The following is a 109,853-nucleotide window of genomic DNA, read 5'->3' as shown; positions in this document are numbered from 1 at the left end:
ACCCCGCCCCATGCCAAGACCAACGAGCAGCCAAGCCGACAGTCACATGATCCGCCGGACAGCTCCTAGGGCGGTCTATCCGCCGGAGCGGGCGCGCGGGCGGGGGCGGGACTGGTACCGGGGGGACTGCCATCTGCACTCCTGGTACTCCGACGGCCGCCGCACCCCCGCCGAGATCGCGGCGCTGGCGCGGGCGGCGGGGCTCGACTTCATCAACACCTCCGAGCACAACACCCATGCCTCGCAGGCGCATTGGGCGGCCGAGGCGGGGGACGACCTGCTGATCCTGCTCGGCGAGGAGGTCACCACCCGCAACGGTCACGTCGTCGCCCTCGGCACCGACCCGGGCACGTTCGTCGACTGGCGCTACCGGGCCCGCGAGAACCGCTTCGCCCGGTTCGCCCGCCAGATCCACCGCGCCGGCGGCCTCGTCGTCCCCGCCCACCCGCACGCCACGTGCATCGGCTGCGCCTGGAAGTTCGGCTTCGGCGAGGCGGACGCGGTGGAGGTGTGGAACGGCCCCTACACGCCCGACGACGAGATCGCGCTGGCCTCCTGGGACGCCACCCTCGTCGCCTCGGTCCGCGACAACCGCGCCTGGCTCCCGGCGATGGGCAACAGCGACGCCCACCGCGACCCGGACGTCGTCGGCCTCCCCCAAACCGTGGTCCTCGCCGAGGACTTGACCCGCCGCGCCATCCAGGACGGCATCCGCGCGGGCCGCTCCTACATCGCCGAGTCGAAGGACGTGACCCTGGAGTTCACGGCGACCGGCCCGCGCGGCGAACACGCGGGGATCGGCGAGCGGCTGCCTCTCGCGGACGACGCCCAGGTCGCCGTCCGCCTGGAGGTCTCCGGCGTCCCCGGCTGCACGGTCCGGTTCGTCACCGACGAGGGCGTTCTGTTCACCGGGGAGCAGCCCGTAGGGGACTCGGGGTCGGGGGTCTTCGAGTGGCGGACGACTCCGGGGTACGCGGCGTATGTGAGGGCGGAGGTACGGCATCCGGCGGCGGGGGCGGTGTTGCCGGGGGCGTTGGCGGGGGTGACGAATCCGGTGTTCCTGGGGGAAGTCGGGGTTCCTAAGGGAAGTCAGGGTCCCTAGGGGAAGTCAGGGTCCCTAAGGGAAGCCGGGGCCCGTAAGGGGAGCCAGGGTCCCTAGGGGAGGTCAGGGTCCCTAAGGGAAGTCAGGGCCCGTAAGGGGAGCCAGGGTCCCTAGGGGAGCCAGGGTCCCTAAGGGGCCGGGGTTCCCCTAGAGCCTCCCGTACACCCCCTCCACCAGTTCCACCACCGCCTCCGGTGCCCGCAGGGTCGGGAAGTGGTCGCAGTCGGGGCGGCGGATCAGGGTGCAGCCGGGGATGCGGGCGGCGGTGTCCTCGTTGCAGCGGACGACCTCCGGCTGGTCGAGTTCGCCGAGCAACAGGGCGCTGGGGACCGTCAGTTCGGGGAGGCGGTCGTAGGCGGGGGCGGGGCGGATCTCGTGGGCGTACGTCGTCAGCCAGGCCGGGATCGCGGCGCGCAGGAGGGCCGTGGCCTCGGGGTCGGGCGGGGTGCCGGCGGCTCCCCACACGCGCAGGCTCAGGGCGAGCAGGCCGTCCATGTCCCCGGCGCCCGCCAGCCGTTCGACCTCCGCCGTGACCTCGGGGGACTCCAGCCCTTCGTATCCGGAGACCCCCGGGACGATCAGGGCGAGGCCCGCCACCCGCTCGGGGTCGCTCAGGGCGAACGCGAGCGCGGTCTCGCCGCCCATGCTGCTGCCGGCGAGGACGGCACGCGGGACGGAGAAGTGGTCGAGGACGGCCCTTAGGTCATCTCCCTGGGTGTACGTCCGGGTCGGCGCCGGCGAGCGGCCGAAGCCACGGGCGTCGTACCGGATGACTCGGTGATGTCCCCTAAGGGCCGGCAGGACCGGGTCCCAGATGCGGGAGTCGCCCACCCCGGGGTGCAGCAGCACCAGCGGGAGCCCGCCGCCGCCCGAGTCCTCGGCCCAGACCTCGCCGCCGTCGACCTTCACCGCCGTGCCTGTTGCTTCGCTCATGTGCCGATGGTGCACGGTGTGTTCGCTTTCGCGACAGGGGGCGCGGCGGGGCGCCGGGGGCGCGGCCGGCAGCCGACGGGGCTGTATCGGTGGCGCGGGCCACGTCGATAGCGCGGGCCACGTCAGCAGCTCGGGCCGCGTCGGCAGCCCAGGCCGCATCGGCAGCTCGGACCGCGTCGGCGCAAGGCACGGCGGCCGTTCAGCCGCGCCGCCCACCCCGCCTCACCACCCCGCCTCACCACACCGCCTCGCCTCGCCTCACCACCCCGCTTCACCACACCACCGCCTGCACCTCGCTGTACGCGTGCAGCGCGTACGACCCCACGTCCCGTCCGACGCCGCTCCGCTTGAACCCCCCGAACGGGGCCTCCATGTTGCGGCCGACCGTGTTGACGCCCACTCCCCCGGCCCGCAGCCGGCGGGCGACGCGGAAGGCGCGGGCGACGTCGGCGGACCAGACGTAGTCGATCAGGCCGTACTCGGAGTCGTTCGCGAGCGCGATGCCTTCCTCCTCCTCGTCGAAGGGGACGACGGCGACGACGGGGCCGAAGATCTCCTCGCGGGCGGCGCGCATGTCGTTGGTGCAGTCGGCGAGGACGGCCGGGGGGTGGTAGAAGCCGGTCGCGGGGACGTCTCCGCCGGACGGCAGCAGCACCTTCGCGCCTTCCTCCGCCGCCAGTTCGACGTACGACCGCACGCGGTCCCGGTGCGCGGCGCTGATCAGCGGGCCCACGACCGTCCTCGGGTCACGGGGGTCGCCGATCCTCAACTTCCCCGCATACCCGGCTAGTTGCTCAACGAGCCTGTCGTATATGCCCCGTTGGGCCAGGACCCGGGTCGGGGCGGTGCAGATCTGGCCGCTGTAGAAGGAGAAGGTCGTGCCGATGCCGGCGACCGCCGAGGCGAGGTCGGCGTCGTCGAAGACCAACGCCGCGCCCTTGCCGCCGAGTTCGAGCAGCTGCCGTTTCATCCCGCGCCCGCACACCTCGGCGATCCGCAGGCCGACGGCGGTGGAGCCGGTGAAGCTGACCATGTCGACGTCCGGGGCGGCGACGGTCTCCTCGCCGATCCCAACTGCCGTACCGGAGACGACGTTCACGACTCCGGGCGGCACCCCCGCCGCCTCCAGGACCTCCGCCGTCCGGTACACGGAGAGGGGGTCCTGCGGGGCCGGTTTCACGACGACCGTGTTGCCCATGGCGAGCGCGGGCGCGATCTTCCCCGCCGGGTTGGCCCAGGGGTTGTTGTACGAGGTGACGCAGGCGACGACGCCGACCGGCTGGCGGATCGCGAGCGCGCTCAGCACCGACGCGCCGCCCATCGGGCCCGCCGCGTTGAGCTGCGGGGGTATCGCCCACTCGGCGGGCTCGACGCGGGCGTAGCGCCGGAAGCGGGCCGCCGCCACCCCGACCTGCATCCCGCGCGCGGTCCCGGCGGTGGCCCCGGTCTCGGCCTGCGCGAGCGCCGCGAACTCCCCGGCCCGGGCCCGGATCAGCTCGGCGGCCCGCCCGAGAATCGCGGCCCGCTCCTCGGCCGCCGTCCGCGCCCACGCCCCGAACGCCTCCCGGGCCGCCGCACAGGCATCACGAACCTGCCCGACAGAGGCTTCGGGGGCGAGCCCGACGGTGTCTTCGGTGGCGGGGTCGAGGACGGGGTAGTGCCCGTGCGCGGGTTCGACCCAGTCCCCGCCGATGAACAGCCGTTGTACGTCGTTCACTTGGCACCTGCCCGTCCGGCCGGGCCCGGCGCCTGCCGTTGAACACGGGCCGACCCGAAGGCCGCTTGCCGGCTGCCGGCCACCCCAAGAGCCGCTTGCCGAACGCCGGCCGCCCCGACCCGACACCTGCCGCCCGACCCGGCCCAGCCCTCGCCGCCCGACCCGACCCGACATCCGCCGCCCGACCCGGTCCAGCCCTCGCCGCCCGACCCGACCCGACATCCGCCGCCCGACCCAGTCCAGCCCCCGCCGCCGAACTCCCCCTGCCACCCCCTCATTTGGTACTCACCGTCCCCGTATCAACCCCCGACCGCAGCACCTTCCCCGGCACCGCCCCCGACACCACGTCATCCCGGAGCACCTCAACCCCGTTGACCCACACCGCCCTTATCCCGATCGCCTTGGAGTCGAGACGCGGGCTCTCCCCCGGCAGGTCGTGGACCAGCGTCGCCTTGCCCGCGTCGATCCGCTCGGGGTCGAACAGTACGAGGTCCGCGTGGAAGCCCTCCTCGATCCGGCCCCGCCCCCGCAGTCCGAAGAGGCGCGCCGGATCGTCGGTCAGCATCTTCACCGCCAGTTCCAGCGAGGCGAGTTGACGGCCTCTCAGGCAGTCGCCCAGGAAGCGGGTCGTGTACGGGGCCCCGCACATCCGGTCCAGGTGGGCGCCCGCGTCGGAGCCGCCGAGGAGGACGTCCTCGTGCCGCCAGGTCTCGGCGCGCAGCGCCCAGGAGGCGGGGTCGTTGTCGCGGGGCATCGGCCAAAGGACCGTGCGCAGACGGTCGTTGGAGCAGATCTCGACGAGCGTGGCGAACGGGTCCTGGCCGCGTTCAGCGGCGATGTCCTGGACGACCCGCCCGGTGAGCCCTTCGTTCCCGGCGCTGTAGGTGTCGCCGATGACGTACCGCCCGAAGTCGGCGAGCCGCCGGAAGACGCCCGCCTCCTTGGAGTTGGCCCGCCTAAGCAGTTCCGCGCGGACGTCCGGGTCGCGCAGCCTCGCGATCCGCTCGGGAACGGGCAGCCCCAGGATCGGGCCCCACCCCGGGATGAGGTTCAGCGCGCAGAAGGTGCCCAGGGACATGTTCATGGGCGTGAGGATCGGCATCGTCAGCGCGACCACCCGCCCACCGGCCTTGCGGGCCCGCTCACTTGCGGCGAGCTGGCGCGGTACGCGTTCGGGTACGGCGGCGTCGATGGTGAGGACGTTCCAGTTGAGCGGGCGCCCGGCGGCGGCGCTCATGTCGGCGAGCAGGTCGATCTCGGCGTCGCTGAACTGGTCGAGGCAGCCGGCGACGATCGCCTCGATCTGCGTGCCCTCGTGCTCCCCAACCGCCCTGGCCATGGCGAGGAGTTCGGCCGGCCGCGCATGCCGGGACGCGACGGGTGCGCCGTCGCCGTCGGAGTGGGTGCTGGACTGCGTCGTGGAGAACCCCCAGGCGCCCGCGTCCATCGCGTCGTGCAACAGCCGTACGATCTCGGCGAGTTGCGCCTCGGACGGCCGGCCGCCGATGGCGTCGGCGCCCATGACGTACCGGCGCAGGGCGCAATGGCCCACCATGAAACCGGCGTTGACGGCGATGCGGCCGTCGAGGGCGGACAGGTAGTCGCCGAAGGAGTGCCAGTTCCAGGGCGCGCCGTCCTCCAGGGCGACCAGGGACATGCCCTCGACCTTGGACATCATCCGCCGCGTGTAGTCGGCGTCCTCGGGGCGGCCGGGGTGGAGGGGCGCGAGGGTGAAGCCGCAGTTGCCGGCGGCGACGGTGGTCACGCCGTGGTTGAGGGAGGGCGTCGCGTAGGGGTCCCAGAAGAGCTGGGCGTCGTAGTGGGTGTGCGGGTCGACGAAGCCGGGGCAGAGGATCAGGCCGGCGGCGTCCTCAACTGTCCCGGATTCCTGGGTGACTTGGCCGACGACGGCGATCCGGCCGCCCCGGATGCCGATGTCGGCGCGGCGACCGGGGGCGCCCGTGCCGTCGACGACCAGGGCGCCCTTGATGACGTGGTCGAGCATCGGTCACGCCCCTTGCCGGAACCGCGTCGTCCGGTGCACGGGATCGGTGTCTATCTTCGGGATGACGTGCTCCCCGATGAGCCGGATCGTGCGCAGCGTCTCCTCCTTGGGCACGCCGACCGGCAGTCCGAAGCTCAGCTGGTCGGCGCCTGCCTGCTCCCAGCGCTTGCACTGGCGCAGCACCTCGTCGGGGTCGCCGCAGATCAACAGCTCCTCCTCGACGAGGAGTTCGACGAACTCGGCGGTGTACTCGGGCAGTGTCTCGGGCCAGACGGGGAAGCCCTCGGGGCGCGGGAAGGTGTCGTGGTAGCGGAAGACGAGCGACGGCAGGTAGTGCAGCGCGCCGCTGACGGCGGTCCGGATCGCCTCGTCGTGGGTGGGGGCGCAGATCGCGGTGGTCGTCACCATGACGTTGTCGTTGACGAAGTCGCCGACGGGTTCGGCGTTCACGATCGCCGTCTTGTACTGCTCCAGCACCCACTCCATGTCGGAGACCTTCTGGATGCTGAACCCCAGGACGCCCAGGCCCTTTTGGGCCGCCATGGAGTAGGAGGCGGGCGAGCCGGCCGCGTACCACATCGCGGGGTGGGACTTGCCGTACGGCTTGGGCAGGACCTTGCGGGGCGGCAACTGCCAGTGTTTGCCCTGGAATCCGGGGTACTCCTCCTGGAGCCACATCTTGGGGAACTCGGCGATGGTCTCTTCCCAGATCTCCTTGGTGTGGTTCATGTCGGTGATGCCCGGCAGGAACCCGAGGATCTCGTGCGATCCTGCGCCGCGTCCGCTGCCGAACTCGAAGCGGTTGCCGGTGAGATGGTCGAGCATGGCGACCTTCTCGGCCACTTTCACCGGGTGGTTGACGGGCGCCAGCGGGTTGAAGATGCCCGAGCCGAGGTGGATGCGCTCGGTCGCGTGGGCGAGGTAGCCGAGGAAGACCTCGTTGGCCGAGAGGTGCGAGTACTCGTCGAGGAAGTGGTGCTCCGACGCCCAGGCGTACTTGAACCCGGACCGGTCCGCCTCGATGACGTACTCGGTCTCCTCCAGCAGCGCCTTGTGCTCGGCCAGCGGATCGCTCTCGCCCCGCTTGCCGACGTACCCCTGTACAAAGAGCCCGAATTCCAAGGAGGTTCACCGTCCCCAGTTCATCAACTGACGGATCGTCAGGTCTGACTTTGGGGCGACTCTGGCACCGGGCCCCGTAAGCGTCAATAGCTGACGGCACGTCAGACGATCGACACCCCCGCCAGCCACCCCCCGTCGATCACGAACGGCTGCCCGGTGATGTACGACGAGTCGTCCGACGCCAGGAACAGCGCGAGCCGCGCCACCTCCTGCGGCCGGCCCACCCGCCCGAGCGGCACGAGCTTGCGGTACAGCGAGTCCAGCGCCCTGGCCGTCTCCTCCGGGTCCGAACTCGGGTCCAGCCGCGAGGGGTTGGACATCGCGGTGTCGATGGCGCCGGGGCAGATCGCGTTGACCCGGATGCCGCGCGGCGCCAGCTCCAGGGCGGCGACCCGGGTGAGCCCGAGGATCGCGTGCTTGCTCGCGGCGTACGCGCCGACCGCCGCCATGCCGGTGACGGCCGTGTAGGAGGCGGTGTTCACGATCGCCCCGCCGTCCGTCAGCTCCGGCGCGACCGTCTTGACGCCCAGGAAGCAGCCGACCTGGTTGACCCGGACGATCTGCATGAACTCGTCCAGCGGGGTGTCGGTGAGGGCGTTGAACCGCAGGATGCCCGCGTTGTTGACGAGTACGTCCACCCGCCCGTACCGCTCCTTCGCCGCCGCCAGCGCCGCGCGCCAGCCGTCCTCCTCGGCGACGTCCAAGTGCACGTACAGCGCCCCGAGTTCGGCCGCGAGCGCCGCGCCCTGCTCGTCCAGCACATCGGCGACGACGACCCGGGCGCCCTCCGCCGTGAAGAGCCGGGCCTCCTGCTCGCCCTGGCCTCGCGCGGCGCCGGTGACGATCACTACGCGGCCGTCCAGCTTGCCCGTGTTGTCCATGGGACCCCCTCGGCATCGGTGGAGGCCAGCATCGTAGCGCCGCAGCTGACACAGCGTCAGATACCTGAGGAGGCATTGCGTGAGCAATGTCATGTGACCGGTGAGTAGGGATATTTGACCCTGTCGCCTTCCCTTCGGCGCCTTCCATAATCCGTCGGGCCGACAAAGGCGTTGCCAAGGAAGGAACAAGAGATGGCCAAGAGAAAACTCAGGAACAAGAAGGTCCGTTACGTCGCGATCGGGGCGGCGCTGGCGACCGGCGGAGTGGTCGTCGCGCTGCTTCCCTCGGCGAACGCGGCCGACGACCAGAAGACGCCGGAACAGATCATGTCGATGTGCGAGCGGTCGGCGGTCGTCAGCGGGAAGCAGCGTTCGGTGCGCGACTTCGGGGGCGGGTTCGCCGATGGGTTCGCCGCCGACAACTGCGATTTCGTCGAGACGAACTTCGAGACCTTCGACGGGCCCACCGAGAAATCCTCCGTGGACTTCCCGAACTGTGAGCCGAACGCCGCGGAACCGGCCAAGGTGTCCATCACCTGGTCCGCCACGGCGGCGCAGGGCGAGGGCAAGTACACGGTCACCCAGCAGGGCGGCGGGGGCGGTCTTTTCGGGTTCCTGAGCGGTTCCTGGGTGAAGCACAAGGGCACGTTGGACATGACCGTGAAATCGGCGACCGCCGGGGACACGGAACAGCGTGACGTACCCGTGGGCAAGGTCCTGCATATGGAATTCACGCCGAAGATGCAGCGGATGACCGGGGAATGGCGGGTGCGGATCGACGCCCGGGAGGCGACCACCGTCACGAACGCCACCCCGGAGCAGAACTTCGTCGCCCCCGATGTCGTCGAGGGCCCGGTGGTCCTGCCCGGCGCGGCCGGCGCGCCCGGGGTCGTCGACGGGGTCTCCAAGGCCGTCCTCGAAGACTGCTGATCCCCGCACCCAACCACCCTGAACAGCCATTTCATTGGAGTCAGCCATGCCCAGAAGCCACCGCAGCCGCAAGAAGCGCATCACGCTCGCCCTCGCCCCGGTCGCCGCGCTCGCCGTCGCGATCCCGCTCATGAACTCCGCCGGCGCCGCCACCCCGAACGAGGTCACCGCCGACTGCGCGGCGGACTCGGACAAACTGGAGAACTGCGAGTTCGTCGACGTCCAGTTCAAGGCGAACAGCCTCGGCCCGAATCAGCGGGTCTCCCCCGTCACCGACAACTGCGGTATCAGCGGTACGGCGTCGAAGACTTTCGCGGTCAGTACGTCGGTGACGCGCACCATTCAGCTGGAGGACGGATTCACCGCGGGCGCCGACACGAAACTCGGCAACTCCTTCTTCGAGATCGGTGTGAAGTTCAGCACCTCGGAGATCAATATCACCCGTGACGACACGACGACCGGCCTCAGCTTCAACCGCACCGACACCGTCCAGGGCGACAGCATCGCCTTCTTCATGTGGTCCGCGAAACGCACCGACGTCGGCGGATTCCTGCGCGCCACGTACAAGGACGCGCAGGACGGCCAGAAAGTCTTCTTCGCGCCCAGCGAAGGCGCGTCGAGCGTGCACGTCTTCTATCCGCAGATCCTGAAGAACGGCACTCCCGACGGCCGGCTCTGGCTGCGGAACGTGAAATGCGGAACGCCCGAGGCGAACGGCATCCAGAACTCGGGGAACAGCCTGCGCGCGGAGCCCGGTTTCGGTGAGGGCGGCGGCAATGTGAGCGACGTGGAAGTGTCGCTGGACGAGATCAGCGCGCTCTGACCAAATAACAAGCCAGAAAATTCTCAAGCGCGAAGCACGGACGTCCCCGGTGTGGCCCCCAGCCAGCGCAGCACCGCGTCCGTGCTCCCCCGCGCGTCCAACTTGGCATAGATGTTGCTGAGGTTGTTGCGCACGGTCTTCTCGCTGAGCCGCAGTCTCAGCCCGATCTCCTGGGCGCCGAGGCCGGTGGAGAGCAGCTCCATGATCTGCCGTTCGCGCGGTGACAGCAGGGCCCGCAGCCGCTCGACGGCCTCCCCCGCGCCGGGTCTCTCGCGGGCCCCCTCGCGCAGCGCGAGGCAGGCGGCGGGCGAGAGGTAGGTGTGGCCGACGGTGGCCGCCAGGACGGCCGAGGAGAGCATGCAGGCGCAGTAGTCGCCGTCCACGAGGTAGCCCGCGCCGGCCCGGAACACCTCGACGACCGTGCCCGCGTCGCGCCGGGGGCTGAGCACGATCACGGGCACGCCCCGCCCGCCGAGCACGTCCGTCAGCGGCGGCAGCGCGAGGGCGGGCTCGGCGCAGCCCAGCAGCACGGCGTCGACCTTGATGGCGGCCAACTCCCGGTAGGGCGGGGCGACATGGAGTAACCCGCCGACATAGGCGTCATCGGGCGCGGGCCAGTCCGGGTACGGCCAGGAAGCTCCTTCCGCGCTGGCCAGGGCGACGGAGAGTCGTTCGGAAGATCTCACGGTGGGGGGTCCTTCCGCCGGAACGGTCACGTCCGTACGTTCGTACGTACGCAGCCCGGCGGGGACATGTTCAAAGATTCAAGAGAGGGGCCACTTCCGTCCCGAACTCCCTCATCTGATCGGCGAGTTCGTCCACCGACCGGCTGCGGAACCTGACCTGGATCTGGTCGACGCCCATCTCCGCGTAGGCGGTCAGCGACTCGGCGAGCGCCTGCGGGCTCCCGGTGAGGGTCCGGCGTCCCACGTCCCACGCCGGTGTGCCCACGTACAGCGGCTCGGTGAGGGCGCCGATCGTGAAGTCGCCCTTCACCGGCCGCAGTTGCCGCAGCCTCCCGATCTGCTCCGGCATCCGTTCCCTCGGGTCCCCCTGCGGCAGCCACCCGTCCCCTTTGAGCGCCGCCCGCCGCACGGCCGCCGGCGAGGAGCCCCCGACCCACACCGGAACCCGCGCCTGCACCGGCCGGGGCCGCTGCCCCAGCTCCTCGAAGTCGTACAACGTGCCGTGGTGGACCGGGAATTCGGCCCCGAACGCGGACCGCAGGGCGTCGATCGTCTCGTCCAGGACAGCGCCCCGGCGCCCGAAGTCGGCGCCCAGCGCGGCGAATTCCTCGGGTACGTGTCCGGCGCCGACGCCGAGGATGAGCCGGCCGCCGGAGAGGTGGTCGAGGGTGGCGTACTGCTTGGCCGTGGCGAGGGGGTGGCGCAGGGCGGCCACGGCGACGTGGCTCAGCAGCCGGACGCGGGAGGTGACGGCGGCGAGGTGGGCGAGGGTGGCGACGGGGTCGTACCAGACCGTGCCCATCGCCGGCGCGAGGCGGCGGGGCACCGCGACGTGGTCGCAGCAGGCGACGTAGTCGAACCCGGACCGGTCGGCCGCCTGCGCGAGGGTCACCAACTCCCTTGGCCCCGCGGTCTCTTCCCAGGGCTCGGCGTACAGCCGGCTCTGTGACTGCACGGGCAGCTGGATGCCGTAGGCGAGGCGGGTCACTTGGGGCCCGGCCAGCGGCCGTCGGGGGTGAGGCCCAGCAGGTCGATGGCGTTGCCCCGGACGATGCGCTCGACCGTCCCGGCGTCCAGGTGGCCCATCTGGCGCTCGCCCACCTCGCGGGACTTCGGCCAAGTCGAGTCGGAGTGCGGGTAGTCGGTCTCGTACAGGACGTTGCCGACGCCGATCGCGTCGAGGTTGCGCAGGCCGAAGGCGTCGTCGAAGAAGCAGCCGTAGACGTGCCCGGCGAAGAGTTCGGACGGCGGGCGGTGGACCTTGTCGGCGACGCCGCCCCAGCCGCGGTTCTCCTCCCAGACGACGTCGGCGCGCTCCAAGATGTAGGGGATCCAGCCTATTTGGCCTTCCGCGTACATCACCTTCAGGTCCGGGAACCGCTCGAACTTGCCGCTCATCAGCCAATCCACCATGGAGAAGCAGCAGTTGGCGAAGGTGATGGTCGAACCGACCGCCGGGGGCGCGTCCTTGGAGGTGGACGGCATACGGCTGCTGGAGCCGATGTGCATGGCGATGACGGTGCCGGTCTCGGCGCAGGCGGCGAGGAAGGGGTCCCAGCCGTCGGAGTGCACGGACGGCAGTCCGAGGAAGGGCGGGATCTCGGAGAACGCGACCGCCCGCACCCCGCGCGCGGCGTTGCGCCGTACCTCGGCGGCGGCCAACTCGGCGTCCCACAACGGGATCAGGGTGAGCGGGATGAGCCGCCCGTCCGCCTCGGGACCGCACCACTCCTCGACCGTCCAGTCGTTGTACGCCCGCACGCACAGCAGCCCCAGCTCGTGGTCGGCGGCCTCGGTGAAGGTCTGGCCGCAAAAGCGCGGGAACGTCGGGAAGCACAGGGCGGACTGGACGTGGTTGACGTCCATGTCGGCGAGGCGCGCGGACACGTCGTAGGAGCCGGGGCGCATCTGGTCGTAGGTGATGACCTCCAGCCTGATCTCGTCCCGGCTGAAGCCGACGGCGGTGTCGAGGCGGGTCAGCGGGCGGCGCAGGTCCTCGTACACCCACCAGTCGCCGAGCGGTCCTTCGTCGCCCGGCTCGCCCATGACCGGTCTGAAGTGGCCGCCCAGGAAGCTCATTTCCTTCAGCGGCGCGCGGACCACGCGCGGTCCGGAGTCCGCGTACTTCTTCGGCAGCCGGTCCTGCCAGACCGTCGCGGGTTCGACGGTGTGGTCGTCGACGGAGATGATCAGCGGGAAGTCTGGGGTCTCCATGTCGGCCACGGTAGCGCCGATCTGACGGATCGTCAGCAACTGGACGGGCCCCGGGAAAGACATGCGTCGGCCGCGGCGGCTCCCCCCAAGGCGCCGCCGCGGCCGTTGTCCCCCGTCAGAACTGCGGTCTGTGGGTCAGGAGTTGTCGTCCGTGGAGTGCTGGTCGTCGGGCGTGACGACAGCCTCGGTGGCGACCGCGGTGGTGGCGGCCGTCCCCAGGCCGAGCACGTTCACCGGCTCCGTCGACATGTGCTGGTCGGTGATGATCAGGTCGTCGTCGGCCAACTGGACCTGTGTACCAGGCTCGCTGCTGTGCTCGCTCATCTTGTCTCCCCGTTGTGTGTGGCGTGCCGCGCAGGGCGAGGAACGTCCGCCCGGCGGCTCCCCCGAGCTGCTGCCGGACGGACGTGCGGGCCGCTCACCTCACCCTGCGGCTCGCCCGGTTCCGCTCGCCCCCCGAAGCGCCGGAACCATGTGATGACTATGACGGACGGCGATAAACGTTCGATGAACGTGGTCGAAGGGCTCGCCGAAAGCGCTTGCCCCCACGTCGCGAGCCGTCGCCGGCCCTCTCACGCCACCGCCGACGACACCAGCAGCCGCCGTACCTCCGCCGCCTCGGGCGAGCCCAACTCGTCGTAGATCTCCAGGGCTTCGGTCCAGCAGACGTGTGCGCGACCGGACTGGCCGATCTCGTTGAGGGCGCGGCCGAGGACGGTGAGGACGAGGCCTCGGCGCCAGTCGCCGCCCATGCCGCGCAGGGTGGTGAGGGAGAGGTCGGCGTTGGAGGCGGCCTGGGCGGGGCGGCGGGCGGCGAGGTCGACCTCGGCGAGGCGGAAGAGTGTCATGCCCTCCCAGAAGCGCTGGCGGCTGTCTCGGAAGGTGTCGAGGGCGGCGCGCAGGATGCGCGTGGCGCCGTCGAGCCGGCCGCTCTGGGTGAGCGCGAGGCCCAGCGCGTAGCGGCCGTTGGCGCCGCGCAGCGCGTTGCCGGTGGCGTCGTAGATGCCAATGCCCTCGCGGGCCAGCGTGACAGCGCTTTCCACCCGGTCGGTGGCGAGGTGGACGCGGGAGAGGTTGCACAGGGCGCTGGCCTCGCCGACGCGGTCCTCGTTGTCGCGGAAGTGCTCGATGGCGAGCGTGAAATAGCGTTCGCCGTCCGCGTGCCGGCCCTGGTAACCGGCGATGATTCCACGGGTGTTGGGCGCCCAGCAGCGCGCCACGGGGTCGGCGGCGCCCTCGGCGAGCGTGTACGCCTCGGCGGCCACGGCGTCGGCCTGGTCGAACCGCCCGCCGAACATGTGGACTTCGGTGAGGGTGACGAGGGCGCGGGCGACGGTGTGCCCGTCACCGGCCGCGCGGGCCCGTTCGAGGGCTTCCTCGGCGGTCACCTCGTAGTCACGGTAGTTGGCGCCGGACTCCACCAAGTCCTTCGCCACCCACAGGAGATCGACGGCGCGGCGCAGCCTGCCGTCCACGAGCGACTGCCGTACACAGGACAGCAGTCCGCCGGCCTCGGCGTACAGCCAGTTCTCCGCCTCGTGCTGGTCGGTGAACTCCAGCCCCGGGTAGGCGGTCTGCTCCAGGTGGTCCACGAGCCGGTCGCCGGGGCGTTCGATCGCGTACACGCGGGCGGCGGTGGCGAGGTAGAAGTCCAGCAGCCGGGAGAGCGCCGACTCCCGTCCGCTGGAGGGGAGTTCGTCACGTTCCGCACATGCGCGCGCGTAGAGCCGGACGAGGTCGTGGAAGCGGTAGCGGCCGGGCGCCGCCGACTCCAGGAACGAGGTGTCGACCAGGGACTCCAGCAACTCCTCGGTGTCGTCCGGGGTGAGGCCGAGCAGGGCGGCCGCCGCGGGCAGGGCGAGGTCGGGGCCGTCGGCGAGGCCGAGGAGGCGGAAGGCGCGGGCCTGGGCGGGCTCCAGCTGGCCGTAGCCGAGTTCGAAGGTGGCCTCCACGGCGAGGTCGCCGACCTGGAGTTCGTCCAGCCGCCGCCGCTCGTCGGCGAGTTTGGCGGCGAGGACGGAGACGGTCCAGGTGCGGCGGGCGGCGAGCCGGGAGGCGGCGATGCGGATCGCGAGCGGCAGGAAGCCGCAGGCGCCGACGACGTCGAGGGCGGCGTCGCGCTCGCCTGCGACGCGGTCCTCGCCGACGATGCGGGAGAACAGCGTGAGCGCCTCCTCGGGGGACATCACGTCGAGGTCGACGAGGTGCGCGCCGGCGAGGTCGCCCATCCGGACGCGGGAGGTGACGAGGGCGGCGCAGCCCGGGGTGCCGGGCAGCAGGGGCCGGATCTGGGCGGCGTCGCGGGCGTTGTCGAGCAGGACGAGGACGCGCCGCCCGTCGAGGACCGAGCGGTAGAGCGCGGCGCGTTCCTGGAGCGACTCGGGGATGGCGGAGGCGGCGGTGCCCAGGGCGCGCAGGAAGGCTCCGAGGACCGTCTCGGGTTCGGCGGCCTGGGCGCTGGTGCCCTGGAGGTCGACGTACAACTGCCCGTCGGGGAAGGAGGACCGGGACTGGTGGGCGGCGTGCACGGCCAGCGTCGTCTTGCCGACGCCGCCGATCCCGGCGACGGCCGACAGCGCCATGACCCGGCTCTCGGTGCCGGAGGACTCGGCGAGCACTTCGGTCAACTCCCGTACGAATGCCGCCCTTCCGGTGAAATCGGTGACGGTGGCCGGGAGTTGGGCGGGGCGTACTTGTACGACGGCGGGTTCGGCGGCCGGTGCCTCGGGTTCGGCGAGGTCGGGATCGGCGCGCAGGATGCGCTCCTGGAGTTCCTGGAGGCCCGCGCGCGGGTCGACGCCCAGCTCCTCGGCGAGCAGCCGCCGGGTGTCGGCGTACACGGCGAGCGCCTCGGCCTGCCGGCCGCTGCGGTAGAGCGCGAGCATGAGCAGTTCCCGCAGCCGTTCGCGCAGCGGGAACGCGGCGGTGAGCGCGGTGAGTTCGGAGACGGCCTCGGCGTGCCGGCGCTGTTCCAGGTCGAGTTCGAGGCGGCTCTCCAGCAGCGTCAGCCGCCACTCCTCGAGCCGCACCCGCTGCGCCTGCGCGTAGGGCCCCGGCAGTCCGGCGAGCGCCTCGCCCTCCCACTGGGCGAGTGCGCGATCCAGCAACTCCCGTCCCTTGCGCAGGTTTCCGGCCGTCCGGCACTCCTGTGCCTCCTCGGCGAGCGTGCGCGCGACGGCGAGGTCGAGGGCGCCTTCGGTCACGCGCACGGCGTAGCCGCCGGACTCGCTGACGAGGACGTCGGGCCCGAGCGCCTTGCGCAGCCGCGAGGCGTACGTCCGCAGCGCGGCCAGCGCCTGCGAGGGCGGCTCCTCGCCCCACAGCGCGTCGATCAACTCCCCGGCGGTCGCGGTCCGCCCCTCGCGCAGCAACAGGGCGGCCAGCAAGGCGCGTTGCTGCGGGGATCCGGCGGGCAGCGGCTCGTCCTCCCGCCAGGCGCGGACCGGTCCGAGCACGCCGAACCGCGGTGCCGGTTTCGGCTCCGGCGACGACCCTCGCCGTCGCTGCCCCGGCACGCGCGGTACTCGGTCGTCCATCGCGGTCTCCCTGTGCGCTCTGTTGACCAGCCCAGTTTGCCCTGTCCATGCCTGATGCGTCAGCTACAGGAAACTGCGATCACACGGCGGCACACAGGGGTCCACGTGTCTCTCACATACTCTCCGCACCGGGATGGGGAGGACGAGAGCGGCCGCGCGCACGGTTCCCGGACCACCCCGCGGCTTCACGGGCCCAACTCTCCCTTCACCACCTTCCCACTGGCGTTCCTGGGCAATTCGGTGACAAACGCCACCGCCCTCGGCACCTTGTAATTGGCCATCTCCCGCCGTGCCCAGGCGATCAGATCGTCACCGGTGGTCACCGATCCGGGCCGCCGCACGACGTACGCTTTTCCCACCTCCCCAAGCCGGGCGTCCGGTATTCCGATGACCGCTACATCGCTTACGTCCGGATGTCCGCCCAGGAGTTGCTCGATCTCGGCCGGGTAGGCGTTGAAGCCGCCGACGATGAACATGTCCTTCAGCCGGTCCGTGATACGCAGATTCCCGGCCGCGTCCAGGACCCCCACATCGCCCGTTCTCAGCCAGCCGTCCGCCGTGACCGCCTGCCGGGTCGCCTCCTCGTCCTCGAAGTAGCCGCGCATCACGTTGAATCCGCGTACGTGGACCTCACCGGCCGTCCCTGGAGGGAGAGTTGTCCCCTCCGGTCCGGCGATCCGCACCTCCACCCCGGGGATCGCCCGCCCCGAGGTCGCCGCGACGACCCGCGCCGGATCGTCCCGGCGGCACATCGTGACGATCCCGCTCGCCTCCGAAAGCCCGTACGCGGTCAGGACGTTCGCCACCGCCAGCTCCGCGCGCAGCCGTTCGACCAGGCGCAGCGGTACGACGGCCGCGCCGGTCACCACGAGCCGCAGCGTCGACAGGTCGTGCGCGGCCCGCGCCGGGTGGTCGAGGAGGGCCTGGTGGAGGGCGGGCGGTCCGGGCAGGACGGTGATCCGCTCCGTCGCGATGTTCGCCAGCGCCGTCTCCACGTCGAACACCGGCTGCGGGACCATCGTCGCGCCGCGCGTGAGGCACGCGATGACGCCCGCCTTGTAACCGAATGTGTGGAAGAAGGGGTTGACGATGAGGTAGCGGTCCCCCGCGCGCAGTCCGGCCAGTTCGCTCCAGAGGTCGTAGCCGCGCAGGGTCTGGCCGTGGGTGATGACGGCTCCTTTGGGGCGGCCGGTGGTGCCGGAGGTGAAGACGATGTCGGAGGGGGTGTCCGGGGTCAACTGACTTTCCCTCACGCGGACTTCGGCGCCGCTCACGGCTCCACCGGCGGCGAGGAAGTCCTTCCAGGTGCGGAAGTCGGGCGGGGCGTCCTCGGCGAGGACGACGACGTGTTCCAGGACGGGAAGGGAGGGGAACGGACCGGGGGGCGACTCCCCGCCGGCCGCCGCGAGTCGGCCCGCCGCCCGCCGCAGCGCCGCCACGTACGACGTCCCCAGGAACGCCCCCGTCACGAACAGCAGCCGCGCGCCCGCCCGTTGGAGCACCTCCACCGCCTCCGCCCCCTTGAACCGCGTGTTCAACGGCACCAGCACCCCGCCCGCCGACACCGCGCCGAGCGAAGCGACGATCCAGTCCAGGGAGTTGGGCGCCCAGATCGCCACCCGGTCGCCGGTGCGCAGCCCGGCCGCGAGACAGGCCGCCGCCGCCCGCTCGACGCGCGCGCCCAGCCCGGCGTAGGTGACCCGGTGTCTGCCGTCCACGACGGCCTCGGCGGGGCCGTACCGCTCGGCCGCCGTACGGACCAGGGCGGGAACGCTCTGCCACTCCACCATGCCGGCCTCCCTGCACCACAGCTGACGGACCGTCAGATTAGCTGTAACCTGACGGGCTGTCAGCCGGGCTGATCGGGAGGGGAACATGGCCGGGTTCAAGGACGCCACCGCGATCGTGGGGATCGGGCAGACGCCGTTCGCCAGGCAACTCCCCCAGAGCGAGAGAGCGTTGGCCTGCCGGGCGGTGCTGGCCGCGCTGGACGACGCCGGGATCGAGCCCGGGGAGGTCGACGCGCTGGCCTCCTACACGATGGAGGAGACCGACGAGGTCGAGCTGGCGAAGGCGGTCGGCTTCGGGGACCTCACCTTCTTCGCCAAGTCCCCTTACGGCGGCGGCGGTTCCTGCGCGACGGTCGCCCACCTCGCGACCGCGATCGCCGCCGGCCAGGCCAGCGTGGGAGTCGCCTGGCGCTCCCGCAAACGCGGCAGCGGCCCCCGCCCCTGGACGAACACGACCGTCCAGCTCCCCACCCCCGCCCAGTGGACCCGCCCCTTCGGCCTGCTGCGCCCCGCCGACGAGATCGCGCTGCTGGCCCGCCGCCACATGCACGAGTACGGCACGACCCGCGACCACCTCTTCAACGTCGCCCTCGCCTGCCGCAACCGCGCCAACCAGAACCCGGCCGCGATCATGTACGACCGCCCGCTGACCCGCGAGCTGTACATGACGTCCCGCTGGATCAGCGAACCCCTCTGCCTCTTCGACAACTGCCTTGAGACGGACGGGGCGTTGGCGTGCGTGGTGGTCTCCGCCGAGCGCGCCCGGGACTGCCGCCGCCGCCCGGTGTACGTCCACTCCGCCGCGCAGGGCCTGCCCGCCCAGCACCACGGGATGGTCAACTACTGGACCGACGACCCGCTCACCGGCCCCTCCTGGGCGGCGGCCCGACACCTGTGGAAACACGCCGACTTCACCCCGGCGGACGTCCAAGTAGCCCAGATCTACGACGCGTTCACCCCCCTCGTCCCGCTCTCCCTGGAGGGCTACGGCTTCTGCGGGCGCGGCGAGGGCGGCCCGTTCACCGAGGGCGGCGCCCTGGAGACCGGCGGCCGGCTCCCCCTCAACACCGCGGGCGGCGGCCTCTCGGAGGCCTACGTGCACGGCTTCAACCTCATCAACGAGGGCGTACGGCAGCTGCGGGGCACCAGCACCGCGCAGGTCCCGGGGGCGGCGACCTGTCTCGTCACAGCGGGCGAGGGGGTCCCGACGTCGGCGCTGCTGCTCAGGACCAAGTAGGCCCCTCAGGAACCCGGGGTCGCCTCAGGAGGCCCGTTCTAAGGAGACCGGCACATGCTGCAACCGCTCACCGACCCCGACGGCGCCCCCTTCTGGGCCTACGCCGCTCAGGGCGAACTCCGCGTCCAGTCCTGCGCCGGCTGCGGAGAGCTCCGCTTCCCGCCCCGCCCGTGCTGCCCCAACTGCCGTTCGTTCGAGTCCGATTGGCGTCCCGTCTCCGGCCGGGGCCGCGTCTGGTCGTACGTCGTCCCGCACCCCCCGCTGCTGCCCGACTACGCGGCGCAGGCCCCCTACAACGTGGTCCTCGTCGAGTTGGACGACGCCCCGCGCATCCGGCTCGTCGGGAACGTGGTCAGCCAGGCGGGCGCGCCGCTCAACTCCGTTGCCCCGGAACGGATTCGGATCGGCGCCCGGGTCCGGGTCGTCTTCGCCGCGGGCGGGCTGCCTCAGTGGGTGCTCGCGTGAGTCCGCGGCTCGACGTCGACAAGGACACCGGGGTCGCCGTCGTCACCCTCGACCGGCCCGAGCGGCTCAACGCCATCGACGTGCCGACCGCCGCCCGACTGGCCGAGGTCTGGGGGCAGTTGCGGTTCGACGACGGCGTACGGGCCGTCGTCCTCACCGGCGAGGGCGGGCGGGCCTTCTGCACCGGGCTCGACCGGGACACCGTCGTGCGGCAGCCCAACTCGCCCTATATGCAGGACGATCCGCTGCTGCGGATCGGCCCGAAGTCCAACGACCTGTGGAAGCCGGTCATTTCGGCGGTGGAGGGGATGGCCTGCGGGGGTGCCTTCTATCTCCTCGGGGAGAGCGACTTCGTCATCGCCGGGGAGGGGGCCGAGTTCTTCGACGCGCACACCCCCTACGGGATGGTCAGCGCGTACGAGTCCGTCCTGCTCGCCGGCCGCGTCCCCTACGGGGAGGCCGCCCGCCTGATGCTGATGGGCACCGCCGAGCGGATGTCCGCGCGGCGGGCGTACGAGGTGGGGCTGGTGTCGGAGGTGACGGCGCCGGGAGGTGCGGCGGGGGCGGCCGTCGAGCGGGCGCGGGTGATCGCCGGGTATCCGCCGGCGGGGGTACAGGGGACGGTGCGGGCGCTGTGGGCCGGGCGGGAGGCGGCACTTGCCTCCGGGTACGCGCAGGCGCCGCATCTGATTGCGCTGGGGAATTTGCCGGGGGAGGAGCAGGGGAGGTTGTTCGGGGGGAGGGGGAGGGGGTTTCGGGTGCGGTGAGGGAGGGGGTCGGGGCTGAATAGGCGGGGCAGCCGCCTACTTAGGGGCGCGGGGCTGTGTCTGATTTGCGGCTACCGCCGCGTGGGCGCGACCAGCCACAACGGCGCCGCAGCCGACCGCTGACACGCCCCGGCGCCAGCCTATGCTCATGCACATGATCCAACACCGCACAGTAGAAGTGAACGGAATCCGCCTGCACGTCGCTGAGGCCGGCCAAGGTCCCCTGGTCGTTCTTCTGCACGGCTTCCCGGAGTCGTGGCACTCCTGGCGGCACCAGTTCGCCCCGCTCGTCGCCGCCGGCTTCCGGGTCGCGGCGCCGGACCAGCGCGGGTACGGCGGCAGCGACAAGCCGGCCGACGTCGAGTCGTACACGTTGATGCACCTCGCCGGGGACGTCGTCGGGCTCATCCACGCGCTCGGTGAGGAGCGGGCGTTCGTCGTCGGGCACGACTGGGGGGCGCCGGTCGCGTGGCACACCGCGCTGATCCGGCCGGACGTCGTGCGTGGGGTCGCCGGGCTCAGCGTCGCCCCTGCGCCGCGCGGGAACCGGGCTCCGCTGCCCGTCGTGGACGCCGCTTACGGGGGGCGGTTCTACTGGACGTACTTCAATCAAGTGGGCGTCGCCGACGAGGAGTTCGGGAAGGATCCGCGTACGGCGCTGCGGCGGTTCGTGTATGCGATGTCTGGGGAGGCGCCGGGTGAGCCGGGTATTCACCAGGCCCTCATCGAGCCCGGTACGCCCTGGATCGATCAGCTGCCTGAGCCGGCTCAACTCCCGGACTGGTTCAGTGAGGCGGATCTGGACGAGTTGGCTGCGGGGTACGCCGATGGGTTCACCGGGGCGCTGAACTGGTATCGGAACCTTGATCGGAACTGGGAGTTGTCCGCGGCGTGGCAGGGGGCGGGCATCACTCCGCCGTCGCTGTTCGTCTATGGGGATCGGGATCCTGTTGCGTATTTCCCGGGGACGCCTGAACTCATCGCCAAGTTGCCGGAGTTGGTGCCTGGGTTGCGGCGGCCTCCGGTTGTGTTGCCGGGGTGTGGGCATTGGACCCAGCAGGAGCGGCCCGGCGAGGTGAGCGAGTTGTTGGTGAGCTTCTTGACTGAGCTGCGGGCGGAGCAGGGGTAGCGCCTCAGGGGGTGGCGGGAGCTGTTGTCGGGCGGGTGCGGCGCCATTGTGGCTGGTCGCGCCCACGCGGCGGTAGCCGCAAATCAGACACAGCCCCGCGCCCCTTAGAAGGCGGCTGCGCCGCCTATCCATGCAGCCCCGCATCCCTTAAGGACCTCGCCCCCAAGGGCCCTCTCAAGAGCGCCCGCCCCCTAAGGGCACCCTCCCCCTAGGGGACCCCAGCCCTTAAGGGCACCCCCGCTCCCAGCTCCCCCCTCACACCGCCCTAGCCGTCCCCGTCCCCTTCTCCGCATCCAACGCATACACACACCGATCCTTACTGCACGCATACACCACCCCATCCCTCACCACCGGCGACCCCGTGATCTCGCCCCCCGTCGCCAGCTTCCACCGCAACCGCCCGTCATCCGCCTTCAACGTGTACAACAGCGAATCCGTCGACCCGAAATGGATCCGCCCCTCCGCCACCGCCGGCGACCCCACGATGTCCCCGCCCGCCTGGAACCGCCACTTCGGCGTCCCGGTCACCGCGTCCAGGGTGTACAGGCCCTTCCCGCTCCCCACGTGCACATGCCCACCCGCCACCAGCACCGGCTCCACCGACCCCCGTGCCTCGGTCGCGATGCGCCAGCGGTCGCGGCCGTCGGTGGCGTCGAGGGCGTAGACCGTGCCCAAGTAGTCGGCCAGGTACACGCCCCCGCCCGCGACCGCCGGACCCGGTACGAAGGCCGGCGGGGACAGGAAGGCCGCCGGGGCCTCGAAGTGCCAGCGGACCATGCCGCTCGCGATGTCGACGGCGAGGACGCGGGTCCCGGCGGAGACGTACACGTTGCCGTCCTGGGCGGGGGTGACCCGTACGGGAACCCCGCCGCAGGAGGCCGCGTCCCCTACGGGATACGACCAGCGTTCCTCACCCGTACGGGCCTCAAGGGCGCGCAGGCGGGCGTCCTGCCAGACGTAGACGGTGCCCTCGTGCAGGACGGGACCGGCCTCGGGGGCCTCGAAGTCGGTCTGGCAGCCGGTGATCTCCCAGAGCTTCTGGCCGTTGGACGCCTCCCAGCCCTGGGCGCCGCCGCCGCGCGTGCCGGTGACGACGGTGCCGCGGCCGGCGCGCAGCGCGTACACCCACGCGTCGGTGGGCAGCCGCCACAGGTCGGTGCCCTCGCGGGCGTCGAGGGCGAAGAGGGTGGGGCCGTCGGAGGCGTGCACGCGGCCGTCGGAGACCGCCATCGACCAGGCGACGTCCCGCGTCTTGAAACGGCGCCGGCCGGTCGCGACGTCGAGCGCGTGCACCTCGAAGGACGTGACGTAGACGAGGTCGCCGTCGACCGCCGGGGTCCCCCAGACGTCGTTCGACATCCGGAACCGCCAGGGGCGCCACCCGGGCGGCGTCTCCACCGGGCCGGGCTGCGGCTGCGGGGCGGGCGCGGGCACCGGCAGCGCGAAGTCTCCCGCCCGCACCCGCGTCCAGGAGGCGACGAGCCCCGGTTCGGGCGCGGGGGCGCGGACGGCGGCGGTCGCCCGGATGTCGGCGATGCGCGGGCCGGGCCCGATGGGTACGGCGGCCCCGGCCAGCCGCACCGGACCGGCGTCGGGGGCGCCGATCGGGACGGGCAGCGGCGCGGGGACGACGGGGTCGTGCGAGGGCGGCGGCGGAACGGCCGGCCGCAGCTGGACCCCGCCCCCGCCGCGCCCCCCGGCCGGCGCGGGCGGCAGCGCCGTACGGCCGCCCCGGCGGCCCTCTATGAGGGCGACGGCCTTCTCGGGGAGCCACGCGGACGCGGTGCCGCTGTCGTCGGTGCCGGAGCCGAACAGGTGGGGGGCGAGCTGGGCCTGGAGGTCGGCCGGGCCGGGGCGGGCGGTGGCCTCCATCTGCATGCAGGACTCGATGAGCGGGCGCAGCTCCTCGGGCAGGCCCTCCAGGTCGGGGCCCTCGCGCAGCAGCATGAAGACGGTCTCGACCGGGTTCGCGCCGTGGAACGGCGGATGGCCGGTGGCCGCGAAGACGAGCATCGAGCCGAGCGAGAAGACGTCGCTGGCGCCGGTGACGCTGCGGGAGTCCTTGGCCTGCTCGGGCGACATGTAGGCGGGGGTGCCGACGGCGACGTTCGTCATGGTCAGGCGGGTGTTGGAGACGCCGGAGGCGATACCGAAGTCGATCACCCGGGGGCCGTCCTCGACGACGAGGACGTTGGAGGGTTTCAGGTCGCGGTGCACGAGCCCGGCGCTGTGGATGGACTGGAGCGCCTCGGCGACCCCGGCGGCGAGCCAGCGCACGGCCTGGGCCGGCAGCGGCCCGCAGTCGTTCACTATCTCTTCGAGGGAGGGCGCGGGCACGTACGCGGTGGCCAGCCACGGCACGGCCGCGCGCGGGTCGGCGTCGACGACGGCCGCCGTGTAGAAGCCGCTGACCGCGCGGGCCGCCTCGACCTCGCGGGTGAAGCGGACGCGGAAGAGCTGGTCCTCGGCCAGCTCGGTGCGCACCGTCTTGATGGCGACCCGCCGCCCCGACGCCGAGCGCGCCAGATAGACCAGCCCCATGCCGCCGGCCCCCAGCCGTCCCAGCACCTCGAACGGCCCGATCCGGCGCGGATCGTGCTGCGTCAGCTGATCCACCATTTGCCTGCCACCTCCCCGTACGGGCCGCGTCAAGCCACGTTGTCTCGCGGCCCCGTGCAGCGTCTCACCACCGCACCGCCATGGCGGCACGCACCCCGATTCTTCCTGGCCGGGCGGCTGGTTGCGAACCCGGTGATATATGGGGTGTCACTTTATCTATCAGGACATAGCGGCCGACCGGTCATCGAACCGGCACGTCAGAAGCCGTCCGGCGGTGCCGGAATCGGCACGCCTCAGCGTTGCAGCAGCGCGAAGGAGGCGCCCTGATTGTCCGATACGACGGCGACGACGCCGTAGGAGGTGGAGAACGGCCCCGCCTGCACCCGCCCGCCGAGCCGGACGACGGTGCCGAGGGCGGCGGCGCAGTCCTCGACGCCGAAGTGGACGAGGAAGTGCGGGGGCATCTCGGCGGGGAAGACGTCGGTGACGGGGGCGCGGCCGAAGTCGGGGCGGGCGCCGGGGCCGAAGAGGGCGTCGTGGAAGAGGCCGCCGTAGAAGTCGTTCACGGCGTCGGTGTCGCGGGCGTACAGCTCGGCCCAGGCGAAGGTGCCCGGGGTGTGGCGGGCGCCGAAGCCGGGGTGGCGGCCGGCCTGCCAGAGCCCGAAGACGGCGCCCTCGGGGTCGGTGACCAGGGCGGCGGTGCCGTGCCGGGCGACGGGGAAAGGCGCCATGAGGACCTGGCCGCCGACGGAGACGATCCGCCCGGCGGTGCGGCGCAGGTCGGGGGTGGCGAAGTAGACGGTCCACACGGTGGGCATACGGCCGTCGGTCTTGTGCGCGAGGGCGGCGACGGGGGCGCCGCCCTTGTACGCCCACAGTGCGGCGCCGGAGCCGGGAATTCCGGGGTCGTCAGGGCGGTCGGGGTCCTCGAAGGTCCACCCGAAAAGCTCCCCGTAGAACCGCCTGCCGGCGTCCACGTCGGGGAGCTGGGCGTCGACCCAGCAGGGGACGCCCTCTCCGTACACCGATGCCCTGTTTTCGGCCATGTGCACAAAGTAACCGCGCGGCCCGCACCGCGCAGACCAGGGAGACCATCCTCACAGCCCGGGGTGCACCCCATTTGGATCGGCCGAATCGCGCTCCGATCACCCCTCGGTAAGCTGACGGCATGACAGGACAAGTGCGTACCGTCGACGGCCGCGTAGCCGGTCGGCGTGGGCAGGCCACGCGGCAGAAGCTGCTGGACTGCCTCAGCGAGATGCTCAGCTCCTCTCCCTACCGGGACGTCAAGGTCATCGATGTCGCCCGGAAGGCGGGTACTTCGCCCGCGACCTTCTACCAGTACTTCCCGGACGTCGAAGGCGCCGTCCTGGAGATCGCCGAGCAAATGGCCGCGGAGGGAGCCGGGTTGACCGAGCTCCTGGAGGGCCGCTCGTGGGTCGGCAAGGCCGGCTGGCAGACGGCGCAGGAACTCGTGGACGGATTCCTGGAGTTCTGGCGGTCCAACGAGGCGATCCTGCGCGTCGTGGACCTCGGGGCCGCCGAGGGCGACAAGCGCTTCTACAAACTCCGGATGAAGATCCTCAATTCGGTGAACAACTCCCTCGCGGACGCGGTCGCCGAGCTCCAGTCCAAGGGCAAGGTCGACAAGGACGTGAACCCGGCGGCGGTCGCCGGCTCGCTCGTCGCGATGCTCGCCGCCGTCGCCTCGCACCAGAAAGGATTCACCAGCTGGGGTGTGAAGCAGGCCGAACTCAAGCCGAACCTGGCCCTGTTGGTGTACCTCGGCGTCACCGGCAAGAAGCCGACCAAGTAGGGCGGCACCGAACCAGCCGACGGCAAGCAGCCCGGCATCGGCGAGGCCGGCGTCCAGTCCTGACTCGTCCTGTCTTCACGGGCGGCGGTCCACCGGGGGGTGGCTGCCGCCCGTTGCCGTTGCGGTGATCCGGAACAGCCGGATCCGCCGGTCGATCCGGGCCTGGTACTCCGTGTACGGGGGCCAGAGCGCGATCGCCCGCTGCCAGGCCGCCGCTCGCTCCTCCCCCGCCAACAGCCGTGCGGTGACCGGGATTTCGCTGCCCTTCCAGCTGATCTCGGCGTGCGGGTGGGCGATGAGGTTGGCGGTCCAGGCGGGATGTCCGGTGCGGCCGAAGTTGGAACCGACGAGGAGCCAGGCGGATGGGGTCTGGGACTCTTCCGGTTTCTCGGGGAGGCAGGCGAGCGGAGTCCTGCGGTCAACTCCACTGCGGGCACCGGTGGTTGTCAGGATCGCCCCGGGCAGCATCAGCGCGCTGAGCAGCACCTTCCCACGCGTCATCCGGTGCACGGCCCGGTCGAGGGGCGGCACCCACAAAGGCGCCAGCCTGCCGAACGCCTTGGTGGACGAGACCCGTTGGACCAGCCGCATTGTGACGTGACTCACGTACCAACCTCCAGTAGCCGGGCCGCCCGCGCCCGCAGCAGATGCGCGGGCCCGAAGAGCAGCGCATCCCCTGTGGCCCGCTTGAAGTAGAGATGCGCGTCGTGCTCCCAAGTGAACCCGATCCCCCCGTGCAGCTGAATCCCTTCCGCGGCGGCCAGTTGGAAGGCGTCCAGCGCGCAGGCCAGGGCGAGCCCGCCCACCTGCTCCCCCCGCGCCGAGGCCCAGGCGGCGTAGTAGGCGGCCGACCGGGCGGCCTGCAACTGGACGTACACATCGGCCAGTCGGTGCTGCACGGCCTGGAACTCCCCGACCGCCCGCCCGAACTGCACGCGCTGCTTGACGTGTTGCACGGTCAGCTCCAGCACCCGCCCCGCGCCCCCGACGGCCTCGCAGGCGAGATGGGCGGCGACGAGATCACCGACGGCGGCGAGGGCGGGCAGGACGTCGACGTCCTCGCCGAGCAACTCCCCCGGACTGTCCCGCAGTTGCACACGCCCGAGGGAGCGGGTCGGGTCGAGGGAGGTCAGCCGGGCGCGTACGACTCCGGGGGCGTCCCCGCGTACGGCGAACAGCCGCACCCGCGACCGGGCGAACCCTCCGCAGTGGGCGGCAACCAGGAGCAGCCCGGCGCGGTGCCCGTCGAGCACGGGGCCGGCCTCCCCGTAGAGCCGCCAGCCGCCGTCCGCGACCGGCCGGGCCTGCACTCCCCCGGACCGCCCGCCGCCGGCCCAGTCACCGTCGTTCCCGCAGGTCAGCGCGAGGGCGGCCAGGGGGGCGGCGAGGGTCGCGGTGAGCTGGCCCGAGGCGACGCGGGGCAAGAAGGCGGAGCGCTGGGCGGGGGTGCCGAGCCGCGTCAGCAGGGGGGCGGCGAGGACGGCGGTGGCCAGGAGCGGGGAGGGGACCAGGGAGCGGCCCAATTCCTCTCCGGCGAGGGCGAGTTCGAGGGGGCCGCAGCCGACGCCGCCGTACTCCTCGGGCAACGCGAGGCCGGGGAGGCCGAGTTGGCCGGCGAGGGCCGACCAGAGGGCCGGGTCGTGACCGGCCGGGGTGCCGACGGCGGCGCGCACCTCGGCGGAGCCGCAGCGCTTGGCGAGGAGTTCGCGGACGGTGTGCTGGATCTCGCGCTGCTCGGCGGTGAGACCGGCGTCCATGGGGCCTCCAGGTGATCTGACGGTCCGTCATATCAAAACCCCGGGCCATACAGAAGAGAAGGGATCTGATGTACCGTCAGATCCATGCTGTCTCGCAAGGTGGCGATAGTGGGCGCGGCCCTCTCCGACTGCGGGCGCCTCGACGACACGACCCCCTACGCCCTGCACGCCCAGGCGGCCCGCCGGGCGCTGGCGGACGCGGGTCTGGACCGGGCGCGCATCGACGGCTTCGCCTCGGCGGGCCTCGGCACGCTCGCCCCGGTCGAGGTCGCCGACTACCTCGGCCTGCGCCCGACTTGGGTCGACTCGACCTCGGTCGGCGGCTCGACCTGGGAGGTGATGGCGGCGCACGCGGCCGACGCGATCGCCGCCGGGCACGCCAACGCCGTTCTGCTGGCGTACGGTTCGACCGCGCGGGCGGACGTACGGGCGGGCCGGCGGACCGGGACGCTCGCGTTCGGGGGCCGGGGGCCGAGTCAGTTCGAGGTGCCGTACGGGGCGACGCTGATCGCGAAGTACGCGCTGGCGGCGCGTCGGCACATGGTCGAATTCGGCACGACGGCCGAGCAGTTGGCGTCGGTGGCGGTGCGGGCGCGGGCGAACGCGGCGCTGAATCCGGAGGCGATGTTCCGGACCCCGATCACGGTGGACGACGTCCTGGCCGGCGAGCCGATCGCGGAGCCGTTCACCAAGCTGCACTGCTGCATCCGGTCCGACGGGGGCGCGGCGGTGCTGCTGGCGGCGGAGGAGTATGTGCGGGACTGCCGGTCAACTCCGGTGTGGGTGCTGGGCAGTGGGGAGTACGTCTCGCACGCGAGCCTGTCGGAGTGGGAGGACTTCACGGTGTCGCCGGCGGCGGTGAGCGGGCGGCTCGCCTTTGCACGGGCGGGAGTTGGGCCGGGCGAGATGGACTTCGCGCAGGTCTACGACGCGTTCACCTATATGACGCTGGTGACGCTGGAGGATCTGGGGTTCTGTGCGAAGGGGGAGGGCGGGGCGTTCGTCGAGGAGCGGTTCGGGGGGCTGCCGGTGAACACCGACGGGGGCGGGCTCTCGGCTCAACACCCGGGGATGCGGGGGCTGTTCCTCCTGGTGGAGGCGGTGCGGCAGCTGCGGGGGGAGGCGGGGGCGCGGCAAGTGACGGGCAGGGACGGTCAGTTGCCCCGGCTGGGGGTGGCGTCGGGCACCGGGGGCTGGTTCTGCTCGTCGGGGACGGTGGTGCTGGGCCGTTAGCGGGCCGCGCTGATCCGCTGGGTGCCGATGACGGACAGGAGCTTGAGCCGGTCGGCGGCCTCGGAGCCCGGGGCGGCGGTGTAGGCGACGATGCGCAGGTCGCTGCCGGGGACGGTGAGGACGTCGCAGTCCAGGGAGAAGGTGCCGACCTCGGGATGGGTGACGGCCTTGGCGTGGTGGCCGTGGGTGGCGACGGCCCCGCTGTCCCAGAGCTGGGCGAAACACGGTGCGGCGGCGCGCAGTTCGCGCACCAGGGTGTGCAGTTCGGCGTCGTCGGCGTAGCGGGCCGAGGCCGCGCGCAGGTCGGTGACGAGGGCCGTCTGGAACTGGGTCTTCTGCTGCGGGTCGAGCCGGAAGCGGGACGGCGCCTTGGTGAACTGCCGCCAGGCGACGTTGCGTTCACGTCCCCGGCAGCTGGAGGGGTCGCCGTACAGGGCGGCGAACAGGGGGTTCCACAGCCGCATGTTCCAGGCCGCGTCGTAGACGCTCAGCGGGGCGCCGTCGAGCTGGTCGAGGATGCGGCGGACGCTGGGCGGGATGTGGGTGCAGACCTGTCCGTGCCCCGGGGCGGCCTGCCCCGCGAGGACGTACAGATGCTCGCGTTCGGCGCGGGTGAGGCGCAGCGCGCGGGCGAGGGCGGAGAGGACCTGCGGCGAGGGGGCCGTGGAGCGCCCCTGCTCCAGCCGCACGACGTAGTCGACGGAGAGCCCCGCGAGCAGCGCCAGCTCCTCCCGCCGCAGCCCGGCGGCCCGCCGCACCCCGCCGGAGGGCAGCCCCGCCTCCTCCGGCGCCATCCGGTCGCGCCAGCCGCGCAGGGCCTTGCCGAGGTCATTCATGGGTCCAGTATCCGGCGGGGGCGCCGGAACAGCCTGGTACTGCGAGTCCCTAGGCAGCGGGGGGCACTGTCTGTGACGGGGCGGGAGGCGCAGGGTGAGGGGGACCGACTTTTTCTCCTGCTAGGGAGCCCTCCATGACGACGACCCTGATCACCGGCGCGAACAAGGGCCTGGGCTACGAGACGGCCCGCCGCCTCATCGCGGACGGCCACACGGTGTACATCGGCGCCCGGGACACCGGACGCGGCCTCAAGGCGGCCGAACTCCTGGGCCCGCAGGCCAAGTTCGTCCAGCTGGACGTGACCGACGAGGACTCCGTGGAGGCGGCGGCGGAGTTCGTGCGCGAGGACGCCGGCGCGCTGGACGTCCTCGTCAACAACGCGGGGATCGTGAACCGGCACGTGCTGGGCCGGGTCGGGGACGTGACCGCCGCCGACATGCTGCGCGTCTACGACGTCAACGTCTTCGGCGTCGTACGCGTGACCCGTGCGTTCCTGCCGCTGCTGGCGGCGGGCGGGGTGGTGGTGAACGTGGGCAGCGGGCTCGGGTCCCGGGCGGCCGTGACCGATCCGTCGCGGCAGGAGTTCGGGGTGGAGGTGCTGGACTACAACTCCTCGAAGACCGCGCTGGTGATGCTGACGGTGCAGTACGCGAAGGCGTACCCCGGGATCCGGTTCAACGTGGTCGACCCCGGCTATACGGCGACGGACATCAATGACAACCGGGGGACACAGCCCGTGGAGGCGGGCGCGGAGGTCATCGTACGGATGGCGTCGATCGGGGTGGACGGCCCGACGGGCGGGTACTTCGACAACTCGGGTGTGGCTGCCTGGTAGTTGGTGCCGCTCGGGACTTCCCGGCCAGGCTTTACGCTGCGGCGGGGGTCAGATACTCGGCGGCCTGTTTGCGGGGCAGCACGGCCCACATCCGGGTCCCGCCGAGCTCGGCGCCGCCGTCGATCCCCCACTCGCCGTCGCAGTTCTGCACGACCCCGTCGAGCACGGTGAGCACCCCGCACCGGTGGCTGTCGCAGGCCTCGCTGAGCGGGGTGCTGGTGTGCCGGGGGTGATCGTCGAAGAGGGTGACGCGGAGCAGCCCCTCGCGGTAGCTGAGCGACACGTACACCTCCCCTTCGGCGGCGAACCGGCAGGCGCAGGCGGTGAGTTCACTGACGACCTGGACGGCGGCGTCGGCCATCTCCGCGAGGTTGTGCACCTCCAGGATCGTGCGGGTGGCGTACCTGGCGATGCCCGGGGACTGGAAGCCGGCGGGGAGGGTGAAGCTGTAGCGGAGGGCGGCGGGGTCGGCGGGGACGTAGGGGAGGTCGGCGGGGTCGGACTTGGGGGAATTACAGACTCCGTCGGCGGGGTCTTCGAGGTACATGGCAACTCCGTTTCTGTGCAGGGGGGATGGGGGGAGAGTGGGTGTGATTCAGGGTGGGTTGGACTGGTTGCGGCTCTGTAACTGAGCCATGACCGAATGTAGGGACAGCGGCTACATCGTGTCTACTGGTTCGCCAATAATTGCCACCAACGAGTTGGACGGGGCTATCCTCCCGGCGGCAGACTTGGAGCGACCACACGCGTAAGGGGGCAGCATGGGCACGAGACGAACGCCGACCCAGCGGCAGAGGCGTCTGGGGATGGAGCTGCGCAAGATGCGGATAGCAGCCGACATCACCACCGAGTACGCCGCAGGGATCCTTGGCGTCGACCGCACCAAGCTGTCCAACATGGAGTCGGGGATCCGGGTGTTCCCCGCCGATCCGATCCGTACGCTGGCCTGCAACTACGACTGCACGGACGAGAGTTACGTCAACGCGCTGATCGCGATGGCGGAGCACAAGGAACGGGGTTGGTGGGAGGAGTACCGGGGAACGCTGCCCGCCGGACTGCTGGACATCGCGGAGCTGGAGTGGCACGCGGCGCGCATGTGCGTGGTCCAGTTCATGCACCCGCCGGGGCTGCTCCAGACCGAGGAGTACGCGCGCGGCATCTTCGGCGCCGGGCTGATCCCGATCAGCCGCCTGGAGATCGAGCTGCGGGTCGCCCATCGCCTGGCCAGGCAGCAGATCTTCGACCGGCCCGGTCCGGCCGCCTTCACCGCCTACATCCACGAAACCGCTCTGCGGATGCGCTTCGGCAGCATCGAAGCCACCCGGAACCAACTCACCCACCTCATCGAGCAGTCCGAACGCGACTGCATCGAGATCCGTGTCATCCCGATGACCGTCATCGACTTCCCCGGCGCCGGGCACACCATGCTGTACGCCGACGGACCCGTCCCCCAGCTCGACACCGTGCAGCTGGACTCCACGAGCGGCCCCGTATTCGCCGACGCGGATGCCCAACTCGCGAAGTACCGTGCACACATGAGCTGGATGGACACCGCAGCCCTGTCACCGGCGGCCTCGCGCGACTTCATCCTTACTGTTGCCCGAGAACTTTAAGGATCACCATGCACAGCGACATCACCTGGGAAGAGCCCTTCTGTCAAGAGGGCTCCGCCTGCTTCCGCCTGGGCACGGACCCCTCAGGCAACGCCTACATCGCAGTGGCCGGCCAGGAGGACACCCCCCTCATGGACACCCAAGAATCCCTCCGCGCCCTGATCCTCGAAATCAAGGCGGGTAAGGCGGACCACCTCCTCTGAAACAGCTCCGGCGGCGGCCTGAACAGAGCCGCACCGAACAGACCGCCGCCCCAGAGCATCAAGAGGCCCCCGCGTCCCAAAAGGCCCCGCCGACTTTCCGCAACCCCGGCAACCTTTGACGCCCCTGTGGAGACTGATGTGTCGGACCCGTCCGTCGGAGATCGGCGGAACCCCGACCGAAGGACGTACCCGTGGCACACCGCTCCCATCGACGCCGTACCGGGCGTGTACGACAGCCCCGCCGTCACCCGGCCCTCATACCCGGCGCCGCCCTCGCCGCCGTGGCCGTCGCCGTCTCGCTGGTGGTGGCGTTCCGGCCGGACTCGGGCGGGGCGGCGCAGGCCGGTGCGGGGACCGTCGTAGAGGCTCAGGGGTCTCCGGCGGCCTCGCCCTCCGCACCCCCGTCCACCCCGAACAGCCCCTCCCCCAGCGCCGCCACACCCTCCTCGCCCCCTAAGGGCAGCCCCGAGGCACCCCGCACATCCGCCCCGCCGGCCCCCCAGAGCCAAAGCGGCCAAAGCAGCGGGAACGGCGGGAGCAACAGCCAGGCCAGCGGCACCAGCCAGGCCGGCGGCAACACCGCCTCCGGCGGCAGCAAAGGCAGCTCCGGCACCAGCTCCGCCCCCCTCGCCACCCGCATCAAACCCGGCACCACCTACAAGGGCGTCGCCACCTCCTACGACGTCGGCGACGGCAACGGCGCCTGCTCCTTCGGCCCGACCGGCGACACCATGACCGCCGCCATGAACACCGCCGACTACGAGACCTCCAAGGCCTGCGGCGCGTACATCCGCGTCCGGGCCGGCGCCGCCGCCATCACCGTACGCATCACCAACGAATGCCCCGCCCCCTGCGCACCCGGTCAACTCGACCTGAGTCACGCGGCGTTCGAGAAGCTCGCGGATCTGTCCGTGGGGCGGATCGCGATCACGTGGAGCCTGGTCAGCCCGGGTCTGTCGGACACCGTCTCCGTGCGGTACAAGGTCGGGTCCAGCCAGTACTGGTGCGGGATCCAGGTCATCGGGCACCGCAACCCCGTCGCCCGGCTGGAGGTCCGCAGCGGCGGCGGCTGGAAGGCGCTGGACCGGGCCGAGTACAACTTCTTCCTCTCCGAGCAGGGCGTGGGCTGCGGCGCGGCGATCAGGATCACGGACATCTACGGGCAGCAGCTGATCACCCCCGCGCTCCCGGTCCGCCCGGACACCGTCCAGCGCACCTCCCTCCAGTTCACCCAGCGCTGACCAGACTCTTACCCGCAGGCCAGGGCAGGTATTTGCGTATTAACGCAATAAGGTGGCAGACTCGTCGCGACGGAACCCGTCTGCGCGCGACCGGCGCCGGACGGGCACAGCCCAGTACGACGGCACAGCCCGAGTACACGGATCCAGCACGTGGGTCCAGCACACGGAACGGAGGCGGCCATGGGCGCAGACCCTCCCAGTCCGAGCAGCCGCCTCGCAGGCGCTCGCTGACTTCTCCCGGATGCGAGGGGTGCCCCCTAGGGGCACGCCCCCAAGGGTGGCCCCTTAAGGGACGGCTCCCCTAAGGGACAGCTCCCCTAAGGGACGGCTCCCCTAAGGGCACCCTCCCTGGGGACGGCCCCCTTAAGGGCGACTCCCTAAGGGACCGCTCCCCTAAGGGATGGCCCCCTAAGGAACAGCCCCCTAGGTGACACCCCCGCACCCCTCCCCTTCCCCTCCCCTCACCTTCCCCTGCCACACCCCCATGCTGCCCGGGTGACCTCCCCCCGCCGTCGGCGCGTCCGCCGCGATCGGGGCGGTTCGGCGTGCCCAGAGTGTGGGCGGAGGTCCCGTGATGTCGTTCCGTACCCGCTTCCCCCAGTTCTCCGGCCCGTCCCGGCTGCCCCGCCCCACATGGGTGGACGCGGCCGTCGCGGCGGCCGTACTCGTCCTGCTGTACGTCGTGCTGCGCGTCGGGCACGGCACGACGGTCGCGTTCAACGTGCACGTCAACACGCACGTCGACACCGACCCGTCCCAACTCCCGTACGACGCCGCGAGATCGCTGCTGCGGATGTTCGTGGCGCTGGCCCTGTCGGTCGTCTTCACCTTCGGCTACGCCTACGCCGCCGCGAAGAGCCGGCGTCTCGAACGGGTGCTGATCCCCGCCCTCGACATCCTCCAGTCGGTCCCGGTGCTGGGCTTCCTGACCGTCGCCGTCACCGGGTTCATCGCCCTGTTCCCGGGCTCGATGCTGGGCCTGGAGTGCGCGTCGATCTTCGCCATCTTCACCTCGCAGGCGTGGAACATGACGTTCGGCTTCTACTACTCCCTGACCTCGCTGCCCCGCGAACTCGACGAGCTCTCACGGTCGTTCGGGTTCACGCGGTGGATGCGGTTCTGGAAGGTCGAGGTGCCGGCCGGCATGATCGGGCTGGTCTGGAACGGGATGATGAGCTTCGGCGGCGGCTGGTTCTTCCTGGTCGCGTCGGAGGCGATCAGCGTGAACAGCCAGAGCTACGCGCTGCCCGGCGTCGGCTCCTACGCGGGCGCGGCGATCGCGGCCGGCGACCTCGGCAAGGTCGGCTGGGCGATCCTGACCATGGCCGTGATGGTCATCGGCGTCAACTTCCTGTTCTGGCGGCCCCTGACGGCGTGGGCGGAGCGCTTCAAGAACGAGCAGTCCGAGGCGACCGAGGTCCAGCGGTCCGTCGTACTCGACTTCCTGCGCCGGTCCCACTGGCCGCAGTTGGCGGGGCGGGCGCTGCGGCCGGTGGGGCGCGCGCTCGGGCGGGCGGGGCGGATCCTGGGGCGCGACGACCGGCCGCTGACCGTCAGCCCGGGCCGGCGGCGCACCGGCGACGTCGTCTTCACCCTCGTCGCGGGCGGCCTCATCCTGTGGGGTCTCGCCGATCTGGGCGAGTATCTGCACGACCGCACCGGGCTCGGCGTCTTCGGCGAACCCCTCCTGCTCGGGCTCGCGACGCTGGCCCGCGTGATCGCCCTCGTCGCCGTCTCCACCCTCATCTGGGTGCCCGTCGGCGTGAAGATCGGCTTCTCGCCGAGGCTCACCCGCATCGCCCAGCCGGTCGTCCAGGTCCTCGCCTCCTTCCCCGCCAACTTCCTTTTCCCGCTGGCGGTTTGGTTCTTCCTGAAGACCGGCCTGTCCATCAACATCGGCGGCACGCTGCTGATGGCGCTCGGCGCGCAGTGGTACATCCTCTTCAACACCATCGCCGGCGCCATGGCCATCCCCACCGACCTGCGCGAGGCGATGGACGACCTCGGCGTCACCGGCCGCCAGCGCTGGCGCCGCCTGATCATCCCCGGCATCTTCCCGGCGTACGTCACCGGCGGCATCACCGCGTCCGGCGGCGCCTGGAACGCCTCGATCGTCTCCGAGATCGTCACCTTCGGCGGTACGACCCTCACGGCGACCGGCCTCGGCGCGTACATCGCGAAGGCCACCGCCCACGGCGACTACCCGCATCTGCTGGCCGGGGTCGCGGTGATGAGCGTCTACGTCGTCTGCCTCAACCGCCTCTTCTGGCGCCGCCTGTACCGGCTCGCCGAGACCCGGTACTCCCTCTGAACTTGCCGACTTCCGCGTACGACACTGTATTTGGAGCACGTCATGGTGCTGAAGAACCCGCTGCGCGGACTGCGCGCCGCCCGCAACGCCCCCTCGCTCGCCGCCACTCCCCGCTCCGGCCGCCCCGCCGACGGCGAACTCCTGCTGGAGACCGTCGGGTTGACCAAGTCGTACGCGGGCGCCGACGGTGAACTCCCCGTCCTGTCCGGCATCGACCTCCAGGTCCGGGCCGGCGAGGTCGTCGCCCTCCTCGGCCGCTCCGGCTCGGGCAAGTCGACGCTGCTGCGCTGCCTCGCCGGACTCGTACCCGCCAGCTCGGGCACGGTCAGCTACCGGGGCGCCCCGCTCACCGGCGCCAACCCGGGGACGGCGATGGTGTTCCAGACCTTCGCGCTGCTGCCGTGGCTCACGGTCCAGCAGAACGTCGAACTCGGCCTCGAAGCCAAGGGAGTTGGCGCCGAGGAGCGCGCAGAGGCCGCCCGGCAGGCCATCGACCTCATCGGTCTGGACGGCTTCGAGTCCGCGTACCCCAAGGAGTTGTCCGGCGGGATGCGGCAACGCGTGGGATTCGCGCGGGCGTTGGTCGTCGAGCCGGACGTGCTGATGATGGACGAGCCGTTCTCCGCGCTCGACGTGCTGACCGCCGAGAATCTGCGCGGGGAGCTGATGGAGCTGTGGGAGTCGGGGCAGTTCCCGACCCGGGCGATCGTCCTCGTCACGCACAACATCGAGGAGGCCGTCCTGATGGCCGACCGGATCGTCGTCCTGGGGGCTCGCCCCTACGGGATGGTCCGCGAGGTCTTCGAGGTCGGGCTCGACCGGCCGCGCGACCGGGACTCCGACGGCTTCGCCGACCTCATCGACCGGGTGTACCGGACCATGACCGGCCGGCAGAAGGAGGGGCAGGGGCGGGGCCACCATGGGGCGCCGGGGCAGGCCGGGCCTGCGGGGGCGGGGGAGCTGACGGGACTGGAGGGGCTGGAAGGGTTGGAGGGCCTGGAGGGTCTTGAGGGACTTTCGGGGGCCGAGGGGCTGCCGGGGCTCGAGGGGGCGGCCGGGTCCGCCGAGCACGACAAGCGGACGCCCGCCAACACCCCGCTGCCCCCGGCCAGCGTCGACGGGCTCTCGGGCCTCGCCGAGCTGGTCCTGAGCCGGGGCGGGCGCTGCGACCTGCCGGACCTCGCCGACGATCTCGGCCTGGAGGTGGACGACTTCCTCCCCCAGGTGGACGCCCTCGACCTGCTCGGCTTCGCCGTCGTCAGCGGGGACGACCTCCTGCTGACCAAGACGGGCACGGCGTTCGCCGCCGCGGACGTCCAGGAGTCCAAGAAGATCTTCGCTCCGGCGGCGCTCCGGGTCCCGCTGGTCCGCCTGATCACCAACAGCCTCCGCCAGAACCCCGACACGCCGGTCCGGGCAGGCTTCTTCCGCGACCTGCTGGCCCACCACTTCACGAGCGAACAGGTCACCCAGCAGCTGGAGACGGCGACGGACTGGGGCCGGTACGCGGAGCTGTACTCGTACGACGCGGAGCCGGAGGAGTACCGGTTGGACGAGCAGGGGTGGGGGGCTTGAGGGGCGGGGGTGTTGGAGGCGAGGCGTTGGAGGAGCGGGGCCCTTAAGGGTGCGGTCCCTTAGGGGCGGGCCCCGTAAGGGTGCAGTCCCGTAAGGGCAGGTCCCGTAAGGGTGCGGTCCCCTAAGGGCAGGTCCCGTAAGGGTGCGATCCCCTAAGGGCAGGCGCCCTAAGGGACGCTCCCCTAGGGAGTCAGCCCCTTAAGGGACGGCTCCGGAGAGCCCCGCCCCTACGGGTGTGACACCCCGAGCACCCCGCGTCGTACCCCCGCCCGTCCCCGCCCCCGTACCGCCGCCGTCGCCGTCGCCTCCGCAGCCCCCTCTGCCCCAGGTCCCGGCCCCTCCCCCGGCCCGGACGAGGTGTCGTCGGCGTCCGCCACCAGCTGGGCCTCCTCCAGCAGGCCCCGCACCGCAGCCGCCCGGTAATAGATACGCGTGCCCTCGCGGCGCGTCGTGACCAGGCCCGCCGCCCGCAGCTTCGCCAGATGCTGGGACGTGGCGGCGACATGCGCGCCGAGGATGCGCGCCAGCTCGCTCACCGGGAGTTCGCGGCCGTCGAGGGCCCACAGCAGGCGGTAGCGCGAGGGGTCGGCGGCAGCCTTCAGCACGGCCACCGCCCGATCCGCGGCTGCCGAGTCCCAGGCCGACTCCCACACCTCTTGTTGCGCATCCATGCAACTAGGGTACCTAGCGAGAACCCCTAGGTCCCAGCCCCGAGCCCACCCCACGCACCCCTAATACTCACCCCATGACCACCGAGCACCCCGACGGCGCCCTTTACGGTCCCGACGCCCCCGACCTCCCCGCCCTCCTGCGCACCCTCCGCGTCTGGTCCCCGGAAGCGACGGCCCTCCCGCCCCTGGACCCGGACGCCGCCCCGGAGACCCCCCTCCCCCTCTTCACCACCTGGTTCGCCGAGGCGGTCGCCGCAGGTGAGAGGGAACCGCACACCGTCTCCCTCGCCACCACGGACGCGGACGGCACCCCGGACGTCCGCGTCGTCATGCTGCACGGCGCCGACGAGGCGCACGGATGGTCGTTCGCCACCCACTCCACCAGCCGCAAGGGCAGGCAGCTGGACCGACTCCCGTACGCGGCGATGGTGTTCTACTGGCCGGCGCTGGGCCGCCAGGTCCGCCTCCGGGGCCGGGTGACGACCGCCCCGCCCGCCGAGTCGCAGGCGGACCTGCACGCCCGCTCGACCGGCGCCCTGGCCGCCGCCCTCACCGGCGCCCAGAGCCAACCCCTGGGCTCCCTGGCCGAGTTGGCGGCAGCATCCGAGTCCGCGTGGGAACGGGCGGCACGCGAGCCCGACGCCCCCGCACCGACCTGGACCCTCTACCAACTGGCCCCGGACACCGTCGAGTTCTTCCAGGGCGACGAGCGGCGCAGACACGTACGGCTGGAGTACCGCCGTACGGAAGGGAGTTGGACGAAGACTCTCCTGTGGCCGTGACAGCCCCTCCTGTGGCCGTGAGCCACGCCCCTACCGCTTCCCCCGGTCCCGCTCCTGCTCCCGCTCCCGCGCGATCCGCTTCGCGATCCGTTCCGCGTCCAGCGCGACCTCGCGGAACGTGCCGCTGATCGGGGTGACGAAGCCGGTGAAGTACAGCCCGGCCGCGTTCTTGGGCGCGCGGGGGCCGTTGACGACCGGGAGGCCGTCCGCGCGCAGCACGCCGAGGTGGCCGACGAGCTCTTCGAGGGCGCGGACGTAGCCGGTCGCGGCGATGACGGCGTCGACCTTGATCCGGCTGCCGTCGGCGAGGAGGACGTCCCCGGCGGCGAACCCCTCGACGGCGGCGACGACTTCGACGCGTCTCTTGCGGATCGCGCTGATGAGGCCGACGTCCTGGACGGGGATCGCGCCGGCCTTGGCGCGGCTGTACAGACCGGTGCCGGGGCGGGGCAGGCCGTGCGCGGAGAGGTCGGGGACGCTGATCCTGGCGATCGGGCGGGCCAGCCGGTCGACGAGGAAGGCCGGCAGGCGTCGTACGAGGATGCCCGTGTACTGGGCGGCCCAGCCGGCGGTGGAGCGGCGGACGATGTGGGGGGCGGTGCGGACGGCGAGGCGGACGCGGGCGGCGCCGTTCTCGACGAGGTCCACGGCGATCTCGGCGCCGGTGTTGCCGACGCCGACGACGAGGACGTCCTTCGCCTTGTACGGGGCGCCGTTGCGGTACTCGACGGCGTGGGTGAGGCGGCCGGGGTACTCGGGCCTGCCGGGCCAGTCGGGGACGTACGCGGTGTGGTTGTAGCCGGTTGCCACGACGACCGCCGCGCCGGTCAACTCCCGTCCCCCGGTGGCGTGCAGGAGCCAGCCGGTGCCGTCGGGGGTGCGTTCGACGCGGGAGACCTCGACGCCGGTGACGATCTCCAGCTCGTGGTGCTCGGCGTACTTCTCCAGGTAGCGCACGACGTCCGCGCGGGCCGGCCAGCGGCCGAAGCGGCGCGGCATGGCGAGCCCGGGGAGCGCGGAAAGGCGCCGGGTCGTGTGCAGATGCAGACGGTCGTAATGCCGCCGCCAGGAGGCCCCGACGCGGTTCTCCCGCTCCAGTACGACGGCCCTGACGCCCCGCTCCCGCAGCGCGTACGCCGCGGCGAGCCCGCCGGGGCCGCCGCCGATGACGTAGACCGGGCGGTCGGCTGCGGGGGGCGCGGGGGGCAAGGGCTGTATCGCCGCTGTGGGTTCGCTGGGCTGTGGCATAGCCGCGAGAATAAGTGATGACCGCCCGCACATGAGTGGTGACCGGTGCCATATGACGGGAGGCACCGGTCACCACGTTCGGGGGCGGGCGCCGGTCGTGCGCCCGATTTGCTACCGCTTACTTGCTCTTGTACCCGGTGACCTTGCCGATCCAGGTGATGAAGTCGCCCGGGTCGGTGTTCGCGCCGTGGCCCTCGTCCCAGTAGTACTTGTGGTTGACGTCGTCACCGAGGCCGTACGCGGCGGCGGCGAGGTTGGCGGAGACCGTGAGGGCGGTGTCCGAGTCCTTGGTGCCGAGCCGGATCCACCAGTGCTTCGTACGGGCGGAGTTGGGCTGTTCGGTGAGGAACGGCATCGGGTTCATCAGGTGCAGCAGCTCGGGGATGTCGCTGGCAACGCGCTTGCCGGCCAGGCCTGTTGTGTCGTTCTTCGCGCCGAACTCGGTGAAGTGGCGGGAGAGGGTGGTGCCCTTGCCGAAGAGGTTGTTCTCGCCGGCCGACAGGTCGAAGGCGTCGAAGGCCGGGACGCTCTTCTTGCGGGCGCCGACGTGGGTGAGGAAGCCGGCCCAGGAGAAGGTCGCCTTGCCGCCCTTGAAGGTGATGAAGGAGTTGGCGGTGAGGTAGGCCGTACGCGCCGTCTGGGAAAGGGAGTTGAGGTACGTCGTCGCCGACGGCTCCAGGTACTGCTTCACCAAGTAGGCGTCGAGATTACGGGCGTTGAGGGCGCCGAAGCCGCCGAGGCCCTTCAGCTTCAGGCCCGCCTGGTACTGCGCGAACTGCGCCTGGAGTTCCTTGGAGACGGTCTGGTCGACCTTGGCGCCCGAACTCGTCGCGTTGGCGCCCCAGTTCCACTCGTACGCGCCGTCCGCGTGCTCCAGGTCGGTGATCGGGCACCACGCGCCGGTCGCGAAGATCGCGTCGCTCGCGTCGGCCGCGCCGAGTTCCTTGAGGTACGTGGCGTAGAGCGGGCTGTCGCCGGACGCACCGAGCAGCGCCGACAGCGCGCCGCCCGCGCTGGTCCCGGCCGACACGATCCGGTCCGTGTTCCCGGGGATACGGCCCTTGTTGGCGCGCACGTACCGCACGGCCGCCTTCAGGTCGACGATCGCCGCCGGGGCGACGCCGTAATACTCGCCCGCCGAGTTCTTCAGCGTACGGCCGCGCGCGCCGGGCTCGACGATCACGAACCCGGCGGCCAGGGCGAGGAGTTGGTTGCTGTCGAGCGCGCCGCCGGTGGCGTTGGTGTTGCCGTTGGCACCCGGGGCGGAGGGGGCCGCGCCGCCGGAGGGCGCGCCGCTCGGGGCGCCGCCGCCACCGGCCGTGCCGCCCCCGCCGACGCCGGTCGCGTCCGCGACGGAGGAGGGCATGTAGCCGCCGACCGAGTTCGCGAACAGGATCGGCGCGTTCCTCGCGTCGACCGCCTTGCCGTCGATCTTCACCGGGACGCTGACGTTCAGGCTCTGGTACGTCGCGTCGACCGGCTTGGCGACGTAGGTGAGCGCCTTCCAGAAGTGGTACGTCACCGAGTGCTCGGTGCCCTCGGTGTCGGTGACCGTGGTGGTCAGCTCGGTGTAGGCGGTGGGGTCGAAGGTGAGGCTCGCGTCCGTGGCGGGCTTCGGGGCGGACTTCGAGGAGTCACCGGCCGCGTTCGCGGTGAGCGCGATGCCGCCGGCCGCCGCGGCTCCGGCCACAGCTCCGGCTCCCAGGACGAGCGTCCTGCGCTTCACTGCCCCTGACCTGTGCTTCACGGTGCTGCCTCTCGTCCGGTGCCGGCTCGTCTGCTCTCGCCTGGCCTTGCTCTCGCGAATGAACGTAGGGGTCGGGCGACAAAATCGTCAACAATATGGGTGGCATTCACGGGGGACGCACAGATTCATGGTGGAGGCACAGGTTCGGTTCGGCCACACGAGGGGGCGGGGCCCTTGCCAAATCCACCCCCGTCCGCTGAACTGACGTACCGTCAGAAACCAGCGGCGGGGAGTCACATGGACACGGTCTGGCTCGGTGGGGCGGAGTGGCTGGCGGTGCTGCGGATCGGGCTCGGGCTGTGGTGGCTGGAGAGCTGGCGGCACAAGGACAAGAAGACGTGGTTCGAGGGGGCCGGCATCCGCTGGGCGGCCGGCGTCGCCGAAAAGCACCGCTGGGGCGTCGTACGCAACGGCTTCCGGGCGGCCGTCGTACCCCGGCCGCGGCTCATGGCGTACATCGTCGCCTATGCCGAGCTTGCCCTCGGGCTCGGGCTCATCCTCGGGGTGCTGACGCCGGTCGCGCTGGTCGGGGGGCTGCTGCTCAACGTCCTGTACTTCGTGCTCATGATCCATGACTGGGGTGAGCAGGGGCAGAACTCGATGATGGCGCTGATCTCGGTGGTCGCGCTGTTCGGGATGGCGTGGCAGGTGTGGTCGGTGGACAGCTGGGCGGGGTGGTTCTGATGCGGTACGACGTGCCCGAGGAGGACGCCTTCACGCGGCCGTACTGGGCGGCCGCCCGGGAGGGGCGGTTGCTGATCCGGCGGTGCGGGGGGTGCGGGCGGGCGCATCACTATCCGCGGGAGTTCTGTCCGCGGTGCTGGGGGGAGGACGTGTGGTGGGAGGAGGCGTGCGGGAGGGGGTGGGTGTACACGTGGTCGGTGGTGCATCGCAATGATCTGGAGCCGTTCGGGGGGCGGTGTCCTTATGTGGTGGGGGTGGTGGAGTTGGAGGAGGGGCCTCGGGTGGTGACGGAGCTGGTGGGGTTCGGGGAAGGGGGGGTGGGGGCGCGGGAGTTGGGGGCGGGGGTTGAGGTGGTGGTGGGGGTTCGGGAGGGGGTTTTGGTGTTTGGGCCGGTGGGGGTGGGGGCGGTGGGGTTGGGGGTGGGGGCTGCTGAGGAGGGGGTGGCGGAGTTGGGGGCGGGGGAGTTGGGGGCGGGGGGCGCTGAGGAGGGGGCGTCTGATGTGGGTGCCGTTTGACGGGGGGTGCGGGCTGAGGTGGGGCGTGCATTCTGACGTGGGGCGCGGGCTGAGGTGGGGTGCGCGGTCTGGCGTGAGGCGCGCCTTCTGGTGCCGGGCGCGGGCTGAGGTGGGGCGCGCCTTCTGACGCGGGGCGCGGGTCTGACGCGGGGTGCGCGGGCTGACGCGAGGCGCGCCTTCTGATGCCGGGCGCGGGCTGACACGGGGCGCGCCTTCTGACGCGGGGCGCGGGTCTGACGCGAGGCGCACGGTCTGACGCGGGGCGCGCGCTCCGACGCCGGGCGCGCCGGGAAATCGGGCTGACCGCAGGGCCGGCTGCGGCTTCAATGTCGGCATGAACTCGACAGCCATCCCGTACCCCGACCCCGCCCCCCAGGGGCACGGCCTCGCCCTCCTCCCCTGGGACCCCGACGCCCCTGACCAGGCGAAAGCGTGGCTGCGCGGGCTGCGGGACGAGGAGTTCCGGCGCTGGAACACCCCGCTGAGACCGGTCGACGACCTCGACAGCGCCCGCGTCTCGATGCGGGCCAAGCTGGCGGAGGTCGAGGCGGGGACCGGTATGTCGTTCCGCGTGACCGACGCCGCGAGCGGGGAGACGCTCGGCCAGATGGCGGTCCAGTTCATCGACCGCGTCACGCGCTGCGCCCGCGTCGCCTACTGGGTCCTGCCCGAACACCGGGGCCGCGGCATCGCCTCCGCCGCCCTAGCCCTCGGCTCCCGCTGGGCCTTCACCGAACTGGGCATGCACAGGCTGGAGTTGGGCCACGCGATCGGCAACGAAGGGTCCTGCCGGGTCGCCGCGCGCTGCGGGTACCCGTACGAAGGAACCCTCCGCGACGCCCTGTTCGCGGCCGGCCGCCACGACACCTTCCGCGACATCCACCTGCACGCCCGCCTGTCGACGGACCCGGAGCTGGAGTGGGGGGCCAAGTGAGCGGGGCCGAGTGGAAGTTGACGGGGGAGCTGTCCGAATTCCTGGGGTGGGCGGGGGAGTTCCTGCGTACGGAGCCGGCTCTGCACACCGTTCTGCTGACGGTGACAGAGAATCTGCGGACGCAGGGGGTGGGGTTGTACGGGGAGGGGGTGGCGTTGTTCGGGGTGCTTGAGGGGGTTGGGGGCGGAGTTGGAGGGCGAGCCGGAGTCGGGAGCGCGGCCGGAGTCGGTGGCGGGGCCGGGCGCGAGGTCAGGGCCGCTCTCCTGCACACCCCGCCCTATCAGCTGAACGTCACCCCGCTCGGGAGGTCGGCTGCCGCTGGGGCGGAGACCGATGCCGAAACGTCCGCCGAAGCCGAGGCGTTGGTCGAGGCGCTGTTGGAGCGGGGGCACCAGGTCTCCGGAGTGTCGTCGGCCACCGGAACGTCGACCGCGATCGCCGAGGCATGGCGGCGCGCGACCGGCGGTACGTTCTCCCTGCACCGACGCGAACGCCTGTACCGACTGGGCGAGTTGACCGTACCCACCCCCACCCCACCGGGCCGCCCCCGCCCGGCACGCCCAACGGACCGCGACCAACTCCTCACCTGGATAGGCGAGTTCACGAACGAGGTCGGCGTACTCGGCGCCGGCCCGGGCCCCGCCCTGGTGAACGCGCGGATCGCCTCCGGCGCGTACACCCTCTGGGAGACCCCGGCCGGCGAGCCGGTCTCGCTGGCGGGGGTGACGGCGGTGGTGGCCGGGCAGATCCGGATCGCGACCGTCTACACACCGCGCGAGCACCGGGGAAAGGGCTACGCGGGCGCGGTCACGGCGGAGGCAAGCCGCCGCGCGCGGGCGTCCGACGGGGTCCAAGAGGTGCTGCTCTTCACGGACTTGGCGAACCGGACGAGCAACGCGCTGTATCAGCGGCTCGGGTACCGAGCGGTGGAGGACTTCACCGTGTACGACTTCACGGGGTGAGCGCCTCGCGGGCTGAGCGGCGTACGCATGGCGGCGCGCGCCCTCCCCCGACCCCCCTCCCAACCTTTCACCGCAACCCCATTCCTGACGAACCGTCAGTTCTGTAATCTGACAGTGCGTCAGCTATGGCGCCCATGTTCTGTCACACAGGAGCGGGCGGACCGATGCTTGGATCAACCCATGGCACCCTCACCACCGGCTCCCGCCGGGCCCGGGTCATCGCGTGCGGCGAACAGCCGGGCCCCGCGGTGCACGGACGTCCGGCCGACACGGAGGGACTGGACGTCAGCGGACGGCCACTGTACGCCGACGTACCCGACCTGGAGCGGTTCTTCCGGCCGGAATCAGTCGCGGTGGTCGGCGCCTCGGACGCCGAGGGCCGGCCGAACACCGGGATCACCAGGCAACTGCTGGCCTGGTCGAAGCGGGTGGGGGCCCGGCTGCACCCGGTGCACCCCACCCGCCCCGCCGTCTTCGGCCTGCCCTGCGTCCCGAGCGTGGCCGACCTGCCCGAACAGGTCGACCTGGCCGTCCTGTTGGTGGCCGACCCGCTCCCGCTGATCGGCCAACTCGCCGAGAAGAAGGTGAAGTTCGCGGTCGCCTTCGCCTCCGGCTTCGCCGAGACCGGACCGGAGGGCGCCGCCGCACAGGCCCGGCTGACGGCGGCGGTCGAGCGCGCCGGCCTCAGACTGCTCGGCCCGAACACCAACCTCAACGCCTTCGAGGAGTTCCGCACCGACCTCGAAGGCCCGGCGATCGCCCTGATCACCCAGTCCGGACACCAGGGCCGCCCGGTCTTCGCCCTCCAGGAACTGGGCGTACGCCTCTCCCACTGGGCCCCGACCGGCAACGAAGCCGACCTGGAGACAGCCGACTTCATCTCGTACTTCGCCGAACGCCCGGAGACCGGCGCGATCGCCGCCTACGTCGAGGGCCTGAAGGACGGCCGCGCCTTCCTCCTCGCCGCCGACCGCGCGGCCCGCCGCGGCGTCCCGGTGGTGGCCGTCAAAGTCGGCCGCACAGAGGCGGGTTCGCGCACGGCGGCCTCCCACACCGGCAAACTCACCGGCGCGGACGACGTAGTTGACGCGGCGATGCGCCAGTACGGCGTGATCCGCGTCGACGCCCTCGACGAACTCCAGGACACCGCAACCCTGTTGGCGCGCGCCAAGCCGCCCCTCGCCGACGGCGTCGCCGTGTACGCGATCTCCGGCGGCACCGGCGCCCACGTGGCCGACCTCGCGACGGCGGCGGGCCTGCGGCTGCCGGCTCTCGACGCCGCCAAGCAGGCCGAACTGCACCAGTGGATACCGGAGTTCCTCAGCGTCGCGAACCCCATCGACAACGGCGGCCACCCGGTCGGCGACCACCGGGGCCGCAGAATCATCGACGCGATCCTCGCCGACCCGGCCGTAGGCGTCCTCGTCTGCCCGATCACGGGCCCGTTCCCGCCGCTCAGCGACCGCCTGGTCGGCGATCTCGTGGCCGCCGCGGAGGAGACGGACAAGCTGGTGTGCGTGGTGTGGGGCTCACCGGTGGGGACCGAACAGGCTTACCGGGAAGTTCTGTTGGGCTCCCGGCGGGTGGCGACGTTCCGTACGGTCCCGGGCTGCCTGAAGGCTGTGAAGGCCTACTTGGACCACCACACCTTCATCCGGGACTATCGCTCCCCCTTCGACCGCGCCCCCCGCACCCCCTCCCCCTCCTTCCGCAAGGCCCGCGAACTGATGCGCTCCGGCGAGCAGTTGAGCGAGCACGCGGCCAAGCAGCTGCTGCGCGCGTACGGCATCCGGGTGCCGCGCGAGCAGCTGGTCACCAGCGCCGCCGGTGCCGTACGGGCGGCGAGCCTCGTCGGCTATCCGGTGGTGATGAAGGCCTCCGGCGCCCGGATCGCGCACAAGACCGAGCTGGGCCTGGTGAAGGTCGGCCTCACCTCGGCGAGCCAAGTCCGCGACGCCTACCGTGAGTTGACCGACATCGCGCGGTACGAGGAAGTCGCCCTGGACGGCGTCCTCGTCTGCCAGATGGTCGAGCGGGGCGTCGAGATGGTCGTAGGCATGAGCCACGACACCCTCTTCGGGCCGACCGTCACCGCCGGGCTCGGCGGGGTCCTGGTCGAGGTGCTGCGCGACACCGCCGTCCGCGTGCCGCCGTTCGGGGAGGAGCAAGTGCGGGACATGCTGGGGGAGTTGCGGGGGCGGGCGCTGCTGGAGGGGGTGCGGGGGCGGCCGGCGGCGGATGTGGACGCGTTGGTGGAGACGATTCTCCGGGTGCAGCGGATGGCGCTCGAACTCTCCGGTGAACTCGCGGAGTTGGACATCAATCCGCTGATCGTGCTGCCTAGGGGGCAGGGGGCGGTGGCGTTGGACGCGTTGGCGGTGTGCCGGTGAAGGAGCTGCTGCGGCGGGCCGAGGGCGGGGTCATGTATCTGACGCTCAACCGTCCGGAGACATTGAATGCGCTGACGCCTGGCCAACGGGACGTGCTGGTAGGGCTGTTGGAGGAGGCTTCGGGTGATCCGGGCGTGCGGGTGGTGGTGCTCGGCGGGGTGGGGAGGGGGTTTTGTTCGGGGGCGGATCTGAGAGGGGGTGGGAGTGGTGAGGCCGAGCGGGTGGCGGGGGATGTGGCTCGTACGCTCCGGCGGGGTGCCCAGCGGCTGATAGCTGCGGTGCTGGACTGCGAGAAGCCGGTGATCGCGGCGGTGAACGGCACTGCGGCGGGGCTCGGCGCGCATCTGGCGTTCGCCTGCGATCTGGTGCTGGCCGCCGAATCGGCCCGTTTCATCGAGGTGTTCGTCCGCCGGGGCCTGGTCCCCGACGGCGGCGGCGCCTACCTCCTGCCCCGGCTGGTCGGTCCGCGGCGGGCGAAGGAGCTGATGTTCTTCGGCGACGCGCTGACAGCTACGGAGGCGGAACGGCTGGGCCTGGTCAACAGGGTTGTCCCCGATGGGGAGTTGACGAAGACGACCCAGGACTGGGCAACCCGCCTGGCCTGCGGCCCGACCCGCACCCTGGCCCTGACGAAACAGCTCATCAACGCTTCCCTGGACACCGACCGCGCCACCGCCTTCGCAGCCGAGGCCGCCGCCCAGGAGATCAACATGACGACGGCGGACGCGAGGGAGGGGGTACGGGCGTTCGTGGAGCGGCGTGGGGCGGAGTTCGGGGGCCGGTGAGGACCGTAGCCTGGGCCGGTGGGCAACACCTTCAACAGCGGTGACGACAGCCTCTACTTGAGCAACGGCGGCACGGCCGTGTTCGCGGTCGGCTTCGACCTGGAGGACATCGACTGGGGCGAGTCACCTCAACAGTGCGCGCGAAACAGGGAGTTCGTCGTACGGGTCACCAACCTGGCCCTGAACAAGCACCGTTGGAACGAGCTGGACTACACCCCGGCTTCCGCCGAGAACCACCTGACCCACTTCAAAGCAATGCTGACCACCCACACCCCAACTCCCCGCACCGACACCACCTTCCCCACCCAAACCCAAGCAACCACAGCCTCCTGCACCCGCCACCGCGTACTCAGCGCGCTGCCGTATTGGGAGGGGTGTGTGTTCTGTACGGGTGGATAGCGCCGGTTCCTCACAGGGTCAGCCAGCGTGCGTTCTCGAACTCCGCCGGTACCGTCTCCTCCCCCGGATCGATCCCCCGCCGCTCCAACTCGTCGAACCACCGGTCCCGTTGGGACTCGGGAAGGCGTGTCCCGCACCAGGGGCAGAAGCCGATCGTGACGCTCGCCGTGCCGCCGTCGTGGATGATCAGCCCGTACTCCTGGAATTTCGCGCTGAATTCGACCAGCGCGTCGGGGCAGTCGTAGGGATCGGCGTGCAAACCGCAGCGCGCGGCGTTCAGTTGAGCGGTCATGGTCTCGCAGCAGTGTTCGGTCATGTCCCGAGTCCCCCTGCGGCCGACGCCGGGTGCAGGATGCGCAGGTCGCCCGCGTCCGGGTCGCCGAAGCGTACGAACAGTTCGGGCTCCGCAGTCGTCCCGCCGATGACCCAGTACGTGTCCTCCCCGCAGGCGCCGCCGTCGAACCGTACGACCACGCCGTCCCGTTGCTCCGGGCCTTCGGCGCCGTAGTGGTCGTACCGGCCCTCGGTGTCGAGGAACCAGGTGCCGGGGCCGGCGCAGACCTCGTACTCCTTGTCGCTGGACTCGGCGGAGACGTCACGCTCCGCGGGCAGGGCCGTCGCCTCGGCGCGGCCGTCGGGGTGGAGGCGGAGTTCGGCGTGGTCCTCGCCGCGCCAGACGCCGGCGAGGCGGTCGGCGGAGAGCTGCGGGGGCTTGTACTCGGGGAGGAGGCCGTTCGTGTCCAGCACCGCCAGGGCGATGAACGCGCTGAAGAACACGCCGGCCGCCCCCAGCACCGCGCTCCACACGAGGCCCGAGGTGGACCACGCGCGGGCGCGGCGCCGCTGGGCGAGCACCGCGAGGGCGGGCAGGGCGCCAAGTGCCGTGAGCCAGAGGGTGGTTGACAGGTAGGAGGCACCGAGGGTCACCGCCGCGAGCGCCGACCAGAAGGCCGCGATCACCGCCACGGCCGCCAGCTGCCACCCCCACTCCGGGCCACGCCCCTTAAGGGGCCCCTTACGGGTCATGAACCAGGCGAGCGTCCAAGCCGGCCGGCCCAGCAGCACCATCTGCACCAAGCCGATCGCCGGAAGCCAGAACGGGGCGAAGATCAGGACGCAGACGACACCGAAGGCACCGCCGTACCCGCTGCCGCCGTAGTCGTCCTGCCCGGAGACGTCCGCCACCTGTACGACGAGCGCGGCCGGCAACTGCGCCACGGCCGTCGCCACCGCCGCCCTCAGGTCGGCCTGCGTCCAGCTCAGCCGGGCCGCGTTCAGATCCCCCCACTTCATAAGGGGAGCGTAAACAGGGGCGCACGAAGGGGGTTCACCACCCCTTCCTGTCTGACGCTCCGTCAGCTTCAATGGGAACCGTGATGGGACATGCCGGCGCGGCAGCAGCAGCTGTCCGTTATCTGAGGGCCCTTCCCGGTGGCGGGCTGACCGATGATTCTCCGCGCGCGCGGCCTGAGCTGCGGTGCGTCGGGGAGGGGGAGCGGGCGCCGGGTCAGGGGGGTGGGGCGGCGGGGGAGCTTGGGGCCGATGTGGCTGTCGGTGCCGGTGTTGCTGTCGACGCCGGGGGCGCTGTCGGTGCCAGGAACGCTGCCGGTGCCGGTGTTGCTGCCGGTGTCGCTGTCGGCGCGAGCCCCGGCATCGGCCCGGACACCGGGGTCCGCAGCACCGTCGGCACCCGTATCGACACCGGCGTCGACCAAGCCGAGTTCCGCCGCGTGCTCGGGAACTTCGCCACCGGCGTGACCGTTGTGACAGCACCGGCTGTCCCCGGAGAGCCCGGCCCGGCGGGGTTCGCCTGCCAGTCCTTCTCGTCGCTCTCGCTGGACCCGCCGCTGGTGGTCTTCATGGTCGGGCGCACGTCGGCGAGCTGGCCCCGCATCGCCCTCGCCGGCGCCTTCTGCGTCAACGTCCTGGGGCGCGGCCAGGCCGAGCTGTGCCGGGCGTTCGCGCGCAGCGGCGGGGACAAGTTCACCGGCGTCGCGTACGACACCGCGCCCGTCTCCGGCGCCCCCCGCCTCACCGGCGCCCTCGCGTGGGTGGACTGCGCGATCCAGGCCGTCCACACCGGAGGGGACCATCTGATCGTGGTGGGCAGGGTCAACGCGTTGGGGACGGCGGAGGGCGGGGAGGAGAGGAGGGAGGAACAGGCGCCGCTGCTGTTCCACAAGGGGCGCTTTCTGTAGGCCGCGTGGGCTTGTGAGCGGCGCAAGCCTTGTGGCCACGTGGGCTTTGCGAGCGGCGCAAGTCTTGTATCCGCGCAAGCCTCGCAAGCCGCACACCCCTGTAAGCGCGCGCACCCCTGTAAGCGCACCCCTGTAAGCCCCGCAATCCAGGACACCGCCCCTTACACCGCCGCCAACCCCTTCCCCAGCCCTGCCCCCGCCCCCGCCCCCGCCGCCGGCCTCCGGCGTATCACCAGTGCCATCAGCGCCGCCGCCGCACACAGCGCCCCCGACGTGTACCAGACCACGTCGTACGAGCCGAACACGTCCCGGGCGACGCCCCCGAGAAAGGCGACCAGGGCCGCGCCGATCTGATGCGAGGCGAGGACCCAGCCGAAGACGATCGCGGAGTCCTCCCCGTAGTGCTCGCGGCACAGCGCGAGGGTGGGCGGGACGGTGGCGACCCAGTCGAGGCCGTAGAAGACGATGAAGAAGACCATCGGAGGGTGCACGGACGGCGCGAGCAGCATCGGGAGGAAGACGAGGGAGATGCCGCGCAGCGCGTAGTAGACCGCGAGCAGCCGGCGCGCCTCGAACCGGTCGGTGAACCAGCCGGAGGCGATGGTCCCCACGACGTCGAAGACACCGATCACCGCGAGCAGCGAGGCCGCCGCCGTCACGGGCATGCCGTGGTCGTGCGCCGCGGGCACGAAGTGGGTCTGGACGAGGCCGTTCGTCGACGCCCCGCAGATCGCGAAGGTCCCAGCGAGCAGCCAGAACGGCCCCGTGCGCGCCGCGCGCCCCAGCACGGCGAGCGCCCGCCGCGCGGCCCCGGGCACGGGCGCGGGCTTCTCGACGAACTCCCGCGCGCCGTACGGGGCGAGGCCGACGTCCGCCGGGTGGTCGCGCAGCAGCAGCCAGACGAAGGGGACGACGGCGAGGGCGGCCAGTGCGACGGTCACCGCCGCGGGGCGCCAGTCGTAGCTGGTGACCATCCAGGACAGCAGCGGCAGGAAGATGAGCTGGCCGGAGGCGGAGGCGGCGGTGAGGATGCCGCTGACCAGGCCGCGCCGCTCGGTGAACCAGCGGTTGGTGACGGTCGCCGCGAACGCCAGCGCCATCGAGCCGGAGCCGAGGCCGACCAGCAGGCCCCAGCAGAGGATGAGCTGCCAGGGGGACGTCATCCAGACGGTCAGTCCGGCGCCGACGGCTATCACGGTCAGCGCGACGGCGACGACCCGGCGGATGCCGAAGCGGTCCATCAGCGCGGCGGCGAAGGGGGCCGTCAGTCCGTACAGCGCCAGGTTGACGGAGACGGCGGCGCCGATCGTCCCGCGCGACCAGCCGAACTCCTCGTGCAGCGGGTCGATCAGCAGGCCCGGCAGGGAGCGGAACGCCGCCGCGCCGATGATCGTGACGAAGGTGACGGCCGCGACGAACCACGCGCGGTGGACGCGGCGTTTCCCAGGGGGTGCCTGGACGGGGACGGTGCTCTCTTCTGTCTTGCTCACGCCGTCAAGCTTCGGCATCGCGACCACCTCCTTCGAGTGGCCCGAAGGACAGCGTTCGTTAGGATCGGGCCATGCCCGGCAGCAGCGAAGGCCCCCGTCCCCCGGAGGACGGCTTCCGTCCCCACCGCGTCGTCGTCCTCGCCCTGGACGGCATCCTCCCCTTCGAACTCGGCATCCCCCACCGCATCTTCGGCCGCCCCAAGGACGCCCTGCGCCGCAAGCTGTACGAGGTCGTCACCTGCTCGGTCCGCCCGCCGGGGCCGGTGCGCACCGACGCCGACTTCAGCATCGACGTCGGGCACGGGCCGCAGGCGCTGGCCGGCGCCGACACCGTGATCGTCCCCGCCTCCTACAAGATGGGCCCGGTCTTCACCGAGGGCGTCCTCACCCCGGAGCTGGCGGCGGCCCTGGCCCTCGTACGGCCCGGCACCCGGCTCGCGTCGATCTGCACCGGCGTCTACGTCCTGGCCGCCGCCGGGCTGCTCGACGGGCGCCGCGCGACCACGCACTGGGCCGACGCCGACCGGCTCCAGCAACTCTTCCCGAAGGTCGACGTCGACGCGGACGTCCTGTTCATCGACGACGGCGACATCCTGACCTCGGCCGGGGTCGCCGCCGGGATCGACCTGTGCCTGCACATGGTCCGCCGCGACCACGGCACAGCCGTCGCCAACGAGGTCGCCCGCCGCACCGTCGTGCCGCCGCACCGCGACGGCGGGCAGGCGCAGTACATCGAGCGGCCCGTGCCCGACGCCCGGCAGACCACCACGGCCGGCGCCCGCGCCTGGGCGCTGGCCCGGCTGCACGAGCCGATCCAGCTGCGCGACCTGGCCGCCCAGGAGGCCATGTCCGTCCGGTCCTTCACCCGCCGGTTCCGCGCGGAGTCCGGTGTCAGCCCCGGACAGTGGCTGACCCGCCAGCGTGTCGAACGTGCTCGTCACCTTCTCGAATCCACCGACCTCTCCGTCGATCACATCGCCCACGACGCCGGTTTCGGCACCGCCCAGTCCATGCGCCAGCACCTCCAGTCGGCGCTCGGCGTCACACCCACCGCCTACCGCCGCACCTTCCGCACCAGCTCCGGATCCGGCTCACACGACGACGGTACGGCCCGCCACTGACATCCCGCCCGGCCTGTGGACAACTCCGCCCATGTCCACGCCAACCGGGTTTTCCACAACCCGCGCCGGCCCTCGACTCCCGCCTGGAAAGCCCCTGTTCAGAACGTCAGCACCGCCCGCGCCACCCGCCCCGCCTCCGCGTCCGCCCGCGCCTTCTCGAAGTCCTCGACCGCGTACGTCCGGCTGACCAGTTCGTCGAGCAGCAGCCGCCCCGACCGGTACAGCCCGGTGTACAGCGCGATGTCGCGCTGCGGCCGTGAGGAGCCGTAACGGCAGCCCAGGACCGCCTTGTCGAGGAAGAGGGAGGTGACCTTGAAGGACGCCTCGGCGTCGGCGGGCGGGGTGCCGAGGAGGACCGCCTGGCCGCGCCGGTCGAGCAGGTCGATCGCCGCCCGCACCAGCTCGACCCGGCCCACGCACTCGAAGACGTGGTCCGCGCCCGTGGGCAGCAACTCCCGTACGCGGTCGGGGGAGGTGAGGAAGTCGGTCGCCCCGAACGCGCGCGCCGCCTCCTCCTTCGCCGGGTTGGCGTCGACGGCGACGATCCGCAGCGCGCCCGCGATCCGCGCGCCCTGGAGCACATTGAGCCCGATCCCGCCGGTGCCGAGGACGACGACGCTGTCACCGCGGTCGACCCGCGCGCGGTTGAGGACGGCGCCCACCCCGGTCAGCACCCCGCACCCCAGGAGCGCGGCGGAGGTCAGCGGCACGTCCTTGGGTATGCGCACCGCCTGGACGGCTTTGACGACGGTGCGTTCGGCGAAGGCCGAGTTGGACGCGAACTGGTACAGCTCGGCGCCCGCGCGCGTGAAGGGCCGCCGGGGCCGGCCGATCGCCTTGCGGCACATGGTGGGCCGCCCCCGGTCGCAGTCCGCGCAGGCCCCGCAGTTGGCGAGCGTGGACAGCGCCACATGGTCGCCGGGGGCCACATGGGTCACCCCGGCGCCGACGGCCTCGACGACCCCGGCGCCCTCATGGCCGAGGACCACGGGGACCGGGAACGGGATGGTCCCGTCGACGACGGAGAGGTCGCTGTGGCAGAGCCCGGCCGCCGCGACGGCGACGAGCACCTCACCCGCGCGCGGGGCGCGCACCTGGAGATCCGAGACGACCTCGACGCGTGTCCCGTCGTACACGACACCCCGCATCACGCCGCCCCCTTGGGCTGTCTCGGCAGGCCGAGCACGCGCTCGGCGATGATCGTGCGCTGGATCTCGTCCGAGCCGCCGTAGATCGTGTCGGCCCGGGAGAACAGCAACAGCCTTTGTGCGTCGTCGAGTTCGTAGGGCGCGTCCGGTGTCCAGTCGCGGGGGCCGGTCGCCGCGCGGGCGCCGCGCACCAGGGCGCCCGTCTCGCCGAGCCGCCGGTGCCAGCCGCTCCACAGCAGCTTGGCGACACTGGTCGCGCCGGGCTCCTGCGCGCCCCCGAGCGTGCGCAGGGCGTTCCACCGCATGACCCGCAGCTCGGCCCACAGCCGCACCAGGCGTTCGCGTACGACGGGGTCGGCGACGGTGGCCTCGCGCGCGATGGCGTCCAGCTCCTCGGCGAAGCCGATCTGCTGGGCGAGGGTGGACACCCCGCGTTCGAAGCCGAGGAGGCTCATGGCGACCGTCCAGCCCTCCCCTAGGCGGCCCACCAGGTGCTCGTCGGCGGCGAACGCCCCGTCGAAATACACCTCGTTGAACTCGCTCGTCCCGGTGAGCTGGCGGATGGGCCGTACGTCGACCCCGGGCTGGTCCATGGGGACGAGGAGGAACACCAGGCCCCGGTGGCGGGTCGAGCCGGGTTCCGCGCGGGCGAGGACGAAGCACCAGTCCGCCTCGTGCGCGAGCGACGTCCAGATCTTCTGCCCGGTGATCCGGAAGCCGCCGGGGCAGCGCTGCGCGCGGGTGCGCAGCGACGCCAGGTCGGAGCCGGCGCCGGGTTCGCTGTAGCCCTGGCACCAGGTCTCGCGGCCGGCGGCGACCGGCGGCAGGAAGCGGCGTTTCTGCTCCGGGGTGCCGTGCGCGAGGAGGGTGGGGGCGAGGAGGTTCTCGCCGATGTGCCCGGCCCTCGGGGGCGCTCCCGAGCGCGCGTACTCCTCGGCCCACACGACCTGTTGGGTGAGGGTGGCGCAGCGGTTGCCGTAGCCCTCCTCGCCCCACCCGAGGCCGATCCAGCCGGCGGCGCCCAGGGCGCGCTCCCAGGCGCGGCGGTCGGCCGGGAAGGGGTCCCGCGCGCGCAGCCAGGCGCGGGCCTCGCGGCGGAACTCCTCGTCCTCGGCGGCGAATGCGAACTCCATGGCCCCCTCCTGCCTCACGCGTTGGGCCGCCGGCCTTCGGCAGCCGCCTCGCGCATCCGCTCCAGCTGCTCCAGCAGCGGCATGCGCTCCACCCCGACGACGCCCGACAGGGCCCGCTCGACCTGCTCGACGCTCCAGCCGCCGGGCGCGAACGCGGCCCGGACCTCCCGGGGCTGCGCCCACACCGCGAGTTTGGCACCCGCGGCCGTGTAGACCTGCCCGGTTATCCACAGGTCACGTGCGCGGTCCGACAAGAGGAAGATCACCAGCGAGGCGACGTCCTCGGGTTCGCCGATCTCGGTCAGCTCCATCGGGACGCCGGCCGACATGCGGGTGCGGGCGACGGGCGCGACGGCGTTGGCGATCACCCCGTAGCGGTGCAGTCCGAGGGCGGCGCTGCGCACCAGGGAGATGATCCCGCCTTTGGCGGAGCTGTAGTTGGCCTGCGAGACGGAGCCCTGGTGGTTGCCGCTGGTGAAGCCGACCAGGGCACCGCCGCCCTGCTCGCGCATGACGGCACAGGCCGCGCGGAACACCGTGAAAGTGCCCTTGAGGTGGGTGGCGAGGACCGAGTCCCACTCGTCCTCGGTCATGTTGAACAGCATCCGCTCGCGCAGGATGCCCGCGACGCAGACGGCGCCGTCGAGGCGGCCGTACGTCTCCAGGGCGGTGTCGACGACCCGTTGGCCGCCGGTCATCGTCGCGATGTCGTCGGCGACGGCCACGGCCTCGCCGCCGGCCGCGGTGATCTCCTTCACGACGTCCTCGGCGACCTCGCTGGCGGGTGAGGCGCCGTCGACGGCGACGCCGTAGTCGTTGACGACGACCCGCGCGCCCTGGGACGCCGCGGCGAGGGCGACCGCGCGGCCTATGCCGCGCCCGGCGCCGGTGACGGCGACGACCTTGCCGGCCAAGAAGTTCCCCACGCCTCGCCCCTTCCCGCGGTTTCTGACGGACCGTTAGATTTTATGGCGCGCCCGACGGGCGAGGACAAGCCCCGGGGAGGCACCGGATGGCACTGCCGGACGAGTTCCACGAGTTGGCCGGGCGCGTGAACAACTGGGGGCGCTGGGGGGCCGCCGACGAACTGGGCACGCTCAACCTGATCACCCAGGACGTGGTCCGCGCGGCGGTCGCCGAGGTCCGCAGCGGCCTCAGGGTGCCGCTCGCGCTGGCCCTCAAGGAGGACGGGGTGCAGAGCGGGGCGATCCCGGGGCGGGTCAATCCGCTGCACGCGATGGTGCAGATCAACCAGGAGGTGTTCGGGCCGGGCGGGGTGGCGTGCAGCGACGACGTGGTGACCATGGGGCTCCAGGCGGGCACCCATTGGGACGCGCTCAGCCATGCCTCGCACTCCGGGCGGCTCTACAACGGGCGGCCCGCGGGCACGGTCACCGCGCACGGGGGCGCCGAGTTCGGCGGGATCGGCCGGGTGCGCCACCTCGTCTCGCGCGGGGTGCTGCTGGACGTGGCCCGCGCGCGGGGCGTCGACCGGCTGCCGGGAAAGCACGCGGTGACGCCCGAAGACCTGTCGGCGGCCGAGGAGTTCGCCGGTGTGCGCGTGCGCGCGGGAGACGTCGTCCTGGTGCGGACGGGGCAGGTGCGGGTGTATCTGGCCGGGGACCGGCACGGTTACGCGTATCCGTCGCCGGGGCTGTCGGTGCGCACCCCGGAGTGGTTCCACGCGCGCGATGTCGCGGCCGTCGCGAACGACACGCTGACCTTCGAGATCCTGCCGCCGGAGATCGAGGACCTGTGGCTGGCGGTGCACGCGCTGGACCTGGTCGAGATGGGGATGCCGCAGGGGCAGAACTGGAACCTGGAGGAGTTGTCCACAGCCTGTGGAGAAACCGGGCGGTACGCGTTCTTGCTGACGGCGACCCCCGAGCCGTTCTCCGGCGCGACGGGCGCCCCGGTGGCGCCGGTGGCCGTCCTGTGACGCGCGGGCCGCTCAGCCGGGCCGCTGGAGGGCCTGCGGGGCCCCTTCCGAACGGCGGCGCGCTGCGCCCGCCCCGAGCACGGCGCCGCGCGCCGCCGTCCGGACCCGGCGCGCCCACCCCACGTCCCCTCTGCCCCGAGAGGGAACCGGCGCCGAGTCAACGACCCACACTCGCCGAGGGCCTCCGTCACCGTCGCCCTCGCCGTCCCCTCGCGGCGAATCGCTGACCACAAGCGTGATCAAACGGACACGCCGCGTCAACACCTCTCGGGGATTTATGGAGGTGAGACCGCTTCGCGCCGGGCGCGCACGGAAGCACGCCCAGGCGCACCGGACGCACGCCACCCGCGCGCTAGACGACGCCGTAGGCCAGCCCCTCGAACGCGCCCAGCCCGTAGCGCAGCCCCCGGCTCTCGCGGCGCTCCGCGCGGCGGTCCAGTTCGCACCAGATCCGTTTGCCCGCGCCCTCCTTGGCCCAGCCCCAGCGGTCGGCGAGGCCGTCGACGAGGGCGAGGCCGCGCCCGCCGGTGGCGTCCTCGCCGGCGCAGCGGGGCACAGGGGCCCGGTCGCTGCCGTCGGCGACCTCCAGGCGCAGCGTGCCGCGTTCGGCCGCCTCGCAGTCCAGGGAGAGCTTCAGGACGGCCGGGCCGCCGGTGTGCACGACCGCGTTGGTGACCAGTTCGGAGACGATCAGCGCGAGGGTCTCGGACAGCGACTCGTCGTCGCCCAGGGCGGACCCGGCCAGCCGCGCGCAGGCCCATCTGCGGGCCCGGCCCACTTCCGCGGGGTCGGGCCGGATCTCCAGCTGCACTTGAAGCACCTGCACCGTTCACACCATCCGAACCGGCGGACACATGGCCGCGCGTACCGTGACAGAACGTGATTCCCTTGCGGAACAGCCTGATTGACGTTCCGTCACCCCTACAAGCGCTTCAGGCATATTCCAGCGCGGAGGACCATCCGTGCGGCATACTGCGCGACTCCCTCCAAGGGCGGTCGGACAGGCAACACCGGGGCCGTACCCGCCCGGACGCACTCGCATCCCCCGAAGGTACCGGAGCCGGACACCGACTCCGCGCCGTGACGGGTCACGCGCAGGACACAACCCGGTATCGACGCTCCGTCACCATGTCACCGCTCCGCGGACAGCAGTTCGCACGCGAGGAGTTCCTCCCCGTGGGCCGTGCCGCCCGCGCGGCGGGCGCGCACCCACGCCCGTTTCAGCAGCAGATGCACCTCCGCCTCCCAGGTGAACCCCATCCCGCCGTGCACCTGGAGGCAGTCGCGCGCGCCCTGGACGGCGGCCTCGTCCGCGAGGACCCGCGCGCACGCGATGTCCGCCGCGTCCCCGGTGACGGCCGCCGCGTAGACGGCCGCGCGCGCGACCTCCACGCGCACGAGGATGTCGGCGCACAGGTGCTGCACCGCCTGGAAGGCCCCTATGGGCCGCCCGAACTGCTCGCGCGTACGCGCGTGATGGGCCGCCAGTTCGCACGCGCGCGCGGCGGTGCCGAGCTGTTCGGCGGCCGTCAGCAGACCGGCGAGCGGATCACCCCACCGGGGACGCGCGCCCGTCACCCGGTGCAGCGGCGTCAGCGGATCGACGGACCGCACCCCCACGGCGCCCTGCCCGTCATACCCGAGGACGACGTCGGCCGCGCCCCACCACTCCGTCAACTCCCCGTCGACCACAGCGACGACGGCCTCCCCGGTCGCCGCCCCCGGTACCGTCCCGGCGGCCAGGTGGGTCGCCACCAGCGGCCCCGGCAGCAGCGCCCGCCCGGCCTCCTCGAACGCCAGGACCGCCTCCGGCAGCCCCGCCCCGGCGCCGCCCGCCTCTTCGGGCAGCCGCAGCGCGAAGAACCCGGCCTCCCCCAGGGTCCGCCACAGCGCCCGGTCCAGCCGGTGCTCCCGTACGGCGGCCCGCAGCGCGTCGGCGCCGAAGCACCGCGCGAGCAGTTCCCGCACCCCCGCGCGCAGGGCCCGCTGTTCGTCCGTGAGCCGGAAGTCCACCAGGCCCTCCTTATCGCCCCTTGGGCAGCCGCAGGATGCGTTCGGCGACGATGGTCCGCTGGATCTGCGAGGTGCCGGCCGCGATGGTGTACGACAGCGACGACAGCCGCTCCAGCGTCCAGGGCCGGTCGAGGTCGAGGGCGGCGTCGCCCAGGACCTCGGCCGCCGCCTCGTACAGCTGCTGGCGGGCCTGGGAGTAGCGGAGTTTGAAGACCGACCCGCCGACGCCGGGGACGCCGCCGGCCGCCGCCGCGCTGACGTTCCACTGCGTGAGCCGCCACAGCGCCCGGAACTCGGCGTTCAGACGGCCCAGACGGCGTCGTAGGGCCGGATCGTCCCAGCGGCCGTTCTCCCGTGCCTCGCGCGCCGTTTCGGCCAGCACGCGGCGGCAGGCGACCACCTCGCCGGCGAAGGCGGTGCCGCGCTCGAAGGAGAGCGTGACCATCGTGACGCGCCAGCCGTCGTTCTCCTCGCCCACCCGGTTGGCCACGGGGACGGGGACGTCGTCCAGGAACACCTCGGCGAACTCGGCCGACCCGGCGAGCGTGCGCAGCGGCCGTACGGTGATCCCGGGGGCGTCCATGGGCATCGCGAGCCAGGTGATGCCCTGGTGCTTGGGCGCCGAGGGGTCGGTGCGCACGAGGAGTTCGCACCAGTCGGCGACCTGCGCGTGGGACGTCCAGATCTTCGAGCCGCTCACCCGGTAGACGTCGCCGTCGCGTCGCGCGCGCGTGCGCAAGGAGGCCAGGTCGGAGCCGGCGCCGGGTTCGCTGAAGCCCTGGCACCACACCTCCTCGCCGCGCAGGATCGGCTCCAGCCAGCGCGCGCGCTGTTCCTTCGTGCCCTCGGCGGCGATCGTCGGGCCCGCGTGGAGCAGGCCCACGAAACCGGCGCCCACATACGGCGCCCCGGCCCGCTCGGTCTCCTCCAGGAAGATCAGGCGGACGGCCGGGGCGGCGTCCCAGTGCACGTGCGCGTAGCCGGCGTCGTAGAGCCTGCGCTGCCAGCCGAGGTCGTGGGCGCGGCGGGCCGGCCAGTCCTGGGGGGACGGTTTCGGCGGCAGCCCGGGGAGGGTTCTCGCGAGCCATGCGCGCAGACGCGCGCGGAACTCCTCCTCCTCGGGCGTGGCGTCGAGGTCCATCAGCGCCGCTCGTCGAGGTCCAGGCCCAGCATGCGGATCGCGTTGCCGCGCATCAGCTTGTGGACGGTCTCGTCGTCCAGGCCCTTCACGTGCTCCAGGGCGACCTCCTTGGTGTGCGGGAAGGTCGAGTCGACGTGCGGGTAGTCCGTCTCGAAGGTCGCGTTGTCCCGGCCGACGACGTCCAGGGAGGCCACCCCGTGCCGGTCGCGGAAGAAGCAGCAGAAGATCTGCCGGTAGTAGTACGTCGACGGCGGCTCGGGGACCAGGTCGCGGACGCCGCCCCACGCGCGGTGCTCCTCCCAGACGTCGTCAGCGCGCTCCAGGGCGTACGGGATCCACCCCATCTGCCCTTCGGAGTAGGCCAGTTTGAGGCGCGGGAAGCGCACCAGGACGCCGCTGAACAGGTAGTCCATCATCGACGCCATCGCATTGTTGAACGAAAGGGACGCCTGGACGGCCGGAGGGGCGTCCGGGGAGGCGGCCGGCATCTGGGAGGACGACCCGATGTGCATGTTGACGACCGTCCCGGTGTCCTGGCAGACCGCGAAGAAGGGGTCCCAGTAGCCGGAGTGGATCGACGGCAGCCCCAGGTGCGTGGGTATCTCCGAGAACGTCACCGCGCGGACCCCGCGCGCGGCGTTGCGGCGGATCTCGGCGACGGCCAGGGAGACGTCCCACAGGGGGATCAGGCACAGCGGGATGAGCCGGCCGCCGCTGTCGCCGCACCACTCCTCGACCATCCAGTCGTTGTACGCGCGCACGCACGCGTGGGCGACCTCCTTGTCGTGCGCCTCCGCGAAGGTCTGCCCGCAAAAGCGCGGGAAGCTCGGGAAGCACAGGCTGGCCTCGACGTGGTTGAGGTCCATGTCCTTCAGCCGCTCGGCCGGGTCCCAGCAGCCCGGGCGCATCTCCGCGCGGGTGATGCCCTCCAGGGTCATCTCGTCCCGGTCGAAGCCGACGGCGGCGATGTTGCGCTTGTACGGGAACTTCAGGTCCTCGTAGATCCACCAGTCGGTGGGCTGCCCCTCGGGGTCCATCGTGATCTGGTACTTGCCGCCGACGTACGCCAGTTCACCGATCCCGGCGGTCAGCGGCTGCGGCCCGCGCTCGCGGTAGCGGGCCGGGAGCCAAGTGTCGAAGAGGTGCGCCGGTTCGATGACGTGGTCGTCGACGCTGACGATGCGCGGCAGCTCACCCATGGGGACCCCCACTCGCTATCTGATGGACCGTCAGATGATGCGCAGACTAGCCGCGCACCCCTGGACCGACAAGGCGCCCGGACCTACGCTCTGGCCATCACCTGACGAACCGTCAGAACCCTGCCCCCGAACGCCGGACGACCCGGGAGCCGATGTGAACGACACCGCGCACGCCCTGAGCCGCGCCGCCACCCTGTGGGAGCTCGCCGAACGCCGCGCCGCGCTCACCCCCGACCGGCCCGTGCTCCTCCAGGAGGACCGGGTGCTCACGTTCGGCGGACTGTGCGCGCGTGCGGAGCGCGCGGCGGCCGGGCTGCACGGCATGGGCGTGCGCCCCGGGACCGTCGTCGCCTGGCAGCTGCCCACCCGGATCGAGACGGCCGTGCTCTCCCTCGCGCTGGCCCGCCTCGGCGCCGTCCAGAGCCCCGTGATCCCGTTCTACCGCGACCGCGAGGTCGGCTTCGCGCTGCGGGAGTCCGGGGCGCAGTTCTTCGCCGTACCGGGCGTATGGCGCGGCCACGACCACACGGCGATGGCCCGCAGGCTCGGGGCACGCGGCGTCTTCGAGGCGTACGACGGCCTGCCCGACGGCGACCCGGCCGTCCTGCCGCCCCCGCCGGCCGAGGGTTGCTCCGTCCGGTGGATCTACTGGACGTCGGGAACCACCTCGGACCCGAAGGGCGTTCTCCACACAGACCGCTCGCTCATCGCGGGCGGCTCCACTCTGGCCCACGCGCTCCACCTGTCGGCGTCGGACGTGGGGTCCATGGCCTTCCCGTACGCCCATATCGCGGGTCCCGACTACACCGTGATGCTCCTGCTGTACGGCTTCCCGGCCGTGATGTTCGAACGCTTCGCCCTTCCCGAGGCACTCTCCGAGTACCGGCGGCAAGGCGTGACCCTCGCGGGCGGGTCCACGGCGTTCTACTCGATGTTCCTCGCGGAGCAGCGCAAGCAGCCGCGCGCGAAGCTGATCCCGACGCTCCGCCTCCTGGCGGGCGGCGGGGCGCCCAAACCGCCGGAGCTGTACCACGCGGTCGTCCGCGAGATGGACGTCCAGCTCACCCACGGCTACGGCATGACCGAGGTCCCCATGATCACGATGGGGGCGCCGGACGACACCCCGGAGAACCTGGCGACCACGGAAGGCAGGCCCCCGGAAGGGATGGAGATACGGATCGTCGACGGGGAGGTGCGCCTGCGGGGGGAGGCCGTCTGCCAGGGCTACCTCGACCCGGCCCAGACGGCGGAAGCCTTCGACGAGGAGGGCTTCCTGCGCACCGGCGACCTGGGCCGCCTCACCGGGACCGGCCACCTGGTCCTCACCGGCCGCCAGAAGGACGTCATCATCCGCAAGGGCGAGAACATCTCCGCCAAGGAGCTGGAGGACCTCCTGGCCGCCCACCCCGCCTGGGGCGAGGCCGCGGTGATCGGCCTCCCGGACCCGGCGCGCGGCGAGCGGGTGTGCGTGGTCCTCGAACGGACCGCTCCGGCGCCCGCACTGGAGGAGGTGGCCGCCTACCTGCGGGAGAAGGGCCTGTCCCCGCACAAGCTGCCGGAACAGCTGGAGCTCGTGGACGCCCTCCCCCGCAACGACACCCTGCGCAAGGTCCTCAAGTACAAGCTGCGGGAACGCTTCGGAACGTGAACCGGCCACCCTGGGCCAGCTCTTGAACCGACCATCCTGGTCGGCCCGTGAACCGCCCCCCTAGTAGGCCGACACCGCCCCCGACCGCTCCGTCTCCTCCTGCGCAGCCGTCGCCGCGGCGACCGTAGGGTGCACCTCGAAGAGCCGCCGCACCCCCAGCGCCCCGAACACCCTGTTGACGTGGGAGTCCGCCCCGCCCACAGGCAGGACCAGGCACAGCCGGCCCCGGCAGGAGCGCAGCAGGCGGCGGGTGGCGATCAACACACCCACACCGCTGGAGTCGCAGAACTCGACCTCCGAGAGGTCGAGGACGAGGTCGCGGCGGCCCTGCGCCACCTCGTCGTGGACGCGCCGGCGCAGGGCCGGTGACGTCACCAGGTCCAGTTCGCCCGATACGTGGAGCACGGCCCATTCACCCCGCTCGTCGCCGGTCACTTTGAACGCCACCACCACGCCCTTCGCTCGCCGGTACGGAAGCGGTCCCTTCGCTTCCTCATCGCTTCCATGCAGCGCGGCTGCCCAGCGGCCGTTCCCCGAAACACCCCCCTGAAAACGGAAAGTGAATGAAGGAGGCTTGTTTCCGTCGCATTCGATCCTGTTCGATTCACTTCCTGACAATTTTTGGATCACTTACGGGTCATCTCTGAGGGCAGAAGCGGGTAGACGGACCACGATCGAGGCCCAATACCACCCTCCGGCCCGCCAGGGGTGCACATTGCGACAAAGGAGCGTGCGTTGTCAGAGGGTCCGACTACATTCGAGGTGACGGTGGACGCAGGCCGGATTCGGACGTTCGGGTAGAGGGGGCCGCATGGCGAAGAAGGACGCACCGCCCCGCTGGGACCGCGCGATGCAGCAGCGCCTCACGCGCGGCGAGGCAGCCGCGCTCGGCGAGCTGTACGACCGGTTCGCCTCACTCGTGCACGGCATCGCCCACCGCGTGCTCGACGACGAACGCGCGGCCGACCGCATCACGCACGAGGTCTTCGCCCACGTCTGGGAACACCCCGACGCCTACGACCCCAAGCAGGGCCCGCTGCGCACCTGGATCGCCGCCCTCGCCCACCACCTCGCCGTCCAGCGCCTGCGCGCCACCGGCACCGCCGCCCTCGCCCACGGCGGCCCGGGCACCCCGGAGGACCTGGAACACCGCGTGCGCAGGGCCGCCGTCGCCGCCCGCGCGGACTACATCGTCCAGTCCATGCCCGCGCCCCTGCGCGCCGCCCTCGAACTCGCCTACTTCCAGCGCCGCGACTACCGCCAGGCCGCGGCCGACCTCGATGTCACCGAGGAGGAGGCCCGCCGCCGCCTGCGCCTCGGCCTCCAGCTCCTGGCCACCGCCCATGACACCGCGGCCCCCGACGCACCCCCCGGATACGGAGGCGCGGCATGACCGGCGCCGACCGCCACGCCCAGGACCCGTACGACAGCCCCGCCCCGCCGCGCATCCCGCTGCCCCGCGCCTCCGTCGAGGACACCGGGCTGCCGCTGCCCCGGCTGGAAGGCCTGCCCCAGGGGGACGCCGACATGCCTGACGACACCGGGGACACCGCCGGGAGCCCCGTCCCCGCAGCACCCCGTATCCCCGCCCAGGCCTCCTCCCCCGGCCCTCCCGCCACCTCTCTGGAGCACAGGGTGCTCATGTCACTTCTGGGCGCGTGGGCGCTGGCTGCCTGTTCGGCCCAGGAGGCGGAGGCCGTCGAGGAGCACCTGAGCGAGTGCGGCGGCTGCGCCGACGAGGCGCGCAGGCTGCGCGAGGCCGTCGGGCTGCTCCAGCGCCCCGAACCGCTCGACCTCGACCCCGGGCTGCGCACCCGCGTCCTCCAGAACTGCCTGGAGCGCCGCCCGCCGCGCATCCCTGTGCCCCCATGGACACGCGGCTACGACGCCGAGACCGCGCGCCTGGACGCCCTGCTCCAGGACTTCGGCGACGCGGAGTGGCACGCGCCCGTGCGGCTGCGCTGGTTCGAGGAGGAGGGCCAGGTCAAGCGGCGTACGACCGTCGCGGGCGTGATCGCCCACCTGCTGGCCGTCGACGGCCTCGTCGCCGTCGCCCTGGGGCTCGACGACCCGATCGCCCCCGCCGGCCCGGACGCGCCCGCAGGGCCCGCCGAGCGGACCGAGGCGTATTGGCAGGCGTCCCGCTTCCCGCCCACCCGCACCGTGCGCGCGCCCTGGCGCGAGCAGAGCCACGACATCGTGCGCACGGCGTCCTTCACCGGCGGCGGCGCCGGCGGGCTCGGGGTGTCGTACGGCCGGTTCGAACTGCCGTTGCGGGACGCGCTGGTCGACCGGGCCTTCGAGTGCTGGGTGCACGCGGAGGACATCGCCGACGCCGTGAACTACCCCTACGAGCCGCCCGCGCCCCGGCAGTTGCGCGAGATGATCGAGCTGGCCGCGCGGCTGCTGCCCACGGCGCTCGCCGACCGCCGCCGCGCGGGGCTCGCCTCCCCCGTGCGCAGCCGCCACCTCGCGCCCGCCGGAGCGCCCGGGCGCAGTCTGCGGCTGGAGATCGAGGGGCTCGGCGGCGGGGAGTGGTACATCCCGCTGGACTCCCCCGCGGCCGTGGGCTCCGCCGAGCACGAGGTGGCCCATGTCGCCCTGGACGACGTCGAGTTCTGCCAGCTCGCGGCGGGACACGTGCGCCCCGAGGACGCCGCCGCCGGCCAGGACGGGGACCGGGAGGCCATCAAGGACGTGCTGTTCGCGGCGGCCTCACTGAGCCGGATGTAACCCCGGCCCGGGATACGCGACGACAAAGGGGGCCTCTGTGTAAGGGGCCCCCTCCATGGACGACGGGTATTACACACACCCCCCGCGCCGCAGGTCTACGCGAAGACGACCGTCCGCCGCCCGTTCAGCAGGATCCGCCGCTCCGCGTGCCACTTCACCGCGCGCGCCAGCGCCTGGCACTCCACATCGCGCCCGATAGCGACCAGCTGGTCCGGCGTCACCCCGTGCCCCACCCGCTCGACCTCCTGCTCGATGATCGGCCCCTCGTCGAGGTCGGCGGTGACGTAATGGGCCGTCGCGCCGATCAGCTTCACCCCGCGCGCGTGCGCCTGGTGGTACGGCTTGGCGCCCTTGAAGCTCGGCAGGAAGGAGTGGTGGATGTTGATGATCCGGCCGCTGAGCTGCTTGCACAGATCGTCGGAGAGGACCTGCATGTAGCGGGCCAGGACGACCAGTTCGACGTTCTCCTCCCGGACGATCTCCAGCACCCGCGCCTCGGCCTCGGCCTTGGTGTCCTTGGTGACCGGGATGTGGTGGAAGGGGACGCCGTACGAGCCGACCAGCTCCGCGAAGTCGGTGTGGTTGGAGACCACCGCCGCGATCTCCACCGGCAGCGCGCCCGTCCGCGCGCGGAACAGCAGGTCGTTCAGGCAGTGCCCGAACCTGCTGACCATGAGGACGATGCGCATCTTCTCGTCCGCGCGGTTGATCTGCCAGTCCATGTGGAAGGAGTCGCCGATCGCGGCGAAGCTGGCGCGCAGCTTCTCCACAGTCACCGGGGCCTCCGCCGAGAAGTGGACGCGCATGAAGAACAGGCCCGTGTCGTGGTCGCCGAACTGCTGGCTGTCCTCGATGTTGCAGCCGGTCATGAAGAGGTAGCTCGACACGGCGTGCACGATGCCCTGCTTGTCCGGGCAGGAGAGGGTCAGGACGTACTGCTCGGCCGGGACCGGGGCGGCGGGGCTGGACTGCGCGTTCATGCGCTACAGGGTCCCATACCGGCCAGGGCGCGCCGGTCGGCGTCCGACCGGCGGACCACCTGTCCGACCGGCGGACCACCCCGTACGCGCCCTACGCCGACCTCGTCACGATCCGCAGCACCTCGAGCGACTGCGGCACCGCCTCCGGGTCGTCGCCGTCCGCCAGGGCCAGCCGCACATGCGCCTCCCGCGCGGCGTGCACGGCCTCCGGCCAGCCCTGGTGCGCCAGGTACGCGGAGACGGGCGCGTCGGGCCCCACCTGGTGCATGATCCGCAGCACCCGCAGCACGGCCGTGTCGACGAGCGCCGCCTCCTGGGAGTCCCGGAAGATCGTGCCCACGTACTTCTCGGCGGACCAGTTGTCCAGCCAGGTGTCCTCGACCAGCCGGTACACGGCGTCGGTGACGTCGCCGTATCCTTCGACGCCGGCCAGCCAGACGCTCCGCTGGAACGTCTGGTCGGAGAGCATGTGCAGCGCGGAGCGCACATTGCTGCGCCAGCGCCACCATGGCATGTCGTTGAGTGGCATGGCGCCCATGGTGGTCGAGCGACGGCCCCGACGGGAAGGGTTCTCCGGTGCTTGCGCGGTCATAGATCCTATGATCTCCGACCTATCGCACCCCCATAAGCCCACCCCCTCCCCTCCGGCAGCCGCAATTCACCTCCGCGTCACCTCACGTTGACTCCAAGTCACTCCCGAGTTGGGGATGTGACGGAAGCGTGTGTGCCCATGACCGGCAGGCGACACATACGCAGCACCCTCCTCCCCGGGACCGGCCGCTTCACCAGGTCCGTCAGAGCAAGAGCTACTGCGGCGCTGGTGGCCGGAGCGTCACTCGCCGCCGGCTGCGGTGTCGTCCCCGGCACCACGGGGGGTTCCGGGGACGGCACGATCACCGTGATGACCTGGGCCCCGGACGGCACGGCCGCGACGAACAAACCCGGGATGCCCGCGTTCGCGAGCGCCTACGCGCGCTGGATCAACGACAACGGCGGCCTCGGCGGACGCCGCCTGAAGGTCCTGACCTGCAACGACCACAACGACACCGTCGGCGCCGCCAAGTGCGCGCGCCAGGCCGTCAAGGCGGACGTCGTCGCCGTCGTCGGCTCCTACAGCCAGTACTCGAAGTCCTTCTTCCCGCCCCTGGAGGGCGCCGGCGTCCCCTACATCGGCGGCTACGGCGTCACCGAGAACGAGTTCACCAGCCCGCTGTCCTACCCGGTCAACGGCGGCCAGCCCGCGCTGCTCGCCGGCCTCGGGGAGTCGCTGGCCGACAGCTGCGGGCGGATCACGCTCGTGCGGCCCGACACGATCGCCGGCGACTCGCAGCCGGTGATGCTCGACGCGGGCCTGGAGTCGGGCGGCCACACGGCCGTCTCCGACCAGCTCGCGGCCGAGGACGCCACCGAGTACAACTCCGCCGCCGAACGGGCCCTGAAGGAGGCCACAGGCGGCTCCTCGGGCAAGACGGGCTGCGTCGTCCCCGCCCTCGGCGACCGCACCAGCACGTTCATGGACTCCTTCCGCCGGCTGCGCGCGGACTACCCCGAGGTGCGCACGGCGTCGGTGCTCGGCAGCGTCGACCAGACCGAGGTCGACTCCACGGGCGGGGCGGCGGGGCCGTACGAGGGGTCGTACGTCACCGGCTGGTACCCGGTCGCGAGCGACGCGCGGTGGGACGAGATGAAGAAGGTCATCAAGGAGGAGGCCTTCTCCGACACGCGTATCGACGCCGACGACACGGGTGTGCAGACGACCTACCTCGCGTTCACGGTCCTGAAGCAGGCCGTGGAGTCGCTCAAGGGAGGTGCCGTGACGTCAACTTCCGTACGCAGCGCCCTGGATGGCGGCCTCAAGGTGTCCACCGGGGGCCTCACCCCCACCCTGAGCTGGGAGTTCTCCGGGCGGCTCGGGTCCGTCGGGTTCCCCCGGATGGTGAACGCCGATGTGACGCTCCAGGTCGTGCGCCAGGGCCGGCTCGTCGCCGCCCGCAAGGGCTTCCTGGACGTGACGAAGTCATTGGAGACGGCGAGCCTCAAGTGACCGCGCGCCTCAAGTAAGGAGCGCCCGCCCAGGGCAACGCCCCTTACACCGGCAGCGCGCCTCAGAGCTGCGTCGGCTGCCGTTCCGTCAGCCCGTACTGCTTCGCGATCGCGTTCCACAGCTCCGCCGCCTTCGCCTTCTGCTGGGTGGCGGTCCCGCTCTCCTTGTTGCCGGCGGCGGTCTCGGACGTCGTCCGGGCCTGGCCCTTCTTGCAGCTCTTCTTGTTGCCGGAGACCTGGTCGGCCCAGGCCGCGTAGTGGTTGTCGGCGGCGGCCGAGGCGTGCCACGCCTTGGTGAGGGCGTCGGTCAGATCGGCGTGGTCCGGCAACTGGTCGACCTTGAGGGCCGACAGCTTCGTCACCAGGTCGTTGCGCTGCTGGGCCGCGCCGCGCAGGTCGCTCGCCGCCTGGTCGAGGTTGGAGCAGGACTTGACCTCGGCGACCGCGTTGATGACGGCCGTGCGGCTGCTGCCGCTGTCCGCCAGCAGCTTGTCGAGGGCCTGCGCCTGGGCCTGCGCGCCGTCCGCCGCACCCTCGCTCGGCGTGGCCTCGGCGGCGACGGCGACGTTCTTGCTGTCGTCGCTCTTGCCCCCGCCGCCCATCATGGCGCCCGCCCCGAGCCCGACGGCGACGATCCCGACGCCGACGGCCGCGAACAGGGGCACCCGGGACTTGGGCCGGCCACCCCTGCCCCGCCGCTCGTCGGCGACGGGCGGCGCGTACCCGGCCTGCTGCCCGTACGCCGGCTGCTGATGCCCGTACTGCGGCTGGGCGTACGACGGCCCAGGAGCGGCCCCCGGCATGCCCGCACCGGGCATCGCAGCCCCGGGCCCAGCGGCACCCGGCATCGCACCCCCAGGCACCCCCGCCCCGGAAGCAGCCCCCGGCCCGCTCCGGAACAGGTTCTCGAACCCGGCGGGCGGCGCCTGCCCGGCGTCGGCCGGGACCGGCGGGATGACCTGCGTGGGCTGGGAGTCGGCCCCGGGATAACCCCCCGCCTCGGGCGGCAGCGCGCCCGGACCGACGGGAGGCAGAAGTTGAGTGGCGCCCTCGTACGCGGGCCCCGCCGGAACGGGCGGCAGCACCTGCGTCGCCCCCTCCGGGAACCCTCCGGACATCCCGTCCGTTATCGGGGGCAGATACTGCGTGGCGCCCTCGGACCCCGGATAACCCCCGTCCACCACAGGGGGGATGACCTGCGTCGCCCCGTCGTCGACCGGCGGCAACGGCATCCCCTGGCCCCCGCCGTAGGAAGCGGCGCCCTCGTATCCGTACGCCGTGCCCTGCCCGTACGACGCACCCTGCGCGCCGGCGTCGTACCCGCCGGGCATCCCGCCCTCGGGCGGCAACGGCGTGCCCCCCATGGTCGCGCCCGGCATGGCCCCCGGCATCGCCCCGGACGCGGCGGAGCCGTACGGCTGCTGCTGGTCGGCGGGCAGCGGCCAGCCCTGTTGCTGCTGCGGCGCGGCGGGGCCGGCGTACCCCTGGCCGGTGCCGTCATGGCCGGCGTACCCCTGGGCGGCGCCCTCCTGACCCCCCGAGTACCCCTGAGCGCCCTCCTCGCCCGCGTACGCCTGAGCGCCCTCCTGGCCGTGGCCGGGGCCCCACTGTTCGCCCCAGCCCTGGCCTGCCGCCGGGGGCCGGCCGGGGGTGTAGGACGGTGGGGCGGGCGGGAGCGCGGCGGCGCCCGTCATGCCCGGCAGCAGCGGCTCACCGCCGTCCGAGGGCAGCACGATGCCTTCGCGCGCGGTCCGCGCCGCGGGCTGCTCGCCCTGTCCACTCTGCGTCACCGGGACTCCTACTTACGGGGGAATTTCGGCAGTCGTCGGCTCACGCTACCGGGTCTCCTGAAGCAGGGGCTACGCGGTCAAGTCCGTGACCTCCCTCCTTGTGACGTCACTAACAGCCCCCGGCCGCCGTACCCACCGGTACGGCGGCCCCATGGGCTGACGGCGTCTCAGGCCGCGCTCTGGAGGTCCAGCCGGGCCCCGAACTCCCGGACGACGGGTTCGTCGCGGTAGGGCTCCAGGCGTTGTTGAAGGTCGTCGAGGTATTCGGCGCCCCGGTTGGAGCGCAGCGTCTCCAGCAGTTCAAGCGCTTTAAGTCCGGTGTGGCAGGCCTGTTCCACCTCGCGCTGCTGGACCTGGGCGGTGGCGAGGAGGACGTAGCCGATCGCGCGGCGGCGGGCACGGGTCGGCGGATGGCCGGCGAGGGACTGCTCGGCGCAGCGCGCGGCGGCTTCCGCCTGGCCGAGGTCCCTGTGGCAGTGCGCCAACTCGTCGGCCAGGTAGGCCTCGTCGAAGTGCGCGATCCACTGGGGGTCGTCCCCGGTGTCGGTGCCGGCCGCCTCCAGTGCGGCGAGCGCCCGCCCGGAGGCGATCTGGGCGGCCCGGACGTCCCCGAGCAGCGCGTGGCCGCGCGCCTCGGCGGCGTGGAACATCGACTCCGCGCGCGGGGTGACCCGTCCGCGCGCCCCTTCCTGTGCGGCGCGCGCCAGCTGGGCGATCTCGCGCGGGTTCCCGAGCTGTGCGGCGAGATGGCTCATGGACGCGGCGAGCACATAGCCGCCGTATCCTCTGTCGCCCGCGGCCTGTGCGAGCCGCAGGGACTGGATGTAGTAGCGCTGGGCGAGTCCGGGCTGGCCGGTGTCGACGGCCATGTAGCCCGCCAGTTCGGTCAGCCGGGCGACCGCGGCGAACAGGTCCCGGCCGACCGCCTCCCGGTAGGAGCCCGCGAGCAGCCCGGAGACGACGCTGTTGAGGTAGTGCACGACGACCGGGCGCACATGCCCGCTGCCGTACTGGTGGTCGAGGTCGACGAGGGCCTGGGTCATGGCGCGTACGGCGGCCACGTCGGACTGGCCGACGCGCGGGCCCGCCGTGCGCGCGACCTGGGCGTCCGGCGCGGAGATCAGCCAGTCGCGGCTGGGCTCGACCAGCGCGGAGGCGGCGACGGAGGACCCGGAGAGGAAGTCGCGCCGGCCGACGTCGCTGCGCCACAGCTCGCAGACCTGCTCGATGGCGCCGAGCACGGTCGGGGAGAACTGGAGACCGACTCCGGAGGCGAGGTTCTTGCCGTTGGCCATGCCGATCTCGTCGATCGTGACCGTACGGCCGAGTTTGCGGCCGAGCGCCTCGGCGATGATCGCCGGTGCCCTGCCCCGAGGTTGCTGTCCGCGCAGCCAGCGGGCCACGGACGTCTTGTCGTAGCGCAGGTCGAGGCCGTGCTCCGCCCCGCACATGTTGACCCGGCGGGCGAGCCCGGCGTTCGAGCACCCCGCCTCCTGGATGAGCGCCTGCAACCGTTCGTTCGGCTGCCGCGCGACAAGCGGCCTTGCGGCCATGGCGTAACCCCCTGTGGCTGCGGTGCCTGCCACGCACCGAGTTGACGTGTCTTCCACCGGAAGGACCGGACGCGGACCGGGTGTTCAAAGTCCTCGACCGGCGGCCGAAAAAATCCGGCCGTGAAGATCAGTGCCCCGCGGACATGACGAAAATGCGGGACATGCGAGGATTGCCGGAGTAAGGGTGGAAGCCGTCCCCCCAGGGTGACTCCCCGTTTCCCCCGCTCTGTCCCTACCCGCTCCGGCGCCGTCGACCGCCACGCGCCCCCGGACGTGCACCCATGCGCCCCGACCCCCGAATCAGTGCTCTCCCCCGCGCATTTGGGCGTTCGTTCGGGCGTGCGTAACCCCTGGTGACCGCTAGAGTTGTGCACACCGTGGAAGAGACCATTGCCGGCGTCGCCGAAGCCACCCAAATCCCGAAGCAGCGCGGGGAAACGCTGCTGGAAACCGCCGTTCGCTATACCGAGGAGCGCCATTGGGACGTGTTCCCCGGCGCCTGGCTGGAAGCCGTCGACGGGGTGCAGCGGTGCTCCTGCGGCGAGGCCGGCTGCGCCGCGCCCGGCGCACACCCTGTGCGCCCCGACTGGGCGACGCAGGCGACGGGCAGCGCGACCGTCGCGCGCCGGCTCTGGCAGAAGCAGCCGAACGCCTCGATCCTGCTGCCCACCGGACGCACCTTCGACGCGATCTCCGTGCCGGAGACGGCCGGGTTCCTCGCGCTCGCGCGCATGGAGCGCATGGAACTCACGCCGGGGCCCGTCACGTTGACGCCCGACCGGCGGATGCAGTTCTTCGTCCTGCCGGGCGCCTCGGTGAAGGTCCCCGACCTGCTGCGCAGGATCGGCTGGAGCATCGGCGCGCTGGATCTGGACGTGCTGGGCGAGGGCGGCTACGTCGCCGCGCCGCCCACCCGGTACGGCTCGCGCGGCGCCGTCCAGTGGGCCTGCCGGCCGACCGCGGCGAACCGCTGGCTGCCGGACGCCGAGGAGTTGATCTCACCGCTCGCCTATGCGTGCGGGCGGGACCGCTGAGCATTTCCCCTTGGCCGGCGCATTCGGGGTTGCCCGGGGCGTGTTCGGCTTTTGAAAACAGGCAGGTGGATACGCCGTAGGGTTCTTTCATGGACTCGTCCGCTGTTGTGGTGCAGGGGCTCTGGAAATCGTTCGGGTCGCAGATCGCGGTGGCCGGGATCGATCTCTCTTTGCCCGCCGGGAAGTTCATCGGACTGGTCGGGCCGAACGGGGCCGGGAAGACCACGACGCTGTCGATGGTGACCGGGCTGCTGCGGCCCGACCGGGGGACCGTGCACGTCCGCGGCCGGGACGTGTGGTCCGATCCGGCGGCGGTGAAGGCCCGCATCGGGGTGCTGCCCGAGGGGCTACGGCTGTTCGAGCGCCTCTCCGGGCGTGAACTCCTCGGCTACAGCGGGCGGTTGCGGGGGCTGCCGGGCGCCGAGGTCGACAAGCGGGCCGCGCAGCTGCTGGAGGTCCTCGATCTCGCCGGGGCCGGGGGAAAGCTGATCGTCGACTACTCGACCGGTATGCGCAAGAAGATCGGCCTCGCCGCGGCGCTGCTGCACAACCCCGAAGTCCTGTTCCTGGACGAGCCGTTCGAGGGCGTCGACCCCGTCTCGGCGCAGACCATCCGCGAGGTCCTGGAGCGCTACACCGGCTCCGGCGCGACCGTCGTCTTCTCCTCCCACGTCATGGAACTCGTCGAGTCGCTGTGCGACTGGGTGGCGGTGATGGCCGCGGGACGGATCCGGGCGACGGGGACGCTGGCCGAGGTGCGGGGCCAACACCCCACGCTCCAGGGGGCGTTCCTGGAGCTGGTGGGGGCGAGCGGGCGGGGGGCCTCGGATCTGGACTGGCTGGGGAGGGGGGAGTCGGCGTGAGCGGGGGGTCGGGGGGCGACGTAAGTAGCGCTTCAGGTACGGGAGTTGGCGCGAGCGGCGCTCCGGGAGTCGGCGCGAGCCGTCCCGAACTCACCCTCGTCCGGCTGAAGTTGTCGCTGCTGCGCAACGGGCTGCGGCAGTCCGGTGGCCGGCGGGCCGCGTTCGTGGTGTCCGTCGTGGTGTCGCTGCTGTTCGCCACCGTGCAGCTGCTGGGGCTGGTGGCGCTGCGCGGGCACGCGCACGCGGACGCGGTGGCCGTGCTGCTGACGGGGCTGCTCGCGGTGGGGTGGGCGGTGATGCCGCTGTTCTTCCCCGGCGGCGACGAGACGCTCGACCCGACCCGGCTGGCGCTGCTGCCGCTCCAACCCCGGCCGCTGGTACGGGCGTTGCTGCTGGCGTCGCTCGTCGGCACCGGCCCGGTGTTCACCTTCGTCCTGCTCACCGGCTGCGTGGCGGCCGTCGCCGAGGGGCCGGCCGGCTGGGCCGTCGGGGCCGTCGCGGTGGTGCTCGCGCTGCTGGTGTGCGTGGCGCTGGCGCGGACGGTGGCGACGGCGAACGTCCGCCTGCTCAGCAGCCGCAAGGGCCGCGACCTGGCCGTCCTCAGCGGACTCGTCGTCGCCGTCGGCGCCCAGCTGGTCAACTTCGGCGCCCGGAGCCTCGGTTCGGCGGGCCTCGGCGAACTGGCCCCGGCCGGGGACGTCGTACGGTGGCTGCCGCCGGCGTCGGCGATCGGCGCGGCCCGCTCGGCGAGCGAGGGGTCGTACGGCACCGCCGCCGCCCAACTCGCGCTGTCCGTACTGGCGTTGGCGGGTCTGGGGTGGGTGTGGGCGCGGAGTCTGACGCGGCTGATGACGGCGCCGGACGCGTCGACGCTGCCGTCCGACCCTGCCGCCAACACCTCGCCCTGGAAGGGTAGTTGGCTGCCCGACGGGCGGACCGGCGCTGTCATGGAGCGCGGCCTGCGCTACATCTGGCGCGATCCGAAGACCAAGTCGGCCTGGGTGACGGCGCTCGCGATCGGCCTGATCGTCCCGCTCTTCAACGCCTGGCAGGGCACCGGCACGGTCTACCTCGCCTGCTTCGCGGCCGGCATGCTCGGCATCCAGATGTACAACCAGTTCGGCCAGGACACCTCCGCCTTCTGGATGGTCGCGGCGACGATCTCGTCCCCGCGCGACGCCTACGCCGAACTGCGGGCGCGCGCTGGGGCGTTGCTGCTGATCACGCTCCCGTACTCCGCTCTCGTGACCGTCCTGACCACGGCGGCGCTCGGCGTGTGGGCGCGGCTGCCGGAGACGCTGGGGCTGTCGCTGGCGCTGCTGGGGGCGCTGCTGGGGACCGGGGCGTGGATCTCCGCCCGCTTCCCGTACTCGATCCCGCAGGAGGGCAACCGCAACGTCGCGCCCGGACAGGCGGGGCTGGCGTGGATCTCGATCCTCGGCGGCATGGTCGGCGCCGCGCTGCTGTGCGCCCCGGTGATCGGGCTGGCGGTCTGGCTGGCCGTCAGCTCCGGCGGCCAGGAGTGGCGTTGGGTGCTGCTTCCGGTGGGGGCGGGGTACGGGGTGCTGATCGGCTGGGGCGGCCTGCGGCTGGCGGCGCCTCAGGTGGCGGGGAGACTGCCGGAGATTCTGGGGGCGGTGAGCAAGGGGTAGGGGCGGCGGGGGCGTTGGGGCAGGGCGTTGGGGCGGGGGCGTTTGGGGCGGGGGCGTTTTGAGGGGCGCCCGCAGCTCGCGCCGGCCGCAGTCGTGCACCCGCAGCACAGCTCGCGTCAGCCGCGGTCCCGCACCCGCAGCACAGCTCGCGTCGGCCGAAGCCGCGCCGTGAACCACAGCGGAGCGCCCCTCACCGTTCCGCGAACACCCCGTCCACGAACGGCTCCAGGACCTCCCGCCAGGTCTCCGGCTGGTCGTAGTGGACCAGGTGCCCGGCGTCGGGGACCTCCGCGTACTGGCCGCGCGGGAGGACGCGGACCATCTCCTGGGCCTCCGCGCGGCCGAGTTCGCCGTCGAGGCCGCGCACGACCAGCGCGGGGCAGCGCACCTGCGCGAGGTCGTCCCAGTGGGCGTCGTACACCCAGGTCTCGCGGGACTTCAGCATCTGTTCGGGCTCGAAGACGGGGCGCCAGCCGTCCGCGCACTCGTGCATGACCTCGGCGTAGAACGTGCCGCGCGCGGGGTTGGGGCGCTCCACCCAGGGGTCGTCGCCGCCGAACCACTGGCGGACGTCGGCGAGGGTGGCGAAGGGGACCGGCCAGGACTCGAACCAGTCGGCCCACTCGCGCTGGGAGGCCGCCCCGAGGGCCGAGGCGCGCATGTCGCAGACGACGAGGCCGCGGACCAGGTCGGGCCGCTTGGCGGCGAGCTGCCAGGCGGTGAGCGCTCCCATGGCGTGTCCGACGAGGACGGCGGGGGCGAGGCCGAGCTGCTCCAGGGCCGCCTCGGCGTCCTCGACGTACGCCTCACGGGTGAACGCCGCCTGCGGGGGCTTCTCGCTCTGGCCGTGGCCCCGCTGGTCCAGCGCGACCGCGCGGTGGCGGGCGGAGAGCCAGCGGGCCGTCGACGCCCAGTGGGAGGCACGGCCCATCAGGCCGTGCAGCAACAGGACACCGGACGACGGCTCGCCCGGGCCGGGCGGGCCCGGTGGGCCCTGCTGGTCCGGGGCCGGTTTCGGCGGATCGCCGAACTCCCACGCGGCGAGTCCCACGCCGCCGGTCCCGGTCACGTCGATGCGTCGCGTCATTGGTCCAGGCACCCCCCTGGCTCCGCTCGGACCGCTCGCTCCCGCTAGAGCCCGCCGGTCCGAGACAACCGCTTCGTGTCTGCCGTCGTACCACTACCGCTGTGCTGCTCGCGCTGCCGCCTTCCGTGCCTCGCCCGCCCGCCCGGCGCGGATCTCCCGCTCTCGACGGACTGCTTCCCTCATCCGCAGCGTATCGAATGCGTATTCGAACAAGGGAGACTCGGCCCGTAACACCCCTCTTTCGAGTGACCACCCTCAAGGAATGATCGCCGCTGCCGAGGGGAGATCTTCAGCGGGAGGCGGACCGATCGGGGAAACCGGTCCGAGGGGAATGACCCTGAGAGCTCGGGGCTCCGGGTCAGCAAAGGGGAGGACAGGCCCCGGTGCCGCGAGGCACCGGGGCTCTTCCCATGACAGCGACTTCGGCTGTGGCCCATCGTCCCCGCCCCTCCTGTCATATGCCTCACGCGACAGCCTTGCACGCGCGGCGCCGGAGCGCCGCCCCTCGACACAGGGAATCTTCGGCTCCGGCAGGCCCTTATGGGAAGCCCCAACTGGGCCTGAACCACCCGGAGTTGAGGATCAGCGCTTGGCCACGAACACGTGCGACGCGACATCGGCCTCCAGCTCGGCCGCCTCACCCCCACTGCCGACCAGCACCCCGCCCGCCGACTCCGTCACGCTGACGACCGACCCGGGCTGCACCCCCGCGCGGCGCAGCGTGTACATCAGCTGCGCGTCCGTCTGGATGGGCTCCCCGATCCGCCGTACGACGACGGTCTTGCCCTCGGAGCCGGGGTCGAGGTCGGCCAGGGAGACCATGCCCTCGTCCAGGAACGGGTCGGCGCCGTCCTTCTCGCCCAGCTCCTCCAGGCCCGGGATGGGGTTGCCGTAGGGCGACTCGGTGGGGTGGCGCAGGAGCTCCAGGACGCGGCGCTCGACGGCCTCGCTCATCACGTGCTCCCAGCGGCACGCCTCCGCGTGGACCTGCTCCCACTCCAGGCCGATCACGTCGACCAGGAGACATTCGGCCAGCCGGTGCTTGCGCATCACGCGCGTGGCGAGCCGGCGGCCCTCGTCGGTCAGCTCCAGGTGACGGTCGCTGGCGACCGAGACCAGTCCGTCGCGCTCCATGCGCGCGACCGTCTGGCTCACCGTCGGCCCGCTCTGGTCGAGCCGCTCCGCGATCCGGGCGCGCATGGGGACCACACCTTCCTCCTCAAGCTCAAGGATGGTGCGGAGATACATCTCCGTGGTGTCGATCAGTCCGGACATACGTGCCCCTCGATTTGCTCTGCCGGAGGCTGAAGGGCTCTCCGGCGCGTGCGCTGGCCCTGTCGTCAATTCTGCCGGATACCACTGACAACCGTGCCGCGCCGGGGAAACAGCGGGGTTACGAGGTGGCCGACAGCCGGGCGCGCGCCTTTGACGTGCGGCGGGGGCCGATCCGGGGGCCCGCAGGGGCCTCCGGCGTATTGACAGGGCAGTGGTCCAGACCGCACGGTGAGCGGCGGAGCGGACACGGACCGGTCATCCCGCGCGTACGGCATCGGTGGAGGGGCCCTCGTATGAGTGACCGCAGGCTCGGTGAGCAGTTCTTCGACGCCGCCGTCGCGCTGCTGCGCCGGGTGCGCGACGAGGAGGGCGGGGCCGTCGAGGCGGCCGGGACGCTGCTCGCGGGCACCGTCGCGCGCGGGGGACGGCTCTTCGCGTTCGGCGCCGGGCACTCCTCGCTGGCCGCGCAGGACGTCGTCTACCGCGCGGGCGGGCTCGCGGTGATGAACCTGCTCGCCGCCCCCGGGCTCGTCGGCGTCGATGTGCGCCCCGCGACCCTGGGGTCCGCCCTGGAGCGCGTCGACGGGCTCGCGACGGCCGTCCTGGAGACCTCGCCGCTGCGCGCGGGGGACGCGCTGATCGTCGTATCGCTGTCCGGGCGCAACGCGCTGCCCGTCGAGATGGCGCGGCACGCGCGCGCACGCGGGGTGCGCGTCATCGGTGTGACCTCGCTGTCCTACGCCTCAGGGACGAGTTCCCGGCACTCCTCGGGGACGTTCCTGAAGGACCACTGCGACGTCGTCCTGGACTCCAAGATCGCTGTCGGCGACGCGGAGCTGACCCACCCGGCCGTCCCGGCGCCCTTCGCCCCCGCCTCCACGGTCGTCGCCTCCGCCCTCCTCCAGGCCGTCGTCGCCACGGCGGCCGAGGTCCTGGCGGACCGGGGCATCGAACCCCCCTTGCTGCGCTCGGGCAACGTCGACGGGGGCCACGAGTGGAACGCCCGCGTGATGGACACGTACCGGGACCGCATCTTCTACGGGCCGTGAGCTGCGTCCTTAAGGGGCGCCGGCCCCCAGGGTCCCCGCCAGATCCAGCGCCGCCGCGATGCGTACGGCGACGTCCTCCGCGTAGGCCGAGTCGGCCCGCTCGAAGGCCGTACGGCCGCTGCCGCGCAGGAACGTGACGACACCCAGGGTGCGGCCCCGGCTGCGCAGGACGGTGGAGAGGGCGTGGACGGTGCTGTCGGGCCACTGGCGGGCGCGCGCCCACAGGCGGGCCTGGTCGGCGGGGACGCTGCCGGCGCCGGTGCGGACGGTGCCCGCGCGGGCGACGCTCTGGAGCGCGGGGTGGCTCTCCGGGTAGCCGACGGGCAGCCCGGGGTGGCCGGACAGGACGCTGGGTCCCGGCCCGGTGGAGGGCGTCGCGGCCACGCGCGCGAGGCGGACCGGCGCCTGCGGGTCCTCCGGTCCTGCGTCCGTGTGCGGGCCGCCCAGGACGCGGTCCAGGATCGCGTGGTCGGCGAACCCGGCGAGCGCGAAGTCCAGGTGGACGGTGGCCGCCTCGGCGGGGTCCTCGCACTCGGCCGCCGCGCGGGCCGCGCGGTGCAGCTGGTTGGCCCGGAAGCGCAGCAAGGAGGCCTCCTGCTCGCCCTGCTTGGCCTCTGTGACGTCCTGGAAGAGCCAGCCGACGCCCAGCGGCACGGGCTCCTCCGTGAGCGGCGAGGCGAGCCGCAGGAAGCCGCTGCGCCAGCAGCGCCGCTCCTCGCCGTCCGGTGTGCGCACCCCGATCCACATCTCGGCCGGCGCGGGCGGCGCGCCCTCGGCCAGGACGTGCGTGAGGGCGCTCTCCAGCTCCTGCACGCCCTGGGTGAGCAGATCGCCCAGGGGACGCCCCAGGGCCGCCGTACGGCCCGTGCCGAGCGACCGCGCGGCGTGCGCGTTGACGACCGCCGGGCGCAGGTCCGCGTCGACGAGGACGACACCCCAGGAGGCGTCCTCGAACAGTGCCTCGCTCAGCGCGATGGACCGCTCCAGGTCGATCTGCGCGTGGACCTCGCTGAACGCGCAGTACAGGCCGGCGGGCTCGCCGTCGGGCCCGCGCACGGCCGCCGACTGCGTGCGCACCAGGACCCGGCCGCCGTCCTTGGTCAGCAGCGCGAACTCGTGCACCTGGCGGCCGGCCGCGTGCATCGCCGCCAGCAGGCGGGACTGAACCTCCGCCGCGTCCGCGCTGCGCACCGCCCAGCCCGCGAAGCCGCGCCGCCCCACGGCCTCCTCGGCGCTCCAGCCGAGGAGGCGCTCCGCCTCGCGGTTCCAGTGCGTGACGACCCCGTCGGCGTCGAACGCGCACAGCGCCGCGTCCATGCCGTCGAGCAGCGCGGCCAGCAGGTCGGACCCGTACGGGCCGTCCCTGCCGGGCTCGTCCGGGCCCACCTCGTCAGTGGTCCCGCTGCTCCGGGAAGCGCTCACCTGGACCCCCTGCCAGCCGCCGCGCGTCTGGCGCGCCGGTCCGCTCGTTCGCCTTCATTCAACTGGAACGTGACACAGCCCACACGGTGTTCCCGAAAGCTCGTGGGCCGGCGAAAAAGAGTCCGCGAAAAAAGAGGTTGAGCGGCGTCCAGGGCGTACCTACTGTGTGGGGCACACGAGAAGGGAGGTGGTTCGGCAGATGTATGAATACCGGACGCGTGAGGTGACTGCGGGCTAGCGCCCGTCACCCACTCAGTGCGGTGCCGGACCCGCGCGCGAGCCAAGCGCGCAGCCGGCCCAGTCCCGAGCAGTCACCCGACCCGCGAACCGCCGGTACGTCCGGCCGACTCCTCCCCGGAGGAACCTGGTTCGCGGGTCGCCTGCGTTCCCGGCCCCCGCCCGCCCCGGACGTGATCCACATCACATCCGGTTCTCCCTCCGCGCAGTAGGCTGACCTCGTGCTTTCGCTCGTACGACGCCGCCACGTGGACTACGTCCGCGTCACGAGCATGGGCTGTCGACGCTCCGTCTGAGCCTCCGGCCCCTTCCGCACCGGCCCCTCGGCCGCCCTGCGGGCCTTCCTCTCTCCCGTTCACCCGGCATCGCGCCCGCGCCCACCCATGACGCCCGCGCGGCCCCCGTACACCCACGGACAGACCATGACGCACCCGTCGTACCAGCAGCTGCCGATCATCGACCTCTCCGCCGCCGACGCGGGGCCCCGAGCGCGTGAGGAGCTGCGGGCGCGGCTGCACGGCGCGGCGCACGACGTGGGGTTCTTCCAGCTCGTGGGGCACGGGGTGAGCGACGAGGAGACCGCGAGCCTCGTGTCGGCGATGCGCGCGTTCTTCGCGCTGCCGGAGGCCGACCGGCTCGCCCTGGACAACGTCAACTCGCCGCATTTCAGGGGCTACACACGTACGGGTGATGAACGCACCGGCGGCCGGCAGGACTGGCGCGACCAGCTCGACATCGGCGCCGAACGCCCCGCGCGCGTACCGGCGCCCGGCGAGCCGCCGTACTGGTGGCTGGAGGGGCCCAACCAGTGGCCCGCCGCGCTGCCCGAGCTGCGGACGGCCGCGCTGCGCTGGGTCGACCGGCTCAGCGGGGTCGCCGAGAAGCTGCTGCACGAGCTGCTGGCCTCCATAGGCGCCGACCCCGGCTTCTACGACGGCGTCTTCGGCGCCCACGCGCATCCGCACCTGAAGCTGGTCCGCTACCCGGGCAGCGCGGGCGACGGCGCCGGCCAGGGCGTCGGCGCGCACAAGGACTACGGTTTCCTCACCCTGCTGCTCCAGGACCAGGTCGGCGGGCTCCAGGTGCAGCGCGAGGACGGTCTCTTCCACGACGTGCCGCCCCTGGAGGGCGCGTTCGTCGTCAACCTGGGGGAGCTGCTGGAGGTCGCCACCAACGGCTACCTGGTGGCCACCAACCACCGCGTGGTCTCCCCGCCCGGGGCCGTCGAGCGCTTCTCGGTGCCGTTCTTCTACAACCCGCGCCTCGACGCACGCGTGGAGCCCCTGGCCTTCCCGCACGCCTCGACGGCCCCTGGGGTGACGGCCGATCCGACGAACCCCTTGTTCGCGGAGTACGGGTTCAATGAGTTGAAGGGGAAGATGCGAGCCCACCCTCTGGTGGCCGAGCGGCATCACGCGGACCTGCTGTCCCCGGCGTAGCGGCGAACCTTAAGGAAGCCGGGTTGCCCTAAGGAAGCCAAGTTGTAAGGGGCGCCCCTCCAGGAGAACGCCCCTTACCTGCGCAGCTCGCGTCAGTGCGCGATCCCCTCGTACCCGTCGATCTCCCGAGGGTCGCGCGTCCCCGGACCGATGTACCGCGCGGACGGCCGCACCAGCCGGCCGGTCCGCTTCTGCTCCAGGATGTGCGCCGACCAGCCGGCCGTGCGCGCGCAGGTGAACATCGACGTGAACATGTGGGCCGGGACCTCGGCGAAGTCGAGGACGATCGCCGCCCAGAACTCCACGTTGGTGGCGAGCACCCGGTCGGGCCTGCGGGCGTGCAGCTCGGCCAGGGCGGCCTTCTCCAGCGCCTCGGCGACCGCGAAGCGCGGGGCGCCCAGCTCGCGGGCGGTGCGGCGCAGCACGCGCGCGCGAGGGTCCTCCGCGCGGTACACGCGGTGCCCGAAGCCCATGAGGCGCTCGCCGTTGTCGAGCGCCCGCCTGACGTACGCCTCGGCGTCGCCGGTGCGCTCGATCTCCTCGATCATGCCGAGCACCCGGGAGGGCGCGCCCCCGTGCAGTGGCCCGGACATGGCTCCCACGGCGCCGGAGAGGGCCGCGGCGACGTCGGCGCCGGTGGAGGCGATGACGCGGGCGGTGAACGTCGAGGCGTTCATGCCGTGTTCGGCGGCAGAGGTCCAGTAGGCGTCGACGGCCGCGACGTGCTTGGGGTCGGGCTCGCCGCGCCAGCGGATCATGAAGCGTTCGACGACCGACGTCGCCTTGTCGATCTCCCGCTGGGGCACCATCGCGTGCCCCTGGCCGCGCGCGGACTGGGCGACGTACGACAGGGCCATCACGGCGGCGCGCGCGAGGTCGGCGCGGGCCTGCTCGGCGTCGATGTCCAGGAGGGGCCGCAGGCCCCAGACGGGGGCGAGCATGGCGAGCGCGGACTGGACGTCGACGCGGATGTCGCCGGAGTGGACCGGGATGGGGAACGGCTCGGCGGCCGGCAGTCCGGGGTCGAAGGCGCCGTCGACGAGCAGGCCCCAGACGTTGCCGAACGAAACATGGCCGACCAGGTCCTCGATGTCGACGCCCCGGTACCGCAGGGCGCCGCCCTCCTTGTCCGGTTCGGCGATCTCCGTCTCGAACGCGACGACTCCTTCGAGCCCGGGTACGAAGTCGGACATCAGGCGGCTCCTCGGGGTAAGGGCTGGGCCGACGCCCGGCGTCCCGCCGGGGCGGCATCAGCACCCTATCCCCGAGTGTCAACCATGGGGAGAGTTCGCGGCACTCAGTGCCATCCGGGCATCCTGGGCGTGATCCTCCGGCAAACCCCCGCCGCCGGCCTCCGGTACGGCAGGATGGCCCGTGTGAACGACCGTGACGCCGCCACCCCGGACCCCGCCTCGATGCGTACGCAGTACAGGGCCGAGGGGTTCACCGAGGACGATCTGGCCGCGACCCCGCTGGAGCAGTTCGCCCGCTGGTTCCGGCAGGCCGCCGCCGAGGAACGGATCGCCGAGCCCAACGCGATGGTCGTCTCCACCGCCGACGCCGAGGGCCGGCCCAGTGCGCGCACGGTCCTGCTGAAGCACTTCGACGACCAGGGCTTCGTCTTCTACACCAACTACGACTCCCGCAAGGCCCAGGAGCTCACCGCCAACCCCCATGTGGCCCTCCTCTTCCCCTGGCACCCCATGGCCCGTCAGGTCATCGTCCAGGGCGTCGCCCGCCGCACCCCGCGCGACGAGACGGCCCGCTACTTCCGCACCCGCCCGCACGGCTCCCAGCTCGGCGCCTGGGCCGGCACCCAGTCCTCGGTCATCGCCTCCCGCGCGGAACTGGACGACTCCTACAAGGAGCTGACCTCCCGCTACCCCGAGGGCGAGCAGGTCCCCGTCCCCCCGCACTGGGGCGGCTTCCGGGTGGCCCCCGAGTCCGTCGAGTTCTGGCAGGGCCGCGAGAACCGCCTCCATGACCGCCTCCGTTACGTCGCCGAACCGGACGGGGGCTGGCGGGTGGAGCGGCTCAGCCCCTGAACTGCGACCACCGTAACCTCCGCCACTGACAACGCCCTTGACCTGCCGTTTCTCACCCCAGCTCGGCCTCTGTCAGCGTCACCCACTGCCGTACGACCCGCTCGCGGCGCGGCCGGTCGTCGGTGAGGAGGTTGGCCAGGCCGAGGCCCCGGGCCATGTCCAGGAGGCCCTGTACGGTCTCCCGGACCCCGGGGCGCGACTCGTCGGCGGCGAGCAGCTCCACGGCGATGCGGTGGGCCTCCCGGCCGACCTTCGCCTCCAGCTCGGTCACCTGGGGGCGCAGCTGCTCCTCGTTGGAGGCGGCCACCCATAGGTGCAGCGCCGCGCGGAAGAGGGGCCCGGTGTAGAGGTCGACCAGGGCGCCCACCACGGCCGGGCGGTCGGCGGCGCCCTGGGGGAACAGGGTGCGCAGGGCGGCGCAGCGCTGCTCGGCGACGTACGCGACGGCGGCCGTGAACAGGTCCTCGCGGGTCGGGAAGTGGTGTTGCGCGGCGCCCCGGGAGACGCCCGCGCGTTCGGCGACGACGGCGACCGTCGAGCCCGCCCAGCCGTGCTCGGCGAGGCACGCGACGGCGGCCTCCAGGAGCCGCTGCCGGGTGGCGCGGCTGCGGTCCTGCTTGGGGACGCGGTCGCCCGGCACCCGGTCGGCCATGGTCACAGCACCCATGCGGGCTCCCGTCGCATCCCGGTCGAAAGTCTCCAGAACCTTAGCCGTGAGAGGGCGTTGCGGGATGTCCGTGGCGTCGAGGCTGAGCCTCTCGACGCCACGGACACGACTGCGGCCGGGCAACGTCAAGACTCACGCCCCGCCCCCACGGGAAGGCTTCCGCCCCGCCCCCGGCGGCCCCGCGAACGCCTGCGCGATGTCCAACCACCCCTCCGCGTCCGCCCCTTCGGCCCGCAGCGCGAGGTCCGCGCGGTGGGCGCGCTGGGTGACCAGGAGGCAGAAGTCGAGCGCGGGACCGGTGACCTTCCCGTCGGCGTCCTCGGGCCCGAACACCCACAACTCACCCGAGGGCGCGGCGAGTTCGACGCGGAACTCCTCGAACGGCGGGACCTTCCCGTGCATGCTGAACGCGAAGTCCCTTGTGCGGACGCCGAGTCGGGCGATGTGGCGCAGCCGGCCGGTGGGGGCGGGGGTGACGCCGAGCGCGCCGGCGACGTCGAGGCCGTGCGCCCAGGTCTCCATCAGGCGGGCGGTCGCCATGGACGCGGTCGTCATAGGCGGCCCGTACCAGGGGAAGCGGGCCCCGGCGGGCGCCGCGCGCAACTCCTTCTCCAGGGCCGCGCGTTCGGCCCGCCAGCCGCCCAACAGCCGTACGGGCGGCCTGCGTACGCCCTCCTCGGCGCCGTTGTCGACGAAATCCCCGGGCTGCACGAGCGCCTTCTCGACCTCGCGGGAGAAGGCGGCCTGATCGGTCATCGCCAGCCGGGCGTTGCGGTCGGTCCAGGCGAGGTGGGCGATCTGGTGGGCGACGGTCCAGCCGGGCGCGGGCGTCGGCAGCAGCCACTGCTCCGGGGTCAACTCGGCGACCAGGAGGTCGAGTTCGTCGCTCTCGGCGCGCAGGTCGTCGATGACGGGGGTGGGGTCGGCCATGGGGGCGAGCATGGCAGCGGACGTATAAACAAGCAAACGTGCTTGTATAAGCCGGCGGGTGTTCAGGAGGCGGCGGCCTCGGCCGACTTCCGCTTGCCGCGCCCCACTTGGGTCCGCACGGCCCCCAGGCTCGCCGCGATGACCAGGCTGATCGCCAGGGTCTGCGGAAGGCTGAGGGTCTGGCTGAGGACGAGGAAGCCCGCGAGGGCGGCGATGGCGGGTTCGAGGCTCATCATGACCGCGAAGGTCGAGGCGGGCATGCGGCGCAGGGCGAGCAGTTCGAGGGTGTAGGGCAGGACGGACGACAGGACGGCGACCGTCGCACCCAGGGCCAGCGTCCTCGGGTCGAGCAGCCGGGAGCCGGCCTCGATCGCGCCCAGCGGCAGGAACAGGATGGCCCCTACAGCCATGGCCAGGGCGAGCCCGTCGGCCTGCGGGAACCGGCGACCCGTACGGGCGCTGAAGACGATGTACAGCGCCCACGCCGCGCCCGCCGACAGCGCGAACGCGACGCCCGCCGGGTCGAGTCCGCCGACGTTCCCGCCGCCGAGCAGGAAGACGCCCGCGAGCGCGAGGGCCGCCCAGACGAGGTTCATCGCGCGGCGCGAGGCGAGCACCGACAGCGCCAGCGGGCCGAGCACTTCGAGGGTGACCGCCGGGCCGAGCGGGATGCGGTCCAGGGCCTGGTAGAACAGGCCGTTCATGGCGGCCATGGTGGCGCCGAAGACGATCACCGTGCCCCAGTCGGCGCGCGAGTGGCCGCGCAGCCGGGGGCGGCAGACCAGCATCAGGATGAGCGCCGCCGCGAGCAGCCGCAGCGTGACGACGCCCAGCGCGCCCGCCCGCGGCATCAGCGTCACCGACACCGCGCTGCCGAACTGCACCGAGATCCCGCCGGCCAGCACCAGGCCGACGGGCCCGAGAGCGCCGAACCTGCTGCCGCGCGGGGCCGCGCCCACGTCGGGGTGGTCCCCGGGTGTTCCCGTAGGGGGCGCGACAGCGGGCTGGGCTGCGGTGGTGGGTTCAGGGGTGGTCACGTGCGGTCCCGGGGGCTCGGCGTTCGTTCATCTCGGTGTACTGCCGAGTCCACGGTAATGGACCGAGACAGGTGTGTGAACCCACTTAGCCGCTGTCTCGGAGCGTGAGATGTCAGATACCGGGCCAGGGCGGTTCGTCGTCCCGGAAGAGGGGGCGGCCGTCGGGGAGGGTGGTGACGACGGCGGGGGCGGGGGCCGGGGGGACCTGGCCGTAGTAGGGGGTGTACGGGTCGTAGGCGGCGTAAGGGTTCTGTTCGACGGGGGCGGCGGGGGCGGCGGGGGGCGGGGTGTCGTACCCGTAGGGCCCGTAAGTCCCGGAGGACCCTGAGGACCCGTAAGTCCCGTAGTGGCCGTAGTGGCCGTAGGACCCGTAAGGCCCGTAGGGGTGCTCGGGGTTCTCGGGGGGCGTGCTCCAGGTGGGGGCGGCTGCCGGAACCGGCTCCGGGGTGAACAGCGGGACCACCCCCTCCGTCCCCTCCGTGAACAGCGGCAGCCGCAGCTCGCCGGTGTCCATGGCCGCGTTGTTCTGGGAGCGGTGGAGGCGGGAGTAGGCGCCGCCGCGGGCGAGGAGTTCGTCGTGGCGGCCGGTCTCGACGACCCGGCCGCGGTCCACGACGAGGATGCGGTCGGCGTCGGGGGCGAGGTTCAGATCGTGGGTGATCATGATGGTCGTACGGCCGGTCATCAGCCGGCGCAGGGGCTTGACGACGCGGCGGGCGGCCATCGCGTCGAGGCCGGTGGTGGGCTCGTCGAGGACGAGGACGGGGGCGTCGCGCAGGATCGCGCGGGCGATGGCGAGCCGCTGGAGCTGGCCGCCGGAGAGGCGGGCCGTGCCGGGGTCGATCCGCGTGTCGTAGCCGTCGGGGAGGCGGACGACGAAGTCGTGGGCGTCGGCCGCCCGGGCCGCGGCCTCGATCGCCTCGTCGCTGGCGCCGGACCGGCCGCAGGCGATGTTGGCGCGGACGGTGTCGTGCAGGACGAGGGTCTCCTGGGGCAGGAGGGTGACGTACTCCCGGAGCCGGTTGACGGGGAAGTCCCCTAGGGGGATCCCGTCGAGCCGGATCTCACCGGCGTCGGGGTCGTAGAAGCGCAGCAGGAGTTTGGAGACCGTCGACTTCCCGGCGCCGCTCGGGCCGGTGACGATGACCAGTTCGCCGGGGCTGACCCGGAAGGAGAGACCCCTAAGGGTGGGGTCGTCGGCGCCGGGGTAGCGGAAGGAGACGTCGCGAACCTCGACGGCGCCGTCCGGGCGGCCGGTGTCGACGGGGCTGCGGGGGTCGGCGACGGCCGGTTCGGCGTCGAGGATCTCGATGAGGCGTTCGGCGCCCGCGGTGGCCGCGGTGATGGTCAGGCCGAGCTGGGCGAGACCGCGCACCGGCGGGTAGAGGTAGCCCAAGAAGGCGGCGAACGCGAGGAGTTGGCCGAGGGTCATGCGGCCGGTGGAGATCTCCCAGGCGCCGATGCCGATGACCGCGAGGACGCAGACCGTCTCGATGACCTGGACGAGTTGCTCGTAGGCCTCATTGAGGCGGGTGGAGCGGACGGAGGCGCGGAACCAGGCGGTGGCCTCCTCGTGCAGCCGGCGGCGCTCGGCGTCGCGGCGGCCGTAGGCCTGGGTGAGGACGATGTTGCCCAGGGACTCCTCGACGACGGAGGTGATCGCGCCGTCGGCGACGCGGCCCTCGCGGGAGACGTCCTTGATGGAGCCGGAGAAGCGGCGGGCGGCCAGCCAGAAGAGGGGCGCCAGGACGAAGGTCGCGGTCGCGAGGTCCCAGCGCAGCCAGAACGCGGCGGCGGCGTAGAACAGGGCGCTGAAGGCGGCCGAGGCGGCGCCGATCAGGCCCGAGACGACCAGCGTCTCGATCGCCTCGACGTCACTGGTCAGCCGGGACAACAGGTCGCCCTGGCGGTGGAACTGGAAGAAGTGCGGGGGCAACTGCTGTACGTGGTCGAAGACATGCTCGCGCAGTCTCATCACGAAGCGCTCGGTGGCCCAGGCGGCGAGGGAGTTGCCGGCGTACGCGACGATCGCGCCGACGATCGCGACACCCAGCCACTTCAGGGCGGGCGCCCAAAAGGCGCTCAGCGAACCCTGGTTGAGGGCGTGGTCGGTCAAGTCGCCGAAGAGCAGGATGGCTTCGGTCTCGGCGAGCGCCGCGACGATCGTGCACCCCCAGACCAGCAGCAGCCACTTGCGCAGTCCCCTGGTCAGCGGCCAGAAGCGGCGGAACGCGACCTTGGAGGGAATGGTCGGGGTGTCGTATTCATATTCATCGGAATCAGGACCGATGCCGTGATCAATATCGCGGGCATCATTTTCTATATTCCTGCCGCTCATCCGAACCGCCCTTTTCCGTCCGCCGCCTCCTGCTTGCGCGCATAAACCGGAAAAGGGGCCGACAGTGCACCGTCGGCCCCTCTCGGGTTCATTTCAAGATCAGTCGTCCTGGCCGGGGATCGGCTTAGGCGCCGGCGGAACCGGCTTCTTGGCCTTGGGCTTCGGCTTGGGCGGCGGGGGGAGCTGCTTCGACTTGGGCTTCGGGGGCAGCGGGGCAAGCTTCTTGAAGCTCATTCCAACTCCTTGGGGGGATTGCGCTGAACCTTCAATTTCGCCGAATTCCGCGTCCGGAACCCGATACCGAGGAACTTACACGCTCCTCATGTTTCCGGGAGGCAAAATTGGCAAAGAGGCACTGTGAATCCCCTTGGAGAACCTGAGTGTTCCTTTAGCGGCCGTCCCGCGGACCGAACACCTCCAGCGCTGTCCGGTCACTCACCCGCGCATACAGATAAGTGTCCGCCCACGCGTCGATCCCGTCGTATTCACACTCCCCGACCAGCCGTTTCACCGCCGCCGGGATGTCGTACGCCGTGACCCTCAGGTCGGTCCCGGGACCGAGGAGACACCAGTGGGCGCCGGGCCGGCCGTACGGCATGCCGACGCTGCCCGGGTTGACGATCAACCTCCCTTCCGCGAGCCGGACATAGGGCATGTGGGTGTGTCCGCACACGACGACGCGTACGTCCGGGTCGACGCCGGCCAGCACCTCCGCCCAGCGCTCCGGGCGGGAGTCGGCCAGGACAATCTCCTCGTCGTCGCGGGGAGTTGCGTGGCAGAACAGGACGTCGCCCAGGCCCCGCACCTCAAGGGTCACGGTCGCGGGCAGCCCCGCCAGGAAGTCGACCTGCTCCTCCGTGAGCGCCTCCGCCGCGAACGGGCCTATGGGGTCCGGGATTTCGTCGCGCAGACCGCGCCGGTACTCCACCAGCTCGCGGTCCGCGTTGCCCGCCACCCACAGCACGCGCTCGCCCTGTTCCCTCAACAGGTCGATGACTTCGGCGGGTTGGGGCCCGGCCGCGATGTCCCCGGTGAGGACGATCCGGTCGGCCGCCACCACCTCCGGCTCGGCCAGCACCGCCTCCAGGGCGGGCAGGACACCGTGGATGTCGGAGAGGACCGCTACTTGATTCACCATCAGATTCCTCACTGTGTAAGCCACTTCGCCTCCTTCTGCCGCTCCCGCAGCCACGTACGCCACTTCGCCCTCTCCAACTGCTCCCGCAGCCGTGTACGTCACCCCGCCTCCCCCTTCCGCTCCCGGACCCCCTCCGCCAGCACCTCCGCCAGATGCCGCCCCCGCACTCCGCCCAGCTGCTCCAGCTGGGTCCGGCAGGAGAAGCCGTCCGCGAGGATCACCGCGTTCTCGGGGGCCTCGCGCACCGAGGGCAGGAGCTGTTCCTCCGCGCAGGCCCGGGAGACCTCGAAGTGACCTTGTTCGAAGCCGAAGTTGCCCGCCAGGCCGCAGCAGCCGCCGGACAACTCGCCGGTGAGGCCAGCCGCTTGGCGCAGGCGCCGGTCAGGGGAGTCGCCCAGGACCGCGTGCTGGTGGCAGTGGGTCTGGCCGGCAACCGGACGGTCCAGCCTAGGAGGCGTCCAGCCGGGCGCGTACTTCTCCAGCGCCTCCGCGAACGTCAGGACACGGGCCGCCAGCCGAGCGGAACGGGGGTCGTCCGGGAGGAGTTCGGGAAGGTCGGTACGGAGAGCGGCGGCACAACTGGGCTCCAGGACGACGAAGTCGACGGGCGTGTCGGCGAAGTCGGGTTCAGCACGGGCGGGTTCAGACGCACTGGTGAAGCCGGTTTCAGTACCGGCGTGTTCAGACGCACCGGCGAAGCCGGTTTCAGCACCGGCGAGTTCAGCCGCACCGACGAAGTCAGCTCCCTCATCAGCGAGTTCAGCCGGACCGGCGAAGTCGCCCCCCTCATCAGCGAGTTCACCCCCTCCGACAGCCCCGCCCCCCTCAACAACCCCGGCCCCGCCGACCCCGACCCCCTCAACAACCCCGGCCCCGCCGGCTCCAGCCCCCTCCGCCAGATACCCGTCCAGCAGATCCAACGTCCTCCGCATCACCCCCCGAGCCCGCTCCAACTGCCCGGTGGACACATACGTCAGCCCACAGCACACCTTCTTCCCCCGCACCGCAGGCGGCAGCTCCACCCCCACCCCCGCCGCCTCCAGCACCTCAACAGCCGCCCGCCCCACCTCAGGTGACAGATACTCAGTAAACGTGTCCGGCCACAACACCACCGTCGCCCGCGCGCCCTCCGAAGGACCGGCCCCCTCCGCAGGCCCCGCCCCCTCCGCACGACCCACCCCCTCCGAAACCGCCGCCCCTTCCGAACCCGCCCCCGCACGAGAACCCACCTCCGCACGAGAACCCACCCCCGCAACCCTCCTCCTCCCCCACCACCGCCCCAACGTCTCCGAAGCCACCCGAGGCACCCCCCGCTCCCCCGCAACCCCGCCCACCCGCTTCCCCAACCCCGCCAACACCCCTACAGATCCGGCCCAGTTGACCACCCCCGCACTCCGCGTCCGGGCCACCCACCCCAGCCACACCGGCAGCCACCCCATGCTGTAATGCGCGGCCGGCCGCCGCCGCCCCGCGTAATGGTGGTGAAGGAACTCCGCCTTGTAGGTCGCCATATCGACCCCCACCGGACAGTCCGACCGGCACCCCTTGCACGACAGACACAGATCCAGCGCGTCCCGCACCTCGGCCGACCGCCACCCGTCGGTCACCACCTCCCCCGCGAGCATCTCGTGCAGCAACCGCGCCCGCCCCCGCGTCGAATGCTCCTCCTCCCCGGTCACCCGGAACGAAGGACACATGACACCGGCCCCCGCGGGCTCGGCCGTACGGCACTTCGCGACCCCCACACACCTGCGCACCGCCGCCCCGAAGTCCCCGCCGTCGGACGGATATCCGAACTCCACCGGCACCGGCGTACGCGGCAGCGGCGCGAAGCGGAGGTTGGCGTCCAGGGGCGCGGGGCGCACGAGGATGCCGGGGTTCAGCAGATCGTCCGGATCCCACACCCCCTTGACCCGCTCGAACAGCCGCACCATCTCCGCCCCGTACATCCGCGGCAGCAGCTCCGCCCGCGCCTGCCCGTCCCCGTGCTCACCGGACAGCGACCCCCCGTGCGCGACGACGAGATCCGCCAACTCCTCGGAGAACCGCCGGAATTGAGCCACCCCCGGCGTGGAGAGCAGATCGAAGTCGATGCGCACGTGGATGCACCCGTCCCCGAAGTGCCCGTACGGCGTCCCGCGCAGCCCATGAGAAGCCAGCAGCCCCCTGAACTCCCGCAGATAGGGCCCGAGTCGGGCGGGCGGCACCGCGCAGTCCTCCCAGCCCGGCCACGCCTCCCGGCCGTCCGGCATCCGGGTCGCCGTCCCGCTCGCGTCCTCCCGGATCCGCCACAAGGTCCGCTGGGCGCCGGGGTCGGTGACGATCAGCGCGTCGACGGCGTCGGCCGCCCGCACGATCGTCTCCGCCCGCGCCCGCGCCTCCCCCGCGCTCTCCCCGCCCGTCTCGACGAACAGCCAGGCACCCCCTAGGGGCAACCCCGAGCCCTCGGGCACGAGGTCCGCCGCCATCCCCTCGACCGTCAGCGGCCCGTAGGGGAGCAACCCTGACGCCGCCTCCGCCGCCGCGCCCTCGTCGCCGTACCCGAGCACCGCGAGCGCCCGCGCGCGGGGCGCCGCCACCAGGCGTACGGTCGCCCGGGTCAGCACCGCCAGGGTCCCCTCGGAGCCGCAGTACGCGCGGGCCGTGTCGGCGCCCTTCTCCGGCAGCAGCGCGTCCAGGGCGTACCCCGAGATCCGCCGGGGCAGCTCGGGAAAGCCCGTGCGCAGCCGGGCCAGCTCGGTGTCGACCAGGGCGCGCAGGCCCTCCGGGGCGCCGGACCAGCCGGGGCCCAGGGTGTGCCGCTCGCCGCGCGCGGTGAGCACGTCCAGGGTGCGGACGTTGTCGGCGGTCGTGCCCCACGCGACCGAGTGCGAGCCGCACGAGTTGTTGCCGATCATGCCGCCGAGGGTGCAGCGGCCGTGGGTGGAGGGGTCGGGGCCGAAGCGGAGGCTGTAAGGGGCACCGGCCTCCTGGAGCCGGTCCAGGACGAGCCCCGGCTGGACGACGGCCGTACGGCTCCCGGGGTCCAGTTCGAGCAGCCGGTTCATGTGCCGGGTGAAGTCCAGGACGACGCCGGTGCCGGTGGCCTGTCCTCCGATCGAGGTACCCCCGCCCCGGGCGACGACGGGCACCCCGTGCTCCCGGCACACCGCGAGCGCGGCGGCCACATCGTCGTCGTCCCTAGGGGACACCACCCCTAGGGGCACCCTCCGGTAGTTGGACGCGTCCATCGTGACGAGCGCCCGGGAGGTGACGTCGAACCCGACCTCACCTCGCAGGGCCTTGCGCAGCTCAGCTTCCAGATTCGGCATGGGGACAGGAAATCAGTACGGCGTCCGAACCCGCTCCCGTCCCGCGTCTCACCAGGAGCCCCACCGCGTCTCAGCGGCCGGAACAGGTTTCACCGGGGTTTCCCCTACGGGCTACCCTCCCCTCGTGGCTGAGATCCGGATTCCCGCTGACATCAAGCCCGCCGACGGTCGTTTCGGCGCGGGCCCCTCCAAGGTGCGGACCGAGGCGCTGGACGCCCTGGCCGCCACCGGCACCTCCCTCCTGGGCACGTCCCACCGCCAGGCCCCGGTGAAGAACCTGGTGGGCGAGGTCCGCGAGGGCATCTCCGCGCTGTTCTCGCTGCCCGAGGGGTACGAGGTCGTCCTCGGCAACGGCGGCTCGACCGCGTTCTGGGACGTCGCGACCCACGGCCTGATCGAGAACAAGTCGCAGCACCTCACCTTCGGCGAGTTCAGCTCGAAGTTCGCCAAGGCCGCCAAGCTGGCCCCCTGGCTGGCCGAGCCGACCGTGATCTCCTCCGACCCCGGCACCCACCCCGAGGCGCAGGCCGAGGCCGGCGTGGACGTGTACGCGTTCACCCACAACGAGACGTCGACCGGCGTCGCGGCCCCGATCCGGCGCGTCGCGGGCGCCGACGAGGGCGCGCTGGTCCTGGTCGACGCCACCTCCGGCGCCGGCGGCCTCCCCGTCGACATCGCCGAGACCGACGTCTACTACTTCGCCCCGCAGAAGTCCTTCGCCTCCGACGGCGGCCTGTGGATCGGCGTCTTCTCCCCGGCCGCGATCGAGCGCGCCGAGCGCGTGCACGCCTCCGGCCGGCACGTCCCGGAGTTCTTCAGCCTCCCCACGGCGATCGACAACTCCCGCAAGAACCAGACGTACAACACCCCGGCGCTCTCCACCCTGTTCCTGCTGAACGAGCAGCTCAAGTGGATCAACGGCCAGGGCGGCCTCGCCTTCTCCACCTCCCGGACGAAGGACTCCTCCACCCGCCTCTACACCTGGGCCGAGGAGTCGAAGCACGCGACGCCGTTCGTCACCGACCCGGCGAAGCGCTCGCAGGTCATCGGTACGATCGACTTCGCCGACGACATCGACGCCGCCGCGATCGCCAAGGCCCTGCGCGCCAACGGCATCGTCGACACCGAGCCCTACCGCAAGCTCGGCCGCAACCAGCTGCGCGTCGCGATGTTCCCGGCGATCGACCCGTCGGACGTCGAGGCCCTCACGAAGTGCGTCGACTACATCATCGACAGCCTCTGACGCGATCGGTACGACGACGAAGGGCGCCCGGTGAACTCCGGGCGCCCTTCGCGCAGTTCAGGCCGCCGTACAGCTCACGGCGGGCGAACTCCCCCCGCCGGGCGCCGCACTGAACCCGAGAGTGGCCGAACTCCCCGCCGCCAGCGCCCCGTTGTGCGCGGCGTTGACAGCGGTCACCGCCGGTCCGCTCTGTGTGTACGAGGCGTTCCACATGCTGGAGACCTGCTGTGAGCCGGCGAAACTCCAGGTGACCTTCCACGACGAGATCGCGGCCGACCCCGAATTCACCACCGTCACCTCGCCGTTGAACCCGCTCCCCCAGTCACTGGTCACGGAGTAGGCGGCGGTACAGGCGGCCGAAGAGCCACCACCCCCGCCGCCCCCGCTTCCGCCCCCGACCGGCGGGAAGAGGGGCGCCTTGACGCTCGCGAGATACCCGTCCTTGACGGTGTCGACGCTCTGCCAGTCGTCCTTCAAAATCCCCCCGGTGTCACCGGAGTTGGGGTTCCAGGACCAGAACGTCCAGTGGAAGGAGTCACCCCCGTACGACGAGGTCGGCCGCAGATAGCTCACCAGCGCCGCGAGCCACTGCTGGTCCACGCCCGCCTGGAGCGTCGTACCGAACTCCCCCACCCACACCGGGGCGATGTTCTGCTTGAAGATGTAGCCCCAGTACTTGTCCCAGATCCCCGGCATGTTGGCGGGGAACGCGGGGTCGCTGAACCAGCTCTGCTGGGCGACGCTGGTGGCGTAGTCGTGGGCCGAATACACCACGCGGTCAGGGACGTTGAGCTGTACCGGGTACTGCCCGACGCCCATCAGATTGCCGCCCCACCACCCCGAGACCCCGTTGAAGCTCTGCACGCCCTCGACGAAGATCAGCAGCTCCGGATTGACCCCGAGCACCGCGTTCCCGGCCCGCTGCGCGGCCAGCCGCCAGTCGGTCGCGACATCCCCGCAGCCCCAACAGGCGGGATCGTGCGGCTCGTTGTGGAGATCGATGCCTACGACGGTGGAGTTGCCGGCGTAACGCGTCGCCAGCGCGCGGAGGTTGGCGATCCACGTCGACTCCGGCACGGCGGCGGTGTACCACAGCGCCGACTGCCCGCTCGCGTCCGGCCGGTGCCGGTCGAGGATGATCCGCATGCCGTCCTGGCCGGCGTACGCCACGATCTTGTCCAGCACACCAAGGGAGTTGAGCCCTTGGAGGTCGGCGTTCTTGCCGCTGGAGAAGTCGATGCTGTTGGGGACGGTCGAGGCCTTGAAGATGTCGTCGCTGTACGGGATGCGGATGGTGTTGTAGCCGAGCGACCTCATCTGGTCGATCATGCTCTTGTAGTCGCGCGACCAGAGGCCGTGGACCGTGTAGTTGGCCGTCGGGAACTAATCCAAGAGACAGTTTTTGGAGGTTCCTGGATCATGGATGCCATGGAACAACCCGAGGTCACCGAGTTCGACGGGTGCGGGAGGTGCCTGGTAGCGGTTCGCCGTCTATCGCGCAAGAACGAGAAAACGAACAGCCCGGAGAAGCAGAGAGACCTAATCTTGAAGGCCGCAGCCGAGGTTGGCGGCCACATCATCGGGTGGGCCGATGACTGGGAAGTGTCAGGCGCTATTGACCCACTGGAAAGGCCCAAGTTCGGTCCGTGGCTCCGAGGGAAAATGGGGCCGTATAGCGGCATCGTTGGGGCAGCAGTCGACCGGATCGGCCGCAACGCGCGGGACGTTCTCAACACGGCGTATACGACCTATGAAGCCGGAAAACTCCTCATCACTGCCGATCACCCGGGAGTCTGGGACCTTTCGGACCCGAACCAGGAATCGGAACTACTTGTCAAGGCCCTAGGCGCCCAGCTTGAACACCGTTCGACCAAGGTACGCATTCAAGAAGAGCACGTGCGGGCCCGAAATGCGGGACAGCCGAAACAGAAGCCATCATATGGATACATGTACGTTCGGGAGATCCCGACAGGAAAAGTCACCAAGGTAGCCCTACATCCTGAATCCACGAAGCAGATACGTAAAGTTGCTCAGCGACTTCTCGCCGACACAACCGGAAAGATAACCGTCAACTCTGAGTGCGCCCGGCTGACACGCGAAGGAGTACTAACCCCACATGACCGGCTTGCGGTTATGTACGGACGAGAGCCGAAGGGCGCCCCATGGGTCTACGAATCGCTGCGGTCAATTCTATGCAGCGAAGCCGCTTTGGGATATCTCATGCATAACGGGAAGCCGGTTTTGGGCGAGGACGGGCGACCCATTCAAATAGCACCACCCCTGTGGGATAGCGCAACACGTCTGGCATTGATCGCGAAGACCCAACCAAAACAGAAACAAAAGAGGAAAAGGGCACCTCAGGGAACCAAACTTCTGGCAGATATTTCCGATTGCGGCGAATGCGGAGTGCGCCTGATCGCAGGCGGACGTAAAGGGTACGGGTGCACGGCACGAGTTCGCGGAATGCCGAAATCGCAGAAGTGTAGGCCAGCACCAACTATGATGGCTCACCTTTTGGAGGCGGCAGTCTCGGAAAAGTTCCTGGCCGAGTATGGCAGTGGTCAGGTGATGAAAAAGATTTTCGACCCAGGCACGGGCTATGCCGCCCAGATAGCTGCACTGGAGGTGGACAGGAAGAGGCTTCGGGACGACCGGGAAGCAGGCTTGTACGACTCGGACGATGACGCCGAGTGGTTCCGTACCAGGTACGCTCAACTTGGCGCCGACATAGAGCGGTTGAAGAAACTCCCCGAAAAACCTGCGGGCATGAAGATGGTTCCGACAGGGATAACGGTAGCCGAGAAATGGGATAAGGCACGCGACGATGCGGAGCGCCGAGAAATGCTCGACGAGTTCGGGATAAAGGTCAAGCTGTTCTCGAAGAAAGCGTCTAACAGGTTTGAGATGACGGGGAAGAATCCTTACATGTTGGCGAGCTGAACGAGTCGGATTGTTCAGCCGTCCCGAGAGAGGAATAGAGTTCATGCGAAAGGGTAGTGCCATGATTCGTGTCGCGTTTGTTCACCCTGACGGGAAAGAGGAGATGCGGGAACTCCCTGTGGTTCCCCGGGTGGGGGAGCACATCGGATGGGCGCCCGGCTCAGAGGGTATTACGGAAGAGCACACGGTTAGTTCGGTCTACTGGGATCTTGACGGGCGGGATGGATTCCATGCGGTGGTTACGCTTGAGGACCGGGTGATTGGCCGACTCTCTGATTCGGAGGTCAATTCTTCAGCCGTTAGCTGAAGCAGAGGGAAGTAGACACAGTGAAGCCCCGGCGTGAGATTACGCCGGGGCTTCACTGTTGATGCGTCCAGACAGTCAGCATCGGTGGGGGTGCGAACAGCGGATGTCCCCGCCGGCAAAAAGACGACGGCAGGGACATCCGCTGTTCTTGCGTCCGTTTTCGGCTCACCGCAGCTGGGAGCCGATCTTGTCAGGGTGCGATCCGGCTGATAACCGGCCGCAGGTAGTTCACTGGAGTCCCATTCAGTGTAGTGAATTCAACGGTCTTGATGGACAGCCGGTTGATTGAATTGTTCGGGAGTTCGGCCACCTCTCCCCGGAGAGCGTCTGTGAGCATGCTCGATTTAGAAGTCAGCCGGAAGATTCCCAAGCTCGATTCTCCGAATATCCGGAACAGGATGTCGGCGGCATTTGGCTCTGTGATTATGTCAATGCTTTCTGACTCGGTAAGGACGGCCCATTTTCCGTCTTCCTCTTTCTCTGTCTGGGCGCGCCCCCCGAAGGCGGAAGATATGCGGTTCGCGATATGCCAGTCATCAGAAGTCACATGCCATCCCAAAGGGTGGGCGGCGCGGGGATCTTTCTCAAACGCGGGAGAGAAGGCGCCAGCTATGCAGTTCATTGGTTCTCTTGCTCTCTTCCTTCCGTATCTCTCGCAGGACTGCCAGATCTTCGGCTATGCCCGCTGCTATCTCGGCTTCTGCCGAGGTGTGGCCGGAGCCGACATAGCGCCAGGTGGAGTCTGTGATGTTGTCGGTGTGGTCATTGGTTATGCCGCCATTCCGGTGTTCTGTTCGTGCGGCCCGGAGTTCGCTGTAGGTGGTGGAGTAGTTCCGGGATTTGGTGAGTATGTGGCCGCGAAATCCGAGGGTGTGGGCCCAGAGCCTGAGGCGGAGGGGTTCGAGTTCGGGGAGGGCGCCGAGGCGCCAGCACGTGCCCATGAGGGCGCGCAGGTGAGGGCTGACCGGGGCGAGGGCTATCGAGGCGTAGTCGGTGACCCGGTAGTCGATGCCGCCGGAGTCGCCGACGCTCTTGGATACGTACTTGGCGACGTAGGAGGCAACGGCCGTGTCGGTCACGGCAGTTGAGCCGGTGAAGGCGTCTGAGCCGATCGGGTGCACATCGAGCTGCGTGCCCCAGCGCACGGCCCTCTCGCCGGTCGCCGGAGAGTACGGGGCCCGGACGACCACAGAGGCCGCAGCGGCCCGTACAGCCCCTTCCAGGACTTCCGGGGTGGCCCACAGCGGGGGAGGGGTGGACGGGCCGTCGGGGCCGTCGAGGCGGACGACGGCATGGAAGTGCACGGCGCCGCGCCGCTGGTATTCGGCGACCTTGGCGAAGGACAGCCTCAGGTGCTCGCCGAGGCGTGCCTGTGCGATGCCCGCCGCCGTCGCGAGGTGGCGTCGTACGGCGCCTGTCCAGACGTTCCACAGCCGTCCGGCGAGGGCGTGCCAGAGGACGTGTCCGGGGTAGTCGTAGCACTCGGGGCACAAGGGCTGACCTGTCGTCAGATCGCCGTCGGCATGGTGTTGTCCGCAGCCGAGGGGGCGTCCGTGCGGGCAGGTTCCGCCGTCGCGCCGGGGTCGGCACGGGGGCCCGGAGGGGTCGGTGGCACGGTGGACGGCCCCGAACGTGGGGGCGGTGAGGGTGACGAAGAGGCGGGGGTGGAGCTGGACCCGGCCGGTGACGCCTTTGCCGCCGAGGAGGCCGGAGCGGACCAGGTGGAAGGTGTCCCCGGCGTGGACGCGGGCGCAGGAGGGGCAGACGGTTTCCCGGCGGTTGCGGCACCGTACCGGCATCCGCCCGCCCGGCTCCCCGGTGGTGTCGTAATGGCGGAGGATTTCACCCGTCCGGGCATCCCGGGTGATGGTGTGCCCGGCCAGATAAACGGGACGGGCGCAGCCTCCGGTTCCTTTTATCTGTTCACGCCAGCGCGGGAATCCTGGCTCATTCGCGAGCCGGATCATGTCGCGTTCAGTGTCAGAAAGAAGGCACGGGCGCCCAGCCTCTCGCGGGACTGGGCGCCGCGCCGGTCGGTCGGGGGAGGGCATCAGGGGGGCCTCTTTCACAGGGGGGCAGGTCAGTCATAGGTCTTCTCCCGGTACGACCGGCCGGACTGCGGAAACCGCACCCCCGCCAGGGCAAAACCCCAGGTCAAAGGGGGTGCGGTCCATGCCGGCTTCGAGTGGTAGGTTCCGGTGTTTCCGGAGGGTGCTAGTGGATGCTGGCCGGTTCACCGGTACCGGTCACCGCGTTCGCGATGACCGTAAGGAGCGCCTGTATCGGGTCGCCCAGAGGGGTCATTCCGAGCAGGAATCCAGCCAGTACCAGAATCGCGATCTGCGTGATGGAAATTTCTCTTTCACGCGCCAGCATGTATATGTACAGAAATAGCATTGCGCAGCAGAAATAAAGCACCGCCGAACTCATGCGTTTTCACCGCCTTTCGGGAATTCGATGGGGCCCGCTTTGCTCAGGAGAGCGTCAGCGGGGGGATTCATGGCCGCGATCTGCGCCGTTTCCTCCTCCGTGACCGGGTGGGAGCGGGCGCGCACCCATCCCCCGGCCACGGTGACCACGGCAACCCCTTGTTCGTCGTCCGCGATCGACTGGACGGCCGCGACCGCATCGGGGTGGATGTCGCCGACGGTCATCTCTGCGGAGGCTTCATCGTGGGCTCGGTGGGCGATGCGTCCGCCGAGCTGCGAGCGCAGCGCGGTGACCCGGGCGCCGATGTCGGAGCCGACGCGCTGTCCGGCCACCACTAGGTGCACGCCGAGCGCGGCGCCGAGCTGGGCGACGCGCAGGAGGAGGGTTCCCGCGCGTTCGGATTCGTCCTTGGACTGGCGCGTGCCGTCCATCAGATACAGCTCCGCCAGCTCATCGACGATCACGACCACGGGCACGGGCCGGTCATGCTCCGGCAGGGCCCAGACGGACCGCACGCCCGCCACCCGGCAGACAAGGACGCGATGGTGGATCTCCTCCAGGACCCCCGACAGCACGTCGATCGCCTCGCGCCGGTTGGTGGCCAGCTCAGTCAGCCGCCGCCCGAAAACCGACAGTTCCATGCCGCCCTTGAGGTCGATGCCGACCAGCGCCACCGGCTGAGGGGCGAGCCCCCGCACCAGCGCCGCCAAGAGGGTGGACTTGCCGGACTGTGTGGCTCCCGTGACGAGCCAGTGGGGGACCGCCCGCAGGTCGATCAGCCAGCGGTTCCCCTCATCCGTGCGGCCGACGTCCGCCGTCATCAGCGTCCAGCCCGCCGCGCCCGCCGCGACCTCACCCCGCAGGGGATCGCTGGCCATGACCGTGATCACGGCCTCACCCCGGCGTACCGAGCGCACCCGCACCGCGTGCACCCTCCAGGTGTGTTCCATCGCCCGCGCAGCGTCGTACACGAGCTGCGGTGTCTGCCCGGGGTGCAGAAACACTTTCAGGACCAGCCCGTTGCGGGTGGGCCGGGGCAGCGAGCGCCGAGGGGGTTCGGGGCGGATGCCCGTCCCCCGCACGACCAGCGACCCCACTACTTGACGAACCGTCAGGTAGACCGAGAGGCCGGTGTGGTCACAGAGTTTGCGCCACGTCCACCAGATGCGGACGGCCGTCGCCGGGTAGCCGGTCAGCCACCAGCGCCACGGCCAGGTTGGCCGGGGCGACCGTGTTCGCTTGGCCCTGCGGGTCGCCAGCGCGGGACGCCACCACCACTCGGTCAGCGACAGGGCGACGAACGCCCACCCCAGTCCGAGGATCAGCCACGAGGCGATCACTTGCCCGCCTCCATCTGATCTATGAGCGCCCGCGCGCGGATCTTTGTTTCGGTCGCGTGATGGTGCGTCAGCTTCAGCAGGTAGCGGATGATCCCCGCCTCATCGGACACCGACAGCAGCGCCTCGAGGCCGGACAGGGCCCGCAGGTCCTTCAGCAGCGCCCCGAACTCGAAGTCGGTGTCGTCGTCGACGGTCACCGCGTCCCAGTCCGTACCGCTCTCGGCCGCAGCCTCTTTCATCTGCCGCACCATCGAGGCCGCCTCAGCCGCGACCCTGCTTGCGCACGGGAACGAGCAGGCCCGTACCGGCTGTTCGTCCTCCCCCGCACGGCCGACGATCACGGACGGTGTCCGCGTGCCCTTGAGGTAGTCCCTGCCGCAGTAAGCGCAGGCCATGCCGTCTCTCTGGCGGGCTGCCAGGCCCCAGAAGTACCGGTCCATCATCAGGACTCACCCCCGCTCTTGCCCCGGGGCGCGGCGGCCGGAGCGGACCCCGCAGCCGCAGCAGGCGCCGCCGCCGTCGGCCGGATCGCCCCCGCCTTGTAGGAGGTGCCCGACCGGCCGTCCACCTGCCACTCCGTGGCCCACAGGTCGACCACCGCCACCTCGGCACCCTCCGCGATCCCCGCCGGCGCGCCGATGGTGACCACCTCGATCACGTCGGTCCGCCGCCCCTCCGCCTGACGCACCGCCAGACCGGTCACCCACTGGGGACGCCCCTCCCGGTCCCGGCGCGGCTGGCCGTCCGGGGTCATCCGCGCCTCAGGGGCCGTGACACACCGGATCGTGCCCAGACGGGCCGTGTCGATGGGTTTCGTCTGCATGAAGACACACCTCTCCTCAACTCAACATGTCATCCACTCATTCGAATGAGTGAGTGGCTGGTTCATGCTGGGCCCCTGCACAGGAGAGGGTCAACCACTTATTCTCATGAGTGCCTGACCGTGTAGATCACGGGTAGCCGAGAGTCAACGCGGCGCGGCCGAGCCGACGCCCCGCAGGAAAGGACACGCATTGCATGACAGCACCAGAGCAGATCCAGCCCCGCCCGACCATGGCCGCACAACTCGCTGAACGCGTCGGGCAGGACATCAAGAACGGCCGGTACGGTGTCGGGGAGTCACTGCCGTCCGAAACTCAGCTTGAGACGATGTACCAGGTCAGCAAGGCGACCGTGCGGACGGCGATGGACCGGTTGCGGCGCATGGGACTGATCGAGACCCGGCAGGGCAAGGGGTCCATCGTGATCAGCACCGGCGGAACCCTCCCGACCATCACCGTGCGGCGGGAAGTGCAGCGCACAGCCCGGGGTGCGTGGGTCCTGCCCGACGCGGCCCAGGTCGAGGAACCCGCTGTCAGCCGGGGCGCTCTGGACGGCCTTCCGGCACTTCTGCTTGACCGGCAGCACGAGGAAGCAGTCACCGTCGACCGCCTTCTGTACGACGCGAAAACCGGGGCGCGATTCGCCTACCGGATCTTCATTCCCCTTGCCACGGCGGCCGGTGTTCCGTCCCTTGCCGACACCCCCGCCCTGCCGACGAGCGATCTCTACGACCAGCTCAGCGCAGCAGGCGCCGACCTCGCTTTCACCGAGCATGTCACCGCCCGCCCTGCGTGGTCCGACGAGCAAGCCATGCTCGGACTCAGTGACTCCAGCCCGCTACTGATCACCTACCGGGTCACCACCGACCAGGAGACCGGACGGCCGCTGCTGTGCGAGGAGCTGAAGGCCCCGGCCACCACACAGTTGGTCTTCTCCCTCACCCCGACCCAGGCCCCAGCCAAGCGCACCACCCGCCGCGCCCGATCGGTGTAACTCTTCTCCACTTACTCAAGGGCGCGCGCTCCGCGCGCGCCGTCGGGGCGGACCGCCCGCCCCGGCCGGGCATGCGGCCTGCGGCCGGTCCCGTCCGGTCGGCGACCGCCCCGACGCACCCCAGCCGGCACCCCGAGCAGCAGCAGAGCCCACCTGAGGACCCGCTCAGGTGGGCTCCGTCGTACCCGGTCGGCCCCGGTCGAGAACCACCACCAGGACCAAGCCCTTCCACCCCGGCACCCCGCCGTCCAGCCCCCGGCAGCCGACACGGGGTGACCACCGCCGGACGCCGGGCACGACCAGGACCAGCCCGCCGTAACGGCCTATGACCGGGGCCGGTGGTACCCGGGGGGCGCTCCGCACTCCCCGGGACCCCCCGCGAGCACGGCACAGCCTCCCGCGCGCACCCGTATCACCGTGGCGCACCCCCGTCCGCGCGGAAGGCCATGCCGCACGGGGTACCGCGATGACCCCGCCGTACAGGCATCCAGATACCCGCCCACGGGCCCCAGCTCCCGGGGGTACGAACCGCTGCTGACCCGCCGGCAAAAAGACGACGGCAGGTCAGCAGCGGTTCTCCCGCCGGTTCTCCGCCTCACCGTCGGCATGTCTCAGCGTGCTTCCTGGCGGCAGCCGACGCCGGTCCGAAGCCCCGGACCCGGAGCGTCTTGCGGCATCCGTCGCACGCGATGAACTCAGCCCCCCGCGCGTCCTTCATCAGCGTCACCCGCGAGCCCGCCCGCGTCTTCCATTCCTGAGGCCGCATGGTCCCTCCCGTTGCTACAGATGAACGTTTCTTCCAGCTCAGGCCACGCCGGTCACCGAGTTCAGGTACTCGGCGATCAGGCGCACGCCGTCCGGCTGCATCCAGACGGCCCCCTCACCCGCAGGACCCGTACGCGGCACAGGCTTCACCACCCGCAGATCAAGCCCCGCCCGCGCGGCAGCAGCAGACAGCTCGCGAGCCGCCCCGTCCGCCTCACGCCACCCCGTCAGGTAGTCCACCTCAGGCAGCCAGACCGCCTCATCCGGCCAGCCTCCCGGTGCTGGTATCTCCTGCATAGCTCAGCTCATCCCTCCCTGAAGCCCCATTGACCAGATCACCGGCCAACCCCCCGTCACTTCCCAGCCGTTGGCGAAAACAGGGTGGTCACTCTACTTCGCTGCGCTGTCACCACCAGGGGCTATGCCCCACGTACCGCCCGAAAGGCCCCATTGCCACAGGACCCCTACGGTTCACTCATCGGCCGGACACATGCCAGATGCATATTCAGAACAGCCTGTCTGTTCACGCGGCCAGCCGTGCCGCAGCAGGCACCGCACCGTCCCGCCGCGCAGGCATCCAGCCGTCCGGCCACCCGCCCACGGGGCCCAGCTCCGGGGGCCCGGCCAGCGGGCGTTCCCGCCGGCAAAAGGACGACGGCAGGAACGCCCGCTGGCCGTCTGCCGGTTGCCCGCCCCACCCATATCGGTACATCCCGGGGCCCTTCCCGGGGTGCGACCGGCGGGCGTTCCCGCCGGCAAAAGGACGACGGCAGGAACGCCCGCCGGTCTCCTGCCGGTTCTCGGACTCCCCGCCGGTCCCGGAGGAACAGCCGCTCCCGGCAGCCAGGAGGAGACCCCGCAGACAGCAGAAAGCCCCGCCGTGCACGAAGCCGAGCACGACGGGGCAGCGCTGGTGCGGGAGGCGGGGAGGCCCTAGACGGCAGGAAGCCGTACTCCGTGGATCACGTCGGGGCCTACGTCTACCCCCATCGTTGCGAGGACGGCCGCCCGCCGCCGCTCCGCCGTGACGCGCTGGTACTGCTTCCGCTCGAAGTCGCGGTAGTAGTACGGAACAGCGTCGAGGTCTTCACCACTCAGCGGGATCTTGGCTGCGTTCTCGGCCGAGTAGGGGCTTCGGGGACACTGCGGCCCCCAGGGGGCACCCCAGCCGGAGGCGGGGGGCATTGCGGCAGTCTCAACGGCCTCAGCCGGAGAAGGAGCCTCTACGGGCTCCGGCTTGCGGTGCTTGCCCTTGCCGGGCAGCAGAAGCGCGAACAGGGTACGCAGGCACGCCGAGAGGGCGCGCGCGATAGAGTGGCGCACGGCGACAGTCCTTCCAAGACCAGTGTCGTCAGGCCCCGGCAGCGGAGTGTTACCAGCACTCCGGTCCCTGTCGGGGCCACCTTGTTTTGTTGTGTTGGGAACCGTACCACCGAGGTCAGCTCATCGGCGAGAAGCGGGTTTAGTCGTCGACGTTCGGATGGTCCAACGGCTGTACGTGTCCGTCGTACTCTCCGCCCGGCTCACCAGGGCCGAGGTAGGGATCTTGCAGGGGCAAGAAGATCTCGGGGTTGCATTCCTCGCATCCGGCGCAACCACCGCCCCGAGGTATCGGGCAGGGCATGAATGGTTCCTTTTCAGAATCGGTCTACGGCCGTCGCCTGTGGATCTCGGGTTTGGGGTGCTCGCGGGGCTCCCAGACATTCCTAAGGCGGTCGAGCGTTGAGACCAAGCCGCAATCCCAGCAGGCGGTGGCGATAGAGACGTCCGCGATGACTGCATCAGTCTGACGACTCCCGCACGCCCGGCAGGGCGTTCCGTTGTAGTTTCTTGCAACGAAGTTGAAAGCGTCCATGACTTCGCTGCCAAGCTGGAAAGCTTTAGCTAGAACGGTCCGATCGTGTCGTGTCTGCGTGGCCCAGTCCATATTCACCTCTAAGGTAGCTGGGGTTCTGAAAGCGGTACGGCGGCCCACCCGGGGGAGGCGGACCGCCGCGTCAACTCAGGCCGGATCAGGCGACGTTGAGTTCAGCTACCTCAGCGGCAGCATCCATTTCCGCGTCAGTGGCCATGAACTCGTCGAACTCCCCGTCTTTGACTCCCTCCGCGAACTTGGTGAACTCCACGCGGGTGAAGAAGAGTACGGGGCTGTTCTCGTCCTTGTCGTCAGACAGCGCGATCATGCGGGTACCGTCCGGCACGCTCGGGTGCGGGTGCCCATCGGCGTCCGACGCAGCAGCGACGATGACGCAGTCCTTGACGATGGGGTCAAGGTCCGTCCGCTTTGCCTTGCGCCAATCGAGGCCGGGAGCGGAAGGGTTCTCGAAGGGCTTTGTCGTATGCCCGTTGGTGATGGTTCCCATTCAGGTGTCCTTTCTCGGAGAGGGATTAGCCTGTGTGGCTTTCACCGTCCAAAAGCCACACAGGGTCTTTGGCCGGTCCGTTCCGTTCTGGAGTACGGGACGGACCGGAGAGCGTTCGCTAGTTGTTTACGAGCGCGCCAATCAGAGCCCCGGTGATTACTGCTGCTAGAAGAAGGGATACGAAAGCAGCGGCTTCGGGTATTGCTCTTCGCATGAGTTTCTTTCGTGCGTGGTGGGGGGGGGAGACCGCCCCTGCCGAGGAGGGGAATTAACATTCTCGGCAGGGACGGAGACTAGAGGGGGGAAGGTTCCGCAGAATTCGGCCGAAAGCTTCGGTTCGATCGTCTCTGAGGGTTTTCTCTAATGCGTCGGAGAGGGAGACGGGTTCGACGTTAGCGGGGAGCGCTTCCCATTCGGTTCCGCCATTGAGGGGGCGAAGCTGAATACGGCCAGCAAAATGATCCATTACCCGCCCGAGGCGGTTAGTTTCCGTGTCTCGTACGGTTTGGCCAACCTGAGGTTCCCGGGGCTGTCGAGGGGTGTTCACGCCGCCCCCAGCAAAAGAGAACGGTGAGGGTGATGCCGTATCACTTCGTTGGCCCACGCCACGGTTTCAGCGCTATGCCCCCTAGCCGACTCACGGTTCCGCGCGACTTGTTGGCAGCAGCCGCAGCCAGGGACCGGTACCGGCTCCAGCTCTGCGGGACGCGTCACCTCGGTCACTGCGACACCTCCTCAACCATCCCGGATCTAGCGTTCGCTGACGCTTCTTCGATGGCCCGCTCAACGAAGTCGCCGTGATCCCACGGGACAAGCCGCCAGAACGCCCGGGAAGCGACGAGCGCATGCAGCTCTGCAACGGCGTCTTGGACCGGTAACGCTTGCTTGCTGTTCATGACTAGCGGCCGGACCCCTCTACTGAGCTGTGACGATCTGCTGATGGCCACTCACACCATGGACCCCAGGGGGGTACGCTCACTAGGGATTTGGGCATTCCAAAAGAGGTAGGAATATTCCAAACGCGTAGGAATAACTGGGGAGTTGAACACGTGAGCGAGAACTCTTCGCCGGTTGCTGGTCCGGCTGCTGCCGAGTTCGGAGAGGAGGTCAAGGCGATTCGCCTGAAGCTCAAGATGTCTCAGACGCAGTTCGGGACCGAACTGCACTACCGGCAGGCGTACATCAGCAAGGTAGAGACCGGTCAAGTGCTGGCGTCGGAGTCTTTCGCTGAAGCCATGGACAGCTGGTTGAAACTGCCAGGGGTATATGCCCGCCAGCGGACACGGCTACTCAAGCTGTTTGCACACCCAGATTGGTTCCGCCCCTACGTGGAGCTGGAGGAGAGGGCGACCGCCGTACGGATGTTCCATCCGCAGTTTCTCCCCGGCTTGGTGCAGACGCCGGGGTATGCATGGGCGGTTCTGCGGGCGACCCGCCCGGAGAACCTAGACGAGTTGGTTGCGGGTCGTCTGAACCGTCAGAAGATCTTGAGTCGTTCGGACCCTGACCCGGCCCGCCTCTGGCTAGTTCTCAATGAGGCAGTGCTGAGGAACCGTGTCGGTTCTGCTGAGGTAATGCGGGAACAGCTCAAGCACCTGCGGGTGCTCGCGGAGGTCCCCCGGAACCGAGTTCAGATCATCCCCGCCCGAGAGCTGCACTATGGCTTCCCGACCAGTCCGTTCGGGCTGTTGTCGTTCAACGACAGAGCTGACGTGGTGCACGTCGACGGGTTTCCTCGTGGGTATGTCCTCACAGGACCGGACGACGTTCGGGAGGCGCAAGAAGCCTATGATCTGCTCAAGGCCATGGCTGCGCCGCCAGACGAGACGGCTTCTCTGATCGACTCCATTTTGAAGGACTCTGCATGAACCACCTCATCTCGCAAAGCGCGTGGTGCAAGTCTTCGTACAGCGGAAGTAACGGAGGCGAGTGCCTGGAGTGGGCTCCCGGGCACGCGCGGGCAACGGGCGTTGTCCCCGTTCGCGACAGCAAGATCCCGGACGGACCGCACCTCGCCCTCACCCCCCACGCGTTCGCAACCTTCATCAGCTTCGCCCGAGGCACCGACATCTAACTAGGTAGCTAGTCGACCCTGGCGTTTCAGAGGGGAATGAACGCCGGGGTCGACTGCCGTCCGTGGCGGGACGCCACCCGGCCAGGTAGAGCAAGGCCGAGCCCTCAGACCATCTCTGACGATCCGTCAGTATCGCTCCGACCAGCGGCTTTACTTCCACACACCCCCTGTCGAGGCAGCGTGTATGCTTTAGCTTGGTTCCCGGTCTCGAAGCCGAACCAGTTGACCCCGGCGACCCGGACCGGCTGCCCGGCCGCGTCCAGGATCTGCCGGCCGCTGGTGTGCCAGTACCCGGCCCCCGGCGCCGCCGCCGCGTGAGCGGCCTGGCCCCCTTGCACGGCGGTCAGCCCGAACGGCAGCAGCAGCGCGGCCACGACCGCGTACAGCGCCTTTCGCACAGTGCGGAACATGTCCCTTTGTTCCTAATCCGTGTGTAGGAATCCCAGCCGGGCCCCGGCGGGGTGGCTGGTCTTGCTGATGGACGGGTTC

General features: G+C 71.2%; 96 protein-coding genes and 2 pseudogenes. 41 read left to right on the top strand and 57 right to left on the bottom strand.

Going from position 1 to position 109,853, the window contains the following annotated elements; all coding sequences use genetic code 11:
• A partial coding sequence (locus ACYUD3_RS34485) for a CehA/McbA family metallohydrolase (RefSeq protein ID WP_470978990.1) occupies positions 1-1,102 on the top strand: 1,102 nt, incomplete at its 5' end.
• Between the two features lie 147 nt (positions 1,103-1,249).
• On the opposite strand, the gene ACYUD3_RS34480 is transcribed toward ACYUD3_RS34485, so the two are convergent.
• From ACYUD3_RS34480 to ACYUD3_RS34460, 5 genes are all read right to left on the bottom strand, one after another.
• Positions 1,250-2,035: an alpha/beta fold hydrolase gene (locus ACYUD3_RS34480; protein ID WP_470978987.1), complete on the bottom strand. Its 786-nt coding sequence runs from the start codon at positions 2,033-2,035 to the stop codon at positions 1,250-1,252.
• A gap of 271 nt (positions 2,036-2,306) precedes the next feature.
• On the bottom strand, positions 2,307-3,752 hold the full coding sequence (locus ACYUD3_RS34475) for an aldehyde dehydrogenase family protein (protein WP_470978984.1): 1,446 nt from the start codon (positions 3,750-3,752) through the stop codon (positions 2,307-2,309).
• 274 nt (positions 3,753-4,026) lie between these two features.
• The gene (locus tag ACYUD3_RS34470) at positions 4,027-5,757 is read right to left on the bottom strand and encodes an N-acyl-D-amino-acid deacylase family protein (RefSeq protein ID WP_470978981.1); all 1,731 of its coding nucleotides are present in this window, start codon (positions 5,755-5,757) and stop codon (positions 4,027-4,029) included.
• 3 nt (positions 5,758-5,760) lie between these two features.
• On the bottom strand, positions 5,761-6,879 hold the full coding sequence (locus ACYUD3_RS34465; RefSeq protein WP_470978978.1) for an LLM class flavin-dependent oxidoreductase: 1,119 nt from the start codon (positions 6,877-6,879) through the stop codon (positions 5,761-5,763).
• A 101-nt stretch (positions 6,880-6,980) separates the two neighbouring features.
• Positions 6,981-7,760 (bottom strand): SDR family NAD(P)-dependent oxidoreductase, encoded by a 780-nt coding sequence (locus ACYUD3_RS34460; RefSeq protein ID WP_470978976.1) that lies wholly within the window; start codon positions 7,758-7,760, stop codon positions 6,981-6,983.
• Between the two features lie 192 nt (positions 7,761-7,952).
• Here ACYUD3_RS34460 and ACYUD3_RS34455 point away from each other — a divergent pair, with 192 nt between their 5' ends.
• Together ACYUD3_RS34455 and ACYUD3_RS34450 are read left to right on the top strand one after the other, a co-directional pair.
• Positions 7,953-8,690 (top strand): hypothetical protein, encoded by a 738-nt coding sequence (locus tag ACYUD3_RS34455; RefSeq protein WP_470978973.1) that lies wholly within the window; start codon positions 7,953-7,955, stop codon positions 8,688-8,690.
• A 46-nt stretch (positions 8,691-8,736) separates the two neighbouring features.
• Complete coding sequence (locus ACYUD3_RS34450; protein ID WP_470978970.1) at positions 8,737-9,513, top strand: hypothetical protein; 777 nt, start codon at positions 8,737-8,739, stop codon at positions 9,511-9,513.
• A gap of 23 nt (positions 9,514-9,536) precedes the next feature.
• Here ACYUD3_RS34450 and ACYUD3_RS34445 read toward each other — a convergent pair whose 3' ends face one another.
• The 6 genes from ACYUD3_RS34445 to ACYUD3_RS34420 form a co-directional block, all read right to left on the bottom strand.
• Entirely contained in the window at positions 9,537-10,199 is a 663-nt protein-coding gene (locus tag ACYUD3_RS34445; protein ID WP_470978967.1) for a LuxR C-terminal-related transcriptional regulator, read from the bottom strand.
• Positions 10,200-10,269: 70 nt separating this feature from the next.
• Entirely contained in the window at positions 10,270-11,187 is a 918-nt protein-coding gene (locus ACYUD3_RS34440; protein ID WP_470978964.1) for an LLM class F420-dependent oxidoreductase, read from the bottom strand.
• The gene (locus ACYUD3_RS34435) at positions 11,184-12,422 is read right to left on the bottom strand and encodes an amidohydrolase family protein (RefSeq protein WP_470979010.1); all 1,239 of its coding nucleotides are present in this window, start codon (positions 12,420-12,422) and stop codon (positions 11,184-11,186) included. Before ACYUD3_RS34435 ends, ACYUD3_RS34440 begins: the two co-directional genes overlap by 4 nt.
• Positions 12,423-12,548: 126 nt before the next feature.
• Complete coding sequence (locus ACYUD3_RS34430) at positions 12,549-12,737, bottom strand: hypothetical protein (RefSeq protein WP_470978962.1); 189 nt, start codon at positions 12,735-12,737, stop codon at positions 12,549-12,551.
• Positions 12,738-12,985: 248 nt separating this feature from the next.
• On the bottom strand, positions 12,986-15,949 hold the full coding sequence (gene afsR, locus ACYUD3_RS34425) for an SARP-family global regulator AfsR (protein WP_470978959.1): 2,964 nt from the start codon (positions 15,947-15,949) through the stop codon (positions 12,986-12,988).
• 185 nt (positions 15,950-16,134) lie between these two features.
• Entirely contained in the window at positions 16,135-17,739 is a 1,605-nt protein-coding gene (locus ACYUD3_RS34420; protein WP_470978955.1) for a FadD3 family acyl-CoA ligase, read from the bottom strand.
• Between the two features lie 85 nt (positions 17,740-17,824).
• On the opposite strand from ACYUD3_RS34420, the gene ACYUD3_RS34415 reads away from it, so the two are divergent.
• The 4 genes from ACYUD3_RS34415 (at position 17,825) to ACYUD3_RS34400 (ending at position 21,337) form a co-directional block, all read left to right on the top strand.
• On the top strand, positions 17,825-18,976 hold the full coding sequence (locus tag ACYUD3_RS34415) for a lipid-transfer protein (protein ID WP_470978952.1): 1,152 nt from the start codon (positions 17,825-17,827) through the stop codon (positions 18,974-18,976).
• Between the two features lie 54 nt (positions 18,977-19,030).
• The gene (locus tag ACYUD3_RS34410) at positions 19,031-19,441 is read left to right on the top strand and encodes a Zn-ribbon domain-containing OB-fold protein (RefSeq protein WP_470978949.1); all 411 of its coding nucleotides are present in this window, start codon (positions 19,031-19,033) and stop codon (positions 19,439-19,441) included.
• The gene (locus ACYUD3_RS34405) at positions 19,438-20,208 is read left to right on the top strand and encodes an enoyl-CoA hydratase/isomerase family protein (RefSeq protein ID WP_470978946.1); all 771 of its coding nucleotides are present in this window, start codon (positions 19,438-19,440) and stop codon (positions 20,206-20,208) included. The genes ACYUD3_RS34410 and ACYUD3_RS34405 overlap by 4 nt, the downstream gene beginning before the upstream one ends.
• Positions 20,209-20,362: 154 nt before the next feature.
• Complete coding sequence (locus tag ACYUD3_RS34400) at positions 20,363-21,337, top strand: alpha/beta fold hydrolase (RefSeq protein ID WP_470979008.1); 975 nt, start codon at positions 20,363-20,365, stop codon at positions 21,335-21,337.
• 255 nt (positions 21,338-21,592) lie between these two features.
• Here the strand turns inward: ACYUD3_RS34400 and afsK are convergent, their stop codons facing one another.
• Together afsK and kbpA are read right to left on the bottom strand one after the other, a co-directional pair.
• Complete coding sequence (gene afsK / locus ACYUD3_RS34395; RefSeq protein ID WP_470978943.1) at positions 21,593-23,956, bottom strand: protein serine/threonine kinase AfsK; 2,364 nt, start codon at positions 23,954-23,956, stop codon at positions 21,593-21,595.
• Positions 23,957-24,189: 233 nt separating this feature from the next.
• Entirely contained in the window at positions 24,190-24,942 is a 753-nt protein-coding gene (gene kbpA / locus ACYUD3_RS34390; protein ID WP_470978940.1) for an AfsK-binding protein KbpA, read from the bottom strand.
• Positions 24,943-25,076: 134 nt separating this feature from the next.
• On the opposite strand from kbpA, the gene ACYUD3_RS34385 reads away from it, so the two are divergent.
• Positions 25,077-25,712, top strand: a complete 636-nt coding sequence (locus tag ACYUD3_RS34385) for a TetR family transcriptional regulator (RefSeq protein ID WP_470979005.1) — start codon at positions 25,077-25,079, stop codon at positions 25,710-25,712.
• A 75-nt stretch (positions 25,713-25,787) separates the two neighbouring features.
• On the opposite strand, the gene ACYUD3_RS34380 is transcribed toward ACYUD3_RS34385, so the two are convergent.
• Both ACYUD3_RS34380 and ACYUD3_RS34375 read right to left on the bottom strand, forming a co-directional pair.
• Complete coding sequence (locus tag ACYUD3_RS34380; RefSeq protein WP_470979002.1) at positions 25,788-26,303, bottom strand: nitroreductase family deazaflavin-dependent oxidoreductase; 516 nt, start codon at positions 26,301-26,303, stop codon at positions 25,788-25,790.
• Between the two features lie 11 nt (positions 26,304-26,314).
• Positions 26,315-27,469: an acyl-CoA dehydrogenase family protein gene (locus ACYUD3_RS34375; protein ID WP_470978937.1), complete on the bottom strand. Its 1,155-nt coding sequence runs from the start codon at positions 27,467-27,469 to the stop codon at positions 26,315-26,317.
• An 84-nt stretch (positions 27,470-27,553) separates the two neighbouring features.
• Here ACYUD3_RS34375 and ACYUD3_RS34370 point away from each other — a divergent pair, with 84 nt between their 5' ends.
• Complete coding sequence (locus tag ACYUD3_RS34370) at positions 27,554-28,702, top strand: thiolase C-terminal domain-containing protein (protein WP_470978934.1); 1,149 nt, start codon at positions 27,554-27,556, stop codon at positions 28,700-28,702.
• Here ACYUD3_RS34370 and ACYUD3_RS34365 read toward each other — a convergent pair.
• Complete coding sequence (locus ACYUD3_RS34365) at positions 28,699-29,538, bottom strand: helix-turn-helix transcriptional regulator (RefSeq protein WP_470978931.1); 840 nt, start codon at positions 29,536-29,538, stop codon at positions 28,699-28,701. The two genes, ACYUD3_RS34370 and ACYUD3_RS34365, sit on opposite strands and share 4 nt — an antisense overlap.
• Positions 29,539-29,672: 134 nt before the next feature.
• On the opposite strand from ACYUD3_RS34365, the gene ACYUD3_RS34360 reads away from it, so the two are divergent.
• Complete coding sequence (locus ACYUD3_RS34360; protein ID WP_470978928.1) at positions 29,673-30,374, top strand: SDR family NAD(P)-dependent oxidoreductase; 702 nt, start codon at positions 29,673-29,675, stop codon at positions 30,372-30,374.
• Positions 30,375-30,405: 31 nt separating this feature from the next.
• On the opposite strand, the gene ACYUD3_RS34355 is transcribed toward ACYUD3_RS34360, so the two are convergent.
• Positions 30,406-30,921 (bottom strand): ATP-binding protein, encoded by a 516-nt coding sequence (locus ACYUD3_RS34355; RefSeq protein ID WP_470978925.1) that lies wholly within the window; start codon positions 30,919-30,921, stop codon positions 30,406-30,408.
• A 214-nt stretch (positions 30,922-31,135) separates the two neighbouring features.
• Here ACYUD3_RS34355 and ACYUD3_RS34350 point away from each other — a divergent pair, with 214 nt between their 5' ends.
• The 5 genes from ACYUD3_RS34350 (at position 31,136) to ACYUD3_RS34330 (ending at position 37,317) form a co-directional block, all read left to right on the top strand.
• The gene (locus tag ACYUD3_RS34350) at positions 31,136-31,987 is read left to right on the top strand and encodes a helix-turn-helix domain-containing protein (RefSeq protein ID WP_470978922.1); all 852 of its coding nucleotides are present in this window, start codon (positions 31,136-31,138) and stop codon (positions 31,985-31,987) included.
• Between the two features lie 8 nt (positions 31,988-31,995).
• The gene (locus ACYUD3_RS34345) at positions 31,996-32,190 is read left to right on the top strand and encodes a hypothetical protein (RefSeq protein ID WP_470978919.1); all 195 of its coding nucleotides are present in this window, start codon (positions 31,996-31,998) and stop codon (positions 32,188-32,190) included.
• A 191-nt stretch (positions 32,191-32,381) separates the two neighbouring features.
• Positions 32,382-33,431: an expansin EXLX1 family cellulose-binding protein gene (locus ACYUD3_RS34340; protein WP_470978916.1), complete on the top strand. Its 1,050-nt coding sequence runs from the start codon at positions 32,382-32,384 to the stop codon at positions 33,429-33,431.
• 574 nt (positions 33,432-34,005) lie between these two features.
• Positions 34,006-35,742, top strand: a complete 1,737-nt coding sequence (locus tag ACYUD3_RS34335) for an ABC transporter permease (protein WP_470978913.1) — start codon at positions 34,006-34,008, stop codon at positions 35,740-35,742.
• Positions 35,743-35,784: 42 nt separating this feature from the next.
• Positions 35,785-37,317 carry an ABC transporter ATP-binding protein gene (locus ACYUD3_RS34330; protein ID WP_470978911.1) on the top strand — a complete coding sequence of 511 codons (1,533 nt, stop codon included), beginning with the start codon at positions 35,785-35,787 and terminating at the stop codon, positions 37,315-37,317.
• Between the two features lie 227 nt (positions 37,318-37,544).
• On the opposite strand, the gene ACYUD3_RS34325 is transcribed toward ACYUD3_RS34330, so the two are convergent.
• Complete coding sequence (locus ACYUD3_RS34325; RefSeq protein WP_470978909.1) at positions 37,545-37,988, bottom strand: ArsR/SmtB family transcription factor; 444 nt, start codon at positions 37,986-37,988, stop codon at positions 37,545-37,547.
• Between the two features lie 74 nt (positions 37,989-38,062).
• On the opposite strand from ACYUD3_RS34325, the gene ACYUD3_RS34320 reads away from it, so the two are divergent.
• Positions 38,063-38,770, top strand: a complete 708-nt coding sequence (locus tag ACYUD3_RS34320) for a pyridoxine/pyridoxamine 5'-phosphate oxidase (protein WP_470978907.1) — start codon at positions 38,063-38,065, stop codon at positions 38,768-38,770.
• 30 nt (positions 38,771-38,800) lie between these two features.
• Here the strand turns inward: ACYUD3_RS34320 and ACYUD3_RS34315 are convergent, their stop codons facing one another.
• Entirely contained in the window at positions 38,801-40,018 is a 1,218-nt protein-coding gene (locus ACYUD3_RS34315; protein WP_470978904.1) for a flavin-containing monooxygenase, read from the bottom strand.
• 118 nt (positions 40,019-40,136) lie between these two features.
• Entirely contained in the window at positions 40,137-41,744 is a 1,608-nt protein-coding gene (locus ACYUD3_RS34310; protein ID WP_470978901.1) for a subtype B tannase, read from the bottom strand.
• A 258-nt stretch (positions 41,745-42,002) separates the two neighbouring features.
• Here ACYUD3_RS34310 and ACYUD3_RS34305 point away from each other — a divergent pair, with 258 nt between their 5' ends.
• The 7 genes from ACYUD3_RS34305 (at position 42,003) to ACYUD3_RS34275 (ending at position 48,434) form a co-directional block, all read left to right on the top strand.
• Entirely contained in the window at positions 42,003-42,449 is a 447-nt protein-coding gene (locus tag ACYUD3_RS34305; RefSeq protein ID WP_470978898.1) for a DoxX family membrane protein, read from the top strand.
• Positions 42,449-42,964 carry a Zn-ribbon domain-containing OB-fold protein gene (locus ACYUD3_RS34300; RefSeq protein WP_470978895.1) on the top strand — a complete coding sequence of 172 codons (516 nt, stop codon included), beginning with the start codon at positions 42,449-42,451 and terminating at the stop codon, positions 42,962-42,964. The genes ACYUD3_RS34305 and ACYUD3_RS34300 overlap by 1 nt, the downstream gene beginning before the upstream one ends.
• A 334-nt stretch (positions 42,965-43,298) precedes the next feature.
• Positions 43,299-43,898, top strand: coding sequence for a GNAT family N-acetyltransferase (locus ACYUD3_RS34295; RefSeq protein ID WP_470978892.1), 600 nt, complete (start codon positions 43,299-43,301; stop codon positions 43,896-43,898).
• Positions 43,895-44,860 carry a GNAT family N-acetyltransferase gene (locus ACYUD3_RS34290; protein ID WP_470978889.1) on the top strand — a complete coding sequence of 322 codons (966 nt, stop codon included), beginning with the start codon at positions 43,895-43,897 and terminating at the stop codon, positions 44,858-44,860. The genes ACYUD3_RS34295 and ACYUD3_RS34290 overlap by 4 nt, the downstream gene beginning before the upstream one ends.
• 164 nt (positions 44,861-45,024) lie before the next feature.
• Entirely contained in the window at positions 45,025-47,250 is a 2,226-nt protein-coding gene (locus ACYUD3_RS34285) for an acetate--CoA ligase family protein (protein ID WP_470978886.1), read from the top strand.
• On the top strand, positions 47,241-48,035 hold the full coding sequence (locus ACYUD3_RS34280) for an enoyl-CoA hydratase/isomerase family protein (protein ID WP_470978884.1): 795 nt from the start codon (positions 47,241-47,243) through the stop codon (positions 48,033-48,035). The genes ACYUD3_RS34285 and ACYUD3_RS34280 overlap by 10 nt, the downstream gene beginning before the upstream one ends.
• 18 nt (positions 48,036-48,053) lie before the next feature.
• On the top strand, positions 48,054-48,434 hold the full coding sequence (locus ACYUD3_RS34275) for a hypothetical protein (RefSeq protein ID WP_470978882.1): 381 nt from the start codon (positions 48,054-48,056) through the stop codon (positions 48,432-48,434).
• A 10-nt stretch (positions 48,435-48,444) separates the two neighbouring features.
• Here the strand turns inward: ACYUD3_RS34275 and ACYUD3_RS34270 are convergent, their stop codons facing one another.
• Together ACYUD3_RS34270 and ACYUD3_RS34265 are read right to left on the bottom strand one after the other, a co-directional pair.
• Positions 48,445-48,750, bottom strand: coding sequence for a DUF6980 family protein (locus tag ACYUD3_RS34270; RefSeq protein WP_470978880.1), 306 nt, complete (start codon positions 48,748-48,750; stop codon positions 48,445-48,447).
• The gene (locus ACYUD3_RS34265) at positions 48,747-49,727 is read right to left on the bottom strand and encodes a hypothetical protein (RefSeq protein ID WP_470978877.1); all 981 of its coding nucleotides are present in this window, start codon (positions 49,725-49,727) and stop codon (positions 48,747-48,749) included. Before ACYUD3_RS34265 ends, ACYUD3_RS34270 begins: the two co-directional genes overlap by 4 nt.
• Before the next feature lie 359 nt (positions 49,728-50,086).
• Here ACYUD3_RS34265 and ACYUD3_RS34260 point away from each other — a divergent pair, with 359 nt between their 5' ends.
• Positions 50,087-50,632, top strand: coding sequence for a flavin reductase family protein (locus tag ACYUD3_RS34260; protein ID WP_470978999.1), 546 nt, complete (start codon positions 50,087-50,089; stop codon positions 50,630-50,632).
• A 161-nt stretch (positions 50,633-50,793) separates the two neighbouring features.
• Here ACYUD3_RS34260 and ACYUD3_RS34255 read toward each other — a convergent pair whose 3' ends face one another.
• On the bottom strand, positions 50,794-52,140 hold the full coding sequence (locus ACYUD3_RS34255) for an MFS transporter (protein WP_470978875.1): 1,347 nt from the start codon (positions 52,138-52,140) through the stop codon (positions 50,794-50,796).
• Between the two features lie 53 nt (positions 52,141-52,193).
• On the opposite strand from ACYUD3_RS34255, the gene ACYUD3_RS34250 reads away from it, so the two are divergent.
• Complete coding sequence (locus ACYUD3_RS34250; RefSeq protein ID WP_470978872.1) at positions 52,194-53,243, top strand: GlxA family transcriptional regulator; 1,050 nt, start codon at positions 52,194-52,196, stop codon at positions 53,241-53,243.
• Between the two features lie 98 nt (positions 53,244-53,341).
• Here the strand turns inward: ACYUD3_RS34250 and ACYUD3_RS34245 are convergent, their stop codons facing one another.
• Genes ACYUD3_RS34245 through ACYUD3_RS34235 form a run of 3 tightly spaced genes read right to left on the bottom strand, consistent with a single transcriptional unit; the run spans position 53,342 to position 56,450 of the window.
• Positions 53,342-54,391: a Zn-dependent alcohol dehydrogenase gene (locus tag ACYUD3_RS34245; protein WP_470978870.1), complete on the bottom strand. Its 1,050-nt coding sequence runs from the start codon at positions 54,389-54,391 to the stop codon at positions 53,342-53,344.
• Positions 54,391-55,524, bottom strand: a complete 1,134-nt coding sequence (locus ACYUD3_RS34240; protein WP_470978868.1) for an acyl-CoA dehydrogenase family protein — start codon at positions 55,522-55,524, stop codon at positions 54,391-54,393. Before ACYUD3_RS34240 ends, ACYUD3_RS34245 begins: the two co-directional genes overlap by 1 nt.
• 14 nt (positions 55,525-55,538) lie before the next feature.
• Positions 55,539-56,450 (bottom strand): SDR family oxidoreductase, encoded by a 912-nt coding sequence (locus ACYUD3_RS34235; RefSeq protein WP_470978865.1) that lies wholly within the window; start codon positions 56,448-56,450, stop codon positions 55,539-55,541.
• Between the two features lie 86 nt (positions 56,451-56,536).
• On the opposite strand from ACYUD3_RS34235, the gene ACYUD3_RS34230 reads away from it, so the two are divergent.
• Positions 56,537-57,463, top strand: coding sequence for a cyclase family protein (locus ACYUD3_RS34230; RefSeq protein ID WP_470978861.1), 927 nt, complete (start codon positions 56,537-56,539; stop codon positions 57,461-57,463).
• A 352-nt stretch (positions 57,464-57,815) separates the two neighbouring features.
• On the opposite strand, the gene ACYUD3_RS34225 is transcribed toward ACYUD3_RS34230, so the two are convergent.
• From ACYUD3_RS34225 to ACYUD3_RS34210, 4 genes are all read right to left on the bottom strand, one after another.
• Positions 57,816-58,289, bottom strand: coding sequence for an ATP-binding protein (locus ACYUD3_RS34225; protein ID WP_470978858.1), 474 nt, complete (start codon positions 58,287-58,289; stop codon positions 57,816-57,818).
• Between the two features lie 305 nt (positions 58,290-58,594).
• On the bottom strand, positions 58,595-59,476 hold the full coding sequence (locus ACYUD3_RS34220; protein WP_470978855.1) for an acyl-CoA dehydrogenase family protein: 882 nt from the start codon (positions 59,474-59,476) through the stop codon (positions 58,595-58,597).
• A gap of 10 nt (positions 59,477-59,486) precedes the next feature.
• Complete coding sequence (locus tag ACYUD3_RS34215; RefSeq protein WP_470978852.1) at positions 59,487-60,617, bottom strand: acyl-CoA dehydrogenase family protein; 1,131 nt, start codon at positions 60,615-60,617, stop codon at positions 59,487-59,489.
• Positions 60,617-61,816 carry an amidohydrolase family protein gene (locus ACYUD3_RS34210; protein WP_470978849.1) on the bottom strand — a complete coding sequence of 400 codons (1,200 nt, stop codon included), beginning with the start codon at positions 61,814-61,816 and terminating at the stop codon, positions 60,617-60,619. The genes ACYUD3_RS34215 and ACYUD3_RS34210 overlap by 1 nt, the downstream gene beginning before the upstream one ends.
• 154 nt (positions 61,817-61,970) lie before the next feature.
• Here ACYUD3_RS34210 and ACYUD3_RS34205 point away from each other — a divergent pair, with 154 nt between their 5' ends.
• Positions 61,971-63,464, top strand: coding sequence for a class I adenylate-forming enzyme family protein (locus ACYUD3_RS34205; protein ID WP_470978846.1), 1,494 nt, complete (start codon positions 61,971-61,973; stop codon positions 63,462-63,464).
• 60 nt (positions 63,465-63,524) lie between these two features.
• Here ACYUD3_RS34205 and ACYUD3_RS34200 read toward each other — a convergent pair whose 3' ends face one another.
• Positions 63,525-63,917: an STAS domain-containing protein gene (locus ACYUD3_RS34200; protein WP_470978843.1), complete on the bottom strand. Its 393-nt coding sequence runs from the start codon at positions 63,915-63,917 to the stop codon at positions 63,525-63,527.
• A gap of 358 nt (positions 63,918-64,275) precedes the next feature.
• Between ACYUD3_RS34200 and ACYUD3_RS34195 the strand changes: the two genes are divergently transcribed.
• Positions 64,276-64,857: a sigma-70 family RNA polymerase sigma factor gene (locus ACYUD3_RS34195; protein WP_470978840.1), complete on the top strand. Its 582-nt coding sequence runs from the start codon at positions 64,276-64,278 to the stop codon at positions 64,855-64,857.
• Positions 64,854-66,197, top strand: coding sequence for a maleylpyruvate isomerase N-terminal domain-containing protein (locus tag ACYUD3_RS34190; RefSeq protein WP_470978837.1), 1,344 nt, complete (start codon positions 64,854-64,856; stop codon positions 66,195-66,197). The genes ACYUD3_RS34195 and ACYUD3_RS34190 overlap by 4 nt, the downstream gene beginning before the upstream one ends.
• Before the next feature lie 95 nt (positions 66,198-66,292).
• On the opposite strand, the gene purU is transcribed toward ACYUD3_RS34190, so the two are convergent.
• Positions 66,293-67,177 carry a formyltetrahydrofolate deformylase gene (gene purU, locus ACYUD3_RS34185; RefSeq protein ID WP_470978834.1) on the bottom strand — a complete coding sequence of 295 codons (885 nt, stop codon included), beginning with the start codon at positions 67,175-67,177 and terminating at the stop codon, positions 66,293-66,295.
• A gap of 91 nt (positions 67,178-67,268) precedes the next feature.
• Complete coding sequence (locus ACYUD3_RS34180; protein ID WP_470978831.1) at positions 67,269-67,769, bottom strand: SCO4402 family protein; 501 nt, start codon at positions 67,767-67,769, stop codon at positions 67,269-67,271.
• Positions 67,770-67,907: 138 nt separating this feature from the next.
• Between ACYUD3_RS34180 and ACYUD3_RS34175 the strand changes: the two genes are divergently transcribed.
• On the top strand, positions 67,908-69,221 hold the full coding sequence (locus tag ACYUD3_RS34175) for an ABC transporter substrate-binding protein (RefSeq protein ID WP_470978828.1): 1,314 nt from the start codon (positions 67,908-67,910) through the stop codon (positions 69,219-69,221).
• Between the two features lie 61 nt (positions 69,222-69,282).
• On the opposite strand, the gene ACYUD3_RS34170 is transcribed toward ACYUD3_RS34175, so the two are convergent.
• Together ACYUD3_RS34170 and ACYUD3_RS34165 are read right to left on the bottom strand one after the other, a co-directional pair.
• A complete protein-coding gene (locus tag ACYUD3_RS34170; protein ID WP_470978825.1) occupies positions 69,283-71,010 on the bottom strand; it encodes a hypothetical protein in 1,728 nt (575 codons plus the stop codon).
• Between the two features lie 167 nt (positions 71,011-71,177).
• Positions 71,178-72,563 carry a transcriptional regulator gene (locus ACYUD3_RS34165; protein WP_470978823.1) on the bottom strand — a complete coding sequence of 462 codons (1,386 nt, stop codon included), beginning with the start codon at positions 72,561-72,563 and terminating at the stop codon, positions 71,178-71,180.
• 368 nt (positions 72,564-72,931) lie between these two features.
• Here ACYUD3_RS34165 and ACYUD3_RS34160 point away from each other — a divergent pair, with 368 nt between their 5' ends.
• The 3 genes from ACYUD3_RS34160 to ACYUD3_RS34150 all read left to right on the top strand — a co-directional run bounded on the left by ACYUD3_RS34160 (position 72,932) and on the right by ACYUD3_RS34150 (position 76,112).
• A complete protein-coding gene (locus tag ACYUD3_RS34160) occupies positions 72,932-73,597 on the top strand; it encodes a bifunctional DNA primase/polymerase (protein ID WP_470978996.1) in 666 nt (221 codons plus the stop codon).
• Positions 73,598-73,686: 89 nt separating this feature from the next.
• Positions 73,687-74,460 carry an ABC transporter ATP-binding protein gene (locus ACYUD3_RS34155; RefSeq protein WP_470978821.1) on the top strand — a complete coding sequence of 258 codons (774 nt, stop codon included), beginning with the start codon at positions 73,687-73,689 and terminating at the stop codon, positions 74,458-74,460.
• 110 nt (positions 74,461-74,570) lie between these two features.
• Positions 74,571-76,112 (top strand): transporter, encoded by a 1,542-nt coding sequence (locus ACYUD3_RS34150; RefSeq protein WP_470978818.1) that lies wholly within the window; start codon positions 74,571-74,573, stop codon positions 76,110-76,112.
• Positions 76,113-76,302: 190 nt separating this feature from the next.
• Here the strand turns inward: ACYUD3_RS34150 and ACYUD3_RS34145 are convergent, their stop codons facing one another.
• Complete coding sequence (locus ACYUD3_RS34145; protein ID WP_470978815.1) at positions 76,303-77,199, bottom strand: alpha/beta fold hydrolase; 897 nt, start codon at positions 77,197-77,199, stop codon at positions 76,303-76,305.
• 582 nt (positions 77,200-77,781) lie between these two features.
• Positions 77,782-78,474 (bottom strand): metal-dependent transcriptional regulator, encoded by a 693-nt coding sequence (locus ACYUD3_RS34140; RefSeq protein ID WP_150947846.1) that lies wholly within the window; start codon positions 78,472-78,474, stop codon positions 77,782-77,784.
• Between the two features lie 293 nt (positions 78,475-78,767).
• Between ACYUD3_RS34140 and ACYUD3_RS34135 the strand changes: the two genes are divergently transcribed.
• On the top strand, positions 78,768-79,523 hold the full coding sequence (locus tag ACYUD3_RS34135; RefSeq protein WP_470978812.1) for an SIS domain-containing protein: 756 nt from the start codon (positions 78,768-78,770) through the stop codon (positions 79,521-79,523).
• 9 nt (positions 79,524-79,532) lie between these two features.
• Here the strand turns inward: ACYUD3_RS34135 and ACYUD3_RS34130 are convergent, their stop codons facing one another.
• A complete protein-coding gene (locus ACYUD3_RS34130) occupies positions 79,533-80,945 on the bottom strand; it encodes a PAS domain-containing protein (RefSeq protein ID WP_470978809.1) in 1,413 nt (470 codons plus the stop codon).
• Positions 80,946-81,604: 659 nt separating this feature from the next.
• On the opposite strand from ACYUD3_RS34130, the gene ACYUD3_RS34125 reads away from it, so the two are divergent.
• A complete protein-coding gene (locus tag ACYUD3_RS34125; protein WP_470978806.1) occupies positions 81,605-82,621 on the top strand; it encodes an isopenicillin N synthase family dioxygenase in 1,017 nt (338 codons plus the stop codon).
• A gap of 92 nt (positions 82,622-82,713) precedes the next feature.
• Here the strand turns inward: ACYUD3_RS34125 and ACYUD3_RS34120 are convergent, their stop codons facing one another.
• Positions 82,714-83,814: a citrate synthase 2 gene (locus ACYUD3_RS34120; RefSeq protein ID WP_470978803.1), complete on the bottom strand. Its 1,101-nt coding sequence runs from the start codon at positions 83,812-83,814 to the stop codon at positions 82,714-82,716.
• A 174-nt stretch (positions 83,815-83,988) separates the two neighbouring features.
• Here ACYUD3_RS34120 and pdxH point away from each other — a divergent pair, with 174 nt between their 5' ends.
• Positions 83,989-84,666 (top strand): pyridoxamine 5'-phosphate oxidase, encoded by a 678-nt coding sequence (pdxH, locus tag ACYUD3_RS34115; protein WP_470978801.1) that lies wholly within the window; start codon positions 83,989-83,991, stop codon positions 84,664-84,666.
• Between the two features lie 52 nt (positions 84,667-84,718).
• Here the strand turns inward: pdxH and ACYUD3_RS34110 are convergent, their stop codons facing one another.
• The 7 genes from ACYUD3_RS34110 to ACYUD3_RS34080 all read right to left on the bottom strand — a co-directional run bounded on the left by ACYUD3_RS34110 (position 84,719) and on the right by ACYUD3_RS34080 (position 94,087).
• Entirely contained in the window at positions 84,719-85,333 is a 615-nt protein-coding gene (locus ACYUD3_RS34110; protein WP_470978798.1) for a TetR/AcrR family transcriptional regulator, read from the bottom strand.
• 132 nt (positions 85,334-85,465) lie between these two features.
• Positions 85,466-86,263 (bottom strand): TIGR03084 family metal-binding protein, encoded by a 798-nt coding sequence (locus tag ACYUD3_RS34105; protein ID WP_470978795.1) that lies wholly within the window; start codon positions 86,261-86,263, stop codon positions 85,466-85,468.
• Positions 86,264-86,325: 62 nt separating this feature from the next.
• Complete coding sequence (locus ACYUD3_RS34100; RefSeq protein ID WP_470978792.1) at positions 86,326-87,300, bottom strand: EamA family transporter; 975 nt, start codon at positions 87,298-87,300, stop codon at positions 86,326-86,328.
• Between the two features lie 112 nt (positions 87,301-87,412).
• The gene (locus ACYUD3_RS34095) at positions 87,413-89,638 is read right to left on the bottom strand and encodes an ABC transporter ATP-binding protein (protein WP_470978790.1); all 2,226 of its coding nucleotides are present in this window, start codon (positions 89,636-89,638) and stop codon (positions 87,413-87,415) included.
• Between the two features lie 99 nt (positions 89,639-89,737).
• Entirely contained in the window at positions 89,738-89,872 is a 135-nt protein-coding gene (locus tag ACYUD3_RS34090; RefSeq protein WP_470978788.1) for a hypothetical protein, read from the bottom strand.
• Positions 89,873-90,026: 154 nt separating this feature from the next.
• Positions 90,027-90,776: a metallophosphoesterase family protein gene (locus tag ACYUD3_RS34085; protein ID WP_470978993.1), complete on the bottom strand. Its 750-nt coding sequence runs from the start codon at positions 90,774-90,776 to the stop codon at positions 90,027-90,029.
• 98 nt (positions 90,777-90,874) lie between these two features.
• The gene (locus ACYUD3_RS34080; RefSeq protein ID WP_470978785.1) at positions 90,875-94,087 is read right to left on the bottom strand and encodes an FAD-binding and (Fe-S)-binding domain-containing protein; all 3,213 of its coding nucleotides are present in this window, start codon (positions 94,085-94,087) and stop codon (positions 90,875-90,877) included.
• Between the two features lie 124 nt (positions 94,088-94,211).
• Here ACYUD3_RS34080 and serC point away from each other — a divergent pair, with 124 nt between their 5' ends.
• Entirely contained in the window at positions 94,212-95,330 is a 1,119-nt protein-coding gene (serC, locus tag ACYUD3_RS34075) for a phosphoserine transaminase (protein ID WP_470978783.1), read from the top strand.
• A 57-nt stretch (positions 95,331-95,387) separates the two neighbouring features.
• Here serC and ACYUD3_RS34070 read toward each other — a convergent pair.
• Positions 95,388-96,713 (bottom strand): annotated as a pseudogene (locus tag ACYUD3_RS34070) (cellulase family glycosylhydrolase); the annotation flags it as partial.
• 45 nt (positions 96,714-96,758) lie between these two features.
• Between ACYUD3_RS34070 and ACYUD3_RS34065 the strand changes: the two are divergent.
• Positions 96,759-98,270, top strand: coding sequence for a recombinase family protein (locus tag ACYUD3_RS34065; RefSeq protein WP_470978781.1), 1,512 nt, complete (start codon positions 96,759-96,761; stop codon positions 98,268-98,270).
• A gap of 497 nt (positions 98,271-98,767) precedes the next feature.
• On the opposite strand, the gene ACYUD3_RS34060 is transcribed toward ACYUD3_RS34065, so the two are convergent.
• From ACYUD3_RS34060 to ACYUD3_RS34035, 6 genes are all read right to left on the bottom strand, one after another.
• Positions 98,768-99,124, bottom strand: a complete 357-nt coding sequence (locus ACYUD3_RS34060) for a hypothetical protein (protein WP_470978779.1) — start codon at positions 99,122-99,124, stop codon at positions 98,768-98,770.
• A 37-nt stretch (positions 99,125-99,161) separates the two neighbouring features.
• Positions 99,162-100,544, bottom strand: a complete 1,383-nt coding sequence (locus ACYUD3_RS34055) for a replication initiator (RefSeq protein ID WP_470978776.1) — start codon at positions 100,542-100,544, stop codon at positions 99,162-99,164.
• Positions 100,545-100,791: 247 nt separating this feature from the next.
• Positions 100,792-101,007 carry a hypothetical protein gene (locus ACYUD3_RS34050; protein ID WP_470978774.1) on the bottom strand — a complete coding sequence of 72 codons (216 nt, stop codon included), beginning with the start codon at positions 101,005-101,007 and terminating at the stop codon, positions 100,792-100,794.
• Entirely contained in the window at positions 101,004-102,347 is a 1,344-nt protein-coding gene (locus ACYUD3_RS34045; RefSeq protein ID WP_470978771.1) for an FtsK/SpoIIIE domain-containing protein, read from the bottom strand. Before ACYUD3_RS34045 ends, ACYUD3_RS34050 begins: the two co-directional genes overlap by 4 nt.
• Positions 102,344-102,742: a hypothetical protein gene (locus ACYUD3_RS34040; protein ID WP_470978769.1), complete on the bottom strand. Its 399-nt coding sequence runs from the start codon at positions 102,740-102,742 to the stop codon at positions 102,344-102,346. The genes ACYUD3_RS34045 and ACYUD3_RS34040 overlap by 4 nt, the downstream gene beginning before the upstream one ends.
• A gap of 47 nt (positions 102,743-102,789) precedes the next feature.
• The gene (locus ACYUD3_RS34035) at positions 102,790-103,170 is read right to left on the bottom strand and encodes a hypothetical protein (RefSeq protein WP_470978767.1); all 381 of its coding nucleotides are present in this window, start codon (positions 103,168-103,170) and stop codon (positions 102,790-102,792) included.
• Positions 103,171-103,364: 194 nt separating this feature from the next.
• Between ACYUD3_RS34035 and ACYUD3_RS34030 the strand changes: the two genes are divergently transcribed.
• Positions 103,365-104,162, top strand: a complete 798-nt coding sequence (locus tag ACYUD3_RS34030; RefSeq protein ID WP_470978765.1) for a GntR family transcriptional regulator — start codon at positions 103,365-103,367, stop codon at positions 104,160-104,162.
• An 804-nt stretch (positions 104,163-104,966) separates the two neighbouring features.
• Here ACYUD3_RS34030 and ACYUD3_RS34025 read toward each other — a convergent pair.
• From ACYUD3_RS34025 to ACYUD3_RS34015, 3 genes are all read right to left on the bottom strand, one after another.
• A complete protein-coding gene (locus ACYUD3_RS34025) occupies positions 104,967-105,224 on the bottom strand; it encodes a hypothetical protein (RefSeq protein WP_470978763.1) in 258 nt (85 codons plus the stop codon).
• 636 nt (positions 105,225-105,860) lie between these two features.
• On the bottom strand, positions 105,861-106,112 hold the full coding sequence (locus ACYUD3_RS34020; RefSeq protein WP_470978761.1) for a hypothetical protein: 252 nt from the start codon (positions 106,110-106,112) through the stop codon (positions 105,861-105,863).
• Positions 106,113-106,939: 827 nt separating this feature from the next.
• Positions 106,940-107,290 carry a DUF397 domain-containing protein gene (locus tag ACYUD3_RS34015; protein ID WP_470978759.1) on the bottom strand — a complete coding sequence of 117 codons (351 nt, stop codon included), beginning with the start codon at positions 107,288-107,290 and terminating at the stop codon, positions 106,940-106,942.
• Between the two features lie 1,049 nt (positions 107,291-108,339).
• Between ACYUD3_RS34015 and ACYUD3_RS34010 the strand changes: the two genes are divergently transcribed.
• The gene (locus ACYUD3_RS34010) at positions 108,340-109,158 is read left to right on the top strand and encodes a helix-turn-helix domain-containing protein (RefSeq protein WP_470978757.1); all 819 of its coding nucleotides are present in this window, start codon (positions 108,340-108,342) and stop codon (positions 109,156-109,158) included.
• Complete coding sequence (locus ACYUD3_RS34005; protein ID WP_470978755.1) at positions 109,155-109,364, top strand: DUF397 domain-containing protein; 210 nt, start codon at positions 109,155-109,157, stop codon at positions 109,362-109,364. The genes ACYUD3_RS34010 and ACYUD3_RS34005 overlap by 4 nt, the downstream gene beginning before the upstream one ends.
• A 197-nt stretch (positions 109,365-109,561) precedes the next feature.
• Here ACYUD3_RS34005 and ACYUD3_RS34000 read toward each other — a convergent pair.
• Positions 109,562-109,774 (bottom strand): annotated as a pseudogene (locus ACYUD3_RS34000) (cellulase family glycosylhydrolase); the annotation flags it as partial.
• Positions 109,775-109,853: the final 79 nt, after the last annotated feature.

The organism is Streptomyces sp. AMJ-169, assembly GCF_055597585.1.
This window is presented reverse-complemented; position numbering and strand designations above follow the sequence as displayed.

Excerpts from the sequence above, each read along its gene's own strand:
- ACYUD3_RS34035 (WP_470978767.1), bottom strand. The coding sequence starts at position 103,170 with ATGCAGACGAAACCCATCGACACGGCCCGTCTGGGCACGATCCGGTGT.
- purU (WP_470978834.1), bottom strand. The coding sequence starts at position 67,177 with ATGAACGCGCAGTCCAGCCCCGCCGCCCCGGTCCCGGCCGAGCAGTAC.
- ACYUD3_RS34095 (WP_470978790.1), bottom strand. The coding sequence starts at position 89,638 with ATGAGCGGCAGGAATATAGAAAATGATGCCCGCGATATTGATCACGGC.
- ACYUD3_RS34125 (WP_470978806.1), top strand. The coding sequence starts at position 81,605 with ATGACGCACCCGTCGTACCAGCAGCTGCCGATCATCGACCTCTCCGCC.
- ACYUD3_RS34370 (WP_470978934.1), top strand. The coding sequence starts at position 27,554 with ATGCTGTCTCGCAAGGTGGCGATAGTGGGCGCGGCCCTCTCCGACTGC.
- ACYUD3_RS34335 (WP_470978913.1), top strand. The coding sequence starts at position 34,006 with ATGTCGTTCCGTACCCGCTTCCCCCAGTTCTCCGGCCCGTCCCGGCTG.
- ACYUD3_RS34470 (WP_470978981.1), bottom strand. The coding sequence starts at position 5,757 with ATGCTCGACCACGTCATCAAGGGCGCCCTGGTCGTCGACGGCACGGGC.
- ACYUD3_RS34415 (WP_470978952.1), top strand. The coding sequence starts at position 17,825 with ATGGCCGGGTTCAAGGACGCCACCGCGATCGTGGGGATCGGGCAGACG.
- ACYUD3_RS34120 (WP_470978803.1), bottom strand. The coding sequence starts at position 83,814 with ATGTCCGACTTCGTACCCGGGCTCGAAGGAGTCGTCGCGTTCGAGACG.
- ACYUD3_RS34040 (WP_470978769.1), bottom strand. The coding sequence starts at position 102,742 with ATGGCCTGCGCTTACTGCGGCAGGGACTACCTCAAGGGCACGCGGACA.
- ACYUD3_RS34145 (WP_470978815.1), bottom strand. The coding sequence starts at position 77,199 with ATGACGCGACGCATCGACGTGACCGGGACCGGCGGCGTGGGACTCGCC.
- ACYUD3_RS34330 (WP_470978911.1), top strand. The coding sequence starts at position 35,785 with ATGGTGCTGAAGAACCCGCTGCGCGGACTGCGCGCCGCCCGCAACGCC.
- ACYUD3_RS34410 (WP_470978949.1), top strand. The coding sequence starts at position 19,031 with ATGCTGCAACCGCTCACCGACCCCGACGGCGCCCCCTTCTGGGCCTAC.
- ACYUD3_RS34090 (WP_470978788.1), bottom strand. The coding sequence starts at position 89,872 with ATGAGCTTCAAGAAGCTTGCCCCGCTGCCCCCGAAGCCCAAGTCGAAG.
- ACYUD3_RS34305 (WP_470978898.1), top strand. The coding sequence starts at position 42,003 with ATGGACACGGTCTGGCTCGGTGGGGCGGAGTGGCTGGCGGTGCTGCGG.
- ACYUD3_RS34190 (WP_470978837.1), top strand. The coding sequence starts at position 64,854 with ATGACCGGCGCCGACCGCCACGCCCAGGACCCGTACGACAGCCCCGCC.
- ACYUD3_RS34285 (WP_470978886.1), top strand. The coding sequence starts at position 45,025 with ATGCTTGGATCAACCCATGGCACCCTCACCACCGGCTCCCGCCGGGCC.
- afsR (WP_470978959.1), bottom strand. The coding sequence starts at position 15,949 with ATGGACGACCGAGTACCGCGCGTGCCGGGGCAGCGACGGCGAGGGTCG.
- ACYUD3_RS34350 (WP_470978922.1), top strand. The coding sequence starts at position 31,136 with ATGGGCACGAGACGAACGCCGACCCAGCGGCAGAGGCGTCTGGGGATG.
- ACYUD3_RS34110 (WP_470978798.1), bottom strand. The coding sequence starts at position 85,333 with ATGGGTGCTGTGACCATGGCCGACCGGGTGCCGGGCGACCGCGTCCCC.
- ACYUD3_RS34265 (WP_470978877.1), bottom strand. The coding sequence starts at position 49,727 with ATGAAGTGGGGGGATCTGAACGCGGCCCGGCTGAGCTGGACGCAGGCC.
- ACYUD3_RS34345 (WP_470978919.1), top strand. The coding sequence starts at position 31,996 with ATGCACAGCGACATCACCTGGGAAGAGCCCTTCTGTCAAGAGGGCTCC.
- ACYUD3_RS34015 (WP_470978759.1), bottom strand. The coding sequence starts at position 107,290 with ATGGGAACCATCACCAACGGGCATACGACAAAGCCCTTCGAGAACCCT.
- ACYUD3_RS34420 (WP_470978955.1), bottom strand. The coding sequence starts at position 17,739 with ATGGTGGAGTGGCAGAGCGTTCCCGCCCTGGTCCGTACGGCGGCCGAG.
- ACYUD3_RS34355 (WP_470978925.1), bottom strand. The coding sequence starts at position 30,921 with ATGTACCTCGAAGACCCCGCCGACGGAGTCTGTAATTCCCCCAAGTCC.
- ACYUD3_RS34270 (WP_470978880.1), bottom strand. The coding sequence starts at position 48,750 with ATGACCGAACACTGCTGCGAGACCATGACCGCTCAACTGAACGCCGCG.
- ACYUD3_RS34140 (WP_150947846.1), bottom strand. The coding sequence starts at position 78,474 with ATGTCCGGACTGATCGACACCACGGAGATGTATCTCCGCACCATCCTT.
- ACYUD3_RS34085 (WP_470978993.1), bottom strand. The coding sequence starts at position 90,776 with ATGGTGAATCAAGTAGCGGTCCTCTCCGACATCCACGGTGTCCTGCCC.
- ACYUD3_RS34480 (WP_470978987.1), bottom strand. The coding sequence starts at position 2,035 with ATGAGCGAAGCAACAGGCACGGCGGTGAAGGTCGACGGCGGCGAGGTC.
- ACYUD3_RS34255 (WP_470978875.1), bottom strand. The coding sequence starts at position 52,140 with ATGCCGAAGCTTGACGGCGTGAGCAAGACAGAAGAGAGCACCGTCCCC.
- ACYUD3_RS34025 (WP_470978763.1), bottom strand. The coding sequence starts at position 105,224 with ATGCAGGAGATACCAGCACCGGGAGGCTGGCCGGATGAGGCGGTCTGG.
- ACYUD3_RS34460 (WP_470978976.1), bottom strand. The coding sequence starts at position 7,760 with ATGGACAACACGGGCAAGCTGGACGGCCGCGTAGTGATCGTCACCGGC.
- ACYUD3_RS34210 (WP_470978849.1), bottom strand. The coding sequence starts at position 61,816 with ATGGGTGAGCTGCCGCGCATCGTCAGCGTCGACGACCACGTCATCGAA.
- ACYUD3_RS34065 (WP_470978781.1), top strand. The coding sequence starts at position 96,759 with ATGGAACAACCCGAGGTCACCGAGTTCGACGGGTGCGGGAGGTGCCTG.
- ACYUD3_RS34360 (WP_470978928.1), top strand. The coding sequence starts at position 29,673 with ATGACGACGACCCTGATCACCGGCGCGAACAAGGGCCTGGGCTACGAG.
- pdxH (WP_470978801.1), top strand. The coding sequence starts at position 83,989 with ATGGCCCGTGTGAACGACCGTGACGCCGCCACCCCGGACCCCGCCTCG.
- ACYUD3_RS34450 (WP_470978970.1), top strand. The coding sequence starts at position 8,737 with ATGCCCAGAAGCCACCGCAGCCGCAAGAAGCGCATCACGCTCGCCCTC.
- ACYUD3_RS34195 (WP_470978840.1), top strand. The coding sequence starts at position 64,276 with ATGGCGAAGAAGGACGCACCGCCCCGCTGGGACCGCGCGATGCAGCAG.
- ACYUD3_RS34030 (WP_470978765.1), top strand. The coding sequence starts at position 103,365 with ATGACAGCACCAGAGCAGATCCAGCCCCGCCCGACCATGGCCGCACAA.
- ACYUD3_RS34080 (WP_470978785.1), bottom strand. The coding sequence starts at position 94,087 with ATGCCGAATCTGGAAGCTGAGCTGCGCAAGGCCCTGCGAGGTGAGGTC.
- ACYUD3_RS34005 (WP_470978755.1), top strand. The coding sequence starts at position 109,155 with ATGAACCACCTCATCTCGCAAAGCGCGTGGTGCAAGTCTTCGTACAGC.
- ACYUD3_RS34400 (WP_470979008.1), top strand. The coding sequence starts at position 20,363 with ATGATCCAACACCGCACAGTAGAAGTGAACGGAATCCGCCTGCACGTC.
- ACYUD3_RS34240 (WP_470978868.1), bottom strand. The coding sequence starts at position 55,524 with ATGGAGTTCGCATTCGCCGCCGAGGACGAGGAGTTCCGCCGCGAGGCC.
- ACYUD3_RS34230 (WP_470978861.1), top strand. The coding sequence starts at position 56,537 with ATGGCACTGCCGGACGAGTTCCACGAGTTGGCCGGGCGCGTGAACAAC.
- ACYUD3_RS34180 (WP_470978831.1), bottom strand. The coding sequence starts at position 67,769 with ATGACCGCGCAAGCACCGGAGAACCCTTCCCGTCGGGGCCGTCGCTCG.
- afsK (WP_470978943.1), bottom strand. The coding sequence starts at position 23,956 with ATGGTGGATCAGCTGACGCAGCACGATCCGCGCCGGATCGGGCCGTTC.
- ACYUD3_RS34055 (WP_470978776.1), bottom strand. The coding sequence starts at position 100,544 with ATGATCCGGCTCGCGAATGAGCCAGGATTCCCGCGCTGGCGTGAACAG.
- ACYUD3_RS34215 (WP_470978852.1), bottom strand. The coding sequence starts at position 60,617 with ATGGACCTCGACGCCACGCCCGAGGAGGAGGAGTTCCGCGCGCGTCTG.
- ACYUD3_RS34250 (WP_470978872.1), top strand. The coding sequence starts at position 52,194 with ATGCCCGGCAGCAGCGAAGGCCCCCGTCCCCCGGAGGACGGCTTCCGT.
- ACYUD3_RS34380 (WP_470979002.1), bottom strand. The coding sequence starts at position 26,303 with ATGCGGCTGGTCCAACGGGTCTCGTCCACCAAGGCGTTCGGCAGGCTG.
- ACYUD3_RS34325 (WP_470978909.1), bottom strand. The coding sequence starts at position 37,988 with ATGGATGCGCAACAAGAGGTGTGGGAGTCGGCCTGGGACTCGGCAGCC.
- ACYUD3_RS34455 (WP_470978973.1), top strand. The coding sequence starts at position 7,953 with ATGGCCAAGAGAAAACTCAGGAACAAGAAGGTCCGTTACGTCGCGATC.
- ACYUD3_RS34375 (WP_470978937.1), bottom strand. The coding sequence starts at position 27,469 with ATGGACGCCGGTCTCACCGCCGAGCAGCGCGAGATCCAGCACACCGTC.
- ACYUD3_RS34320 (WP_470978907.1), top strand. The coding sequence starts at position 38,063 with ATGACCACCGAGCACCCCGACGGCGCCCTTTACGGTCCCGACGCCCCC.
- ACYUD3_RS34165 (WP_470978823.1), bottom strand. The coding sequence starts at position 72,563 with ATGGCCGCAAGGCCGCTTGTCGCGCGGCAGCCGAACGAACGGTTGCAG.
- ACYUD3_RS34105 (WP_470978795.1), bottom strand. The coding sequence starts at position 86,263 with ATGGCCGACCCCACCCCCGTCATCGACGACCTGCGCGCCGAGAGCGAC.
- ACYUD3_RS34020 (WP_470978761.1), bottom strand. The coding sequence starts at position 106,112 with ATGCCCCCCGCCTCCGGCTGGGGTGCCCCCTGGGGGCCGCAGTGTCCC.
- ACYUD3_RS34315 (WP_470978904.1), bottom strand. The coding sequence starts at position 40,018 with ATGCCACAGCCCAGCGAACCCACAGCGGCGATACAGCCCTTGCCCCCC.
- ACYUD3_RS34245 (WP_470978870.1), bottom strand. The coding sequence starts at position 54,391 with ATGCGGGGTGTCGTGTACGACGGGACACGCGTCGAGGTCGTCTCGGAT.
- ACYUD3_RS34155 (WP_470978821.1), top strand. The coding sequence starts at position 73,687 with ATGGACTCGTCCGCTGTTGTGGTGCAGGGGCTCTGGAAATCGTTCGGG.
- ACYUD3_RS34050 (WP_470978774.1), bottom strand. The coding sequence starts at position 101,007 with ATGAGTTCGGCGGTGCTTTATTTCTGCTGCGCAATGCTATTTCTGTAC.
- ACYUD3_RS34135 (WP_470978812.1), top strand. The coding sequence starts at position 78,768 with ATGAGTGACCGCAGGCTCGGTGAGCAGTTCTTCGACGCCGCCGTCGCG.
- ACYUD3_RS34295 (WP_470978892.1), top strand. The coding sequence starts at position 43,299 with ATGAACTCGACAGCCATCCCGTACCCCGACCCCGCCCCCCAGGGGCAC.
- ACYUD3_RS34365 (WP_470978931.1), bottom strand. The coding sequence starts at position 29,538 with ATGAATGACCTCGGCAAGGCCCTGCGCGGCTGGCGCGACCGGATGGCG.
- ACYUD3_RS34175 (WP_470978828.1), top strand. The coding sequence starts at position 67,908 with ATGACCGGCAGGCGACACATACGCAGCACCCTCCTCCCCGGGACCGGC.
- ACYUD3_RS34300 (WP_470978895.1), top strand. The coding sequence starts at position 42,449 with ATGCGGTACGACGTGCCCGAGGAGGACGCCTTCACGCGGCCGTACTGG.
- kbpA (WP_470978940.1), bottom strand. The coding sequence starts at position 24,942 with ATGGCCGAAAACAGGGCATCGGTGTACGGAGAGGGCGTCCCCTGCTGG.
- ACYUD3_RS34430 (WP_470978962.1), bottom strand. The coding sequence starts at position 12,737 with ATGAGCGAGCACAGCAGCGAGCCTGGTACACAGGTCCAGTTGGCCGAC.